The sequence below is a fragment of the Variovorax sp. UC74_104 genome (assembly GCF_044055375.1).
GTDB lineage: Bacteria > Pseudomonadota > Gammaproteobacteria > Burkholderiales > Burkholderiaceae_C > Variovorax.
Genome location: NZ_CP171978.1, coordinates 443,998 through 555,816 on the forward strand (window position 1 = coordinate 443,998; position 111,819 = coordinate 555,816).

General features: G+C 67.3%; 100 protein-coding genes and 4 pseudogenes (2 of these 104 cut by a window edge). 38 read left to right on the plus strand and 66 right to left on the minus strand.

Translation table 11 applies throughout. The annotated features are described in order from the left end of the window. The 4 genes from secF to ACHMXA_RS02230 all read right to left on the minus strand — a co-directional run. Positions 1 to 417: the 5' portion of a protein translocase subunit SecF gene (gene secF, locus ACHMXA_RS02215; RefSeq protein WP_176665213.1), read on the minus strand. It extends 537 nt beyond the left edge of the window; the window shows 417 of its 954 coding nt (coding positions 1-417); it begins with the start codon at positions 415 to 417; its stop codon lies off the left edge, out of view. Between the two features lie 24 nt (positions 418 to 441). Continuing rightward, positions 442 to 2,325, minus strand: a complete 1,884-nt coding sequence (secD, locus tag ACHMXA_RS02220; RefSeq protein WP_395318115.1) for a protein translocase subunit SecD — start codon at positions 2,323 to 2,325, stop codon at positions 442 to 444. A gap of 78 nt (positions 2,326 to 2,403) precedes the next feature. Beyond that, positions 2,404 to 2,733 carry a preprotein translocase subunit YajC gene (yajC, locus tag ACHMXA_RS02225; RefSeq protein ID WP_125950429.1) on the minus strand — a complete coding sequence of 110 codons (330 nt, stop codon included), beginning with the start codon at positions 2,731 to 2,733 and terminating at the stop codon, positions 2,404 to 2,406. A gap of 298 nt (positions 2,734 to 3,031) precedes the next feature. Beyond that, a complete protein-coding gene (locus ACHMXA_RS02230) occupies positions 3,032 to 6,658 on the minus strand; it encodes an indolepyruvate ferredoxin oxidoreductase family protein (protein WP_395318117.1) in 3,627 nt (1,208 codons plus the stop codon). Positions 6,659 to 6,832: 174 nt separating this feature from the next. Between ACHMXA_RS02230 and ACHMXA_RS02235 the strand changes: the two genes are divergently transcribed. Then, the gene (locus ACHMXA_RS02235) at positions 6,833 to 7,330 is read left to right on the plus strand and encodes an Lrp/AsnC family transcriptional regulator (RefSeq protein WP_395318119.1); all 498 of its coding nucleotides are present in this window, start codon (positions 6,833 to 6,835) and stop codon (positions 7,328 to 7,330) included. A gap of 8 nt (positions 7,331 to 7,338) precedes the next feature. Here the strand turns inward: ACHMXA_RS02235 and ACHMXA_RS02240 are convergent, their stop codons facing one another. Beyond that, complete coding sequence (locus tag ACHMXA_RS02240; protein ID WP_395318121.1) at positions 7,339 to 9,027, minus strand: M28 family metallopeptidase; 1,689 nt, start codon at positions 9,025 to 9,027, stop codon at positions 7,339 to 7,341. Positions 9,028 to 9,235: 208 nt separating this feature from the next. Between ACHMXA_RS02240 and ACHMXA_RS02245 the strand changes: the two genes are divergently transcribed. The 12 genes from ACHMXA_RS02245 (at position 9,236) to ACHMXA_RS02300 (ending at position 20,636) form a co-directional block, all read left to right on the plus strand. Continuing rightward, positions 9,236 to 9,994, plus strand: coding sequence for a basic amino acid ABC transporter substrate-binding protein (locus ACHMXA_RS02245; protein WP_395318123.1), 759 nt, complete (start codon positions 9,236 to 9,238; stop codon positions 9,992 to 9,994). An 80-nt stretch (positions 9,995 to 10,074) separates the two neighbouring features. Beyond that, positions 10,075 to 10,845, plus strand: a complete 771-nt coding sequence (locus tag ACHMXA_RS02250; RefSeq protein ID WP_395318125.1) for an amino acid ABC transporter permease — start codon at positions 10,075 to 10,077, stop codon at positions 10,843 to 10,845. Positions 10,846 to 10,989: 144 nt separating this feature from the next. After that, entirely contained in the window at positions 10,990 to 12,615 is a 1,626-nt protein-coding gene (locus ACHMXA_RS02255) for an MFS transporter (RefSeq protein WP_395318127.1), read from the plus strand. Between the two features lie 172 nt (positions 12,616 to 12,787). After that, positions 12,788 to 13,609, plus strand: coding sequence for a creatininase family protein (locus ACHMXA_RS02260; protein ID WP_395318129.1), 822 nt, complete (start codon positions 12,788 to 12,790; stop codon positions 13,607 to 13,609). Then, positions 13,606 to 14,424: an ABC transporter ATP-binding protein gene (locus tag ACHMXA_RS02265; RefSeq protein ID WP_395318131.1), complete on the plus strand. Its 819-nt coding sequence runs from the start codon at positions 13,606 to 13,608 to the stop codon at positions 14,422 to 14,424. The genes ACHMXA_RS02260 and ACHMXA_RS02265 overlap by 4 nt, the downstream gene beginning before the upstream one ends. Continuing rightward, the gene (locus tag ACHMXA_RS02270; RefSeq protein WP_395318133.1) at positions 14,402 to 15,292 is read left to right on the plus strand and encodes an ABC transporter permease; all 891 of its coding nucleotides are present in this window, start codon (positions 14,402 to 14,404) and stop codon (positions 15,290 to 15,292) included. The genes ACHMXA_RS02265 and ACHMXA_RS02270 overlap by 23 nt, the downstream gene beginning before the upstream one ends. 129 nt (positions 15,293 to 15,421) lie before the next feature. Continuing rightward, a complete protein-coding gene (locus ACHMXA_RS02275; RefSeq protein ID WP_395318135.1) occupies positions 15,422 to 15,973 on the plus strand; it encodes an FAD-binding oxidoreductase in 552 nt (183 codons plus the stop codon). Further along, a complete protein-coding gene (locus ACHMXA_RS02280) occupies positions 15,973 to 16,806 on the plus strand; it encodes a hypothetical protein (RefSeq protein WP_395318137.1) in 834 nt (277 codons plus the stop codon). Before ACHMXA_RS02275 ends, ACHMXA_RS02280 begins: the two co-directional genes overlap by 1 nt. Before the next feature lie 377 nt (positions 16,807 to 17,183). Then, on the plus strand, positions 17,184 to 18,212 hold the full coding sequence (locus ACHMXA_RS02285) for an ABC transporter substrate-binding protein (RefSeq protein ID WP_176665225.1): 1,029 nt from the start codon (positions 17,184 to 17,186) through the stop codon (positions 18,210 to 18,212). Between the two features lie 153 nt (positions 18,213 to 18,365). Beyond that, positions 18,366 to 18,956, plus strand: coding sequence for an NAD(P)H-dependent oxidoreductase (locus ACHMXA_RS02290; protein ID WP_395318139.1), 591 nt, complete (start codon positions 18,366 to 18,368; stop codon positions 18,954 to 18,956). Between the two features lie 37 nt (positions 18,957 to 18,993). Next, entirely contained in the window at positions 18,994 to 19,965 is a 972-nt protein-coding gene (locus ACHMXA_RS02295) for a PDR/VanB family oxidoreductase (RefSeq protein ID WP_395318141.1), read from the plus strand. Next, entirely contained in the window at positions 19,962 to 20,636 is a 675-nt protein-coding gene (locus ACHMXA_RS02300) for a TetR family transcriptional regulator C-terminal domain-containing protein (protein WP_395318143.1), read from the plus strand. Before ACHMXA_RS02295 ends, ACHMXA_RS02300 begins: the two co-directional genes overlap by 4 nt. Here the strand turns inward: ACHMXA_RS02300 and ACHMXA_RS02305 are convergent. From ACHMXA_RS02305 to mdeB, 11 genes and pseudogenes are all read right to left on the minus strand, one after another. After that, positions 20,629 to 21,114 (minus strand): RidA family protein, encoded by a 486-nt coding sequence (locus ACHMXA_RS02305; protein WP_395318145.1) that lies wholly within the window; start codon positions 21,112 to 21,114, stop codon positions 20,629 to 20,631. The genes ACHMXA_RS02300 and ACHMXA_RS02305 overlap by 8 nt on opposite strands. Next, complete coding sequence (locus tag ACHMXA_RS02310) at positions 21,111 to 22,310, minus strand: amidohydrolase family protein (protein WP_395318147.1); 1,200 nt, start codon at positions 22,308 to 22,310, stop codon at positions 21,111 to 21,113. Before ACHMXA_RS02310 ends, ACHMXA_RS02305 begins: the two co-directional genes overlap by 4 nt. Further along, entirely contained in the window at positions 22,307 to 23,128 is an 822-nt protein-coding gene (gene otnI, locus ACHMXA_RS02315; protein WP_395318149.1) for a 2-oxo-tetronate isomerase, read from the minus strand. Before otnI ends, ACHMXA_RS02310 begins: the two co-directional genes overlap by 4 nt. A 15-nt stretch (positions 23,129 to 23,143) precedes the next feature. Further along, positions 23,144 to 23,813 (minus strand): annotated as a pseudogene (locus tag ACHMXA_RS02320) (aldolase). Next, positions 23,810 to 25,081, minus strand: coding sequence for a 3-oxo-tetronate kinase (gene otnK / locus ACHMXA_RS02325; protein ID WP_395318151.1), 1,272 nt, complete (start codon positions 25,079 to 25,081; stop codon positions 23,810 to 23,812). Before otnK ends, ACHMXA_RS02320 begins: the two are co-directional and overlap by 4 nt. Before the next feature lie 5 nt (positions 25,082 to 25,086). Further along, positions 25,087 to 26,100: a D-erythronate dehydrogenase gene (gene denD, locus ACHMXA_RS02330; protein ID WP_395318153.1), complete on the minus strand. Its 1,014-nt coding sequence runs from the start codon at positions 26,098 to 26,100 to the stop codon at positions 25,087 to 25,089. A gap of 25 nt (positions 26,101 to 26,125) precedes the next feature. Beyond that, the gene (locus ACHMXA_RS02335; protein ID WP_395318155.1) at positions 26,126 to 27,022 is read right to left on the minus strand and encodes an alpha/beta fold hydrolase; all 897 of its coding nucleotides are present in this window, start codon (positions 27,020 to 27,022) and stop codon (positions 26,126 to 26,128) included. Next, positions 27,019 to 27,945, minus strand: a complete 927-nt coding sequence (ltnD, locus tag ACHMXA_RS02340) for an L-threonate dehydrogenase (RefSeq protein ID WP_395318157.1) — start codon at positions 27,943 to 27,945, stop codon at positions 27,019 to 27,021. Before ltnD ends, ACHMXA_RS02335 begins: the two co-directional genes overlap by 4 nt. Before the next feature lie 25 nt (positions 27,946 to 27,970). Continuing rightward, positions 27,971 to 29,296, minus strand: coding sequence for an MFS transporter (locus tag ACHMXA_RS02345; protein WP_395318159.1), 1,326 nt, complete (start codon positions 29,294 to 29,296; stop codon positions 27,971 to 27,973). Positions 29,297 to 29,419: 123 nt separating this feature from the next. Next, a complete protein-coding gene (locus ACHMXA_RS02350; protein WP_395318161.1) occupies positions 29,420 to 30,196 on the minus strand; it encodes a FadR/GntR family transcriptional regulator in 777 nt (258 codons plus the stop codon). A 65-nt stretch (positions 30,197 to 30,261) separates the two neighbouring features. Next, positions 30,262 to 32,922, minus strand: coding sequence for an alpha-ketoglutarate dehydrogenase (gene mdeB / locus ACHMXA_RS02355; protein WP_395318163.1), 2,661 nt, complete (start codon positions 32,920 to 32,922; stop codon positions 30,262 to 30,264). A gap of 105 nt (positions 32,923 to 33,027) precedes the next feature. On the opposite strand from mdeB, the gene ACHMXA_RS02360 reads away from it, so the two are divergent. Beyond that, a complete protein-coding gene (locus tag ACHMXA_RS02360; protein ID WP_176665240.1) occupies positions 33,028 to 33,492 on the plus strand; it encodes an Lrp/AsnC family transcriptional regulator in 465 nt (154 codons plus the stop codon). 121 nt (positions 33,493 to 33,613) lie between these two features. Here the strand turns inward: ACHMXA_RS02360 and ACHMXA_RS02365 are convergent, their stop codons facing one another. Further along, the gene (locus tag ACHMXA_RS02365) at positions 33,614 to 35,860 is read right to left on the minus strand and encodes a PhoX family protein (RefSeq protein WP_395318166.1); all 2,247 of its coding nucleotides are present in this window, start codon (positions 35,858 to 35,860) and stop codon (positions 33,614 to 33,616) included. A gap of 192 nt (positions 35,861 to 36,052) precedes the next feature. Continuing rightward, positions 36,053 to 37,201, minus strand: a complete 1,149-nt coding sequence (locus ACHMXA_RS02370; protein ID WP_395318168.1) for a murein transglycosylase A — start codon at positions 37,199 to 37,201, stop codon at positions 36,053 to 36,055. Here ACHMXA_RS02370 and ACHMXA_RS02375 point away from each other — a divergent pair. From ACHMXA_RS02375 to ACHMXA_RS02385, 3 genes are all read left to right on the plus strand, one after another. After that, entirely contained in the window at positions 37,200 to 37,388 is a 189-nt protein-coding gene (locus ACHMXA_RS02375; protein ID WP_395318170.1) for a hypothetical protein, read from the plus strand. The genes ACHMXA_RS02370 and ACHMXA_RS02375 overlap by 2 nt on opposite strands. Before the next feature lie 197 nt (positions 37,389 to 37,585). Then, positions 37,586 to 38,245: an OmpA family protein gene (locus ACHMXA_RS02380; protein WP_176665244.1), complete on the plus strand. Its 660-nt coding sequence runs from the start codon at positions 37,586 to 37,588 to the stop codon at positions 38,243 to 38,245. A gap of 88 nt (positions 38,246 to 38,333) precedes the next feature. Then, positions 38,334 to 38,897: an OmpA family protein gene (locus ACHMXA_RS02385; protein WP_395318173.1), complete on the plus strand. Its 564-nt coding sequence runs from the start codon at positions 38,334 to 38,336 to the stop codon at positions 38,895 to 38,897. 107 nt (positions 38,898 to 39,004) lie between these two features. On the opposite strand, the gene ACHMXA_RS02390 is transcribed toward ACHMXA_RS02385, so the two are convergent. From ACHMXA_RS02390 to ACHMXA_RS02405, 4 genes are all read right to left on the minus strand, one after another. Continuing rightward, a complete protein-coding gene (locus ACHMXA_RS02390; protein WP_395318175.1) occupies positions 39,005 to 39,631 on the minus strand; it encodes a response regulator transcription factor in 627 nt (208 codons plus the stop codon). Between the two features lie 131 nt (positions 39,632 to 39,762). Next, complete coding sequence (locus ACHMXA_RS02395) at positions 39,763 to 41,814, minus strand: ATP-binding protein (protein WP_176665247.1); 2,052 nt, start codon at positions 41,812 to 41,814, stop codon at positions 39,763 to 39,765. A gap of 136 nt (positions 41,815 to 41,950) precedes the next feature. Continuing rightward, entirely contained in the window at positions 41,951 to 42,766 is an 816-nt protein-coding gene (locus ACHMXA_RS02400) for a carbon-nitrogen hydrolase family protein (RefSeq protein ID WP_395318177.1), read from the minus strand. Further along, entirely contained in the window at positions 42,763 to 46,977 is a 4,215-nt protein-coding gene (locus ACHMXA_RS02405) for a YhdP family protein (RefSeq protein WP_395318179.1), read from the minus strand. Before ACHMXA_RS02405 ends, ACHMXA_RS02400 begins: the two co-directional genes overlap by 4 nt. A 25-nt stretch (positions 46,978 to 47,002) precedes the next feature. Here ACHMXA_RS02405 and glnE point away from each other — a divergent pair, with 25 nt between their 5' ends. After that, the gene (glnE, locus tag ACHMXA_RS02410) at positions 47,003 to 49,816 is read left to right on the plus strand and encodes a bifunctional [glutamate--ammonia ligase]-adenylyl-L-tyrosine phosphorylase/[glutamate--ammonia-ligase] adenylyltransferase (protein ID WP_395318181.1); all 2,814 of its coding nucleotides are present in this window, start codon (positions 47,003 to 47,005) and stop codon (positions 49,814 to 49,816) included. Continuing rightward, positions 49,809 to 50,999, plus strand: coding sequence for a septal ring lytic transglycosylase RlpA family protein (locus ACHMXA_RS02415; RefSeq protein ID WP_395318183.1), 1,191 nt, complete (start codon positions 49,809 to 49,811; stop codon positions 50,997 to 50,999). Before glnE ends, ACHMXA_RS02415 begins: the two co-directional genes overlap by 8 nt. A gap of 19 nt (positions 51,000 to 51,018) precedes the next feature. Here ACHMXA_RS02415 and ACHMXA_RS02420 read toward each other — a convergent pair whose 3' ends face one another. From ACHMXA_RS02420 to ACHMXA_RS02430, 3 genes are all read right to left on the minus strand, one after another. Then, positions 51,019 to 51,480, minus strand: a complete 462-nt coding sequence (locus tag ACHMXA_RS02420; protein WP_176665252.1) for a carboxymuconolactone decarboxylase family protein — start codon at positions 51,478 to 51,480, stop codon at positions 51,019 to 51,021. Between the two features lie 90 nt (positions 51,481 to 51,570). Further along, the gene (locus ACHMXA_RS02425; protein WP_395318186.1) at positions 51,571 to 52,461 is read right to left on the minus strand and encodes an RNA polymerase sigma-70 factor; all 891 of its coding nucleotides are present in this window, start codon (positions 52,459 to 52,461) and stop codon (positions 51,571 to 51,573) included. A gap of 90 nt (positions 52,462 to 52,551) precedes the next feature. Then, entirely contained in the window at positions 52,552 to 53,409 is an 858-nt protein-coding gene (locus ACHMXA_RS02430; protein ID WP_176665254.1) for a ferritin-like domain-containing protein, read from the minus strand. Between the two features lie 185 nt (positions 53,410 to 53,594). On the opposite strand from ACHMXA_RS02430, the gene ACHMXA_RS02435 reads away from it, so the two are divergent. Next, a complete protein-coding gene (locus ACHMXA_RS02435) occupies positions 53,595 to 54,152 on the plus strand; it encodes a glutathione peroxidase (protein WP_395318188.1) in 558 nt (185 codons plus the stop codon). A gap of 496 nt (positions 54,153 to 54,648) precedes the next feature. Here the strand turns inward: ACHMXA_RS02435 and ACHMXA_RS02440 are convergent, their stop codons facing one another. Continuing rightward, a complete protein-coding gene (locus tag ACHMXA_RS02440; protein ID WP_176665256.1) occupies positions 54,649 to 55,260 on the minus strand; it encodes a glutathione S-transferase N-terminal domain-containing protein in 612 nt (203 codons plus the stop codon). Positions 55,261 to 55,390: 130 nt separating this feature from the next. Here ACHMXA_RS02440 and purB point away from each other — a divergent pair, with 130 nt between their 5' ends. From purB to ACHMXA_RS02460, 4 genes are all read left to right on the plus strand, one after another. After that, positions 55,391 to 56,770: an adenylosuccinate lyase gene (gene purB / locus ACHMXA_RS02445; RefSeq protein ID WP_176665257.1), complete on the plus strand. Its 1,380-nt coding sequence runs from the start codon at positions 55,391 to 55,393 to the stop codon at positions 56,768 to 56,770. A gap of 134 nt (positions 56,771 to 56,904) precedes the next feature. Next, entirely contained in the window at positions 56,905 to 58,056 is a 1,152-nt protein-coding gene (locus ACHMXA_RS02450) for a PepSY-associated TM helix domain-containing protein (protein ID WP_395318191.1), read from the plus strand. A 94-nt stretch (positions 58,057 to 58,150) separates the two neighbouring features. Then, the gene (locus ACHMXA_RS02455; RefSeq protein ID WP_395321207.1) at positions 58,151 to 60,286 is read left to right on the plus strand and encodes a TonB-dependent receptor family protein; all 2,136 of its coding nucleotides are present in this window, start codon (positions 58,151 to 58,153) and stop codon (positions 60,284 to 60,286) included. A gap of 50 nt (positions 60,287 to 60,336) precedes the next feature. Beyond that, positions 60,337 to 60,897, plus strand: coding sequence for a YaeQ family protein (locus ACHMXA_RS02460; protein ID WP_176665259.1), 561 nt, complete (start codon positions 60,337 to 60,339; stop codon positions 60,895 to 60,897). A 119-nt stretch (positions 60,898 to 61,016) separates the two neighbouring features. On the opposite strand, the gene ACHMXA_RS02465 is transcribed toward ACHMXA_RS02460, so the two are convergent. Together ACHMXA_RS02465 and ACHMXA_RS02470 are read right to left on the minus strand one after the other, a co-directional pair. After that, positions 61,017 to 61,322 carry a putative signal transducing protein gene (locus tag ACHMXA_RS02465; RefSeq protein ID WP_395318193.1) on the minus strand — a complete coding sequence of 102 codons (306 nt, stop codon included), beginning with the start codon at positions 61,320 to 61,322 and terminating at the stop codon, positions 61,017 to 61,019. Positions 61,323 to 61,324: 2 nt separating this feature from the next. Beyond that, positions 61,325 to 61,807 (minus strand): DUF3717 domain-containing protein, encoded by a 483-nt coding sequence (locus tag ACHMXA_RS02470; protein WP_176665261.1) that lies wholly within the window; start codon positions 61,805 to 61,807, stop codon positions 61,325 to 61,327. 494 nt (positions 61,808 to 62,301) lie between these two features. On the opposite strand from ACHMXA_RS02470, the gene ACHMXA_RS02475 reads away from it, so the two are divergent. The 3 genes from ACHMXA_RS02475 (at position 62,302) to ACHMXA_RS02485 (ending at position 64,043) form a co-directional block, all read left to right on the plus strand. After that, complete coding sequence (locus ACHMXA_RS02475) at positions 62,302 to 63,051, plus strand: TerC family protein (protein ID WP_395318195.1); 750 nt, start codon at positions 62,302 to 62,304, stop codon at positions 63,049 to 63,051. A 79-nt stretch (positions 63,052 to 63,130) separates the two neighbouring features. Then, entirely contained in the window at positions 63,131 to 63,595 is a 465-nt protein-coding gene (locus ACHMXA_RS02480; RefSeq protein ID WP_176665263.1) for a hypothetical protein, read from the plus strand. Positions 63,596 to 63,689: 94 nt separating this feature from the next. Next, positions 63,690 to 64,043 carry a phage holin family protein gene (locus ACHMXA_RS02485; protein WP_395318198.1) on the plus strand — a complete coding sequence of 118 codons (354 nt, stop codon included), beginning with the start codon at positions 63,690 to 63,692 and terminating at the stop codon, positions 64,041 to 64,043. Between the two features lie 16 nt (positions 64,044 to 64,059). Here ACHMXA_RS02485 and ACHMXA_RS02490 read toward each other — a convergent pair whose 3' ends face one another. Further along, on the minus strand, positions 64,060 to 65,625 hold the full coding sequence (locus tag ACHMXA_RS02490) for a M48 family metalloprotease (RefSeq protein ID WP_395318200.1): 1,566 nt from the start codon (positions 65,623 to 65,625) through the stop codon (positions 64,060 to 64,062). Positions 65,626 to 65,679: 54 nt separating this feature from the next. Here ACHMXA_RS02490 and moaC point away from each other — a divergent pair, with 54 nt between their 5' ends. Further along, positions 65,680 to 66,162: a cyclic pyranopterin monophosphate synthase MoaC gene (gene moaC / locus ACHMXA_RS02495; RefSeq protein ID WP_176665265.1), complete on the plus strand. Its 483-nt coding sequence runs from the start codon at positions 65,680 to 65,682 to the stop codon at positions 66,160 to 66,162. A 30-nt stretch (positions 66,163 to 66,192) separates the two neighbouring features. Here moaC and ACHMXA_RS02500 read toward each other — a convergent pair whose 3' ends face one another. The 16 genes from ACHMXA_RS02500 to ACHMXA_RS02575 form a co-directional block, all read right to left on the minus strand. Next, positions 66,193 to 66,672, minus strand: coding sequence for a type IV pilin protein (locus ACHMXA_RS02500; RefSeq protein ID WP_395318202.1), 480 nt, complete (start codon positions 66,670 to 66,672; stop codon positions 66,193 to 66,195). After that, positions 66,669 to 71,300, minus strand: a complete 4,632-nt coding sequence (locus ACHMXA_RS02505) for a pilus assembly protein (protein WP_395318204.1) — start codon at positions 71,298 to 71,300, stop codon at positions 66,669 to 66,671. Before ACHMXA_RS02505 ends, ACHMXA_RS02500 begins: the two co-directional genes overlap by 4 nt. A gap of 3 nt (positions 71,301 to 71,303) precedes the next feature. Then, complete coding sequence (locus ACHMXA_RS02510; protein ID WP_395318206.1) at positions 71,304 to 71,936, minus strand: hypothetical protein; 633 nt, start codon at positions 71,934 to 71,936, stop codon at positions 71,304 to 71,306. Beyond that, positions 71,933 to 72,943: a PilW family protein gene (locus ACHMXA_RS02515; RefSeq protein ID WP_395318208.1), complete on the minus strand. Its 1,011-nt coding sequence runs from the start codon at positions 72,941 to 72,943 to the stop codon at positions 71,933 to 71,935. Before ACHMXA_RS02515 ends, ACHMXA_RS02510 begins: the two co-directional genes overlap by 4 nt. Further along, complete coding sequence (pilV, locus tag ACHMXA_RS02520; protein WP_395318210.1) at positions 72,940 to 73,557, minus strand: type IV pilus modification protein PilV; 618 nt, start codon at positions 73,555 to 73,557, stop codon at positions 72,940 to 72,942. The genes ACHMXA_RS02515 and pilV (ACHMXA_RS02520) overlap by 4 nt, the downstream gene beginning before the upstream one ends. A 12-nt stretch (positions 73,558 to 73,569) precedes the next feature. Then, entirely contained in the window at positions 73,570 to 74,145 is a 576-nt protein-coding gene (locus ACHMXA_RS02525) for a GspH/FimT family pseudopilin (protein ID WP_395318212.1), read from the minus strand. 119 nt (positions 74,146 to 74,264) lie between these two features. Continuing rightward, complete coding sequence (locus tag ACHMXA_RS02530; protein WP_395318214.1) at positions 74,265 to 75,917, minus strand: PglL family O-oligosaccharyltransferase; 1,653 nt, start codon at positions 75,915 to 75,917, stop codon at positions 74,265 to 74,267. A gap of 241 nt (positions 75,918 to 76,158) precedes the next feature. Beyond that, on the minus strand, positions 76,159 to 76,599 hold the full coding sequence (locus ACHMXA_RS02535) for a type IV pilin protein (RefSeq protein ID WP_395318216.1): 441 nt from the start codon (positions 76,597 to 76,599) through the stop codon (positions 76,159 to 76,161). Between the two features lie 89 nt (positions 76,600 to 76,688). Beyond that, positions 76,689 to 77,120, minus strand: a complete 432-nt coding sequence (locus tag ACHMXA_RS02540) for a hypothetical protein (protein WP_395318218.1) — start codon at positions 77,118 to 77,120, stop codon at positions 76,689 to 76,691. A gap of 11 nt (positions 77,121 to 77,131) precedes the next feature. Then, on the minus strand, positions 77,132 to 79,147 hold the full coding sequence (locus tag ACHMXA_RS02545; RefSeq protein ID WP_395321209.1) for a pilus assembly protein: 2,016 nt from the start codon (positions 79,145 to 79,147) through the stop codon (positions 77,132 to 77,134). 1 nt (position 79,148) lies between these two features. Next, the gene (locus ACHMXA_RS02550) at positions 79,149 to 80,348 is read right to left on the minus strand and encodes a hypothetical protein (protein ID WP_395318220.1); all 1,200 of its coding nucleotides are present in this window, start codon (positions 80,346 to 80,348) and stop codon (positions 79,149 to 79,151) included. A 44-nt stretch (positions 80,349 to 80,392) separates the two neighbouring features. After that, the gene (locus tag ACHMXA_RS02555) at positions 80,393 to 81,670 is read right to left on the minus strand and encodes a hypothetical protein (RefSeq protein WP_395318222.1); all 1,278 of its coding nucleotides are present in this window, start codon (positions 81,668 to 81,670) and stop codon (positions 80,393 to 80,395) included. Between the two features lie 19 nt (positions 81,671 to 81,689). Beyond that, positions 81,690 to 82,262, minus strand: a complete 573-nt coding sequence (locus ACHMXA_RS02560; protein WP_395318224.1) for a PilX N-terminal domain-containing pilus assembly protein — start codon at positions 82,260 to 82,262, stop codon at positions 81,690 to 81,692. Then, positions 82,259 to 83,116: a PilW family protein gene (locus ACHMXA_RS02565; protein WP_395318228.1), complete on the minus strand. Its 858-nt coding sequence runs from the start codon at positions 83,114 to 83,116 to the stop codon at positions 82,259 to 82,261. The genes ACHMXA_RS02560 and ACHMXA_RS02565 overlap by 4 nt, the downstream gene beginning before the upstream one ends. Positions 83,117 to 83,120: 4 nt before the next feature. Then, on the minus strand, positions 83,121 to 83,591 hold the full coding sequence (gene pilV / locus ACHMXA_RS02570) for a type IV pilus modification protein PilV (RefSeq protein ID WP_395318230.1): 471 nt from the start codon (positions 83,589 to 83,591) through the stop codon (positions 83,121 to 83,123). Between the two features lie 92 nt (positions 83,592 to 83,683). Continuing rightward, complete coding sequence (locus ACHMXA_RS02575; RefSeq protein ID WP_395318232.1) at positions 83,684 to 84,172, minus strand: GspH/FimT family pseudopilin; 489 nt, start codon at positions 84,170 to 84,172, stop codon at positions 83,684 to 83,686. 274 nt (positions 84,173 to 84,446) lie between these two features. On the opposite strand from ACHMXA_RS02575, the gene ACHMXA_RS02580 reads away from it, so the two are divergent. Together ACHMXA_RS02580 and ACHMXA_RS02585 are read left to right on the plus strand one after the other, a co-directional pair. Continuing rightward, positions 84,447 to 84,704, plus strand: a complete 258-nt coding sequence (locus ACHMXA_RS02580) for a hypothetical protein (RefSeq protein ID WP_395318234.1) — start codon at positions 84,447 to 84,449, stop codon at positions 84,702 to 84,704. A 121-nt stretch (positions 84,705 to 84,825) separates the two neighbouring features. Continuing rightward, positions 84,826 to 85,430 (plus strand): annotated as a pseudogene (locus ACHMXA_RS02585) (IS5 family transposase); the annotation flags it as partial. 46 nt (positions 85,431 to 85,476) lie between these two features. Here ACHMXA_RS02585 and ACHMXA_RS02590 read toward each other — a convergent pair. The 3 genes from ACHMXA_RS02590 to ACHMXA_RS02600 all read right to left on the minus strand — a co-directional run bounded on the left by ACHMXA_RS02590 (position 85,477) and on the right by ACHMXA_RS02600 (position 87,759). Then, the gene (locus tag ACHMXA_RS02590; protein WP_395318236.1) at positions 85,477 to 85,719 is read right to left on the minus strand and encodes an integrase core domain-containing protein; all 243 of its coding nucleotides are present in this window, start codon (positions 85,717 to 85,719) and stop codon (positions 85,477 to 85,479) included. A gap of 185 nt (positions 85,720 to 85,904) precedes the next feature. Next, complete coding sequence (locus tag ACHMXA_RS02595; protein WP_395318238.1) at positions 85,905 to 86,315, minus strand: IS3 family transposase; 411 nt, start codon at positions 86,313 to 86,315, stop codon at positions 85,905 to 85,907. Between the two features lie 331 nt (positions 86,316 to 86,646). Further along, positions 86,647 to 87,759 (minus strand): IS5 family transposase, encoded by a 1,113-nt coding sequence (locus tag ACHMXA_RS02600; RefSeq protein ID WP_395316944.1) that lies wholly within the window; start codon positions 87,757 to 87,759, stop codon positions 86,647 to 86,649. A 147-nt stretch (positions 87,760 to 87,906) separates the two neighbouring features. Here ACHMXA_RS02600 and ACHMXA_RS02605 point away from each other — a divergent pair. After that, positions 87,907 to 88,666, plus strand: a pseudogene (locus ACHMXA_RS02605) (IS5 family transposase). 102 nt (positions 88,667 to 88,768) lie between these two features. Then, positions 88,769 to 89,881: an IS5 family transposase gene (locus ACHMXA_RS02610; protein WP_395316944.1), complete on the plus strand. Its 1,113-nt coding sequence runs from the start codon at positions 88,769 to 88,771 to the stop codon at positions 89,879 to 89,881. 267 nt (positions 89,882 to 90,148) lie between these two features. Here the strand turns inward: ACHMXA_RS02610 and tnpC are convergent, their stop codons facing one another. The 11 genes and pseudogenes from tnpC to sucC form a co-directional block, all read right to left on the minus strand. Further along, on the minus strand, positions 90,149 to 91,708 hold the full coding sequence (tnpC, locus tag ACHMXA_RS02615; protein WP_395316603.1) for an IS66 family transposase: 1,560 nt from the start codon (positions 91,706 to 91,708) through the stop codon (positions 90,149 to 90,151). Between the two features lie 35 nt (positions 91,709 to 91,743). Then, positions 91,744 to 92,094 (minus strand): IS66 family insertion sequence element accessory protein TnpB, encoded by a 351-nt coding sequence (tnpB, locus tag ACHMXA_RS02620; RefSeq protein WP_395316602.1) that lies wholly within the window; start codon positions 92,092 to 92,094, stop codon positions 91,744 to 91,746. Next, positions 92,070 to 92,585 (minus strand): transposase, encoded by a 516-nt coding sequence (locus ACHMXA_RS02625; RefSeq protein WP_395316601.1) that lies wholly within the window; start codon positions 92,583 to 92,585, stop codon positions 92,070 to 92,072. The genes tnpB and ACHMXA_RS02625 overlap by 25 nt, the downstream gene beginning before the upstream one ends. Positions 92,586 to 92,761: 176 nt before the next feature. Next, positions 92,762 to 93,280: a pilin gene (locus ACHMXA_RS02630; protein WP_395318240.1), complete on the minus strand. Its 519-nt coding sequence runs from the start codon at positions 93,278 to 93,280 to the stop codon at positions 92,762 to 92,764. A gap of 211 nt (positions 93,281 to 93,491) precedes the next feature. After that, a complete protein-coding gene (locus ACHMXA_RS02635; RefSeq protein WP_395318242.1) occupies positions 93,492 to 94,295 on the minus strand; it encodes a 3',5'-cyclic-nucleotide phosphodiesterase in 804 nt (267 codons plus the stop codon). Positions 94,296 to 94,324: 29 nt separating this feature from the next. Then, positions 94,325 to 96,584 (minus strand): annotated as a pseudogene (locus tag ACHMXA_RS02640) (CHASE2 domain-containing protein). A 51-nt stretch (positions 96,585 to 96,635) separates the two neighbouring features. Then, a complete protein-coding gene (locus ACHMXA_RS02645; RefSeq protein ID WP_176665281.1) occupies positions 96,636 to 97,295 on the minus strand; it encodes an FHA domain-containing protein in 660 nt (219 codons plus the stop codon). A gap of 66 nt (positions 97,296 to 97,361) precedes the next feature. Continuing rightward, positions 97,362 to 98,171, minus strand: a complete 810-nt coding sequence (locus ACHMXA_RS02650; RefSeq protein ID WP_176665282.1) for a Stp1/IreP family PP2C-type Ser/Thr phosphatase — start codon at positions 98,169 to 98,171, stop codon at positions 97,362 to 97,364. Between the two features lie 31 nt (positions 98,172 to 98,202). Continuing rightward, positions 98,203 to 98,886: a TerC family protein gene (locus ACHMXA_RS02655; RefSeq protein WP_176665283.1), complete on the minus strand. Its 684-nt coding sequence runs from the start codon at positions 98,884 to 98,886 to the stop codon at positions 98,203 to 98,205. A 120-nt stretch (positions 98,887 to 99,006) separates the two neighbouring features. Further along, on the minus strand, positions 99,007 to 99,900 hold the full coding sequence (sucD, locus tag ACHMXA_RS02660; protein WP_126021035.1) for a succinate--CoA ligase subunit alpha: 894 nt from the start codon (positions 99,898 to 99,900) through the stop codon (positions 99,007 to 99,009). Positions 99,901 to 99,910: 10 nt separating this feature from the next. Next, the gene (gene sucC / locus ACHMXA_RS02665; RefSeq protein ID WP_019653821.1) at positions 99,911 to 101,077 is read right to left on the minus strand and encodes an ADP-forming succinate--CoA ligase subunit beta; all 1,167 of its coding nucleotides are present in this window, start codon (positions 101,075 to 101,077) and stop codon (positions 99,911 to 99,913) included. Between the two features lie 223 nt (positions 101,078 to 101,300). Here sucC and argC point away from each other — a divergent pair, with 223 nt between their 5' ends. Then, a complete protein-coding gene (gene argC, locus ACHMXA_RS02670) occupies positions 101,301 to 102,224 on the plus strand; it encodes an N-acetyl-gamma-glutamyl-phosphate reductase (protein WP_395318246.1) in 924 nt (307 codons plus the stop codon). A gap of 34 nt (positions 102,225 to 102,258) precedes the next feature. Here the strand turns inward: argC and ACHMXA_RS02675 are convergent, their stop codons facing one another. Further along, a complete protein-coding gene (locus ACHMXA_RS02675) occupies positions 102,259 to 103,002 on the minus strand; it encodes a hypothetical protein (protein WP_395318248.1) in 744 nt (247 codons plus the stop codon). Between the two features lie 129 nt (positions 103,003 to 103,131). Between ACHMXA_RS02675 and yiaA the strand changes: the two genes are divergently transcribed. Next, entirely contained in the window at positions 103,132 to 103,572 is a 441-nt protein-coding gene (gene yiaA / locus ACHMXA_RS02680) for an inner membrane protein YiaA (RefSeq protein WP_395318250.1), read from the plus strand. A 4-nt stretch (positions 103,573 to 103,576) separates the two neighbouring features. Here yiaA and ACHMXA_RS02685 read toward each other — a convergent pair whose 3' ends face one another. Both ACHMXA_RS02685 and ACHMXA_RS02690 read right to left on the minus strand, forming a co-directional pair. Continuing rightward, complete coding sequence (locus ACHMXA_RS02685; protein ID WP_395318252.1) at positions 103,577 to 104,431, minus strand: IclR family transcriptional regulator; 855 nt, start codon at positions 104,429 to 104,431, stop codon at positions 103,577 to 103,579. A 13-nt stretch (positions 104,432 to 104,444) separates the two neighbouring features. Continuing rightward, entirely contained in the window at positions 104,445 to 105,215 is a 771-nt protein-coding gene (locus ACHMXA_RS02690) for an SDR family oxidoreductase (RefSeq protein WP_395318254.1), read from the minus strand. Positions 105,216 to 105,445: 230 nt separating this feature from the next. Between ACHMXA_RS02690 and ACHMXA_RS02695 the strand changes: the two genes are divergently transcribed. After that, entirely contained in the window at positions 105,446 to 106,117 is a 672-nt protein-coding gene (locus ACHMXA_RS02695) for an RraA family protein (RefSeq protein ID WP_395318256.1), read from the plus strand. 54 nt (positions 106,118 to 106,171) lie between these two features. Here ACHMXA_RS02695 and ACHMXA_RS02700 read toward each other — a convergent pair whose 3' ends face one another. From ACHMXA_RS02700 to recA, 3 genes are read right to left on the minus strand one after another with little or no spacing between them, the layout of a single operon-like run. Further along, positions 106,172 to 106,603 (minus strand): SRPBCC family protein, encoded by a 432-nt coding sequence (locus ACHMXA_RS02700; protein WP_176665291.1) that lies wholly within the window; start codon positions 106,601 to 106,603, stop codon positions 106,172 to 106,174. After that, a complete protein-coding gene (gene recX / locus ACHMXA_RS02705; RefSeq protein ID WP_176665292.1) occupies positions 106,584 to 107,045 on the minus strand; it encodes a recombination regulator RecX in 462 nt (153 codons plus the stop codon). Before recX ends, ACHMXA_RS02700 begins: the two co-directional genes overlap by 20 nt. A gap of 42 nt (positions 107,046 to 107,087) precedes the next feature. Next, entirely contained in the window at positions 107,088 to 108,191 is a 1,104-nt protein-coding gene (gene recA / locus ACHMXA_RS02710; RefSeq protein WP_176665293.1) for a recombinase RecA, read from the minus strand. A 145-nt stretch (positions 108,192 to 108,336) separates the two neighbouring features. On the opposite strand from recA, the gene ACHMXA_RS02715 reads away from it, so the two are divergent. Beyond that, the gene (locus ACHMXA_RS02715) at positions 108,337 to 108,822 is read left to right on the plus strand and encodes a MarR family winged helix-turn-helix transcriptional regulator (RefSeq protein WP_176665294.1); all 486 of its coding nucleotides are present in this window, start codon (positions 108,337 to 108,339) and stop codon (positions 108,820 to 108,822) included. Positions 108,823 to 108,892: 70 nt separating this feature from the next. Continuing rightward, entirely contained in the window at positions 108,893 to 109,567 is a 675-nt protein-coding gene (locus ACHMXA_RS02720; RefSeq protein WP_125950336.1) for a response regulator transcription factor, read from the plus strand. A 32-nt stretch (positions 109,568 to 109,599) separates the two neighbouring features. On the opposite strand, the gene ACHMXA_RS02725 is transcribed toward ACHMXA_RS02720, so the two are convergent. Continuing rightward, positions 109,600 to 110,280 carry a hypothetical protein gene (locus tag ACHMXA_RS02725; RefSeq protein WP_395318260.1) on the minus strand — a complete coding sequence of 227 codons (681 nt, stop codon included), beginning with the start codon at positions 110,278 to 110,280 and terminating at the stop codon, positions 109,600 to 109,602. A 424-nt stretch (positions 110,281 to 110,704) separates the two neighbouring features. On the opposite strand from ACHMXA_RS02725, the gene ACHMXA_RS02730 reads away from it, so the two are divergent. Further along, positions 110,705 to 111,819: the 5' portion of a sensor histidine kinase gene (locus ACHMXA_RS02730; protein ID WP_176665295.1), read on the plus strand. The gene runs 328 nt beyond the window's last position; only the first 1,115 of its 1,443 coding nucleotides appear in the window; the start codon lies at positions 110,705 to 110,707; its stop codon lies beyond the right edge, outside the window.

The window sequence follows — 111,819 nt, forward strand, 5'->3', positions numbered from 1 at the left end:
CAGCGCCTTCAGGCCGTTGGTGGTGAGTTCGTCGCCGACCTGCGGGCCGACGAATTCGTTGCTGCGCAGCTCCACCGCGGGGTCGGCCGCCTTCAGCGAGTCCATCACCTCGGCGCTCTGCTGGGCGGAGGTCACGCCCTTCTTCACCGGCAGGCGGATCTGCACCGACTTGCCGAAGCTCTGGACCTGCACCTCGGTGTAGCCCAGCTTGCCGACGATATCGCGGACCTTGCCGACGTCGGCCGACTGGTTGTAGGCGACCTCCATCACCGTGCCGCCGGTGAACTCCACCGACAGGTGCAGCCCACGGTGGAACAGGAAGAACACCGCCAGCAGGAAGGTGACGACGGAGACGATGTTCAGCACCAGCGCGTGGCGCATGAACGGGATGGTCTTGTGGATGCGGAAGAATTCCATGGCTGTGCGTCCTTCTTCTGCCGCTTACTTGGTTTCGACCGCGGCGGTGCCGTCGGTCGAGGGGCGCCACACCGTACCGATGGACACCGACTTGAGCTTCTTCTTCTGGCCGTACCAGAAGTTCACGAGGCCGCGCGAGAAGAACACGGCCGAGAACATCGAGGTGACGATGCCGATGCAGTGCACCACCGCGAAGCCGCGCACCGGGCCCGAACCGAAGGCCAGCAGCGCGATACCCGCGATCAGCGTGGTCACGTTGGAGTCCAGGATGGTGCCCCAGGCGCGTTCGTAGCCGGCGTGGATCGCCGCCTGCGGCGACGCCCCGTTGCGCAGCTCCTCGCGCACCCGCTCGTTGATCAGCACGTTGGAGTCGATGGCAACGCCAATGGCCAGCGCCATGGCCGCGATGCCCGGCAGCGTGAGCGTGGCCTGCAGGATGGAAAGGATGGCCACCAGCAGCAGCAGGTTGACGGCCAGCGCGATCGACGAGAACAGGCCGAACAGCGCGTAGTAGATGCACATGAACACCATGATCGCGGCGAAGCCGTACATCACGCTGTCGAAGCCCTTCTTGATGTTCTCGGCGCCCTGCGTCGGGCCGATGGTGCGTTCCTGGATGATTTCCATGGGCGCGGCCAGCGAGCCGGCGCGCAGCAGCAGCGCGAGGTCGTTGGCTTCGGCCACGCTCATCGAGCCCGAGACCTGGAAGCGGTTGCCCAGCTCGCCGTTGATCGAGGGAGCCGTGAGCACTTCGCCCTTGCCCTTCTCGAAGATCAGCATGGCCATGCGCTTCTTGTAGTTCTCGCGGCTGACGTCACGCATGATGGTGCCGCCCTTGGAGTCCATGGTCAGGTCGACCTTGGGCTGGTTGCTCTGCTGGTCGAAGCCGGGCTGCGCGTCGGTGAGGTTCTCGCCGGTGACGAGCACCTGCTTCTTCACGATCACCGGACGGCCCTGGCGGTCGAGGAATTTCTCGGAGCCGAAGGGCACGGGGCCGCCGCTCAGTTCGGCGGCGCGGCCTTCGGCGCTTTCGTCCACCATGCGCATCTCGAGCGTGGCGGTGCGGCCGATGATCCGCTTGGCCTGGGCCGGGTCCTGCATGCCGGGCAGCTGCACGACGATGCGGTCGATGCCCTGCTGCTGGATCACCGGCTCGGCCACGCCGAGTTCGTTGATCCGGTTGTGCAGCGTGGTCACGTTCTGCTTGAGCGCCGCGTCCTGGAAGCGGCGGGCGGCCTCGGGCTTGATGCTGGCCACGATGCGCCATTCGCTGCCCTGCTGGGTCTCGACGGTGCTGAGGTCGGGCATCTGGTCCTGGATCAGGCGCCGGGCGACTTCGACGCTGTCGGCGTCGCGCAGGGTGATCTCCACGGTCTGGCCGTTGCGGTTCACGGCGCTGCCGCGCACCTTCTTCTCGCGCAGGCCCGTGCGGATGTCGCCGGCGAACGACTCGGCCTTCTTGTCGAGCACGCCGCGCATGTCGACCTGCAGCAGGAAGTCGACGCCGCCGCGCAGGTCGAGGCCCAGATACATCGGGAAGGCGTGCAGCGCCGTCAGCCACGAGGGCGAGCGCGACACGAGGTTGAGCGCCACCGTGTACGAGGCGTCGTCGGCATCGGGCACCAGCGCCTGCTGGAGCGTGTCGCGCGCCTTGATCTGGTCGTCGGTGGTCGCGAAGCGGGCCCGCACCGCGGTGGGCTCGAGGGTCAGCAGGTCGGGCGTGAGGCCTGCCGTCTTGAGCAGCTCCTGCACCCTGGCCTGGGTCGACGCGTCGATCTTGACGGTGGACTTCGCCGCCGACACCTGCACTGCAGGCGCTTCACCGAAGAAATTGGGCAGGGCGTAGATGAGCCCCACGAGCAGCACGACCACGATGATCGCGTACTTCCAGACCGGGTAACGGTTCATGAGAAAGCGCTTTTTCTGAAACGGAACACGGCGTGAATTGGGGCCCCGCGCCCGAAGGCGCAAGGTCAGCTCACGCTTTTATTTGACGGCGCCCTTGGGCAGGACCTGCACCACGGCGCTGCGCTGGATCTTGATTTCGACGCCGTTGGCGATCTCGAGGCCGAGGTACTGGTCGCCCAGCGAGGTGATCTTGCCGAGCACGCCGCCGGCGGTGGCGACTTCGTCGCCCTTGGCCAGGGCCTCGATCATGGCGCGGGCTTCCTTCTGGCGCTTCATCTGGGGCCGGATCATGACGAAATACAGCACCACGAACATCAGCACCAGGGGCAGCATGCTGCCGAGCGAGGACATCATGTCGCCGCCGCCTGCAGCGGGCGCGGTCTGGGCGAAAGCAGAGGAAATGAACAAGAGAGTCTCCAGCAGAGGGAAGAGAAAAGAAAACGTGTGGGAGCGCGGGTCACGCCCGCGGTTCCTTGGGCTTCGCCGCCACGCGGGATGCGGGCTGCAACTCAAAGCGCGGCGGGGCCTGGCCGCGCACAGCACCGGGCATTGTATTCGGCGCGGATGGCCGCCCGGAGCGCTTATCCGGCGCGATGGGGAGGGCTTTCGAGCTATCCCGGCAGCCGGCTTTTTGCTACGTTTTCAATAGCAAAGGGCGCCATCGGGCGCCCTTTGCGTGGTCTGCCGGCCCCCGCCGGTCGGGAAATCAGGCCGCCGCGCGCGGCGCCTGCTGCGGGTTGCGCCACTTGGTCATCAGCTCGCTCCAGCGGGCACGGGCGGCCGCCAGGTTGCGGTCCTTCACGTGGCCGTAGCCGCGGATCTGCTCTGGCAGGCTCGCGATCTCCAGCGCCAGCGCGTGGTTGTCGGCACGCAGGGCGCCGATGACTTCCTCGATGCTGGCCCGGTACTCGCCGATCAGCGCGCGCTCGGTCCGGCGTTCCTCGGTGCGGCCGAAGATGTCGAGCCCCGTGCCGCGCAGGCCCTTGAGCTTGGCGAGGAACCTGAAGCCGGTGAGCATCCAGGGGCCGAATTTCTGCTTCTGCAGCTGGCCCTTGGCGTTCTTCTTGGCAACGATCGGCGGCGCCAGGTGGTAGTTGAGCTTGAAGTCCTTGCCCATCTGGCCTTCGAACATGCCTTCGATGCGGCCGAGGAAGGCCGGGTCGCTGTGCAGGCGGGCGACTTCGTACTCGTCCTTGTACGCCATCAGCTTGAAGAGATAGCGTGCCACAGCCTCGGTCAGCGCGGTGCTCTTGCCCACGGCCGACTCGGCCTGGCGCACCTTGCCGACGAAGCGCTTGTATTCCTCGGCGTACGCGGCGTTCTGGTAGCCGGTGAGGAACTCCGCGCGGCGCTCGACGATGCTCTCCACCGACTCGCGCTTCTTGAACTCGATGACCTGGCCCGGGCGAATGCGCTTGTTCAGCTCTTCCGGCCGCACCGCCGCCTGGCGGCCCCACTCGAAGGCCGCCTTGTTGTTATCGACGGCCACGGCGTTCAGCTCGATGGCGCGCATCAGCGACTCGTGCGCCAGCGGGATCCAGCCCTTCTGCCAGGCGTAGCCCAGGATCATCGGGTTGACGTAGATGGTGTCGCCCATCAGCGTGGTCGCGGCGGCGTCGGCATCGAAGCTGCCCACGCCTTCGGCGCCCACGGCGCGCGCGATCTCGGCGGCGCAGGCTTCTTCCGGGTTCTTCCAGTTGGCGTTGCGCACGAAGGCGGCCGTCGGCGCGCTGTGGCTGTTGAGCGCCACGTGCGTGCGCCCTTCGCGCATGCGCGCCATGGTCTCGGCGTTCACGGTGACCAGCGGGTCGCAGGCCAGGATCAGGTCTGCCGCCGCCGTGCCCACGCGGGTGGTGCGGATGTCGTCCTGCGTGTCGCCGATGAGCACGTGGCTCCAGGTGGCGCCGCCCTTCTGCGCGAGGCCGGCCGCGTCCTGCGTGACGATGCCCTTGGCCTCGATGTGCGCCGCCATGCCCAGCAGCTGGCCGATGGTGATGACGCCGGTGCCGCCGACGCCCGCCACCACCACGCCCCAGACCCGGCCGCCTTCCAGCGACGGGATCGAAGGCTCGGGCAGCAGGCCGAACTCGGCCGGCGTGGCCGCCTTGTTCTTGCCCTTCTTCTTGAGCTGGCCGCCCTCGACGGTCACGAAGCTCGGGCAGAAGCCCTTCAGGCAGCTCATGTCCTTGTTGCAGCTGCTCTGGTTGATGGTGCGCTTGCGGCCGAACTCGGTCTCCAGCGGCTCCACGCTCAGGCAGTTGCTCTGCACGCTGCAGTCGCCGCAGCCTTCGCAGACCAGCTCGTTGATGACCACGCGCTTGGCCGGATCGACCGCCGTGCCGCGCTTGCGGCGGCGGCGCTTCTCGGTGGCGCAGGTCTGGTCGTAGATGATGGCCGTGGTGCCGGGAATCTTGCGGAACTCGCGCTGCACGTCGTCGAGCAGGTCGCGGTGCTTCACCTGCACGTGGTCGCCGGGGATGCTCACGCCCTCGTACTTCTCGGGCTCGTCGGTGACGATGACGACCTTGGCCGCGCCCTCGGCATGCAGGCTCTCGGCGATCTGCAGCACCGAGTGGCCCTCGGGGCGCTCGCCCACCGTCTGGCCGCCGGTCATGGCGACCGCGTCGTTGTAGAGGATCTTGTAGGTGATGTTCACGCCCGCCGCGATGCTCTGGCGGATGGCGAGCAGGCCGCTGTGGAAGTAGGTGCCGTCGCCCAGGTTCGCGAAGATGTGCTGGTCAGTGGTGAAGGGCTGCTGGCCCACCCACGGCACGCCCTCGCCGCCCATCTGCGTGAAGCCGATGGTGGAGCGGTCCATCCAGGTCGCCATGAAGTGGCAGCCGATACCGCCCATCGCACGCGAGCCTTCGGGCACCACGGTGCTGGTGTTGTGCGGGCAGCCCGAGCAGAACCACGGCTGGCGCGTGGCGTCGGCCACGCCGGTGGAAGCCTGCTGCAACACCATCGAGCGCTCCTTGGCTTCCAGGATGGCGAGCTGGGCGTCGATGCGCGCGGTCATGTCGGCGCCGGCGGCGGCCAGCAGGCCGGTCTTCTTCAGGCGCGTGGCGATGGCCTTGGCGATGAGCGCCGGGTTCAGGTCGGCGTTGGCGCGCAGCAGCGTGTGCGAGGTCGGGTTGGGCATCGACCATTCGCCGCCCGAGTAGCCCTCGGCCGCGTGCACCTCGCCCTCGTCGAACTTGCCGACCACGTTGGGCCGCACGTCCGGGCGCCAGTTGTAGAGCTCTTCCTTGAGCTGGTATTCGATGACCTGGCGCTTCTCCTCGACCACCAGAATTTCTTGCAGGCCGGTGGCGAACTGGCGCGTGAGCTGCGCCTCCAGCGGCCACACCACGCCCACCTTGTGCAGGCGGATGCCGAGCTGACGGCAGGCCGCGTCGTCCAGGCCCAGGTCGATGAGCGCCTGGCGGGTGTCGTTGTAGGCCTTGCCGCTGGCCATGATGCCGAAGCGGTCGTTCGGGCCCTCGATCACGTTGTGGTTGAGCCGGTTGGCGCGGATGTAGGCGAGCGCGGCGTACCACTTGTAGTGCATGAGCCGGGCTTCCTGCTCCAGCGCATGGTCGGGCCAGCGGATGTGCAGGCCGCCGGGCGGCATCTCGAAGTCGGTGGGAATGACGATCTCGACGCGCTCGGGGTCGATCATGGCCGTGGCGCTCGACTCGACGATCTCCTGGATCGTCTTCATGCCCGACCACACGCCCGAGAAGCGGCTCATGGCGAAAGCGTGGATGCCCAGGTCGAGGATTTCCTGCACGTTCGCCGGGAAGAACACCGGCGTGCCGCAGGCCTTGAAGATGTGGTCGCTCTGGTGGGCGGCGGTGGAGCTCTTGGAAATGTGGTCGTCGCCCGCCACCGCGATCACGCCGCCGTACTCGGTGGTGCCGGCCATGTTGGCGTGCTTGAAGACGTCGGAGCAGCGGTCCACGCCCGGGCCCTTGCCGTACCAGATGCCGAAGACGCCGTCGAACTTGTTGGTGCCCTGCGGGGAGAAGCCCAGCTGCTGAGTGCCCCACAGCGCGGTGGCGGCGAGCTCCTCGTTCACGCCGGGCTGGAAGACGATGTTCTGTTCCTTGAGGAACTTGCTGGCCTTCCACAGCGCCTGGTCGTAGCCGCCGAGCGGGGAGCCGCGGTAGCCGCTGATGAAGCCGGCGGTGTTCTTGCCGGCCTGCTTGTCGCGCAGCCGCTGCAGCATGGGCAGCTTCACCAGGGCCTGGACGCCGCTCATGAATGCGCGGCCGTAGTCGAGGGAGTATTTGTCGTCGAGCGTGACGGTTTCTAGGGCCTTGCGAATGTGCGCGGGTAGCGGTGCATTCATGTCGTCTGTCTCCGTTTGGCAGGGCCTCATGGGCCTGGCTGTTTCTGGGTCTGTGCCCGGGTAGGGCACGAGCCCATGATCACGCAAAGTGTATGCCGGGTCCGCGACAGGTGTTTGCGTTCTTTGCCGGGAAAAACGCGCTTCCAGAAAGAATCTTGCTTAATATCGGCCCTTATGGAAAGCATCGACAAGTTCGACCTCGCAATCCTGCAAGAACTGCAGGCCGATGGACGCCTCACCAACGCCGAGCTTGCGCAGCGCGTGGGCCTGTCGGCCGCGCCCTGCTGGCGCCGGGTGCGCGCGCTGGAGGAGGCCGGCTTCATCAAGGGCTACCACGCCGAGATCGACCGCCACAAGATCGGCCTGGGCGTGCTCGCCTTCGTGCGGGTCGACACGGAGCGAGTCACCCACGAGGCCACGCGCAAGCTGGAGGACGCGATCCGCAAGCTGCCCGACGTGATCGCCTGCCACTACATCAGCGGCACCGGCACCTTCGAGCTGCAGGTGGTGGCGCAGGACCTCGACAGCTTCTCGGCCTTCGCGCGCCAGCACCTGATGAACCTGCCCAACGTGAAGGACCTGCACACCAGCTTCTCGCTGGGCGAGGTGAAGGCCAGCAGCGCGCTGCCGCTGGGCCATCTGGGCAACGCCACCCGACAGCGCGCGTCCTAGCACTCAGGTCAGCGCCGTTCGCTCCGGCTGGCCTCGCGGATCGCGCGGAATTCGGACCCAGCCCCCCACTCGGGCCAGCGCCGGCTGTTGGCCAGCGTCTCGCCCACGCGGTAGAGCAGCGGCAGGTCGTGCGCCATGCCGGCGAAGGACCAGTCGGCGCGCCACTCGTCGGCCGGCTGGTGGTAGCGCTCGGCGTTGTAGGCCTTGCTGGCCGCCTCGCCGGCCGCGAGGCCGCCGTCCACCAGGTCGTTGCCGGAGGCGAACGAGAGCGCCGGCACGCCGCGCTTGGCGAAGGAGAAATGGTCGGAGCGGAAGAAGTAGCCGGCCTCGGGATGCGGATCGGGCGCGTAGGCCAGGCCGAAGCCTCGCGCCTGCTCCACCAGCAGGTCCTGCAGCTGCGAGACCGCGCTGCCCGAGGTGCTGAAGTTGCGCGCCGGGCCTTCGGGGCTGAGCGCGTCCATGTTGATCACGGCCACCGTCTTCGCCAGCGGATAGAGCGGCTTCGCGCCGTAGAACTCCGAGCCGAGCAGGCCGCGCTCCTCCGCCGTCACCGCGAGGAACACGACCGAGCGCTCGGGCTTGTGGCGCGCGCCCGCGAAGGCGCGGCCCATCTCGACGAGCGCGGCCAGGCCGGTGCCGTTGTCGACGGCGCCGTTGTAGATGCGGTCGCCCTTGGCGTCGGGCGCGCCCACGCCCAGGTGGTCCCAGTGGGCGCTGTAGATCACCGTCTCGTCCGGGCGCTTGCGGCCTTCGACGCGGCCGACCACGTTCTTCGAGACGATCACCTGCCGGTCGATCGCGTACTCGGCCGACAGGCTCGCGTCCTTCAGCAGCTGCGGCTGGAACTCGCGCGTCTGCGCGAGCTTCTTCTGCGCCTCGAAATCCAGCCCCGCGCGGCGCAGCAGGTCGACCGCCACGTCGCGCTGGATCCAGCCCTCCAGCTTCGGATGCACCGCCGCGGGCTGCTCGCGCTCGATGTCGAGCATGGTCGCGGTGTTGGAGTTCTTCACCGTGGCCCAGCCGTAGGCCGCCGGCGCGGTCTCGTGCACGATCAGCACGCCCAGCGCGCCGCGGCGCGCGGCCTCCTCGAACTTGTAGGTCCAGCGGCCGTAGTAGGTCATGGCCTTGCCGCCGAAGTCGCCGCTGCCGATCTCGAAGTCGGGATCGTTCACCAGCACCACGGCGATCTTGCCCTTCAGGTCGACGCCCTTGTAGTCGTCCCAGCGCCGCTCGGGCGCGCTCACGCCGTAGCCCACGAAGACCAGCGGCGCCTGCTGGATCGACACCGCGGTGGAGCCGTCGAGCGCCGCGCGCGCCGCGATCTGCTCGCCCTGCGCCAGCGCGTCGCGCTGCGCGCCCACCTGCAGCGTGATCTGCGGCGGGCCGCGGAACTCGGTCTTCACCAGCGGCACCGATTGGGTCCATGTGCGCCGGCCGCCTTCGAGATCGCCGCCGGGCGCGAGGCCGGCGGCCTTGAACTGCGCGACGAGGTAGTCGACCGTCTTCGCTTCCGCCGGCGTGGCGGGGGCGCGGCCCTCGAAGTCGTCGCCGGACACCGTCTTCACGATCTGCGAGAGGCGCTGCGGATCGAAGACCGGCGCCGGCGGGTCGGCCGCGGCCAGCACGATGGTGGCGGCCGACGCGAGGCCGATGCCGCAGAGAAGATGGAGATGGAAAGCAAGCCGCTGTGTCGTCATGCAAGGCGCTCCTGGGCCGGAAAAGCCCCGGATGCTAGCCAGCGGGCAGCGATCGCCGGCGGATGCCCTTCGCCCCGGCCGGAGAACCTTGGTTGGACTCGTGCGGCGATCCTTGCAACAGGTGCAACGGAAGGCCACCGATAGCGACAGCCTAAAATCCCCGCCCACCACCTTCCTCCCGCCGGACGGCGAACAACAAGGACCCCGCATGAACTCCCTCCGCCGCGCCCTGGCTTTCGGCCTCGCCGCCGCCACGCTCGCCTTTGGCGCCCAGGCCCAGAACCGCGAGCTGATCGTGGCCTCCAGCGCCACCTACGCGCCCTTCGCCTTCGAGAACAAGGACAAGCAGATCGTCGGCTTCGACATCGACATCATCAATGCCATCGCCAAGCAGCAGGGCCTGAAGATCAAGATCGTCAACACGCCCTTCACCGGCATCTTCGGCGCGCTGAACAACGGCGACGTCGACCTCGTGATCTCGGGCGTGACCATCAACGAGAAGCGCAAGCAGAGCTACGACTTCACGCCGCCGTACTTCGCGGCCCGCCAGCTGATCGCGGTGCCGAAGAGCAGCAAGGTCGCCTCGCTGAAGGACCTGGCCGGCAAGAAGATCGCCGTGGTCAGCGCCTCCACCGCCGACGACATCGCCTCGCGCGAGTTCGGCAAGACCAGCCCCGACATCCGCCGCTTCGAGAGCACGCCGCTCATCATTTCCGAGCTGGCCGGCGGCGGCGTCGATGCCGCGATGGGCGACAACGGCGTGATCGCCTACCGCGTGGCGCAGAACCCCGAGCTGAAGACCATCGACGACAAGTCCTTCCCCGAAGAGGGCTTCGGCATCGTCGTGAAGAAGGGCGACAAGGCCCTGCTGGACAAGCTCACGGCCGGCCTCGCGGCCATCCGCGCCGACGGCAGCTACGTGACGATCTACAAGAAGTGGTTCAACAAGGACCCGAACGTGCGCTGAGCCGCACGGCATTTCATTGAATACGGCCGCCCACAGCGGCCGTTTCGCTTTTTCGTTGACTGAGAGTTGAGGACGCAAGCATGGAACAACCGATCCTGCTGTTTGGATGGTTCCGATGGGACATCCTCGTGGAATACAAGGACCTGTTCTGGCAGGGCGCATGGATGACGCTGCGCATGACGGTGGTCTGTGTGCTGCTGGGCGCGAGCTGGGGCCTGTGCCTCGCGCTCGCGCGGCTGGCGCAGGCTCGCCACGCACCGTGGACCTGGGCCACGCGCTTCCTGCTGCGCTGGCCGGCCACTGTGTACGTGAGCTTCTTCCGGGGTACGCCGCTTTTCGTGCAGATCCTCTTGATCCACTTCGCGGTGATGCCGGTGTTCATCCACCCGACCTCGGGCCTGCTGATCGACGGCGAACTCGCGCGCACGCTCAAGCAGGAGCACGGCGCGCTCATCTCGGGCGTGGTGGCGCTCACGCTGAACTCGGCGGCCTACATCTCGGAAGTGTTCCGCGCGGGCATCCAGTCGATCTCGCGCGGCCAGTTCGATGCGGGCCGCTCGATCGGCTTCACGCCTGCGCAGGTGATGCGCTACGTGGTGCTGCCGCAGGCCTTCCGCCGCATGCTGCCGCCGCTGGGCAACAACGCGATCGCGCTGCTGAAGGACACGTCGCTGGTCTCCGCCATCGGCCTGGCCGAGCTGGCCTATGCCGCTCGCACCGTGGCCGGCGCCTATGCGCGCTACTGGGAGCCGTACCTGGCGATCTCCGTCATCTACTGGGTGATGACGCTGATCCTGACGACGCTGCTGCGCCGCCTCGAACACCGCCTCGCCCGCAGCGACAGAAGCTAGGCACACCCCCAGGCTTCGCGCACTTCGTGTCGCTTCGCCAACCCCTTTGCAGGGGGCAACACCTGAGGCCCGGCAAAGCCGGTTCCTCGGTGTTCGCGATACAGGTTGGGGGACCTGCTGACGCCGGGGCCAGAATAGCGCCACATGCCACCCATATCCCCCGAAGAGACACCCATCCCGCCCGCGAGGCCGCAGCCGACGAAGTTCGCGGCGCTCGTGCCCCTGAAGATTCCGGTGTTCCGCATGCTGTGGAGCACCTGGCTCGTCGCCAACATCTGCATGTGGATGAACGACGTGGCCGCCGCGTGGATGATGACCACGCTGACCTCCTCGCCGATCTGGGTGGCGCTGGTGCAGTCGGCCTCCACGCTGCCGGTGTTCCTGCTGGGCCTGCCCAGCGGGGCGCTGGCCGACATCCTCGACCGCAGGCGCTGGCTGGTGGCCACGCAGTTCTGGCTGGCCGGCACCGCCATCGTGCTGTGCGCCGCGCTGGCGCTTGACCTCATGACCGCGCCGCTGCTGCTGGCGCTGACCTTCGCCAACGGCATCGGTCTGGCGCTGCGCTGGCCGGTGTTCGCGGCCATCGTGCCCGAGCTGGTGCCGCGCACGCAACTGCCGGCCGCGCTGGGCCTGAACGGCATCGCGATGAACGCATCGCGCATCGTGGGCCCGCTCACCGCCGGCATGCTGATCGCGAGCGCGGGCAGCATCTGGGTGTTCGCGCTGAACGCGGTGCTGTCGGTGGCCTCGGGCTTCGTGGTGCTGCGCTGGCGGCGCGAGCACACGCCCAATCCGCTGGGCCGCGAGAAGCTGGTGAGCGCGATGCGCGTGGGCGTGCAGTTCGTGCGGCAGTCGCAGCGCATGCGCGCGGTGCTCACGCGCATCTCGATCTTCTTCTTCCACTCGACCGCGCTGCTGGCGCTGCTGCCGCTGCTGGCGCGCAACCTCCAGGGCGGCGGCGCGGGCACCTTCACGCTGCTGCTGGCGGCCATGGGCGCGGGCGCGATCGTCGCGGTGCTGTTCCTGCCGCGCCTGCGCCAGGCGATGGGGCGCGACCAGCTGGTGCTGCGCGGCACGCTGCTGCAGTCGGGCGCCACGGCGGTGATGGCCTTCGCGCCCAACGCATGGGTCGCGGTGCCGGCGATGTTCTTCGGCGGCATGGCGTGGATCACGGTGGCCAATTCGCTGTCGGTGTCGGCCCAGCTCGCGCTGCCCGACTGGGTGCGCGCGCGCGGCATGTCGATGTACCAGATGGCGATCATGGGCGCGAGCGCGATCGGCGCGGCCATCTGGGGGCAGGTGGCCACGCTCAGCTCGCTGGTCGCCAGCCTGAGCGTGGCGGCCGCGAGCGGCACGCTGCTGATGCTCGCGGCGCTGCGCTGGGTGACCGACCTGAGCGGCGAGGACGACACCAGCCCCGCGCAGGCCGGCTGGGCCGTCGGCCCGCCCGCGGAAGCTCCCGAGGAAACCGGCCGCGTGGTGGTCACCGTTGAATACCTGATCGACCCCGCGCGCGCCGCCGCCTTCCACCTGGTCATGCAGCAGACGCGCCGCGCACGCCTGAGCCAGGGCGCCATCGGCTGGGAGCTGCTGCACGACATCGCGCAGCCCGAGCGCTACGTGGAGCAGATCGTCGACGAGTCGTGGACCGACCACCTGCGGCGCTTCACCCGCGCCACCGCCAGCGACATGGCGCTGCGCGAACGCAGGCTCGCCTTCCACATCGGCGAGTCGGGGCCGGTCGTCACGCGGTACATCGTGCGGCGCTGAGCCGGCATCCGCACGGTCGGTGCTTTCCATTCATTTTTTACCAACCGGTTAACTTTGATGGCACGGCGCTTGCATGGAGAAATTTGCCGGGTATCCACGAATAGCCCGCCTTTTTTGACCGTATGGATAATTTAAGCCACCGCCACACCAGGCGCCACGAGGTACACACGCGATGAATCCGCCTCCCCTGCGCAGCCGCTTCTGGTCCGACCTGACCAGCGAAGAGTTCTCCCGCCTCGACCGCGAACGGCTCATCGCCGTGCTGCCGGTGGGCGCCACCGAGCAGCACGGTCCGCATCTGCCGATGTCGACCGACACCGCCACCATCGACGGCATGGTGCGCGCCACGCTGCCGCACCTGCCCGACGACCTGCCGGTGCTGTTCCTGCCCACCGTGCCCTACGGCAAGAGCAACGAGCACTCGCGCTACCCGGGCACGCTCACCGTGTCGGCGAACACGCTCATTTCGATGTGGAAGGACATCGGCGCCTGCGTCGCGAAAGCCGGCGTGCGCAAGCTGGTGCTCTACAACAGCCACGGCGGCCAGATGAGCGTGATGGACATCGTCGCTCGTGACCTGCGCGAAGAGCACGGCATGATGGTCGTGGCCGCCAACTGGTACACGCTCGGCCTGCCCGAGGGCCTGTTCACCGCGCACGAAGGCAAGCACGGCATCCATGCCGGCGACCTCGAGAGCTCGGTCATGCTGCACCTCACGCCCGACTACGTGCGCAAGGACCAGTTCCAGAACTTCAGCTCCATGACCGAGCAGTTGGCCGAGGAGAACAAGTTCCTCTCGATCACGCCCAGCGGCAAGCTCGGCTGGCAGATGCACGACATCAACCCCGCGGGCGCCGCCGGCGACGCCACGCGCGCCACCGCCGAAAAGGGCGCCGCCGTGCTCGACCACGTGGGCCGCCGCTTCGTCGAGCTGCTGCAGGAGGTCGACCGCTTCCCGCTCTCCCGACTCGCCAACGAACCGGCCTGGAAATGAGCGCCGACGCCACCTCTACCGCCGCCGGCGCGCCGCTGGTCAGCCTGCGCAACGTCAGCAAGCGCTTCGCCAACGGCACGCTCGCGCTGCAGGGCATGTCGCTGGACATCGGCGAGCACGACTTCATCAGCTTCCTCGGCCCCTCGGGCTGCGGCAAGAGCACGGCGCTGCGCCTCATCGCGGGGCTCACGCGCATCAGTTCGGGCGACATGCACTGGTCGGGTGCGAGCGCCAATCCGGCCAAGGGCGGCAAGACCGACCGCGACCTGGGCTTCGTGTTCCAGGAACCCACGCTCATGCCCTGGGCCAAGGTGTTCGACAACGTCTGGCTGCCGCTGAAGCTGGCCGGCACCGGCCGCGACGCGGCGGCGCCGGTGGTGAAGCAGGCGCTGGAGATGGTCGGCCTCTCGCGCTTCGCCGACGTGTACCCGCGCGAGCTCTCGGGCGGCATGAAGATGCGCGTGTCGATCGCCCGCGCGCTCGTCACTCACCCGCGCCTGCTGCTGATGGACGAGCCCTTCGCCGCGCTCGACGAGATGACGCGCATCAAGCTCAACAACGACCTGCTGGCCATCTGGCGCGAGCACCGCTTCTCGGTCGTGTTCGTCACGCACAGCGTGTACGAGTCGGTGTACCTGTCGAACCGCATCGTGGTGATGGCCGCGCGGCCCGGCCGCGTGATCGACGAGATCCGCATCGACGAGCCCTATCCGCGCGGCGAAGACTTCCGCACCTCGACCCGCTACAACGCGCACTGCACCGCGGTGTCGCAATCGCTGCATGGAGCCCTGCATGGCGTCGACATCGATCACTGAGTCCAACGCGGCCGCCCCTCTCGCGGATGCCGACGCGGCGCCCTCCGAGGCCTCGCTGCGCGCGCACGAGGACCGGCTGCGCCGTCGCGAGTCGCTGCTGCGCATCGCGGTGCCCGCGGCCATCGTCGCGCTGCTGCTGCTGGCGTGGGAGTGGACCGTGCGCGCCAACAACATCCCGCACTACATCCTGCCGGCGCCCTCGCTCATCATCCGCACGCTGTTCGACAACTGGGAGTCGCTGTCCAGCGCGCTGTGGTTCACGGTGAAGCTCACGCTGCTGGCGCTGGCCGCGGCCATCGTGGGCGGCGTGCTGCTGGCCATTGCCTTCGCGCTCTTCAAGTGGGTGGAGATCGGCCTCTTCCCCATCGCGGTGATCCTGCAGGTCACGCCGATCATCGCGATCGCGCCGCTGATCCTGATCTACGTGTCGAGCACCACGGCCGCGCTGCTGCTGTGCGCGTGGATCGTGGCCTTCTTCCCGATTCTGTCGAACACCGTCATCGGGCTGAAGAGCGCCGACAGCAACCTGCGCGACCTGTTCCAGCTCTACAAGGCCTCGCCCTGGCAGACCTTCCGCTACCTGCTCGCGCCGAGCGCGCTGCCCTACTTCATGGCGGGCCTGAAGATCGCGGGCGGGCTGAGCCTGATCGGTGCGGTGGTGGCCGAGTTCACCGCCGGCACGGCGGGCAAGGAAACGGGGCTGGCCTCGCGCATCCTCGAATCGAGCTTCCGCACCGAGATCCCGATGATGTTCGCGGCGCTGCTGCTGGTGTCGTTGCTGGGCATCGTGATCTTCATCGTGTTCGCGGCCTTGTCGCGTGTGGTACTGGGCCACTGGCACGAAAGCGAGATGCGCCGTGAAAGGTAATCGGCTCGCCCCCAGGCTGCGCGCACTTCGTGTCGCTTCGCCACCCCCCGACCGGGGGCAACACCTGCGGCCCGGCAAAGCCGGTTCCGCGGTGTTCCCTTGCAGAGACGCCCCCTGGACGGAGCCGCGATGAACGCAACACACGCTTCCCCTGCGAACGTCGACTGGAACGCCGTGCGCGAGGACCTGCGCGGCCTCAACGTGATCACCGCGCCTGCGCAGCGCAAGCAGCTGTCGAAAGACTTCTACTGGTACAGCCCCATCCTCACCGAGCAGCTCGCGGGCTGCGTGGCCGACCTGGTGGTGAAGGTCGGCACCGAGGACGACGTGCGCCAGGCCGCGGCGGTGGCCGCGAAGTGGAAGCTGCCGCTCACCGTGCGCGCGGGCGGCACCGGCAACTACGGCCAGTGCGTGCCGCTGGAAGGCGGCATCGTGCTCGACGTGACGCAGATGTGCCGCGTGCTCGACATCCACGAGGGCAGCATCCGCGTGGAGGCCGGCGCGCGCATGCACGACATCGACCTCGCCGCGCGCGAGACCGGTCAGGCGCTTCGCATGTGGCCCTCGACCTGGCACGTGGCCTCCATCGGCGGCTTCATCGCGGGCGGCTTCGGCGGCATCGGCTCGTTCCGCCACGGCATCCTGCGCGACCCCGGCAACCTGCTGCGCGCGCGCGCGTGATGACGGTGGAGCGCGAGCCGCGCGTCATCGATCTGCACGGCGACGAGATCCAGCAGGTGCACCATGCCTACGGCACCAACGGCGTGATCCTCGACGTGGAGGTGGCGCTGAGCCCGGCCGTCGACTGGGTGCACTGCACGGTGCTGTTCGACACGTACCGCGGCGCGCTCGACTTCGGCATCGCGGCGCAGGCGCCTTCGCTCGACATCTTCCTGCTGTCGACGGTGGAGGCGCGCTTCTCGCCCTACTACACGGCCATGCGCGACCGCTTCCCGGCCGACCGGCACGCTGTGTTCGCGATGGTCTCGCCCGAGTCGATGGACGACTTCAGCGCGCTCGCCGCGTCGCACGGCGGAACGATCTCGGTGGCGGGCACCGAGGCCGAGCTGCTCGCCGAAGGCCTGCCTCCCGCCTACGAGTGCGCGTTCAACCACACCACGCTGCAGGCGCTGAAGGCCGACCGCGGCTGGACCTATCTTCAGGTGGCCTACGCCCAGCCTTTCGACCCGGCCGTGGTCGAGCGGCACCTCGAGATCTTCGGCGACGACGTGCTGCAGCACCAGGACTTCGCGCGCGCCAACGGCGAGTGCGGCACCTTCGGCATCCTGCTGGTGCGCTGGAAGGGTGAGGCCCACCAGTACGAGCTGATCCGCGAGATCGAGTCGCAAGGCGGCTGCAAGATCTTCAACCCGCACGTCGTGACCATCGAGGACGGCGGCATGAAGACCATCGACACGCAGCAGATCGAGTTCAAGAAGCGCAGCGACCCGATGGGGTTGATGAACCCGGGCAAGACGCGCGGCTGGACTGCCGACATGGCTGTCGAGCGCTGAAATGACGACTTGGCGTTTTGTTCATCTTCGGTGGTCTTATCAGGACCGCTGTTCAGGACTCGCACACGCCGACGGGGTACCTTGCTCCGCGAATGTCCCCCGCCCTTCGGGCTCCTCCTTTATTTCGCTGCGCAAGGCACCCCATCGACGTGTGCGTTGGGCAGTGCGGTCGTTGATCGGTCGTACACCAGCAGCGTGCCCCGTGCACAGGGCGTCGGGTGCTCCCCGCAGCGAAATAAAGGAGGAGGCCGCAGGCCGGGGGACATTCGCGGAGGGGAGTACCCGACGCCCTGTGCACACGCCCCGAATAGAAGCAAAAGCGCCTCTCGACTGATATGAAAATCCCGTTTCGCATTCAACCCCAGGAGTCCACTGCCATGCGCGTTCCCGCTCTGACAATCCGTCCGCTTGCCCTCGGCATAGCCCTCGCTGCAGCCGCCTTCGCCGTGCAGGCGCAGGAAAAAGTGGTGTTCGCCACCAACTGGAAGGCGCAGGCCGGCCACGGCGGCTTCTACCAGGCGCTGGTGGACGGCACCTACAAGAAGTACGGCCTCGACGTCGACATCCAGCAGGGCGGCCCGATGGTCAACAACCGGCCGATGCTGCCGGCCGGCAAGGTCGACTTCCTTATGACCGGCAACCTGCTGCAGTCCTTCGACAACGTGAAGAACGGCGTGCCCACCGTGGTGGTGGCGGCCTTCTTCCAGAAAGACCCGCAGGCCATGTTCGCCCACCCGGGCCAGGGCTTCGACACCTTCAAGGACATGGCCAAGGCGCCGGTGGCCTTCATCGGCAAGGACGGCCAGTTCAGCTTCTGGCAGTGGATGAAGTCGGAGCACGGCTTCAAGGACTCGCAGCTCAAGCCCTACACCTTCAACGTGGGCCCCTTCCTGGCCGACAAGAAGTCCATTCAACAGGGCTACGCCATCTCCGAGCCGCTGTCGATCAAGGCGCAGGCCGGCTTCGACCCCGTGGTGCAGCTGCTGGCCGACAACGGCTTCTCGACCTACTCCACCACCATCGAGACGCGCGCCGACCTGGTGAAGACCAAGCCCGAGACGGTGCGCAAGTTCATCGAGGCATCGATCATCGGCTGGAACAACTACCTCTACGGCGACAACAAGGCCGCCAACGAGATGATCGCCAAGATCAACCCCGACTCGCCGGTGGCCTCCTCTCTGGGCTCCATCGAGCTGATGAAGAAGATGGGCATCGTCGATAGCGGCGAATCGCTCACCAAGGGCATCGGCGCGATGGACGAGGCGCGCGTGAAGGACTTCTACGACAAGATGGTCAAGGCCGGCCTGTACAAGCCCGGCGAAGTCGACCTGTCGAAGGTGGTCACCACGCAGTTCGTGAACAAGGGCGTTGGCATCGACGTGCGCAAGAAGCTCACGGGCAAGTAAGCACACCGTTTTTTTCCCGCGGCCGCGCGGGGCTTGCGCCGGGGTCAGATGCCGGCGCCTGGGTTGCCATAAGGCACCGCGCGGCCTTTCATCCCCTGGGCTCTGACCCCGTCTCGCCAGCGACGCAAGTCCTGGGCGAACCGGCCCTCAACCATGAAAACGCTCGTCGTCCACTGCCATCCGAACCCTGACAGCTTCAACCACGCGCTCTACCGCACCGCGCTCGAGTCGCTCTCGCCGCGACATCCCGTGAAGTCCATCGACCTGTACGCCGAGGGCTTCGACCCCACGCTGACATGCGAAGAGCGCATCGCCTACCTCGACAACCCCGACCTGATCCGCGAACGTGTGAAACCCCACGTCGAAGCGCTGCTGTGGGCCGAGCACCTGGTGTTCGTGTTTCCCACCTGGTTCTACGGGCCGCCCTCGATGCTCAAGGGCTGGCTGGAGCGGGTGTGGCTGCCCGGCGTGGCCTTCCTGCCGGCCGAACGCAAGGGGCAGCTCGCGAAGTCGGGCATGCGGCACATCCGGCGGCTCACGGTGGTGACCACCGGCGGCTCGCCGCGCTGGTTCGTGATGGCCATCGGCGATCCGGGCAGGCGGCTCTTCACGCGGGCGCTGCGCGCGCTCTTCGCGTGGCGCTGCAAGGTGACGTGGCTGCAGCTGCACGACATGAACGCCGTCACCGCGAGCGACCGCACCCATTTCATCGAACGCGTCTCGCGCAAGCTGGGCAGCATCTAGCACAAGAGCCTTCGATTCCAGAGGGAGACAACACACCATGAGCCTCGAACGCACGCTCACCGTCCGCGTCGAACGCATCTCGCGCCAGACGCCGGAAATCCTGGCCTTCGAGCTGGCCCACCCGTGGGGCCGGCCGCTGCCCTCGTACGAGGCCGGCGCGCACATCGACGTGCACATGCCCGGCGGCTTCTCGCGCCAGTACTCGCTGGCGCGTGCGCCATCGGCCGCCAAGGCGGGGCGCTATGTGATCGGCGTGAAGCGCGAGCTCGCCAGCCGCGGCGGATCGGCCTCGATGCACGAGCGCGTGCGCGAGGGCGACCTGCTGCCGATCAGCGCGCCGCGCAACACCTTTCCGCTGCGCGAGGAGGCCACGCACCACCTGCTGCTGGCCGGCGGCATCGGCATGACGCCGCTGCTGGCGATGGCGCAGGCGCTGGCCGCGCGCGGCGCGCCCTTCGCGCTGTGCGTGTTCGCGCGCAGCGAAAAGCACCTGGCCTTCGCCGATGCGCTGCGCGCGCCGTCGCTGGCGCCGCACCTGCGGCTGCACCTCGACCAGGGCGACGCATCGCAGCGCATCGACCTGCGTTCGCTGCTGGCCGAGCGCGCACCCGGCACGCACCTGTACGTGTGCGGCCCCGGCGGCTTCATGCAGGCGGTGCGCGACGCCGCCGCACAGACCGATTGGCCCGAAGACGCACTGCACGCCGAATACTTCGCCGCGCCCACCGACGCCGGTGCGGCCACCGGCCTGCCCTTCACGCTCAAACTCGCGAAGCGCGGCATCGCCGTGCCGGTGGCGGCCGACCAGACCGCCGTCGACGCGCTGCACGAGGTCGGCATCGACATCCCGGTGTCGTGCCAGCAGGGCCTGTGCGGCACCTGCGTGGTCGAGGGCGACGGCGAAGGCGCCGAGCACCGCGACTTCTGCCTCACCGGCAGCGAGCGCCGCCACAAGGTGGCGCTGTGCTGCTCGCGCGCCAAGGGGCTGGAACTGGAACTGCAGCTATGAACGCACGCGCCGCCATCACGCAGGAGAGCGACGGCGAGGCGCCCGCCACGCGCGGCCGATCGCGCAAGTACACGCAGGTGCTCGGCCTCATCAACCAGGCCGCCATCGAGGTGTTCGCGAGCGAGGGCCTCGCCGGCGCCTCGACGCAGGCCATCGCCGACAAGGCGGGGCTGTCGAAGGCGCAGCTGCACTACTACATCGACAGCAAGGAGGCGCTGTACCGCCAGGTGCTGCAGGACATCCTCAACGACTGGATCGTGGTGTTCGGCTTCAGCGACGAGGCCTTCGGCCCGCGCAAGGTGCTGGGCGACCTGATCCGCCGCAAGATGATGTTCTCGTTCGAGCATCCGCTGCGCTCGCGCATCTTCACGGCCGAGATGCTGCGCGGCGCGCCCGTCATCAACGACATGATGGAGACGAGCAAGCAGCGCACCGAACAGGCCGCCGCGGTGATCCAGAACTGGATGAACCAGGACCTGATGGACAAGGCCGACCCGATGCTGGTGCTGTTCCACATCTGGGCGGTGACGCAGTTCTACGCCGACCACGCCACGCAGGCCGCCTACTACCGCGATTCGATCCAGCAGGGCCAGGACAAGGACGGCAAGGACCGGCGCTACCTGATCGAGCAGGTGACCGAATTCCTGCTCAAGGGCGCGGGCGTCAGGTAGACGAGGAAGACGACGAGAAAGCGGTCCGGGGCAAGTACATGGTGGCTTCCACTTCCACCAGCACTTCGTCGCCCGGCAGGAAGCGCGACACCTCCACCACCGTGCTCACCGGCGGCTCGCCCGGATAGAACAGGCCGCGCACGCGGTTGTAGAAGGCGTAGTGCGGCAGGTGGCGGAAGTACTGCACCAGCTTCACCACGTCTTCCATGGTGCCGCCGTGCTCGGCCGCGATCTGGCGGATGCGCTCGAGCACGAACCAGCTCTGCGCGACGATGGGCGCCTCGAACACGTCCACCGACATCTGGCCGGTGGCGTAGCCCACGCCCTGCAGCGCGGTGCGCGCCTCTTCGGGAATGGCGTCGTAGCCGGCGACCGCGCGGCGCGTGGCCGGGTCGACGGCGACCACGCCGCTCATGAAGACGAAATCGCCCACGCGCTTGGCGGCCGCGTAGTTGGCCATCGGCTTGCCCATGCTCATCGTTCGTTGCTCTCCAGTGCCTGGCCGGCGCGGATGACGGTGCGTTGCCGTCCGCGCGGGCCGATCAGTTCATGTTCCCCGGTGGCCGACAACACCAGCAGGTCGGCCGGGCAGCCCGGCGCGATGCGTCCGTCCCACGCGAGCCCCAGCGCCTTCGCGGGGCTCACGGTGATGGTGTCGAGCCAGTCGTCGGCCGGCGCGAGATGCGCCGCCTGCACGCCGAGGCCGAAGGTCTCCAGCAGGTCGTAGCTGCCGTAGGGATAGAAGGCGTCCTGCACGTTGTCGGTCGCCAGGCTCGCACGCAAGCCCCGTGCCGCCGCCTCGCGGATGCGCGTGATGCCGCGCTGCACGGGCGTGCGGTCCCAGGCGCCCTGCAGGTAGAGATTGGTGGTGGGCAGCGCGACGAGGTGGATGCCGGCGCCGGCGCACAGCGCGAGCGTTTCGGCGGCCACCGCGTCTTCCTGCACCGAGAGCGAGCAGGCATGGCCGCAGACCACGCCTTGCCTGAAGTCGCGCGCACGCACCAGCTGGGCGATGCTGCGCAGGCCGGTGGCCTCGACGTCCAGGCCTTCGTCGACGTGGAAGTCCAGCGCCAGGCCGTGCTGCTGCGCGAGATCGAACACGCGGCCCAGCTTGTGGACGATGCCCTCGTTGCGGTAGACGAAGGCGCCGAGCACGCCGCCCGCGCGCTTCACCTCGCGCGCGATGCGCTCGCCCGCGGCGAGGTCGGCGAACAGGTCCAGCGGCGTGAGCGACACGAACTGCAGCTCGATGCGCCCGCGCCATTCCTCGCGCAGCGCCTCGAACACCGCCAGCGCTGCCGGCGGCTCGGGCTGCACCCAGTCGAGGTGCGTGCGCAGCGCGCGCGTGCCCGACAGCCATGCGTCTTGCAGCGCGCGCTCCATGCGCAGGCGCAGCGATTCGCCGGTCCAGCTCTCGCGGTGCCGGTTCATGCGCTCGATAGCGACGAACAGGTTGTCCTGAGCGGCGCCCACGTCCTGCACGGTGTAGTTCTTGTCGATGTGCGCGTGGGCCTCGACCGGGGCACTCAGCAGCGTGCCGTTCGCTTGCTGCTGTTGCGCGCTGGGCGTGATGGAGGCGACCTTGTCGCCCTCGATGATGACGTCGAACAGCTGCGCATCGCCCGCCGCGAAGCCACGCAGCGGCGCCGGGATGCGCAGCGCTTCGAGCTTCATGCGTGCCGCTGCCGCCAGTCGCGCAGCCAGCCCAGGCCGGCCGAGGTGCCGCCGGGCTCCGCGCCGCGCTTCGGCCGGTACTCGCAGCCGACCCAGCCCTGCCAGCCGCACTGCGCCGACACCTCGTCGAGCACGTCGAAGAGGTACGGGTAGTTCTGCTCGCCGATGTCGGGCTCGTTGCGGTCGGGCACGCCGGCGATCTGGATGTGGCCGACGCGGCCGGTCGGCAGGTACTTGCGGATCTTCATCGCCACGTCGCCCTCGACGATCTGGCAGTGGTAGAGGTCCATCTGCACCTTGAGGTTGGGTGCGCCCACCGCCTCGACGATCTCGTGCGCATGGTCCTGCCGGTTGAGGAAGAAGCCCGGGATGTCGCGCGTGTTGATCGGCTCGATCAGCACGTCGCGGCCTGCCTTGGCGGCCTCGGCAGCGGCCCAGCGCAGGTTGTCGATGTAGACGGGCTGCAGCGCGTCGCGTTGCTGTCCGGCGGGCACGAGGCCGGCCATGACGTGGATGCGCGGGCAGTCGAGCGCCACGGCGTAGTCGATGGCCTTGGCGATGCCTTCGCGGAACTCGGCCTCGCGCCCCGGCAGGCAGGCCAAGCCGCGCTCGCCGCCGTTCCAGTCGCCCGGCGGTCCGTTGAACAGCACCTGCTGCAGGCCGTTGTGCTTGAGCCGGGCGACGATTTCTTCCTTGGTGAAGTCGTAGGGGAAGAGGTATTCCACGGCCTTGAAGCCGTCCTTCGCGGCGGCGTCGAAGCGGTCGAGGAAGGCGAGCTCCGGATAGAGCATCGAGAGGTTGGCTGCGAATTGAGGCATGGGGTGTTGTTTGTACTACCAGCGCGCACCGAAGGTGCGGCGCAGTTCATCGATCTGATCGGCATCGAGCGGCTCGGGCCTTGCGGCCTGCGCGAGCTGCTGGAGCCTTGCGGTTTCCTCGAGTTCCTCGAGCACGGCCATGGCGGCGGCCGGCGTGTCGTGCCACACGTTGGGACCCAGGCGCGTGAGCATCACGGCGCGGATCGGCGTGCCCGCGGCGCCGAAGCGCCCGATGGCCTGCGCCACCTGCTCGGCCGCTTCGGGCGCACCGGGGGCGGTGGTACGGAATGACCGGCACATGACCCACCTTCATCACGAAGTAGGGCGTGAGCGCGGGCAGCAGCTCGTCGCCGGGTCGCTGCAGCGTGAGCGCCACGCAGTGCGTGCTGTGGGTGTGGATCACGCAGGCAGTATTCGCGTCGAACTCGCGCGCGGCGGCGTAGATGCGCGTGTGCAGCGCGATGGTCTTGCTGGCGCGGTCGCCGCCGGTCTGCTGGCCCTGCGAATCGAGCCTGGCCAGGCGAGCGGGATTGAGAAAACCCAGGCAGGCGTCGGTCGGCGTGATGAGAAAGCCGCCGTCGTCCAGGCGCACGCTGATGTTGCCGGCCGTGGCATGCACGTAGCCGCGCTCGAACAGGCTGCGGCCGACGCGGCAGATCTCCTCGCGGGCTTCGTTCTCGTTCATGCGAGCACTGTAAATGCCTTGGTGAAGAAATCGTCGCTGCCGAAGTTGCCCGACTTCAGCGCGATGTGCAGGCCGGCCTCGGGCGCGGCTTCGGAGCGCGCATGGCACCACGGCACACCGGGGTCGATCTGCGGGCCGATCTGCATCTGCGCGATGCCCAGCGCCTGCACGCAGGCGCCCGAGGTCTCGCCGCCGGCCACCACCAGCCGGTGCACGCCGCGCTCGACCAGGCCGCGCGCGATGGCGGCGATGGTGCGCTCGACCATCGCGCCGGCCTCTTCCACGCCCAGGCGGCCCTGCACCGACTTCACGGCGCCGGCCTCGGCCGTGGAGTAGACGAGCACCGGGCCCTTGTCGATCAGCGGAGCTGCCCACGCCAGCGCCTCGGCCGCGACGTCGACGCCCGCCGCGATGCGCAGCGGATCGATGGCCAGCGCCGCGCCGCCGCGCTGGATGAAGTCGAGCACCTGCCGGTTGGTGGCCAGCGAGCAGCTGCCCGAGACCACCGCCGACTTGCCGCCGGCCCGAGGCAACTCGCTCGCCTGCGACGAGGGCGCGAGGCCGAAGTTGGCCGGCAGGCCGATGGCCACGCCCGAGCCTGCGGTGACCAGCGGCATCTTCGCGAGCGCCGGGCCCATGCGCAGCAGGTCGTCGTTCGACACCGCATCGACGACGGCGATGGAAACGCCCTCGGCCTTGAGCTGCGCAATGCGCTCCTCGATGGCGGCGGCGCCGCGTGCCACCACCGCGTAGTCGACGAGCCCCACCTTGCGCGTGCACTGCGCCTGCAGCACGCGCACGAGGTTCGGGTCGGTCATCGGCGTGAGCGGATGGTTCTGCATGCCGCTCTCGTTGAGCAGCACGTCGCCCGCGAACAGGTAGCCCTTGAACACGGTGCGCTTGTTGTCGGGGAAGGCGGGCGTGGCGATGGTGAAGTCGCATCCCATCGCGTCCATCAGCGCCTCGGTCACGGGGCCGATGTTGCCTTGGGGCGTGCTGTCGAAGGTGGAGCAGTACTTGAAGTAGATCTGCTTCGCGCCCTGCGACTGCAGCCAGCGCAATGCATCGAGCGACTGCGCGATGGCTTCGGCCGGCGCGATGGTGCGCGACTTGAGGGCGACCACCACGGCATCCACATCGGCATCCAGCGGGCCTTCGGGCACGCCGATGGCCTGCACCACGCGCATGCCGGCGCGCACGAGGTTGTTCGCGAGGTCGGTGGCGCCGGTGAAATCGTCGGCGATGCAGCCGAGCACGAGCTTGGACATGGCGTTCAGTCCTTCAGCGCAAGCTTCACGGCCTTCGCGTTCTCGCGCACGTAGTCGCGCAGGATCGCATCGAAGCTGGCGTCGGCCTTCAGCCCCAGCGCCTCGGCGCGCGCGGCGTGGATGCGGCTGGGCCAGCTGGTGACGATCTTCGCGATGGCGGCGTCGGGCTCCCAGTCGATCAGGCCGGTGGCCTCCTTGCCTGCGATGCGTTCGAGCGCCTGCGCCATCTCGCGCACGGTGGTGGTCAGCGCGGGCAGGTTGACCGCCGTGCGCGCCCCCCACTCGGCGGCGCTGGCGGTGGCCGCGCGCACGATGCCCGCGACGGTGTTGCCGGGCGAGGCCAGCGCGACGGGCGTGTCGGGCGACACGGGGCAGCGTGCGCGTTCGCCGGCCAGCGGTTCGCGCAGCATGCCGCTCAGGAAGCTCGAGGCCGCGCCGTTGGGCCGGCCGGGGCGCACCGACACAGTCATCAGCCGCACGTTGCGGCCCTGCACGAAGCCCTTGCGCGCGAAGTCGGCCACCAGCTGTTCGCCGATGAACTTCTGGATGCCGTAGCTGTTCTGCGGCGTCGGCAGCGTGGTGTCTTCGATGACGGCGGGCAGGCGCTGCTCGGGCGAATCGCCGAACACCGCGACCGAGCTGGAGAACACGAACACCGGCGCATGGCCCGCGCGGCGCGCGGCTTCGAGCAGGCCGCGCGTGGCGTCGAGGTTGCTGCGCATGCCGAGGTCGAAATCGGCCTCGCACTCGCCGCTCACTGCCGCGGCGAGGTGGAACACGAGCTGCGTGTCGGCGATGGGCAGCGCGCCGTTCGCGAGCTGCTCCAGCAGGTCGCCCTGCACGAACTGCACGCGCGCATCGGCCGCCAGGTCGGCGGGCGGCGGCACGCGGTCGGCCAGGGTCATGCGCGAGACGGGCTGCGCGGCCGACCCGGCCAGTGCAAGGCTGCCGCCCGAGAGCAGCGTGCGGGCGAGGCGGGCGCCCAGGAAGCCGCAGCCGCCGGTGATGAGGATGTTCATGGTCGTCTTGTCTTTCGTGTTCGTTCTAGAGCGCGGGCAGGAAGCGCAGCAGCGCATCGGCCACCGCTTCGGGCGCCTCGCGCTGCGGGAAGTGGCCCACGCCGTCGAGCAGTTCGCGGCGGTAGGGGCCGCTGAAGAAGCGTTCCTTGCCGGCCGAGGTGTCGGGATGATTGCAGGAATCGGCGGCGCCGTGCAGCACCAGCGTGGGTACCGACAGCACGGGCGCGGGGTTGAGCGCGGCATCGTCGGCCGCGTAGTGCGGATCGCCCGGCGCATGGCCCCAGCGATGGCGGTACGAATGCACCACCACGCGCGCCCAGTCGTCGCCCTCGAAGGCGGCGGCGGTGGCCTCGAACTCGGCGGGCTCGTACCAGCCGGCCGGCGCCCAGGTGTCCCACATCATCCGCGTGAAGGCGATGCGGTCGTCATGCACGGTGCGTTCGCCGCGCGGCGTGGCCATGTACCAGTGGTACCAGTAGTTGCGCGCCTGCGCGAGCGGCATCGGCTGGTCGGGTGCGTTGGTGCCGTAGCCGACCGACATCAGCGTGAGCGAACTCGCGACGCCGGGCCGCAGCCCGCAGGCATTGCCCACCGCACGCGCGCCCCAGTCGTGGCCGACGAGCGCGGGTTGATCGAGGCCGAGCGCGTCGATGAAGTCGAGCAGGTCGCGGCCCAGCGCCGAGAGCTGCCCGCTGCGCGGCGTATCCGCATGCAGGAAGGTCGTCGGCGCGAAGCCGCGCAGGGCAGGCAGCAGCACGCGCCAGCCGGCCTCGGCCAGACGCGCGGCCACGCCGTGCCAGCAGCGCGGGCTGTCGGGCCAGCCGTGCACCAGCACCGCGGTGGCCTTGCCCGCGGGGTTCCATTCCTCGTAGCCGATGCGCAGCAGCGGCGTGTCGACGAACTTGAGTGTGGCGTCGGTCACGGCGCTTTCCCCTTCGGTGCAGGCACCTCGATGCCCGGGAAGATCTTGATGACGGCGCTGTCGTCCTCGCGCGCAAATCCGGCGGTGGAGGCTTGCATGAACATCTGGTGCGCGGTGGACGACAGGGGCAGCGGAAACTTGCTCGCGCGCGCTACGTCGAGCACCAGGCCCAGGTCCTTCACGAAAATGTCCACGGCCGACAGCGGCGTGTAGTCGCCCGCGAGCACGTGCGCCATGCGGTTCTCGAACATCCAGCTGTTGCCCGCGCTGTGGGTGATGACCTCGTACAGCGCCGCCGGGTCCACGCCCTCGCGCAGGCCCAGCGCCATGGCCTCGGCCGCCACCGCGATGTGCACGCCGGCCAGCAGCTGGTTGATGATCTTCACCTTGCTGCCCGCGCCCGCCTTGTCGCCCAGGCGGTAGACCTTGGCGGCCATCGCGTCGAGCACGGCGCCGGCCTTCTCGTAGGCGACGGGCCTGGCGGCGGTCATCATCGTCATCTGTCCGCTCGCGGCCTTGGCGGCACCGCCGGAGATGGGCGCGTCGATGTAGAGGATGCCCAGCTTCTCCAGGCGCGCTTCCAGCGCCACCGACCAGTTCGGATCGACGGTGGAGCACATCACGAAGACGCTGCCGGGCTTCATCGACGCGGCGCAGCCGGGCGAGGTGCCGTCGCCGAACAGCACCGAGTCGGTCTGTGCGGCATTCACCACCACGCTGACCACGATGTCGCACTGCGAGCCGATCTCGGCCAGCGTGGCGCAGGCCGTGCCGCCCTCGCGCGCGAAGGCTTCGGCGGCCTCGCGGCGCACGTCGAACACATGCGGCGCATGGCCCGCGCGGCGCAGCGACTGCGCCATGCCGGCGCCCATGGCGCCCAGGCCCACGAGGCCGACGACGGGGGAGTTGGTGCTGGAAGTCATGCAGGTTTCTTTCGATGTTGGTCGGTCAGCGGTTGACCAGTTGCCTGGGCGTGAACCACACGCCGATGGCGCCGAGCACCAGCGCGCCGGCCAGCACGTACATGCCGATCTGCGTGCTGCCCGTGAGGTCCTTCAGGTAGCCGATGAGGTAGGGGCTCACGAAGCCTGCGAGGTTGCCCACCGAGTTGATGGCGGCGATGCCCGCGGCGGCGGCAGTGCCCGTGAGGAAGGCGGTGGGCAGCGACCAGAAGAGCGGCGCGCAGGTCAGCACGCCCGCTGCGGCGAGCGAGAGGAACGCCAGCGACACGGCCGTGTTCTGCGTGTACGAGGCGGCCACGGTGAAGCCCACCGCGCCCATCATGGCCGGCACGATCAGGTGCCAGCGGCGCTCCTGCCGGCGGTCGGCGCTGCGGCCGAAGAAGTTCATCGCGACGATGGCGCAGAGGAACGGAATGGCGCTGAGCAGCCCGATGTTCAGGTTGCCCTGCACGCCCGTGGCCTTGACCAGCGTGGGCAGCCAGAAGGTGAGTGCGTATTGGCCCATGACGAACGCGAAGTAGATGAACGCCATCCACCATATGCGCGCGTCGCGGAACACGCCAGCCACCGAGTGCGGGCCCTTGGCGCCATGGGCGGCGTCCTTCGCCACCTCGCGCTGCAGAAGGGCCTTCTCCTCGGCGCTCAGCCAGCGCGCCTGGGCGATGCCGTTGTCGAGGTAGAGGAGCACCGCCACGCCGATGAGCACGGCGGGGATGGCCTCGATCAGGAACATCCACTGCCAGCCGCTCATGGCCGACACGCCGTGGAAGCTGTCCATGATCCAGCCCGACAGCGGGTTGCCGAAGATGCCCGCCACGGGAATCGCCGACATGAACACCGCGATGATCCGCGCGCGCCGGTGCGCCGGGTACCAGTGCGTGAGGTACAGGATCACGCCCGGATAGAAGCCCGCCTCGGCCAGCCCGAGCAGGAAGCGCAGGATGTAGAAGCTGGTGGGCGTCTTCACGAACATGAAGCAGGCCGAGAGCAGCCCCCAGGTGATCATGATCCGCGCGATCCAGACGCGGGCGCCCACGCGGTTGAGCAGCAGGTTGCTCGGCACTTCGAACAGGAAGTAGCCCAGGAAGAAGATGCCCGCGCCCAGGCCGAACACGGTTTCGCTGAAGCCCAGGTCCTGGCCCATCTGCAGCTTGGCGAAGCCGACGTTCACGCGGTCGAGGTACGCGATCACGTAGCAGAGCATCAGGAAGGGCACGAGGCGCCAGAACACCTTGGAATAGGCGCGCTTTTCGAGCGCGGCATCGGCGGCGGCGGGCGACGCTGCGCCGGCCTGGAGGGTCGAGGAAGTCATTGGAAGGCTGTGTCTCGGATGATTTGTCAGGTCATCATACAAATTTGAGTTTTGTTGCCCGACCCGGGTAAACCCTCGAAAAACGCGCCTCACGGCGACTTTGTGGTGTCTTTGTGTGTCGGCTCAGCCGCCGACGGGCCAGCCTTCGACCAGCGGGCGGGCGAGCTGCTCGCCCTCCTGCTGCCAGAACACCGGATCGGCCTGCTCGATGCGGCGGATCGCGTTGTCCATGTGGCTCTTGGCGGCCTCGCGCGCGCGCAACGCATCGCCGGCCTCGATCGCCTCGACGATGCGCGCATGCTCCTGCGCCACCTCGCGCGCGAAATCCGCGCGGCGTGCCTCGTTGGCGCGCGTGACGCGGGTAGCGCCGTGCAGGAACTGCCGCAGGTACTGCAGCGTGCCGATCAGGAAGGGGTTGCGCGCCGCCTCGGCGATGGCGCGGTGGAAGAGCACGTCCTCGTCCGCGCCGTTGCCGCCGGCTTCCACAGCCGCATGCAATGCGGCGATGGCGTCGCGAATGCGCTGCATCTCCTCTTCGCTGCGCCGCTCGGCAGCCAGCGCAGCCACCTCGGCTTCGAGCGCACGACGCAGCTCGACCATCTGGATCACCGCCTCGCGCGAGGCCACGTGCGGCATCTCGAAGCGCAGCGGCTCCACGCCCGCGGCGCGCACGTAGACGCCGCTGCCCTGCCGCGAATCGAGCAGCCCCAGCGACTTCAGCCGCGACACCGCCTCGCGCACCACCGTGCGGCTCACGCCGAACTGCTCGGCCAGCGCGGTCTCGGTGGGCAGCCGGTCGCCTTCGGACAGGCGCCCGCTGCGCACCTCGGCCGCAAGCGCATCGGCCACCTGGTCGGCCAGGCGGACGGCGGGGGCGATGGACTGGAAGCGGGCGGTCATGGGTGCGAAAGTGGCGGGGCCTGCGACTCTAACGCAGGGCCCGCCACTTTCGCGGCGGCTGCAGTTCAGCCCAGCGCGTGGCGCGCAGCGTTCGCGATGCTCTTCGCATCGACGCCGAAGAAGCCGCGCAGCGCGGCGCGCGTGTCGCTGCGGCCGAAGCCGTCGGTGCCCAGCGTGATGTAGCGACGGCCTTCGGGCAGGAAGGCGCGGACGCTCTCGGGCACGGCGCGCACGTAGTCGGTGGCGGCGACGATCGGCGCCTTGCTGCCTTTGCCGAGCTGCTGCGCGATGAAGGGCATGCCGGCCTCGGCCTCGCCCGCCAGCGCGCGCTGCTCGCAGGCCAGCCCGTCGCGCGCGAGCTCGCTCCAGCTCGTCACGCTGAACACCTCGGCTTCGATGCCTTCGTCGGCCAGCAGCTGCGCCGCCTTGACGACCTCGGTGAGGATCGCGCCCGAACCCATCAGCGTGACCTTCTTCTTCGCCTTGCCCGATGCGGGAGCGTAAGTGGCGAAGCGGTAGCACCCGCGCAGGATGTCGCCTTCCGCGCCGGCCGGCACGTCGGGCTGCGCGTAGTTCTCGTTCATGAGCGTGACGTAATAGAACACGTCCTGCTGCTCGACCATCATCTCGCGGATGCCCGCGTCGACGATCACCGCCATCTCGCCCGCGAAGGCCGGGTCGTAGGCCTTGCAGTTGGGGATGGTCGCGGCCACGAGGTGGCTGCTGCCGTCCTGGTGCTGCAGGCCCTCGCCGCCGAGCGTGGTGCGCCCCGACGTGGCGCCCAGCAGGAAGCCTCGCGCACGCTGGTCGGCCGCGGCCCAGATGGCGTCGCCCACGCGCTGGAAGCCGAACATCGAGTAGTAGATGTAGAAGGGCAGCATCGCCAGCCCGTGCACGCTGTAGCTGGTGGCGGCGGCCGTCCAGCTCGCGATGGCGCCGGCCTCGCTGATGCCCTCTTCGAGGATCTGCCCGTCGGTGGCCTCGCGGTAGCTCAGCACCGAGCCGATGTCTTCCGGCGCGTAGCGCTGGCCCACGCTCGAATAGATGCCGACCTGCTTGAACAGGTTGGCCATGCCGAAGGTGCGCGCCTCGTCGGCCACGATGGGCACGATGCGCGGGCCCAGGGCCTTGTCCTTCATCAGGTTGCCCAGCATGCGCACGAAGGCCATGGTGGTGCTCATCTCCTTGCCGGCCGCGACGGTCGCGAACTGCGCGTAGCTCGCGATGTCGGGCTTGGCGACCACCTCGCAGGCGGTCTCGCGGCGCGGCATGGCGCCGCCGAGGGCCTCGCGGTGCTGGCGCAGGTAGCGCATCTCGGCGCTGTCCTCGGCGGGGCGGTAGAAGTCCATCGCGGTGGCCTGCGCGTCGGTCAGCGGCAGGTTGAAGCGGTCGCGGAACTCGATGAGGTCCACGTCGCCCATCTTCTTGTGCGAGTGCGTGGTCATCTTCCCCTGCGCGGCGCTGCCCATGCCGTAGCCCTTCTTGGTGTGGGCGAGGATCACGGTGGGCTGGCCGCGGTGCGCGGCGGCTGCGGCGTAGGCGGCGTGGATCTTCACGAGGTCGTGGCCGCCGCGCTTGAGGCGGTCGATCTGCTCGTCGGTCATGCCTTCGGCCAGGCGCGCGAGCTCGGGGTTCTGGCCGAAGAAGTTGTCGCGGTTGAAGCGGCCGTCCTTGGCCGCGAAGGTCTGCATCTGGCCGTCGACGGTGTTGGAGAACACGCGTGCCAGCGCGCCGCTGACGTCCTGCGCGAAAAGCCCGTCCCAGTCGCTGCCCCAGATGAGCTTGACGACGTTCCAGCCCGCGCCGGCGAAGAGCTTCTCGAGCTCGTCGATGATGCGGCCGTTACCGCGCACCGGGCCGTCCAGGCGCTGCAGGTTGCAGTTGACGACCCACACGAGGTTGTCGAGCTTTTCGCGCGCGGCGAGCGTCAGCGCGCTCATCGACTCGGGCTCGTCCATCTCGCCGTCGCCGAACACGCCCCACACCTTGCGGCCTTCGCAGTTCAGCAGGTTGCGGTGCGTGAGGTAGCGCATGAAGCGCGCGTGATAGATCGAGCTGATGGGGCCGATGCCCATCGAGCCGGTCGGGAACTGCCAGAAATCCGGCATCAGGTACGGATGCGGATAGCTGCACAGTCCGCGCGCGCCGCTGCCTTCGGCGAAGGCCGGCGCGGTGAGCTCCTGGCGGTAGTGCTTCAGGTCTTCCTCGCTCAGGCGGCCTTCGAGATACGCGCGGGCGTACACGCCCGGCGCGCTGTGCGGCTGAAAGAACACGAGGTCGCCGCGATGGTGCTCGCTGCGCGCATGGAAGAAATGGTTGAAGCCGGTCTCGAACAGGTCGGCCGCGCTCGCATAGCTGGCGATGTGGCCGCCGAGTTCGCCGTATGCCTGGTTGGCCTTGGCGACCATCGCGAGCGCGTTCCAGCGCATCAGCGAGGCCAGCTTCTCCTCGATGGCGAGGTCGCCCGGGAACGGCGGCTGGTCTTCCACCGCGATGGTGTTGACGTACGGCGTGGCGAGTTCGGGCTGCCAGCCGATGCGCTGCTGCCGCGCGAGTCGCGCCAGCTCGACCAGCATCTGCCTGGCGCGCTGCGGCCCCTGCGTCTGCGCCAGCGCGACGAAGGCATCGCGCCATTCGGCGGTCTCTGCGGGGTCGGGGTCGTGCGAGAGCTGCGTTTCATCCAGCAGCAGGGCGCGCATCTGGTCGGGCGAAATCGGGGCGTTCATGTCGGCACTTTAGGCCGCAATGGGGAGAATTAGCTACCGGCGAAGCCAAACCCGCGTTCCCGTCGCAGCATAAAATTCCGCCGAATTCAAAATAAACGGCATTTCATGCAACTGGACGCGATCGATCTGCGCATTCTGGACGAGCTGCAACGCGACGGCGCGCTGTCGAACGTGGAACTCGCGCGGCGCGTGCACCTGTCTCCCTCGCCCTGCCTTTCGCGCGTGAAGGTGCTCGAGGCCAACGGCGTGATCGACCGCTACGTCGCGCTCGCGAGTGCCAAGGCGCTGGGCCTCGGGCTCAATGTGTTCATCTCGATCAGCCTCACCACGCAGAGCAAGCAGTCGCTGGCCGACTTCGAGCAGCGCATCGCCGAGCACGACGAGGTGATGGAGTGCTACCTGATGACGGGCGACAGCGACTACCTGATCCGCATCGCGGTGGCGGACATGGCGGCGCTGGAGAAATTCATCCTGGAACAGCTCACGCCGATTCCGGGGATCGAGAAGATCCGCTCCAGCTTCGCGCTCAAGCAGGTGAGATACAAGACGGCGCTGCCGTTGCCGAAATAGGCACACCCCAGGCTTCGCGCACTGCGTGTCGCTGCGCCGACCCCCTCGCCGGGGGCGACACCTGCGGCCCGGCGAAGCCGGTTCCGTGGTGTCTCCCGGAAGAGGCAGGTTGTTGCGCCGATCAGAGGCCGATCAGGCCGCCGTCGTTCTTGGTGATGACGACGGTCGCCGAGCGCGGGCGGGTCTTCGCGCCGTCCGGCCAGTGGCTCAGGAACGTATCCGGCTTGGTGGCATCCGGCGAATTTTCGCCCGGGTGCTGGATGTTCACGAACAACGCACGACCGTCACCCGATTCAGCGATGCCCGTGATCTCGCAGTCCACCGGGCCGACCAGGAAGCGGCGCAGGCCGTCGGTGCCAGGGGCCTTGCCCACGAAGGTGGCTTGCGTGGCCGTGGTAGCGCCGTCGACGTTGGTGATGGTCTTCGCGCTGCCGTCGCCGACCTTGCCCGGCAGGGCACCGAGCAGCATGCAGTTGGTCACGTCGGTGTACTTGCCGTCGTCGGTTTCGATCCACAGCAGGCCGGGCGCGGCCTGGCTGAACCACATACCGTCAGGGCTGGAGAAGTCGTTGTCGGCGCCAAGGACGGACAGGTTCACATCGGCCGATGCGGTCGAGCGCGCGCCGAAGAGATACACGTCCCACTTGAAAGTGACGGCTGCCGGATCGCTACCGGCATCCGCGAAACGGATGATGTGGCCGTTCGGGTTGCCCTTCTGCGCGGTTTGGCTCGGCCCCTTGGGATCGTTGTATGAACGTGGATTGGCTGCATCGGTACCGGTGACCGTACGCGCCGAGTTGTTGGTGAGCGTGAGGTACACCTCGCCGTTCTTCGGATTGACGGCCGTCCATTCGGGACGGTCCATCTTCGTCGCACCAGCTGCATCGGCTGCGTGGCGCGCGTTGATCAAGACATCGGCTGCATCGGCGAAGGCGTACTTCGAATAGCTGGCGGTGATGTTGTTCACACCGAGCTTGAGTTCGAGCCAGTCGCCCGTGCCGTCGGCCTTGAACTTGGCGACATAGAGCTTGCCCTCGTCCATGTACTTGTCGCCGGCCGCGATGCCGCCACCGATGTCGGCGGCGTCCCAGGCCTTGGCGGACACGAACTTGTAGAGGTATTCGTTCTGCGAGTCGTCGCCCATGTACCAGACCAGCGGCTTGCCGACCACGACCGGGCCCAGGCAGGCGCCTTCGTGGCCGAAGCGACCGAGCGCGGTGCGCTTCTTGGGCGTGCTCGACGAATTGAACGGATCGATCTCGACCACCCAGCCGTAGGTGTTCGGGCCGTTGCGGTAGTCGTCAGTGGCGGTAGCGCCAACAACCTCACAGTTCCAGCGGCCATACAGGTTGTCGGCCGTATCGGGCGTGACGGTGGCCCAGAGCTCGCGGCCGTTGCCGATGGCGCTGCCGCTGCCGGCGACGCCGTAGCGACGGAAGGAGAGATCCTCCTTCGGCGTGCTGCCGGTGGCCGTGGTGCGGCGAAAGTAGCCGGCCCAGTTTTCCTCGCAGGTCAGGTACGTGCCCCACGGCGTCGTGCCGTTGGCGCAGTTGTTGACCGTACCGCGGGTCTTGCTGCCGTCGGTCGAGTATTTGGTCTTCACGTATTCGGTCTTGGCAGCCGGGCCCGAGAGAGTCATCTCAGTCAGCGTATGGACGCGACGGTTGAAGCTCGAGTCCTGCTTGTAGCTCCAGGCGCTGCCGGTCTTGTTGACCTCGATCACGCTCACGCCGTGCACGTAGAACTCGCGCAGCACTTCGTCGGCGACGGTGCGCGCGCCGCTGACGATGGTCTGGCCTGCGGGGTGCAGGAACGTGGACGTGATGGCTTCGTGGTTCATCACGAGCAGGCCACGCGTGGCGTTCACGGGGTCCCACTTGTTCGACGCATTCATGCCGAAGTAGGTCATGCCGTCGTGGTGGTCGCCGGCGCGGCGGTCGTAGGTGGTGGGGTCGTCGGAGCCGTCGTTCTTGTAGGCGGCAACGCCCGAGGCAATAGGGTCGCCCAGGCGGTAGAGCACGCTGGCGGTGTAGCCGGCGGGCACGGTGACGACGTCGGCGAGGCTCTTGGCGACGGCATTGAAGCCGAGCTTCATCGGAGCGGGGCTGGGTGCCGGAGTCGGCGCTGGTGCCGGGGCAGGCGCCGGTGCGGGAGCCGGGGGCAGGACGGGGAAGGCGGTGCCGCCACCACCGCCGCCGCCGCATGCCTGGAGCAGTGCGGTGCCGGCGGTGCCGACGCCCAGGCCGAACAGGTGGCGGCGGCTCAGGCGCGAGGCGATCAGGTCGGTGAACGAGGGGTTCGACGTGGGGTTGGTGCCGATGTCTTCGATTTCGACCGGACGATCGTCGGTGCGGGTGTTTGCGGTCATGCGCAATGTCTTTCTTCGTGGGTTGGAAAGGAAAACCAGCCCGCGAAGTTAGGCACTTCGTATGACGACTCCGTGAATTGCTCAGGCTCGGGTCAGGTTGAATCGGGTCTTTTCAGCATCCCTTCATCGACCCGTTCGCCAATCCCCGGGCCCGCGCGGCCCGCCGTTTCGCGCCGTTTCGCGCCCTCTCGTTCAGGGCGCGGGCAGCTGCCGCGGCCACAGCGCCCACAGCCGCAGCGGCTGGTTCATGCTCGCCGCGAAGCGGCCCGCATCGGCGCCGGTGCCCGCGAAGTAGTCGGCGCGCACGGCACCGAGGATGGCGCTGCCGGTGTCCTGCGCCACCACGAGCTTCTGCAATTGCGCCGCCGGCCCGTTGGATGCAAGCCACACCGGCGTGCCGTAGGGGATGCTCTCGCGATCGACCGCAATGGAGCGGCCGGCCGTGAGCGGCACGCCCTGCGCGCCGCGCGGACCGAAGGCGGCATCGACCTCGCTCATGGTCTCCTCGCGGAAGAACACGTAGCGCGGGTTGCTCCACATCAGCTGCGTCACGCGCTGGGGGTTCTGCGCGGCCCAGGCCTTGGTGTCGTCGGGCCACTTGCCGACCTTGGTCACACCCTGGCTGACGAGCCACTGCTGCACGCTGCGGTAAGGCTGCTCGTTGGTGGCCGAGAAGGCCATGCGCACGGTGTGCTGGTAGCCGTTGGCCTCGGTGATGCGCAGCCGGCCGGAGCCCTGGATGTGCAGCATCAGCGCGTCGATCGGGTCGGCCATCCACGCGATCTCGCGCCCGCGCAGCGCGGCCTGGGCCTCGGGCAGGGTCTCGATCTCCTGGCGCGTGTACCAGGGGCGGCGCGGCACGAGGCCATCGGGCGCCTGGTAGATCGGCACGTTGAAGGTGGCGGTGGGCACGCGCGAGGCTTCGTACACCGGTTCGTAGTAGCTGGTGAGCTTGCCTTCGGTCTGGCCGTTGAGCGCTTCCACGCGATAGGGCTGCAGCCGGTCGGTCATCCACTGGCGCTGCTCTTCGGGGGTGGCGATGGCGAGCTGGCGCACGTCGCGGCACAGCGGCGCGAAGGCGGCGTTGGGGCGCGAGCAGTTCGCCAGCAGCGCGATCCAGGCCTCGTGCAGCGGGTCTTCGCCGAAGCCCGGCAGCTCGCTCCAGCCGACCGGCACCCAGCGGCTCTTGGGATGCGCGAGCGAGCCGGTGAGCGGACCGAGGTCGCGCGGCTGGGTGGCGGGTGGGCGGATGGGGGGTTCGGGCGTGCGCGGGCCGGTCGAACAGGCGGCGAGCGTTGCTACGATCGCAAGCCCGACCAGCCACTGGAGTCCATTTCTCATGGGTTTGATTCTGCTTGAAGCCCTCGCCGCGGGACTCGTGTTCATCCTGATCATCTGGTGGACCATGTTTTCCGGCCGCAAAAAGGGTGAATTGCACGATGACGACGACGGCCCCGAAGTCGGCCCCGAAGACGGCCCCAAAGCCGGCCGCGACAGCACCGGCTCGAACAAGCCGCCCGGAACGTGAACTGCTCGTGCAGTCCCCCGGCGCGCGGCACTGTCGGACAAGCACCCGATTGCTATTGCTTTAGTAGCAATCATTGCAGCATTCATGCGCGAAGGCGAAACTTTTCTTATTTTCCGTAGGGCTTTGAGCCCGTACCATCACGCACTCCCCGAAGGCTGAGCTGTGCCCCGCCTGATTCAACCTTGAAAGGGATCGCCATGAAAAAGTTCGTACTCGCCACCACCGCCGCCGCACTCGTCCTGTCCGGGTGCGCGGGCGGCATGACCGACACGCAGCGCAACACCGGCATCGGCGCCGGCATCGGTGCACTGGGCGGCGCCGCCATCGGCTCGGCCACCGGCGGCAACCGCGGCGCCATCGGCACCGGTGCGGTGGTCGGCGCGGCAGCCGGCGCGCTCGGCGGCTACCTGTGGTCGCAGCGCATGGAAAACCAGAAGCGCCAGATGGAAGCCGCCACGCAGGGCACCGGCGTGGCCGTCACGCAGACGACCAACAACGAGCTGAAGCTGCAGATCCCGAGCGACGTGTCCTTCGACGTGGGCCGCGCCAACATCAAGCCCAACTTCGCGCCGGTGCTCGACCAGTTCGCCAGCGGCCTGCGCAACAACCCGAACGCAGAGGTGCGCATCATCGGCCACACCGACAGCACCGGCTCGGACGCCATCAACAACCCGCTGTCGGTCGAACGCGCCACCAGCACCCGCGACTACCTCGTGGCGCGCGGCGTGAACGCGGCGGCCTTCCGCATCGAGGGCCGCGGTTCGCACGAACCGATCGCCGACAACAACAGCGACGCAGGCCGGGCACAGAACCGCCGCGTCGAAATCTACGTGGGCGAGCGCGCGCCGCGAGGCTGACGATCTCCAGCACACGAAGGGAAACCGGCCGCGCTGAAAGGCCGGTTCCCGCCATCACCGTTCCATTGGTCCATTAAGAGGGAATCTCATGAGGAAGTTTGTTGTTTCGGGTGCGGCTGCCGCCGCGTTGCTGTTCATCGCGGGCTGCGCATCGCAGTCGGCGCCGCCGCCGGCCCCCGCGCCCGCAGCCGCTGCGGCCGCACCGGCCAACAGCTGGACAGCCCGCCTGGCCGCCCTGAAGACGGACCTCGAGACCTCCACCAAGGGCACGGGCGTCGTGATCGAGCAGACCACCGACAACCAGCTTCACCTGGTGATCCCGAACGAGCTGTCGTTCGACACCGGCCGCTCCAACGTCAAACGCAACCTCGCGCAGGTTCTCGACAAGGTCGCCGAAGGCCTGAAGAGCGCCACCGCCGCCAGCGTGCGCGTGGTCGGCCACACCGACAGCACCGGCAGCGAGGAAGGCAACGAGCGCCTCTCGGTGAGCCGCGCCGACAGCGTGCGCAACCACCTCGTGAGCCGCGGCATCTCGACCACGGTCATCACCACCGACGGCCGCGGCTCGCGCGAACCGCTGGCGGACAACAACACGGCCGCCGGCCGCGCACAGAACCGCCGCGTCGAAATCTTCGTGGCGGAAAAGGGCTGACCCCCAGGCTTCGCGCACTCCGTGCCGCTGCGCCAACCCCCTTGCAGGGGGCGGCGCCAGCGGCCCGGCAAAGCCGGTTCCGCAGTGTTTCCCCGAAGAATCCGGGGCTAGAGTTCTCGCAGACGGTTGGCCAACTCGACGGCCGACTTCACTTCCATCTTCTCGAACACGCGCGCGCGGTGGACCTCCACCGTGCGCACGCTGATCGCGAGCTGGTCGGCGATGAGCTTGTTCGGCAGGCCCTCGACCACCAGCCGCATCACGTCGCGCTCGCGCTCGGTCAGCTCGCCGATGCGCTCGGCCAGGCCCCGGCGCGCGCGCTGCACTTCCAGTGCCTGCAGCGACGCGCTCAGCGCATGCTCGATGCGGTCGACCAGCGCGTTGTCGGAGAAGGGCTTCTCGCAGAAGTCGAAGGCGCCGCGCTTGACCGCGTCGACGGCCGTCGGCACGTCGGCATGGCCCGTGAGGAAGATCACCGGCATCGCCGGCAGCAGGCCGCGCTCCACGATGCGGTCGAACAGCACCAGCCCGCTGGTGCCGGGCATGCGCACATCCAGCAGCAGGCACAGCGGCTGCTGCGGCAGCGGGCCATGGTCGAGAAACTGCTCGAACGCCTCGGCGCTCGCGAAGTGCTCGCTGGCCAGGCGACGCGAGCGCAGCAGCCAGGCCAGCGCCTCGCGCACGCTGGCGTCGTCGTCCACGATGAAGATCAAGCCGTCGATCAGCGGTTGCATATCAATTCAATTCCAAAAACAGGCACGAGCCCTTCGGGGGCGCCGCGGAACCGGCTTCGCCGGGCCGCTGGCACCGCCTCCTTCGAGGGGGTTGGCGCAGCGACACGAAGTGCGCGAAGCCTGGGGGTGAATCATGTACTGGGCAGCGTGAACCTGAAGACCGTGCCGCGCGGCTTGTTGGGCTCGAACATGAGCGCCCCGCCGTGCTGCTCCACCACCGTGCGGCACAAGCTCAGGCCGAGCCCCATGCCGTCGGCGCGCGTGGTGAAGAAGGGCGTGAAGAGCCGCTCGGCGACCTCCTCGCTGATGCCGCTGCCCAGGTCGGCCACGGAGAACTCGATCCAGCGCCGGCCGTCCTCCTGCACCGCACCGCCCACCGCCGTGGCGCGCGCCACGCGCAGCCGCAGCACGCGGCTGCCGACGTTGTCGGGGCTGTCCATGGCCTGCATCGCGTTGCGCGCGAGGTTCAGCAGCACCTGCTCGACCAGCGTGCGGTCGCACATGACCGCGGGCAGGCTGTCTTCCAGCACCACCTCGATGATCACGCCCAGCTTGCGCGCCTGCAGCCGCACCAGCGGCAGCACCGCGTCGATCAGCGCCTGCGGCGCGACGGCCTCGCGCGTGCGGTCGCGGCGGCGCACGAAGTCGTGCACGCTGCGGATCACCTGCCCCGCGCGGTCGGCCTGCTCGGCGATGCGCTTCACCGCCATCGCCACCTCGCCCTGGTCGCCCTTGGCGTCGGGGCCCAGCAGATTGAGCGAGCCGCTCGCGTAGCTGGCGATCGCGGCCAGTGGCTGGGTGAGCTCGTGGCTCAGCAGCGAGGCCATCTCGCCGACCGTGGCCAGCCGCGCGCTGGCCTGCAGGCGCTCCTGGCTGGCGCGCGAGAGCTCCTCGATGCGGCGCTGCTCGCTCACGTCGATGAACGCGCTCATCCAGCCGGTCTGCACCTTGTGCGCGTTGATCAGCGGCGCCTCGAAGATCAGCACCGGAAAGCGCGTGCCGTCCTTGCGCATGAAGACCGACTCGAAGCCCTCGCGCGGCGGCATGCCGCCGGCCAGCCGGCGCGCCTGCCGCTGCTGGTACTCGTGCGCGAGTTCGGTGGGCCAGTACGGAGCATCGGGCGCCTCGGCGTTGCCGGCCATGAGCTCCTCGGGGCTGAAGCCCACCATCTCGCAGAAGGCCGGGTTCACGTAGGTGATGCGGCCGCGCAGGTCGCGCGCGCGCAGGCCGGTGATGACGGAGTCTTCCATCGCCTTGCGGAAGGCCAGCGCGTCGGCCAGGTCGCGCTCGGCGCGCAGGCGGCGGCGCGTGTCGCGCGCCAGCAGCACCAGCACCGACACCAGCGCGATGGAAATCGCCGTGACCAGCGCCGTGAGCATGTTCGGGAACAGGTCGGGTGCGGCGCGCCAGCCGTCCACGCGCAGCATCAGCGCGGCGCCCGGCAGGTCGATGAGCTGCTGCGAGGTGAACACGCGCGTGCCGGTGCGCCGCGAGCTGCCCAGCGCCACCAGCCGCGTGCCGTCGGCCTCGGTGAAGGCCACTTCCTGGCCGCGCGTGAGCGTGGGGCCGACCAGTTCGATCAGCGCGTCGCGCAGCGAATAGCTCGCCACCAGGTAGCCGCCCGCGTCGATGGGCACGCACAGCTCCATCACCTCGATGCCGCCGCCGCCCGCTATCGGCACGTAGTGGCTCGGCGAATAGGCCGACGCGCCCAGCTTGCGCGCCGCGGCGCAGGCCAGCGACACGTCGGACTGCTCGGGGCCGCGCGTGTCCTCGTCGAGCACGCGCATGCGGTAGGGCGTGTTGACGGCCTGCAGCGGACGCAGCGCGGAGTCGCGCCATTCGAGCCGCAGCCATTCGCGGTGCTCGCGCAGCAGCGCGGCGGCCACCTCCGGCCACTTGGCGGGATCGGCGCCGGGCGCCTGCGTGGCGCGCAGGCTCTGCGCATTGCGCTGGAAGCCGCTGCGCAGGTCGGCGACCGCGTCGGCGGTGTCGCGGTCGAGCGCGGCCTGCACCTGCTCGACCTCGTGCCGGCCCGCGAGCCACACCACCGTGACCAGCAGCACCGACACCAGCACCGCCAGCAGCAGCCACAGGAACCAGCGCTGCCACAGCGAGCGCAGCCGCGCATAGGCCAGCAGCGCCCATCGCTGCGGTGCGACGGTCAGCAGCGCATCAGACATACCGGCAACACCACCACACGCAAGGTACGCGGCTTGTTCCAGGAACACCGCGGAACCGGCTTCGCCGGGCCGCCGGTGTTGCCCCCTGGAAGGGGGTTGGCGCAGCGACACGAAGTGCGCGAAGCCTGGGGGTCATCTAAAGAACGCTGTGCGAGAGCACGGGCAATTGAGTGCGCGTGCTCTGCACCTTCGCGGCGTCGATGTCGAACAGCACCACGCCTTCCTCGGTGGCCTGCTGCGCCACCACCGTGCCCCACGGATCGACGACCAGGGACTGGCCCCAGGTCTGGCGGCCGTTCTCGTGCGTGCCGCCCTGCGCGGGCGCGACCACCCAGGCCAGGTTCTCGATGGCCCGGGCGCGCAGCAGCACCTCCCAGTGCGCGGCGCCGGTGGTGCGCGTGAAGGCGCTGGGCACCAGCAGCAGGTCGGCGCCCTGCTTCGCGAGCGCGCGGTACAGCTCGGGAAAGCGCAGGTCGTAGCAGACGCTCATGCCCACGCGCCAGCGGTGGCCGTCGCGCGAGGGCAGCTCGAACACCACCGGCTTCGCGCCGGGCGCGATGACGCGGCGCTCGTCGTAGCGCTCGGTGCCGTTGTCGAAGAAGAAGAGATGGATCTTGTCGTAGCGCGCCACGCAGCGCCCGTCGGGAGAGAAGGCCAGCGAGCTGTTGAACACGTGCTCGGCGTCGGTGCTCTCGATGGGCAGCGTGCCGCCGACGATCCACAGCCCGAACTCGCGCGCCGCGTCGGCCAGGAAGCCCTGCACCGTGCCCGCGCCTGCCGTCTCGCGCAGGCCCAGCTTGTCGGTGTCGCGCGCGCCCATCATGCAGAAATACTCGGGCAGCACCGCGAGCTCGGCGCCGGCCGCCGCGGCCTGCGCGAGCAGGTCGTGGGCGCGCGCGAGGTTGGCTTCGCGGGCGATGGCCGACACCATCTGGATGGCTGCGACTTTCATTGCTTGGTCTCCGTTTTCTTGCCGTCGTCCGCGGTCCGCGAAGCCGGCGGCAAACCGGGCGCGCCGGGAATGGTCTGCGGCAGCAGCTGCAGCGTGCGCGGCACCTTCGCTATTTTGGGGTCTGCCCAGGTGCCTTCGATGTGGAACTCCTGGGTGGCCGCCGCCGCGAGCGGTTTGCTCAGCACCCACTGCGCAAGGAACGTGCCCAGGCCCACGGCGGGGTTGATGGCGGTGGCCACCAGCGCCGCGGTGCCTGCGTTGATCTCGGGCACGACCACCACGCGCAGGTCCTGCGTCTCGCGCACGATGTCGGCCGAGCCGTCCATCAGCGCCGCGGCGTTGACACCCTTCATCTGCAGGTTGTTGGTACTGGCGATGCCCTTGCTGATCTTCGCGTCGCCGCGGATGAAGTCGAAGGCGAAGCCCTCGCTGAACACGTCGCGGAAGTCGAGCGTGAGCCGGCGCGGCAGCGCCTGCAGGCTCAGCACGCCCAGCAGCTTGGCAAGCCCCGGGTCGGCCTTGAGGAACTGGCCCTGCTCCACGTCGAGCTGCAGCTGCCCGCCCAGGCTCGGATAGTCGAGCGAGAACGGCGAGCCGCGCCAGTTGACGTCGCCCTCCATCCTTCCGCGCCCGCGCCGCAGCACGCCCGGCATGCCGAAGCGCGTGAGCAGCTCGCCGGCATCGGCGATGTCGAGCCTGAAGGTCATGGCGGTGCGGCGCTGGCCGGCCGCCGCGCCGGGCACCGCGGCCCAGGTGCCCTTGGCCGCGAAGCTGGCCTCGGGCATGGTGAAGGCCAGCTTGTTGAGCGCCCATTCGCGCCCCGCGCCGCCGCGGTTGACCGCATCGATCTCGGCGCGGCCCAGGCGCTTGCCGAGCAGTTCGAAGTCGTCGATGACGATGTCCAGCGCCGGCAGGGTGCCGGGCTGCTCGTCGAGCAGGGCCTCGACCTGCGTGGCCTCGGAGGGCGCGATTTTCAGCCGCGCGAGCCGCGCATAGAGGCGCCCGGCCTGCGCGTGGCGGTATTCGGCATAGCCGCTGAGCTCGGTGGCGTCGATGTTGGCGCGCCAGACACCGCCGTCGCGCGTGCCGCCGAGCACCACGTTGTGCAGCGTGCGGCCCGCGATGCCCAGCTGCTGCGCGCGCACGGCGATGCGCGTGGGCAGGTAGGCCATCGACGGGTCGTCGGGGCGCTCCGCCGATTCGGCGCCCGCGCCGCCGGCCTCGCCGAGCAGCGACTGCCAGGCGGACATGTCGAGCTTGGCGACGTTGACGTTCGCGAACACGCCCTTGTCGGGCAGGCTGGCCGTCTCGCCCTGCGCGAGGCCCACGCCGATGCCGCCGCGCACCACGCGCGCCTCGCCGTTGGCCAGCAGGTCGCGCACGTACTGCACGGCGCCGACGCGGCCCAGGTCGAGCGAGAGCTGGTCCTGCGTGGCCACCGTCGCGCCCTGCTTCGTGGTTTCGCGCGCGAGCACCTTCTTCTCGATGCGCAGCGGCATCTGTTCCTCGGCCGCCTTCACCAGCGGCGGCGGCAGCTGCAGCGCGAGGCCCTGCAGGCTGCTGTTGAGCGAGAACTCGGTCGTGCCTTCGCGCACCGAGAAGGTGGCCGCGTAGGGCGTGCTGCCGGTCGCCTTCTTCGCGAGGCGGGCGAGCCAGTCGACCTCGCGCGCGCCGCGCAGGCCGTCCGCGGTGGCGGTGCCCTGCGCCTTCAGGGCCACCTCGCGGTTGGGGCCGGTGAAGCGGCCGCGGCCTTCCAGGCGGACGTCGCCGCCCAGGAGCCTGGCCTGCACGCCGGCCAGCGAGAAGCCGGTCTCGGTGAAGTTGACGGTGCCCTTCGCCTGCGAGAACGAAGGCGCCTCGGGCACCACCTGCAGCTCGTTGTCGGCCAGCACCACGCTGGCCTGCACCTTGGCGTTGTCCATGGCCTCCAGGGGCAGTTCGAGGTGCAGCTTGTAGTCGGCCGAGCCGGTGGCGCGAGCGGCCTGCATGACTTCGCCCACGCCGCCCGGCTCGATGCCCGCCAGCGGCGCGCCCGCGCGCAGCACCTCGGCCAGCGGCCCCTTGGCCTGCACGTCGACGCGCAGCACCTGCGCATGGTGCGACAGCTCCGGGATCTGCGCCTCGCCCTTGGTCACCTCCACGCCGGCGGTGCCCGCCAGGCGGCCGCGCGCGTTGCGCACCAGCATGCTGTCGCGCTCGAACACCAGTTCGCCCGAAAGGCCGGTGAGCGCCGGCCAGACGCGCGCGGGCGTGCCGTTGCGCGAAGGCGCGGCGGCCGTGGCGGCGGGCGGCGCGTAGGCGTAGTTGACGTCGGACACCTTGGCTGCAATGCGGAAGTCGCCCTGCTTCGGGTCCTTGAAGGGCATGTCGTGCAGGTCGCCGCGCACGCGGAAGTCGACGCTGCTCGCGACGCCCTTGGTGACGGCCTCGCGCACGTAGTCGCGCGTGTGCTGGGGAATGTCCAGCGGCAGGTAGCGGAACACGCGGGTGCCGTCGGCGCGCGTGAGCTTGCCCTGCAGGTCGAGCACGCCCGGAAAGCGGGACTTGCCGCTCGATGTGGCCGGATCGCTCGTGCGCCAGCTGGCCTGGGCCTCGCCTTCGGCGTCGGCGTTGGCGAAGCTGAGCTTCGACATCTGCAGCTGGGCGCTGCCGTTGCCGCTGTCGAGCTTCCATTGCAGCTGCGTGGAGAGCCGGTCGACGGGGATGACCGGCTCCTCGAACACGCCGGGGAATTCGAGCGTGCCCTGCGCGATGGCGAGCGTGGCGGTGCCGCCGGCGTGGGTGGCGTCGAAGTCGACGGTGGCGCCGCTCAGGCCCGGGGTGCCGGTGTGGATCTTCGGCGGTGGCGTGGCCGTGCCGGTGGCACTGGAGGTGGTGGCCGTGGTGGCCGTGATCGCGGCCGGTGCCGCCGCGTCTGCCTTGGACGGCTGGGACGCGATGCGCAGCCCGCTCACGCGGCCCTTGGCCTGGTAGCGGCTCGGCGCGCCCAGCGAGCCCTGCCAGTTCAGGTCGACGTGCTCGACGAGGCCGCGCGGCGCGTAGGCGTCGAGCAGGCGGTGCGTGGCATCGCCCAGCGGCAGCCGGTCGGCGATGAGGGCGAGCGCGGCCAGGTCGAGGCGGTCGGCGCGCATTGCGCCGTGCTCGGGCGTGCGGCCCCTGCCGGGCGTGTGCTGCAGCCACAGGTTGCCGCCGGGCCAGCGCATGCCGTCGGTGGTGTCGAACTGCAGTGCGGTGGTGGAGAACTCCAGCGTCTCCTCGGTGAGCTGCCCCGAGAGGCGCCCGGTGACGGCGCGCAGCACCAGCGGCTGCAGGCCCTTGTCGAGCGAGACGTCGACCTTGTCGAGCCCCAGGTCGACCGCGCCGCCGACGACCTGGCCGTCGTCCACGTCGGCCCACAGGCGCAGCGCGCCGTTGCCCTCGCGGATGCGGGCGTCCAGCGAGACGTACCGGCCGAGCCGGGTGACGTCGATGTAGGGCAGGTCGGCATAGAGCTGGCCGTCCCAGGTCTGCCAGTGGCCACTGCGGATGGACAGCAGCGGCTGGCGGAACTGGCCGCGCAGCGTGAAGCGCTGGCCCCAGCCGGCGGGCGGGGTGGCATCGAGCCGCAGGCTGTGGCGCCTGGCGCTGTTGCGCGCGACGAAGCGGACGTCGGTCAGCAGCAGGGGCTCGGCCTGGCGCTGCTCGTCGGTCCAGCGCACCGTGCCACCTTCGATGACCAGTTCGCGCTGCGCGAAAAACCAGTCGGCGCCGCGGGTTTCTCCGGTCGTATCGGTCGCCATGTGCAAACCAGCCACATGGAGTTTTCCCTGAGTGTCGCGGCGCACGTCGAGCTGCGGCCCCTCGATGTAGAGCTGCTCGAAGTTGAGCCGCCACAGCGAGCGCGGCGACACGCTGGCCACCACGCGTGCGAGGCGAAGGGCCTCCCGCTTGTCCGCGTCCTGCAGCACCACGTCGCGCAGTTCGAAGGCCGGGAAAAGCCCTTCGGAGCGGGCGGTGATCGATCCGATGCGAACCGGCACGCCGATGGCCTTGCTAGCCTGCGCCTCGAGCGCGTCACGAAAATCGCCGATTCGCGGCACAATCCACGCGTGTAGGACAACGACTGACAGCGCCAGCAGAAGCCATGCAGCGATCAACAGACCCAGCAGCCAGCGCGCCGTCACAGCGGTTATTTTGAGCAGACGTGAAGGGGAAGACGCCGTGTCGTTCATTGAGGATCGCGCTGTGTCCGGAATTATGACCGCCAGCATTCAGACGGGTTCCACGGAAACCAGCATCGGTGTGAACCAGTTGCCAGACACCATTTCTCCCATTTCTTCGGCGCCGGAAGACGCCTTCTCTTCGTATTCGAGGTTCGTGCAGCGCCTGCGCCGCAGGTATGCGGCGGAGCTTTCATTCCTTCCCCCTGGCGCGCCGCGGCGCGAATCGATGACGGTGGCCTACGAGGCCCTGCGCCAGCGAGGGGACGGTATCGGCGATGCACTCCGGATTGTGCGGCAGCTCGTGATGGAGCGGCTTGTAACTCTTGATTGCGACGAGCAGGCCCCGCTGGCCGTGGTGACCACCGCCGTCACCGAGCTGGCCGAGCTGGCGCTCGACATCGCGTGCCAGGAGGCCTGCCGCGAACTCGACGCGACGCACGGCGCCCCGCTCGGCCCCGAGGGCCGGCGCGCGCAGCTTTGGATCGTGGGCATGGGCAAGCTCGGCGCGCGCGAGCTCAATGTGTCGAGCGACATCGACCTGATCTACCTCTACGACGTGGACGGCGAGACCCAGGGCGACGCCGACGGCCGCGGCCGGCTGGCCAACCAGGAGTACTTCGCGCGCGCCGTGAAGCGCATCTACGCGCTGGTGGGCGACACCACAGAGCACGGCTTCGTGTTCCGCGTCGACCTGGCGCTGCGGCCCAACGGCAACTCGGGCCCGAGCGTGGTCTCGCTCGATGCGCTGGAAGAGTATTTCCAGGTGCAGGGCCGCGAGTGGGAGCGCTTCGCCTGGATGAAGAGCCGCGTGGTCGCGCCGCGCGACATCGTGCTCGCGGGCCAGGCACAGGGGCTGCGCGGCGCAGTGCTGCCCTTCGTGTTCCGACGCTACCTCGACTACAGCGTGTTCGATTCGCTGCGCGTGCTGCACCGGCAGATCCGCGAGCAGTCGGCGCGCCGCAGCGCCGGCCGCCCTGAACGCGCCAACGACGTGAAGCTCTCGCGCGGCGGCATCCGCGAGATCGAGTTCACCGTGCAGCTGCTGCAGGTGGTGCGCGGCGGCCAGTTCCCCGAGCTGCGCACGCGGCCCACGCTCGATGCGCTGCAGCGCCTGGCGCGCGCCAACCTCATGCCGCAGGAAACCGCCGACGCGCTGGCCGCGGCCTACGAGTTCCTGCGCCGCGTCGAGCACCGCATCCAGTACCTCGACGATCAGCAGACCCACGTGCTGCCGGTGTCCGACGACGACCTGCGCTGGATCGCCCAGAGCATGGGCTACCCGAGCTGCTGCCCCTTCCTCGAGCAGCTCGACACCCACCGCGAGTTCGTCGCGCAGGAGTTCGACAAGCTGCTGGGCGGCGAGAAGCCCTGCAACGGCAAGTGCAGCGGCAAGAAGGCCGCCGCCCCCGCCGACCTGGCCGACCTGCTCGGCGACCTGCCTCCAGCGTTCGCCGAGCGCATCCGCGACTGGTGCGAACAGCCCCGCGTGCTGGCACTGCGCGAGGAAACCCGCGCGCGCCTGCGCCAGCTGGTGCAGCGCACCGGCCAGTGGCTCAAGGAGCCCGACGGCGACGGCGCCGGCCAGACCCCGCGCCACGTCGATGCCGCCATGCGCTGGGCCGACTGGATCGAGCCGCTGATGCGCCGCGAGAGCTACCTGGCGCTGCTGGTCGAACGCCCGGCCGTGCAGGAGCGCCTGCTGCGCCTGCTGGGCGCGGCCAGGTGGCCGGCGCGCTACCTGATGCAGCACCCCGGCGTGATCGACGAGCTCGCGAGCGACGAGATGCTCTCGGGCCGCTTCGTCGCCGCCGAGTTCGAGCGCGAGCTCGACGCGCGCCACGCCTCGCTCACCCGCACCGGCGAGGCCGACGAGGAGCGGCTGCTGAACCTGCTGCGCCACGCGCACCACGCCGAGGTGTTTCGCACGCTGGCGCGCGACGTGGACGGCCGCCTCACCGTCGAGCAGGTGGCCGACGACCTCAGCGCGCTGGCCGACGCCACGCTGCGCGTGACCGCCCGCTGGTGCTGGCCGCACGTGCGCAACCGGCACCGCGAGGTGCCGCAGTTCGCGATCATCGGCTACGGCAAGCTGGGCGGAAAGGAGCTGGGCTACGGCAGCGACCTCGACATCGTGTTCGTGTACGACGACGACGACGAGCGCGCCGGCGAGGTCTACGCGGCCTACGTGCGCAAGCTCATCAACTGGCTCACGGTGAAGACGCGCGAGGGCGACCTGTTCGAGATCGACACCGCCCTGCGCCCCAACGGCAACTCCGGCCTGCTGACCACCAGCTTCGAGGCCTACGAGAAATACCAGCTGGGCCGCGGCAGCAATACCGCGTGGACCTGGGAGCACCAGGCCATGACGCGTGCGCGCTTCGTGCTGGGCAGCGAGGACCACGGCGCCGAGCTGGGCGCGCGCTTCGACCAGGTGCGCGAGGCCGTGCTGGTGGCGCCGCGCGACCGCGAGGCGCTGAAGGCCGAGATCATCGCGATGCGCAACAAGCTGCGCGGCGCGCGGCCGGTGAAAGCCGACCGCTTCGACGTGAAGCACAGCCCCGGCGGCATGGTCGATGCCGAGTTCGCGGTGCAGTTCCTGGTGCTGTCGTCCTCGGCCGAGCACCCCGAGCTGATTCCGAACGTGGGCAACATCGCCCTGCTTCTGCGCGCCGAACTGGCCGGCCTGCTGCCCGAGGGCGTGGGCCGCAGCGCGGCGCGCGCCTACCGCGAGTTGCGCCGCGTGCAGCACCGCGCGCGCCTCAACGAGGAGCCCACGCAGGTCACGCCGCCCGCGCTGGCGGCCGAACGAGACGCCATGCTGGCGCTGTGGAAGGCCGTATTTGGCTGAGGGAACCCGTTCCCCAGCCACCACCGCGCTGGCGGCGTGCGCGGTAGCCGTCGCCGTTCTTCTTGCGGGCTGCGCCAGCGGTCCGCGCAGCGGGGGCGGCGCGGCCAGCGGCCGCGACGGCCCGGGCACCAACATTCCGCCCGACCTCGCCAACGTGCCCGACGCCGAGCCGCGTATCGAGCCGATCCGCACCAGCGGCGGCACCAGCAAGCCCTACACGGTGCTGGGCCGCGGCTATGCGCCGATCACCGACGACCGGCCGTTCCGCGAATCGGGGCTGGCCTCGTGGTACGGGCGCAAGTTCCACGCGGCGTCCACGGCCAGCGGAGAGCCCTACGACATGTACGCCATGACGGCCGCGCACAAGACGCTGCCGCTGCCGAGCTACGTGCGGGTGCGCAACCCGGCCAACGGGCGCGAGGTGATCGTGCGCGTGAACGACCGCGGCCCGTTCGTGGACGGCCGCGTCATCGACCTGAGCTACACGGCTGCGCTCAAGCTCGACCTGCTGCGCGGCGTGGCGCCGGTGGAAATAGAGCGGATCACGAACGAGGACATCCGCACGGGCGCATGGCGGCGCGATTCGGGAACGGCGTACGCCGCCGCCGAAGCGCCCGCGCCGGTGCGGACGGCGCCCGTGCGCGTGGCGAGCGCGCCGCTGCCGCCGCAACAGCAGCAGGTGCGGGTGCCGGCCGAATGGGTGGCGCCGGTCGCGGCGGCCGGCGGCGACGCGCCGCAGCCGGCATCGACGATGCCTGTCGCTCCGCAGACGCCGATGGCCGCGGCCCTGCCGCCGGGGACGGGGGCGGAACCGGAATCGGCGCAGTCGCCGCCTTCCACTCCGCCGGGCCGGCAAGCCATCGTGGTCAACGAGCTGCCGCCGCTGCAGGCGGCAGTGCCGTCGGCGCCCTTGCCCGCGAACATCGCTCAGCGGCCCGTCGCGGCGCTCCCCGGCTTCTGGGTGCAGCTGGGCGCGTTCCGCGAGCGGGACGGTGCCGAGAGCCTGCTGAACCAGGCCGCGCGCGGCGTGCCGTCGCTGGCGCCGCAGCTGCGCGTGTTCAGCGAGGCCGGGACGCATCGGCTGCAGGCCGGGCCTTTTGCCTCGCGCAACGCAGCCGGCGAGGTGGTCGGCCAGCTGCGCGAGAACCTGCACATCTCGCCGATGGTGGTGGAGCGCAGGTAGGCGCCTGCGCGCCTACCGATCAGAGCAGCGGCTTGACCGCCACCGGCACGCCGCTGGCGACGTTGAGGCGGTTCCAGGTGTTGATCTGCGCGATCGCCACCGACAGCTCGGCAATCTCCAGGTCGCTGAAGTTGGCCTTGAGCGCCGCGAACTCGGCGTCGCGCGCGTCGTAGCGGTCGGCCAGGCGCGTGAGCGATTCGGCCCAGGCCAGGGCGGCGCGCTCGCGCTCGTTGAAGAAGCTCACCTCGCGCCAGGTGGCGAGGCTGTTGATACGCTGCCATTCCTCGCCCTGCTTGCGCAGGTCGCGCACGTGCATGTCGAGGCAGTAGGCGCAGCCGTTGATCTGCGAGACGCGGGCGTAGACGTAGTCGACCAGCACCTTGCCGAGCGTGCTGGACTCGATGGTGGCGTTGACGCCGAGGATGGCCTCGAAGGACTTCGGGACCAGCTTGAACCAGTTCAGGCGTGCGGTGGTGTTCATGGTTTGGTTTCTCCAGTGGGTTGCGATGGAATCGATCTGCTTACCTACTGAAGACGGGCGAACCAGGCACCCTGTGACACGCCGCGCGAACTATTTCGAGGAAAAGAGCTGCGCGATGCGCGCGAGCTTGTCGGGATTGCGCTGCGCGCGGATGCGCACGATGCGGTCGTTCTCGATCTCGAAGGTCTGGGCCGACTCGAGCTTGCCGTCGAGAAAGCGCAGCATGCCGGGCTCGCCGTTGATCTCGACGATTTCCATGCGCACCGCCGGCCCCACGCGGCGCCACAGCGAGTAATAGAGCTGCGCGAGGCGCTGGCTGCCGCGCAGGATCTTGCTGAAGCTCTGCACCTTGCCGCCGCCGTCGCCGATGAGCTCGACGTCCTCGGACATCAGCGCCTTCAGCTCGTGCAGGCTGCCGCGCGCGGCGGCGTCGGCGAAGGCGCGCAGCAGGCGCTCGTGGGTCTCGCGCGGCACGGAAAAGCGCGGGCGCCCTTCCTGCACCTGGAGCTTCGCGCGGTGCACGATCTGGCGGCAGGCGGCCTCGGTCTTGCCGAGGGTGAGGGCGATTTCGTCGTAGTCGGCGTCGAACACCTCGCGCAGCAGGAAGGCGGCGCGGGCCTCGGGCGCAAGGCGCTCCAGCACGGCGAGGAAGGCGACGGAGATGTTGCCGGCGCGCTCGAGCAGCTGTTCGGGCGTGGCGGGCGAATCGTGCGCGCCGGTCAGCGTGGGCTCGGGCATCCAAGCGCCGATGTAGTGCTCGCGCTGGACCTTGGCGGCGCGCAGCCGGTCGATCGACAGGCGCGTGACCACGGTCACCAGCCAGGCTTCGGCGCTGTCGAGGGTGTCCTTGGGCGCTTCATGCCAGCGCAGCCAGGCGTCCTGCACGACCTCTTCCGCCTCGGCCACGGATCCGAGCATGCGGTAGGCGATGCCCTGCAGGCGGGGGCGGTGGCGGTCGAAGGTGAGGGTTGCGTCGTCCATGCGGGCTAGACGGCCGGCGTCTCCGGTTTGTGACATGGATTCTGCAAAAAAACGCCCCGGCATGCGGGGCGTTTTTCAGTGTTCCGGGGCTCAGGCGCCCTGGTATTCGGGCTTGGGGCCTAGAGTGGCCGCCAGTTCCTTGCGGTAGCGGTTCAGCTCCTGAACCGTCTTGAAGCTGCGGTTCATCAGCAGGCTCAGGTTGTGCAGGATGCGCTCGCCGACCTTGGTTTCCCAGACGGCGTCGAACTTGATCTGCTTGTCCAGCCAGTGCTCGAGCCAGTCGGGGTCGGGCATGCGGCTCTGGATGGTGTCGCGCGGGAAGAGCGCCTTGCTGACGTGCAGGTTGGTCGGGTGCAGGGCCTGCGCCGTGCGGCGGGCGCTGGCCATCAGGACGCCGACCTTGGTGAACGCGGCACGGGCCTCGTCGCCGAACTTTTCCATGGCGCGCTTCATGTAGCGCAGGTAGGCGCCGCCGTGGCGGGCTTCGTCCTGGCTCAGCGTGGTGTAGATGTGCTTGATGACCGGCTCGGTGTGCCACTGGGCGGCGCGGCGGTACCAGTGGTTGAGGCGGATCTCGCCGCAGAAGTGCAGCATGAGGGTTTCCAGCGGCGGGGCCGGGTCGAAGTCGAAGCGCACTTCGTGCAGCTCTTCCTCGGTGGGCGCGTGCTTGGGGCTGAAGCGCTTCAGGTACTCCATGAGCACCAGCGAGTGCTTCTGCTCCTCGAAGAACCAGATCGACATGAAAGCGGAAAAATCGCTATCGTGCCGGTTGTCGCGCAGGAACATCTCGGTGGCCGGCAGTGCCGCCCACTCGGTGATGGCATTCATCTTGATGGTCTGCGCCTGCTCTTCCGACAGCAAGGAAGCGTCGAACGACTGCCAGGGAATGTCCTTGTCCATGTCCCAGCGGACGGATTCGAGTTGTCTGAAGAGTTCCGGATAGAGCATCTATATCTTTCTAAGGCCGTCGATTTTAATCGGCCCGTTTGGCGCGCCCGTGACAGACGCGCGATGATGCGGATACGCGCGCCCTTGCGGCATGGATGCGCAACCCTTTTTGAATCAGGAGCCCGCGATGCGAACCCCCTTCCGATTGTCGACGCTGTGGCGCTGCGCCCCCCGCGGTTTCCCTCGTGGCGAGCCTGGTTTCGGCCCTTCCGGCGCACGCCCAGACGGCCGCCGCCGCGCCCGCCCCGGCGGAGGCCGCGGGATGCCCGGCGATCCTTCAGCACACCTTCCCGCGGCTGCAGGACGAAAAACCCCAATCCCTGTGCCAGTACTCCGGCAAGGTGGTCCTGGTGGTCAACACGGCCAGCTTCTGCGGCTTCACGCCGCAATACAAGGGCCTGGAGTCGCTGGACATGAAGTACCGCTCGCGCGGGCTCGTGGTGCTGGGCTTCCCCTCGAACGATTTCGCCCAGGAATCGGGCTCCAACAAGGAAATCGCCGACTTCTGCGAAAGCACCTTCGGCGTGAAATTCCCGATGTTCGCCAAGTCCTCGGTGCGCGGCACGGACGCGAATCCGCTCTTCAAGCAGCTCGCGCAGGCCTCGGGCACCACGCCGAAGTGGAACTTCTACAAGTACCTGATCGGGCGCGACGGCAAGGTCGTGCAGGCCTGGTCGAGCATGACGGCACCCGATGAAAACGGCTTCGTCAGCGTGATCGAGAAACAGCTCGGGCCCAATTGAGACCGACTGGTTCACGGGAAGACGCACCGGTAATTCACCGACGCGCCCATTCCATTGTGAACTCGAGGACACAAACGTTTACCAAACGGACGGGAACCGTGCCGCGGATGCCGCGCTCCTAATTCGCGTGGGCAGTGACTGCCCTACGGTTTTCATGTTGCGAGGTCTTCCGGGCGCTTGCCGTCCGGTCGAAATCCCGAGGCGATTCTTCTCCTCCTCCCTCCCTCCCTCCTTCGCGTCGGGGCGCCTCGCAGCATTTTTGTATTCCAGCCGGGACGGAGGTCGCGATGACGCGGCCTTCCCGCACTGGCATCCCGGGACTGGCCGCGGCGCACTCGCCGCGCGACGCAGCTTCCATCACCCTTCCCTAAGCCAGTGACCACTTCGGTGGCCGAGCCCATATGGCAACGATCGGGCAACACACGCCGCGCAGGCGCCACGCCCGAGGGACGAAAAAGCGGATGAAAAGAAAAAAGCGCCCGGAGGCGCCTTTTCGTCAGGGCTTGGTGTCGATGAAGCTGGGCCGCAGCATCAGCTTGTCGTACAGCTTCGCAAGGTTGGCGTGGTCGCCGCGCCAGTCGATCTCGGGAAAGCGCAGGTCCAGCCAGCCCAGCGTGCAGCCCACCGCGATGTCCGACAGGCTCAGGTGGATGCCGCTGCAGAAGGGCTTGTCGCCCAGGCCCTTGGCCATGGCGGCCACGCCGTCCTCGACCTTGGCGCGCTGGCGCTCGATCCAGGCGGCGCTGCGCTCGCCGTCGGCGCGGCCGGACCAGGTGGCTTCCAGGCGCCAGAGCACGCCGGCGTCCATGACGCCGTCGGCCAGCGCCTCCCAGGTCTTGACCTCGGCGCGCTCGCGGCCCTGCTGCGGAATCAGCTTGCCGACGGGCGACAGGGTGTCCAGGTACTCGACGATCACGCGGGAGTCGAACATCGCCTCGCCGCCTTCCATGATCAGGCAGGGGACCTTGCCCAGCGGATTGGAGTTGGAGATGGTGGTGTCGGCAGACCAGACGTCTTCGATCACGAACTGGTAATCGAGCCGCTTCTCGGCCAGCACCACGCGCACCTTGCGCACGTAGGGGCTGGCGGCGGATCCGATCAGTTTCATGAAGGCTCTCTCCCTATGCATTGATGACGTTTGTTAATAGTCATTTTAGGTGAACGGGAAAACCAGGACCCGAATCGCCCCCAAAGCGCGATGCCGGCCCCACGGGCCGGCGGCCGCCTAAAATTCGGGCATGAGCTTTTCCACCGTTTCCGCCCTTTCCCCCCTTGATGGCCGCTACGCGGCCAAACTCGCGGCGCTGCGTCCGCTGATGAGCGAACAGGGCTATATGCACCGTCGCGTGCAAGTCGAGGTGGCGTGGTTCATTGCGCTGTCCGACTGCGGCTTCGCCGAATTCAAGCCCCTCACCGGCGGCGCCCGCAAGTACCTGCTGGGCCTGGTGTCGCACTTCTCCGAGGCCGACGCGCTGGCCATCAAGGAGATCGAGAAGACCACCAACCACGACGTGAAGGCGGTCGAATACTGGATCAAGTCGAAGTTCGAGGCCCGCCCCGAGCTGCTCGCGGCCGCCGAGTTCGTGCACTTCGCCTGCACCAGCGAGGACATCAACAACACCAGCCACGCCCTGCAGATCCAGGCCGCGCGCGACAAGGTGGTGCTGCCGGCCATCGACGGCCTGATCGCCAAGCTGCGCGAGATGGCGCACCAGTTCGCCAACGTGTCGATGCTCTCGCGCACGCACGGCCAGACCGCCAGCCCGACCACCGTGGGCAAGGAAATCGCCAACGTGACGGTGCGCCTGTCGAAGGCCCGCGAGCAGATCGCCGCGGTGCTGCTGCTGGGCAAGATGAACGGCGCGGTCGGCAACTACAACGCCCACCTGGCCGCCTGGCCCGACTTCGACTGGGAAGCCTTCAGCCGCAAGGTCGTCGAGACGCCGGCGCCGCTGGGCCTGGGCCTGAGCTTCCAGCCCTACAGCATCCAGATCGAGCCGCACGACTACATGGCGGAGCTGTTCGACGCGGTGGCCCGCGCCAACACCATCCTCATCGACTTCTCGCGCGACATCTGGGGCTACGTGAGCCTGGGCTACTTCAAGCAGCGCCTGAAGAAGGGCGAGATCGGCTCCTCGACGATGCCGCACAAGGTCAACCCGATCGACTTCGAGAACGCCGAGGGCAACCTGGGCCTGGCCAACGCGGTGCTGCGCCACCTGAGCGAGAAGCTGCCCATCAGCCGCTGGCAGCGCGACCTGACCGACAGCACGGTGCTGCGCAACATCGGCGTGGCCTTCGGCTATGCCACGCTGGCCTATGCCAGCCTGGCCACCGGCCTGGGCAAGCTCGAACTGAACGACGAAGCGCTGGCCGCCGACCTCGACGCCTCGTGGGAAGTGCTGGCCGAGCCGATCCAGACGGTGATGCGCCGCTACGGCGTGCAGGGCGCCTACGAGCAGCTCAAGGAAGTGACGCGCGGCAAGACCGTGACGGCCGAGGCGCTGCACGGGCTGATCCGCTCGCTGGCCATTCCCGAAGAGGAAAAGACCCGCCTGCTGGCCATGACACCGGCCAGCTACGTGGGCAAGGCGGCGGAGCTCGCCGGTAGAATTTAAGCTTCCCGTACCGATGCGACAGCCGCCTTCAGGCGGCTGTTTTGCGTCGGCGGTCAGCTCTTTTCCAGCCAACGCCCCCTGCCGGGCGCCAGCCAACAACATTCTCCGAGGGGCCCGCCGCCCCTCTGTTGGTCATGCGCGCCCCTCTGAGACGCCTCTGGCTCAAGGTCCATCGCTGGACCGGCCTCACGCTCGGTCCGATCCTCGCCCTCACCGCGCTGCTCGGCGCCATGCTGGTGGTGGGGCTGCCGCTCGACCGCTGGGCACATCCCGATTTCTTCATCGCCCATTCGGCGCGTTCGGCCCCGGCCGGCGACGCCACCAAGGCCGTGCTGCCGCTGGAGCCCCTGCGCCAGCGCCTCGCGGCCGAGTTCGGAGCCAACGCCGACTTCACCCTGCGCCCGCCGCGCAAGCCCGCCGACACGCTGCAGGTGCGGGTGCGCGGCAAATGGGAAGGCACGCTCTACCTCGACCCCGCCACCGGCGCCGAGCAGGGACGCCGCGGCACGCACGAGGGCGCCTACAACCTCCTCTTCGAGCTGCACAGCAGCCTGCTGCTGGACGACACCGGCAAGGGCGTGCTCGCCTTCGCCGCGCTGGCCTACCTGTTCCTGCTGGTCACGGGCATCGTGCTGTGGTGGCCGGTGCGCTGGCCGCCGTCGCTGCGCATCGTGCTCGACCGCGGCCTGCTGCGCGGGTTGTTCGACCTGCATCGCACCGGCGGCGCGGTGCTGGGGCTGCTGATCGCGGTGTCGGTGGCCACGGGCGCGTACATGGCGTGGCGGCCGCTGGGCAACTTCATCTCCAGCGCCATGGGCCAGCAGCCCGTCAAGGCGCCGGTGATCGCCAAGGGTGCCGCGACCGGCCCGCTCCTGCCGCTGGACGAGCTCGTGGCGCGCGCGCAGCAGGTCTACCCCGGCCAGCCCATCGGCTTCATCCAGGTGCCTGCCAAGGCCGGCCGGCCGATGCGGGTGCGCTTTCGCCTGCCGGACGATCCGCATCCGAACGGCATCGGCTCGGTGTGGCTGAACCCGGTGACCGGCGAGGTGCTGGCCGCGCGCAAGTGGCAGGACCTCGACGCCGGCAACGGCGCGGTGGCGGTGATCTATCCGCTGCACACCGGCGAGCTCGGCGGCCCGCTGCATGAAGCGGTCACGGCGCTGCTGGGGCTTGCGCTCGCCGGGCTGGGCCTGAGCGGCGTCTGGCTCTGGTGGCGCCGCCGCGCCGCAGCGGCAGCGGCCCGCGACAACGACAGCCGGCTGTCCGGCGGCACGACGGCGCCTTGATCGGTTCCGAGCCCCGCCTGCACCCAGTTTCATCACCATCAGAAAACCCTTGGAGGGATCTCTCTTGTTCACGCACAAACGCACAGCCATCGCGATGGCGCTGCTTCCCCTGAGCCTGCAGGGCTTCGCCGCGGAAGCCGAGCCCGCTGCCGCCGACGCGGCGAAGTCGCTCGAAACCATCACCGTCACCGGCGACTGGCTGGGCAGCCCCAGCGAAACCAAGGTGCTCGAGCACCCGGGCGCCCGGAGCATCATCGAGCGCCAGCAGATCCAGGAAAGCGGCTCGTCCAGCGTGCGCGACGTGCTGCGCCAGGTGCCCGGCGTGCAGGTGCAGGAGAGCAACGGCACCGGCGGCAGCGACATCTCGCTGAACGTGGGCGTGCGCGGCCTGACCTCGCGCCTGTCGCCGCGCTCCACCGTGCTGCTGGACGGCGTGCCGCTGGCCTACGCGCCCTACGGCCAGCCGCAGCTGTCGCTGGCGCCGCTGTCGCTCGGCAGCCTGGAGGCGGTCGACGTGGTGCGCGGCGCGGGCTCGGTGCGCTACGGCCCGCAGAACGTGGGCGGCATCATCAACTTCGTGACGCGCTCGATCCCCAAGCAGTTCTCGGGCGAGGTGAGCGTGGGCGTCGAGAGCGCCGGCCACGGCGGCGGCACCAAGACCACGCCCAGCCTCTTCATCGGCGGCACCAACGAGAACGGCCTGGGCCTCGCGCTGCTGTACTCCGGCACGCACGGCGACGGCTTCCGCCAGAGCAACGACCACACGAGCATCGACGACCTGATGCTCAAGGGCGCCTACCGCATCTCGAAGACCGACGACGTCGCCGTCACGCTGCACCACTTCGAGGGCAAGGGCCGCATGCCCGGCGGCCTGACGACGGCGCAGTTCGCGGCCAACCCGTTCCAGTCGGACCGGCCCTTCGACGAGTTCACCGGCCGCCGCACCGACGGCTCGGTGAAGTACACGCACAACGACGGCGTGAACAAGTTCGAGATGCTGACCTACTACACGGACTCGTACCGCAGCAGCTTTCTCGAGCAGGAAGGCACCGGCGCGAACAATGGCCGCCGGCGCCTCACCTCCGCGCCGCGCAACTACAAGACCTTCGCGGTCGAGCCCCGCTACTCGCGCCTGATCGATTCGGGCAGCGTGGTGCAGGAGGTCAGCTTCGGCTATCGCTACCTGAAGGAAGAGGCTTCCGAGGTGGCGACGCGCAGCGCCTACTACCAGCCGCGCCCGGGCTTCAACGCCTTCGGCCTGGCCAACCCCGCCTACCAGACCAGCAAGGGCGGCACGACCGCGCACGCGTTCTACATCGACGACCGCATCGACTTCGGCAACTGGACCATCACGCCCGGCGTGCGACACGAATCGATCCGCTCGTTCAACGACGTCTACACCATCACGAACGGCCGGGCCACCAGCGCGATCTTTCCGAAGATCGACTCCGACGAGTGGCTGCCCACGCTGTCGGTGCTCTACCGCGCAAGCGATCGCTGGTCGGTGTTCGCCAATGCCGGCGTGTCGTTCGGGCCGCAGCAGTACGCACAGCTCGCGCAGTCGACCACCGGGCTGCATCCCGAGAAGGCCAAGACCTATGAGATCGGCACGCACTACAAGGGCGAGGCCTGGAGCGGCGAACTCACGCTGTTCAACATCAACTTCGACAAGGAGCTGCTGCTGGCGCGCTCCATCACCGGCGACGTCGGCCAGTGGACCGACCTGGGCGCGACGCGCCACCGCGGGCTGGAATCGGCGCTGCGCTACGACCTCGGCACGCTGAGCGATTCGCTCAAGGGGCTGTCGGTGTCGGGCACGTACACGTACACGCAGGCGATCTCGAAGGCCGGCGCCTTCGCCGGTCGCGACCTGCCCTTCTACTCGCGCCAGGTGGCGACGCTGGGCGCGCGCTACGAGCGCGGGCCGTGGACCTTCAACGCCGACATCTACGCGCAGTCGAAGCAGCGCTCGCCGGGTTCGCCGGACGACGGCGCAAGGTACGTCACGCTGGAAGACGCCAGCGGCCGGCTCGGCGACATCCCCGGCTACGCCACGATGAACCTGCGCGCGGCCTACGACTTCGGCCCGTCGATGAGCAACCTGAAGGTCGCCGTGGGCATCAAGAACCTGTTCGACCGCCGCTACTTCAACCGCTCGGTGGACAACAACGGCGGCAAGTACGTGGGGCAGCCGCGCACGGTCTACCTGCAGGCCTCGGTGGCGTTCTGAGGCCCCGCCCGAAGGGTGCCGGCGGGCGCGGGGCCTAAACTCGCGCACCCATGGCCCTCAAATCCACCATCTTCAAGGCCACCCTCGCGGTGGCCGACATCGACCACGGCTACTACGCCGACCACGCGCTGACCCTGGCGCGCCACCCCAGCGAGACCGACGAGCGGATGATGATCCGCCTCGTGGCGCTCGCGCTCAACGCGCACCAGCTGCAGGACGTGTGCAACGGCGACGGCACGCTGGCCTTCGGCGCCGGCCTGTCGAACGTGGAGGAGCCCGACGTGTGGCTTCGCGACTTCACGGGCGAGGTCAAGCTCTGGATCGAGGTCGGCCAGCCGGAGGACAAGCCCATCATCAAGGCCTGCAACAAGGCCGACGAAGTGATCGTCTACGCCTTCAACCACGCGGCCGAGATCTGGTGGCGCGGCATCGAGAACAAGCTCACGCGGCCGCAGAACCTGAAGGTGTATCGCGTGCCGACGGCCGCCTCGCAGGCGCTGGCCGCGCTCGCGCAGCGCAGCATGCAGCTGCAGGCGACGATCCAGGAGAACACGCTGACGCTGGGCGACGGCACGAACAGCGTCGACATCGAACCCTTGCGCTGGAGATAAGGCTCGCCCCCGGGCTGCGCGCACTTCGTGCGCTTCGCCAACCCCTACCGGGGGCAACACCTGCGGCCCGGCAAAGCCGGTTCCGGCGGTGTTTCGCGAAGGAGCCATGTTCGTTGTTTCTAGACGGCCGGCATCATCTGGCCGCACTGCCAGCACTGCTCGAAACCGCCCTCGACCTGCTCGCCGCACACGCAAAGCCAGCTGCGCTGCGGACGATGCTGCAGCTCGTGCAAGAGGCGCTTCGCAAGCTCGAACTGGGTCTCGTCGTCGATCCAGATCTCGGGCAGGCACTGGTCGGGCGGCAGCTGGCCCATCACCGCGCCGAGGAACTCGCGCTGCACGGAAGCCGCCACGCCCTCCTCGCGCAGGGCGTGCGCCCACACGGTCGCGATCGCGAGGTTGGGCGCTTGCGCGAGGCGGCGCATGGTCAGGGGGCCCAGTTCTTCTCGTCGTCGGGATCGAACTCGGGCTCGTCGGCCGACGGCGTTGACGGTGCGTCGCGCTCGGCCTCGCGTGCGCGCTCGGCATAGCGGTTGAAGCGCCAGGCGGAATCCTCCATCGTGATGCGCCGCCATGTGGCGCGCTTCTCGACGGGCGACATGCCGGGCCAGAACTGCACTTCGTCGAAGCTGCGGCCGCAGCCCTTGCATTCGTCGTCGCCCTGGCTGGTGGAGCAGATCGCGATGCAGGGGGTGTCGGGCGTGCTGTCGTACCAGGCCATCCAGGCGGCCCAGGCCTTGGGCGGGAAGCCGACCTCGTCGACTTCGTCCTCGTGGTGGAAGACCATGAGCGCGTAGACCTCGGCCAGCGCCCGCAATTCGGGGCCCAGCGTGACGCCGTCGGGCGACGGCGTCTTCTCGCGCCAGTAGTTGATGGCGGCCTCTATGTCGGTGATGTGTATGGCGGCCATGGAGCGTGAAAAAACAGCGGACGGCGATCATAGTCCGGCAATGTCCCGAAGCGACGAAGGGACATCGTCGCTATGAAAATGAGAGCACCGTGCCTTTTATCCATGCGCATTCCGAAGCGGTTCTCTTTAAATTTCTGAAAACTTTCGATTGCGCCGCCGAGCGCATCGATGCTCTAATCCGCGCACGAAGGGGAGTAGCTCCCGAGCGCTGTCGTCCACGGCGGCGCGAATCGTCAGGTCGTCAATACGAAGCAAAACACTTCCGGCCTGTCGGGCAACGTGCGTGCGTTTTCTTGCGCGCGCGCTGTCGAGCAAGACCTTCGATTTGAACCTGTGCAGGTTTGGTCGAAGCGTTCGCAAGCTCCCGGTGTCACCCGGACTTCATTCCTCGCTTTCGGCTCACCCGCACAGGATGAATCGAAACGCATAGCCATGCGCCTTCCGTCGTCGTCCCCACAGGGAGAGGCAGGGGCGCGAAGACAAAGAGGAAATTTATGGAAATGTTCATGACCCCGGAGTTCTGGGTCGCGGTCGGTCAGATCATCATGATCGACATCCTGCTCGGCGGCGACAACGCCGTGGTGATCGCGCTGGCCTGCCGCAAGCTCCCGCCTGCCCAGCGCACCCAGGGCATCCTTTGGGGTACCGCCGGCGCCATCGCGCTGCGCGTGATCCTGATCTTCTTCGCGCTGACCCTGCTGGCCATTCCGTTCCTGAAGCTGGTGGGGGCGATCCTGCTGCTGTGGATCGGCGTGAAGCTGCTGGCCCCCGAGCACGACGACGGCCACGGCAACATCACCGGCAGCGACAAGCTGTGGGGCGCGGTCAAGACCGTGATCGTGGCCGACCTCGTGATGAGCGTCGACAACGTGATCGCCATCGCGGGCGCCGCACAAGGCGCCGGCGACAGCCACCAGATGCCGCTCGTGATCTTCGGCCTGCTCGTGAGCATCCCGATCATCGTCTGGGGCAGCCAGCTGGTCATCAAGCTGATGGACCGTTTCCCGATGATCATCACCGCCGGCGGCATGCTGCTGGGCTGGATCGCCGGCACGATGGCCGTCTCCGACCCCGCCCTGGCGAACACCGCCGCCTGGACCTGGGTGCCGAAGGTGCCGCAGACCGACGTGGTCAAGTACGCAGCCGGCGTCATCGGTGCGCTGCTGGTGCTGGCGGTCGGCAAGTGGGTGGCCGCGCGCCATGCCCGCAGCAAGCACGAGCAACCGGCGGTGACGACCGGCTGAGCGCCGCGAGTCATTGCCCAGCCACGAACTTCCCGACCAACACTGTCTCTGTCACTCTAACTACCTGAAGGAGCACGCCATGGAAAAGATCATTCTTTACGTCGACGACGCCACCTACGCCTGCGAGCAGTTCGCCGAACTGGCGCCGGACGCGAACAGCGTCGTGGCGCGCCATTGGGTGCTCGTGGCCTGCGCTCCGCGCATGACGCATCGCATCAGCAAGTGGGTGAGCCACAGCGCGCGCGAGAACTGGCGCGCCAAGTGGTTCAGCAAGGTGCAGGCGCAGATGACGCCGCTGCTGGAGCGCAACGGCGGGCAGGTGACGCCTGTTCTGGCCAAGGGTCCGCTGGCAGAACTTACCGCGCAGCTCAAGCGCGAGCATTCGGCCACTCACGTGGTCGATGCGCGCCGCCCGAAGGTCGGCGTCGACCTGGAGCCGGTGGCGCCGGACCAGACGCCGCCTCAACAGTCGGGCTGGGCCTTTCCCGGTGCCGTGATGGGCATGGGCGCACTGCTCGTTCTGGCGAACGAACTGGCCGAATAAGGCCGCAGGAAGAAAGCCCGACTCCATGCGAGCCCCGGCGCCGAAAGGTGCCGGGGCTCGTTGTCTTTTGCGGGCCCTCGGGTATCCTGCCGCCATGCGCATCATCCTCAAATGGCTGCTCAGCGCCGTGGCGCTGCTGGCGGTCGCCTATCTCTACAGCGGCGTCCAGGTCAACAGCTTCGGCTCCGCGCTCATCGCGGCCGCGGTGATCGGCCTGCTCAACATGATCGTGCGGCCGGTGCTGGTGGTGCTGACTTTGCCCGTCACCATCGTCACGCTCGGGCTCTTCCTCTTCATCATCAACGCGCTGCTGTTCTGGGCCGCCTCGGGGCTTCTGGGCGGCTTCCACGTGAACGGCTTCCTGGCCGCGCTGATCGGCTCGCTGCTGTATTCGCTGCTGGGGCTGCTGATCGAGTCGGCGCTGGGCGGGCTGCTCTCCAGGCGTTGAGCGCGCCCGCCAGCGGCTACTTGAGCGGCGGCTCCGCCGCCTGCTCCTTCACCAGCACTTCCACCGCCCGCGCCCGGGTGTCGATGATCGACGCCTCGTAGTGGTCGACCACCTTCGACTGGCGGATGAGCTCCTGCGCCGCCTTGAAGCGGTCGCGCGCCGCCGGGTAGTCGAGGATCGCAACGTTCGCCTCGGCGTCGGCGCGCACCGCGCGCAGCGTGTCGTTCTGCGCGCCGTAGAGATTGCCGAGCGCGCGCCACGCGGTCGCATCGCGCGGGTTGGCGGCCACCCAGTCGCGCAGCACGGGAATCATCGGCGCGGGCTGGCGCATCGCGGTGGCGGCCTCGGCGGCGAGCAGCATCTCGGGCCGCTCCTTCGAGCTGGCATCGAGCAGCGCGGCCGCCTTGGGCGCCCCGCCGGCGGCGAGCTCGATCTCCGCATTCAACCAGCGCGCCTGCTTCGCCGCGGCAGGGTCGTCCGCCGTGCGCGCGACCAGCCGCTCGACCAGGGCGCGCGCGGCCTTGTAGTTGCGCATCTCCTTCGCCGACAGCGCCGCCGCGTACAACGTGCCCGCCTGCTGGGCCGGGGAGCTCTTCGCGAATTCGCCGCTGGAGGCGGAGTCGACCCACAGCCGCAGCACGTCGACGCCGGGGCGCGTCAGCACGCGGGCGCGCGCGGCGATCATGGCGTGGTCCATGGCCAGCGGCTGCGGCGGCACCGTGTCCATGTTGAACTGGAAGCGGCCCTGCATGTCGGAGATGCGCTCGGTGGTCAGCGGGTGGCTGCGCAGGTAGGGGTAGGAACCGTTGTCGTTGAGGCGCGAGGCGTACTGCAGCTTCTCGAACATCGTCGCCGCGCCCTGCGGCGCGAAGCCGGCCTGCGTCATCACGCCGAAGCCGATGCGGTCGGCCTCGCGCTCCATGTCGCGCGAGAAGTTCAGCTGGTTCTGCGCGAACATCGCCTGGCTGCCCATGATCATGGCCTGGCCGGCATCGCCGTTGCGGCTCTTGCCGGCGGCGATCATCCCGAGGATCAGGCCGGCGATCATCAGCGGCATCTGCCTGCCCTGCTTGGTCATGATGCGCGAGATGTGGCGCTGCGTGACGTGCGAGAGCTCGTGCCCGAGCACCGTGGCCAGCTCGTCGCGGCTGCCGACCACGGCCACCAGCCCGAGGTTGAGCCCCAGGTAGCCGCCCGGCAGCGCGAAGGCGTTGATGTTGCGGTCGCGGCCCAGCAGGATCGTCCAGGCGAAGCGCTCGTCGAGTTCGGGCGTGAGCTCGCCGCGCGCGCGGGCGGCGGCCAGCAGGCGCTGCCAGATGTCCTGCACGTAGGCGGCGATCACCGGGTCGTCGATGTAGTCGGTGTCGCGGTACAGCTCGCGGGCGATCTGGTCGCCCAAGTGGCGCTCGGCGCTGGCGGTCATCTCGCCGCCGTCGCCCATGCCGGGCAGCACCTGCTGGATCTGCGCCAGCGCGGGCACCGGCAGCAGCACCTGGGAAGCTATCAAAACGCTAGCGCACAAGGCTCGCAGGGCGGGCTTCGGCTGGCTTCTGGAGTGGGGATGGGGAGTCAAGCGCGGCATTCCTCGTCTGTGGCTCGGGCTCGTATGATGCACCTCCAACCCGATCGTTCACCCATGAGCACCCTCACCCATTTCGACGCCCAGGGCCAGGCCCACATGGTCGACGTCGCCGCCAAGCCCGCAACCCATCGCGTGGCCGTCGCCACGGGCCGCATCGAGATGCAGGCGGCCACGCTCGCGCTGATCGAGTCCGGCACCGCGAAGAAGGGCGACGTGCTGGGCATCGCGCGCATCGCGGGCATCCAGGCGGCCAAGAAGACCAGCGACCTGATTCCGCTATGCCACCCGCTGGCCCTGACCCGCGTGGCGGTGGCCTTCGCGCTGGCCGATGCGGGAAGCGCGCCGCAGGTGGCCTGTACGGCGACTGTCGAGACAGTGGGGCCCACAGGCGTGGAGATGGAGGCGCTGACCGCCGTGCAGGTCGCGCTGTTGACGATCTACGACATGTGCAAGGCGGTGGACCGCGGCATGCGGATCACCGACGTGCATGTGCTGGAGAAGCACGGCGGGAAGTCGGGCAGCTGGGTGGCCGGGTAGCCCGCCTTTCGACGTCGACGTGACCTCGGCTCAGTTCCAGCAGGCGCTTGCAGCCGCCAGCGCCGCGTCGAAGCCCGTGTAGTTCTCGACCGATTTCCGTCCCGCATGGTTGACGACATAGTCGCCGCAACGGTCGCCGCTCATCGAGCCCGTGCGGGTTGCCGTCAGGCTGTAGCCGGTGCCCGCCGTGTTGGGCGTCAGTGCGATGGTGTAGTTGGCGGCCCCTTCGCCCGGCAACGGTGAAGTGCCGAACTGCGTCTTGAAGATGCCGTCGTCCGCGTTGATGTCCGTTCCGCCCGCCGTCTTCGCGTAGCTGTAGTTCTCGCTGTAGTGCCGCTCCAGCCATTGCTGGGCCTGGGCCAGCGAAGCCTTCACCTGGGCGCGCTTGCCCTTGGCGATGTGCTCCTTGTAGCTCGGGTAGGCGATGGCGCTGAGGATCGCGATGATGGCCACCGTGATCATCACTTCGACTAGCGTGAAGCCTCCCGCATGTTTGCGCGCCGCGCTCATCGGTGCTTCTCCACGGTGGTCTTCAGGCCGGGGATCTCGCGCCAGGCGATGCGCGACTGGGTGGTGTTCTTCTTCATCGTGACGTCCGAGTTCGGCCCGACGATCCGGGCGCAGGAGAGGCCCGCGGTGCAGCGGGCGGTCGAGTCCTCGGGAATGGCGAAGCGCTGGTCGAGGCCGACGATGCCGATCACCTCGCCCGCGGCGCCGGCAATGCCGAAGAGATTCGGCGTCGTGGAGACGCCGGCGACACCGTTCACCTGCACGTCCGCTCCCGCTGCGGTGTCGGTGCACACGACGCCCGTCGTCGCTTTCTTGTAGACGATGGGAATATTGACGTCCTTGCCCATGGCCTTCGGGTTGCTCAGCACCATGCCCGAAGCCAGCGACTCTGGAATATTCACATACCAGCCCTTCTTTCTGTTCCAGTCGACGGCACCGGTGGCGCTCTGGACGATCGCCTCGGCCTTCTCCGTGTCGAGGCTCCATGTGCGCTGCTGGAGATCGGTGACCCCCGAGGGAATGGTGCCGGGGGCATCGGCATAGCCCGGCTTGTCCCAGATTCCGAAGACGCGGTGCTTCCGTACCGCATCGGGAAAATCGCCGGAAAAGATCGACTGCCCCGTGCCGAACACCACGACCTGGCCACCGTGGGGATGAAAGCGCAGCACCGGTGCGGTCGTGATCGGGAGCTTGTTGTTCGAGCCGTCGAACGCCGAGTACAGCGGCTTGCCGTAGGCCTCCGCCCAAGCCGTCACGTCGGCACTGGAGACGTCGAACTTCCACATGTTGCCCTTGAGGTCGCCCGCATAGATCGCGTCGGCGATGCCGTCGTCGTTGGTATCGAGCCAGTTGGGCTGCATCAGTCCGCCGCCGCCCGCCGTGCCGACTTCGATGCGCTTGTAGTGGGTGTTGTCGGTCCACCTGCCGGCGGAACTCGGCCCGTCGATGAAAAGGATGTAGAGCACGGTCTTGCCCGAAGTGCTCGACACGCCATTGCCGAAGAGCACGGCGAACTTGCCGTTGGCCATTTTGGCGACCTGCGCGGCCTGGTTGCTTGCCGGATGCACCCCGCCGTCGGAGATCACGTAGCCGAGATCGGCGTCGTCCGCGGCGGTGAACTGCCACCGGTAGATGCTGGCGGCATTGGCTTCGGTCAGCGCCGCGGGCGATGTCACGTCGAGCGCGAAGATCGCCTTCGCGCCGCGCCCGAGGCTGGAGAAAAGGTAGGTCCTCCACGGATTGGTTTCCGCGGAAGTCTTCACGTCCGCGGTGAAGGGCGACCCGTCCGCATAGGCGCGCAGCTCGGTGATGGCGGCGTCCGGCAACTCCTTGAGGCGCGAGGAGAGCGCCTGCGGCACATAGGACATCACCGGCATCAGCGTATCGGCGGTGAAGGCGTGGAGCATGCCGTCCGCGGCGCCCACCCAGACCAGCTTGTTGCGCGACTTCTGTGCGGTCTTGAAGGTGCCGTAGCCCGCGAAGGCGGAGCCGAAGAAGTTGGCTGCGGGCCGGTCCTGCAGCCAGGGGTTGGAGTTGACCACGCCGCCCATGATCGAATCCGAATTCCGGTCGCGGAAGGTGCCGCCGTACAGCTTCTCCCTGGTGCGGGTGCCGCGCAGGTAGCCGATGACGTCCTGCTGCACGCTCGTCGATGCACCGAGGCCGGCCAGGTACGCCGCGCCCGCGGTGACGTTCAGGTCTTCATGGGTGAACGGCACCCCGGCGGTTCCGAGGTTCGTGATGATCTGGCGCGTCGTCGCATTCGTGAGATTGACCTGCCCCCTCGCGGAGGGCGTGCTTGCGAAATTGCCTGCCGAGTCCAGCCGGTACGCCAGCAGCTCGCCGTGCAGGTCGGAGGCCGAGAAGTTCGCGACGTACTTGTAGTCGCCGGCGCGCAGGTCGGGCCGCGACACGGCCGGAGCGGAGTTCGAGTTGCCGGTGATGTCCGCGAAGACCTGCCGCAGCGATTCCTCGAGCAGGTCCGGGCGCCGCGCGAGGAAGTAGTTGTCCGGAATGCCGTCGCTGCAGCTGGGCTGGCCCGCGGCCCCGCAGGCGGCGCCGTCGGCACGCTTGACGTCCCACTTGGAAGCGGCGTCGGGGAACCTGGTGGGATTCTTCTCGGAGTCCTTGAAGCCGCCGTACTTGGCGACGTACCAGAGCGGGTCCTGGATCGCCACGTCGTTCGAGCCGAGCATCTTGTAGTCGAGCCGGGTCTCGCCCTTCACGAAGACGTTGCCGATCTTCACGCACAGGCGTGGGGCCTCTCTGTAGTCCCAGCCGGGCGGTGTTTTCCCGTCGTCCTTCATATAGCACTTGTCTTTCGCCTCCACGGGTGCGGTCTGCACGCTCGATTCGGCATAGAGCGCGGGCTCGGCGGAGAAGTAGCTGTTGATGCCGCTGTGGAAGTGGCTCCCGTCCTTGTCGCTGCCCACCACCGTGTAGCCGAAGGCGAACGGCCCGGCGTTGCCGGTGTTCGACTCAAGGGTCTGCGTATAGATGCGCAGCGTGGGCGGGGTGGTGCTCGCATCGGTCTCGTAGCGGATGGAGCCGAGCATGTCCTGGTCCTGGTCTTCACCCAGCGCCTGGTGCTGCCAGAGCACGAGGAAGGTTCCCGATTCGCCGTTCGCCGCGCGCCTCAGGACCTTGAAGTCCACCATGTTGCCAGGCAGAGGCCTGTTGCCATTCCAATCGATGCTGGCAGGTGTGATGAAGACGTAGCTGCGTGGATTGGACCCCGGAACCGGAACACGGATGGAGGCCGATCCGCCCGACATCGTCACCGCGTACTGCCGGACCTTCAGCACGTTCGCATTGGCGTCCGAAGGCACGGTGAGTTCGGGGCGGATGCGGTTCACATGCGCGTAGTAGGCGGCGCCCGCGCCAAGGTAGGTGCCCCGCATATTCGGCGCCTCGGGGCACAGGCCCGCCACGAGGCTCAGGCTGCCGATGAGCTTGCCGGTGCAGATGCCGTTGACGTCCGTGCCGTTGGAGCCCGCCAGGCGGGTCGTGCCCGAAATGCCCTCATGCTCGGAGTTGCCGATCAGGTCCGTGTAATAGGCGGCGCTTCGCGGTGCGCCGATGCCTGAAGCGCTGTCGTTGAAGGCGCCCATCTTGTCTCCATCGAAGGTTCCCACGCCGCTGGAGACGGTGACCATGTTGAGCGGGCGGCAGATGTTCTTGCCATAGAGCGACTCACGAGATTTCTGCGAATTCGGGTAGGCCGGATTGGCCTTGAGCGGATCGATCCAGGAGGGAGACGGCAGACCGAGCGTGCTGTCGTTCTCTCCGCCGCTGTAGAGCGCCTTTGTTTCGGGGGGGTGGGCGTAGTAACGCAGCCCCTCCAGGAGAATTTCGCCGATGGGATTGCCCCATGATGGGCACTTCCCATTCTCGATCCTGTCGGAGGTGCAGGTCGTCGAGTAAATCCCGGTTGAGGGGTTGTACCCGAACGGCCTCAGCCGATTCAGCGAATAGATGATGCCGCGGTCATTGGCGTTGGCAAAAACCTTGAACACCCCGGTCTGCGCATCGATCTCGTCGTTGATCTCGGACATGTTCTTTCGAAGCACGCCGCCATCGAGATTGGTGTCGAAGGAACCGAGGAACATCGCGAATTCGGCCTTGGCCGGGCTCTGGCCGTAATTGCTGCTTTCGCCGAATTCATTCAGCAGGCCGATGGGCTTCAGATTTGAATTCGGATATTGCTTGCAACGCTCTTCCCCGATCAGATCTTTTCGGCAGACCTCCACTCGGGCCATGTATTCATTGGCCTTCGCCGGATTTTTGCCTTGGTGCGCCGATGCGCCACCAGCACCCACATAATTCGCGGTCATGAATGCGACGGTCGAATCCTGCCAATCGTATTTTCCCTCGTTCAACCAGTTGCAGCTGCGGACTTCCGTCATGTTCCACAGAACGTAGTTGCCTTCGGCGGCACGAATCACCGGGTTCAACTTCGATATCTGCGATTCTTCGGCGTTGGTCGGATTCTCGTGACGGCGGCACAGCGTGAGCCCCGTGGCGTATGAAAACGGCGTGAGGCGAATCAGGTCGGGGCCGTTGTAGTACTTGGCGTAGGCCTGGCTGTTGCGCGGGACGAAGGCCATTTCGAGCACGGTTTTTCCAGGATTCTGCGAAGACCCGGCTTCGTCGGTGGAGCGCAATCCGCCGTAAAGAATCTTGCGAAGCACGTCCATGCGGGACATGGTGGCCCAATTCAGGAAATTGCCGCTCCAGAGGCTGGATGATCTGGCACCCGCTTCGGCGCAGTAGTACCTCGGCGAACCCGCCGGGTCTCCGGCCACGGTCACCTTTTCGGCCAATTTCGCCGGAATGAAATTGCCGGCTGCTCCGGTGCCGCCATAGCTGTAGCATTTCGTCGGATCGAAGTAGCCGTAGTACTTGAAATAGGGCAGGAAGAAATAGTCGATGCTGCCGTCGAAGTTCAGGTCTTCGTAGTCGGTGTAGGCGCGGCTGAACATGCTGTAGTCCTTCGACACGTTCAGCACCACCATCGGCAGGTTCGGGTCCGGATTCACATTGGGCGGAATCGCCTGGATCTGGGCATTGGAAGCGGCAGCGCCTGCCAGCGCCAAGATCGCCGCAAGCTTGGGGATCGGTGATTTCATTTGTCAGCTTCGCTTGAAGTAGCTCTGCAGCACGACTTCGGTGTTCGGGTCGAGGCCCCAGCCGCGCGCGGTATTCCTGAAATAGATGTCGTCGCCGCGCTGCATGTACTCGATGAGGTACTCGGGCTGGCGCGACACGCCCTGGACGCCCGGCGTGCCGGTGAAGGTGCCGAGCGGCACTCCGCCGGTGAAGGTGCAGGTCGAGGGCGGGGACGCCTTCCAGCCGACGCCACCCCTGTCCGCCGGCCACCATGGCTCGGGATTGGTCTTGGCCTTGGAGTTGCTGGCTGCGTAATAGCTCGCGGGGCTCTGGTCGCCGAAGCGGCACTGGCCGCGCGGGCAGTCGGTGCCGAAGTTCGGCTCGCCGTAGGCCGACTTGATGGGACGGTCTTCGCCGCGCGCGCAGGTCGCACCTGCCACGTCGGCTGTCAGGGCGATGTCGCGCTCCGCATCGCGCAGGGCAGCCTCGGCCGCCTGCCTGGCGACTTCCATGTCGAGCACGTTGCGCGCGACGTGCTCGCCGAACATCACGCGCCGCACGGCGTAGGCGGCGACGCCCGACAGGATCAGGATGAAGGCCAGCACGACGACCATGGCGAGTCCGCGCTCGGCGGCAGGGTGGCGCGGGGTCTTCAAAATGTCCTCGTGAGGTTGTTGCGCACGCCGAAGATGCGGGTCTGCTGCTTGTAGACGGCGCGATCGGAATTCGTGAACGCGACGGAGGTGCCGTCGCAGTCCACATAGCTTCCGCCGGACGTCTGCCTCGCGGAGGCGTCCAACGTCTTGGTCACGACACACACCTGGACGGCGACGACGCGCTGCCACCCCGTCTTGCTCTCCCCGTTGATGGTGGCGACTGAAAGACCGTTGACTTCCGCCGCCGTGAAGAAACGCGCGGGCGCTTCGAGCGTATTGGCCTCGGAGACGCCGTAGCGGAACCTCAGCTGGGTGACGCCGGCAACGATGGGCTGATGGGGCTTGGTGTTCGGCCCGTTGCCGGCGCAACGGAAGCTTCGCGTCGTGACGGACCGGCCGTCCTGCTTGTAGGTGTAGTTGGCGCCCAGCCCGTAGACATTGCTGATGAACAGCGGCAGCGCGACGGTTCCGGTGCCTTTGGTCCCGCTGCCGGCGCGATCCTTGTTGTACTGGTTTCCATCGAATTCGGCGAGTTCGACGTCCTGCCGCAGGCAGTCCTTTCTGGTGCCGACGCCTTCGATCTCGAAGTTGTCGGCAGAGAAGTAGTTGACGACGAGCGAATCGGGCTCTCCTTCCTTGGCTGCAGGGCAAGTACCCTTCTCCACGTCGAACAGCCCCGAGCTGCATCCGAAGATTCCCTGGTCGAACGCCGAGGCCGAACTCGACACCACATTCGAATAACCGCCATGGAACCTGGAGGACTCGAGCGAGCCGGGGAAGCTGGCCGGGTAGAAGCCCGCGTTCTTCAGGTCGCGGCCGATGATGTCCAGCACGATGCTCGCGGCCTCCTGCTGCTGGGCGCTCGCATCCACCGCCCTCGAGACCCGCGTCGTCGAGATGAGCAGGTAGCTCGCCGCGGCGACGAGCAGCAGCCCGATCACGATCGCCACCAGCAGCTCCACCAGCGTGAGGCCTCGCGACCTGCAGGCACGCGTCTTCGCCTTCATGGAAGAACCCTCGCGGTGTAGCAGCGCACGCCGGCCGGTGCCTTTGCCTGATCGGGACAGCAGAAACGCGCAGACGCCTTCTGCAGGTCTTCAGGCTTGCCGGTGCAGCTGGCCTGCGTCACGGCGTCGCCGCTTTCGTCGACCGCGCTCTTGTCGAACCACATGACGCTGACATCGAACCCGGCCTGGACATCCCCCGTGATGTAGCCCGCGCCTCCCGGCAATGCGGTGCGCAGGATGTTCTTCCAGCGCGCAAGGTCGAAGTCGGCCAACTGCGCCGGTGTGCAGGCGGCGCTCCCGCAATCCCTTGCCGCTTCGGTGAGCACCTCGGCGACCTGCTCCGAATAGGTGTCGGTCAGCTGGTAGCCCTTGCCCTCCACGCCGACGCCTGCGACGACGCCCGAATATCCGTTCGCTCCGGGCGCGTTGACGCGGATCCTCTCGGACAGGTCGTTGATGAGGGCCGGGACATTCAGCCTGGCTTCATTGCCGGTCTGGTACCTCACCGCGGCAGCGACGAGGCCTGCGACGGCGATCAGTCCGAGAGAAAAGATCAGCAGAGCCACCAGCGCCTCGATCAGCGCCACACCCGATTGCCGAGCGCGATACGTCATTCGCCCTCCGCCTCAGTTCTGGTTGCTGTCGTCGCAGCTGATGCCGCCGACGTTGCCGACGCGGGCGCGGCCCATCATGTCCAGGCACACGACCTTGGAGGCGGAATCCCCAGCAGGCGCGAGGCTCAGTGCCTGCTGCCCGGCAAGACTCGAGCGGCCGCGGGCATCGAAGCGCAGCGTCGCGACCTTGCCGGTGGGCGCGGTCAGCGTGGGGCCGTCGGTCTTGCCGATGTAGAACTTCAGCAGCTGCGCCGTGTCGTCGGTGGCGACGCTGTCGCACTTGGGGTTGGAGAACACGATCCACCCGCCGCTCCACTCGGTGCCGGTGCTGGCGCAGACCGGATCGGCGGCGGTGATGTCCCTGGGCACGCAGACGGTGACGCACTTGTTCTTCGCGATGGCCTCGGAGCGCGCGAAGCCGACTGCCATGGTGAATTCGTTGCCGAGCGTCGCGGCAGCCGAGTTCTTCTGCATCGCCACGAAGCTCGGCGCGGCCAACGCCAGAAGGATCCCCATGATCGCAATGACGACGACGATCTCGACGAGCGTGAAGCCACTGCAACGAAACGCCTTGCGCTTCCCCGGCATGGTTGAAATCCTCCCTTGCAAGCTTTGTGTCTATATGTGTCCTTCGATGCTAAATGAGTTTGAAAGTACTAATTTGCCGTTTGTCACCCGCACGCGACCGCTCGACGCCTGCGCTGCGTCTATTGCGGCGCCGCCAACTGTGGATCCCGGTCGGCCTCTTTCAGCCAGCGCGCGAACTCCTGCGGAAAGGCGTCGCTGAAGCGCTCCGCCTGCGCCTGGGCTTCACTTTCGCGGCCCAGCAACTCGGCGCTTTCGATCAGCTTCACGATGACGCGCGGCTCCGGCGAGAAATGAATCACGCGCTGCGCGAGCGAATGCATCTCGGCGGCATTCACGGGCGTCACGGTGGTCAGCGTCAGCTGCGCGAACTCGGCCTGGCGCGCGAACAGCCACGTCCCCCGTACCTTGGCGAGCGTGTCTTCCCTGTACGCCGGGAGCCGTTCGCCGGGTGGCAGGTAGATCTGGCTGACGCGGACGTAGTCCCAGCCGGCGAGCCCCACGACCACCAGCATGACGGTTGCCGCCAGGGCTGACAGCGCAGGCCGGACCGCAACGCGGCCCCCGCCCGGCCAAAGAATGCCGAGGCACAGCCCGAACACCAGCTGGAACGGGCCATACCAGAGCGGGTACTCGAGCAGGCTGTGCAGCACGATCGCACCCAGCATGCCCCAGGCCATCAGGCGCGCAGGGTCCCGCTCCCGCCAGGGCCGCGCGGCAAGCACCATCCAGAGGAAGCCGCCGCAGATCAGCACGGCGGCGGGAATGCCCAGCTCCACCGCCAGGTGCAGCGGGAGGTTGTGGGCGTTGTCGAGGATCTCCACGAACCGGGGGCCGTCGTACCGGGTGCTGTAGTGCGCGAAGCTGAGCTCGCCCCATCCCCAGCCGGTCCAGGGGTGCTGGGCGATCAGCGTGAGCACGTTGCGCCACAGGATCAGGCGGCTGTGGTCCTGGGGGGCGCCGGTGTGGAGGCGTTGGAGCATGCTTTCGACGGTGCCTTCGCCGCCGGTGGCCAGTTGGGGAAGCACCCAGGCGATCGCAAAGTACAGCGGGATGGTTGCGAGCAGCCACTTCGGGTCCGGCAGGCGATGGAAGACAACGCTGCCTTTATGTGCGTTTCGCCTTTCCCGCACTGCGATGAAGGCGGCCACACCGGTGATCGACAGCAGTTGCAAAAGGCCCGTGCGCGAAGTCGATGCGGCTGCGGCAATCAGCAGGAGCACGGCCGCAGCCATCAGACCGCGCCGAACGCGCAATGCCTCGTTGGTCGCGTAGAGCCAAAGGGCGGCGCACCAGGCCATGCTGATCAGGGTCGCGAACTGATTTCGCTGGCGGAGATTGCCGTAGGCCTGTCCCAGCGCGGGGGAAGTCGTCCAGGGGACGAGAGGTTCGGCAAGTCCGTAGTACTGCAGCAGGCCCAGAACCGCGCTGACGATTCCAGCAGCCAGCACTCCCCAGGCCAATCCGGCAGCCCCCAGGGCGGCGCCCGACATGCGCGCACCTGCCAGCGCCGCCACCGCTACTGCCGCCACCGCAGTGCAAGCAGGCACCCAGAAGCCCCATGTAACCCCATGAAATAGCGCGATGCAGCCCGCGCAGAGCATCAACCAGCAAATTGCGCGGCAATCGAGCTTTTCTCCTCGGCCGCCGCACGAGAACAGCAGGAGTGCGATGCAGGTCCAGGCACACAGCATCTGCCAGACACTGACAGATGGGCCGGCCACCCATGGAAACAGAAAAGGGAGGGCGATCATCGCCGCGCGGAACGATTGCATCGGCGGAATTGTGCAGCGCACGCGATACGCGGACATCTGCCGATCCGGCAACAGGCGTCCATTCAGGAATGAGTTGCCTCGTCATTCAGCCCCGCCACTGGCGAGACATTTCGTCGGATCGACCAAGCGTGAATGGGGTTGCGCCGTGGTCGCACAGATACACCGCAGCCTCCAATGCAAGACGCACCGGAGGCCTGCTGGATCGAAGTCGATGCGAACTATTGCGGCAACAGCATGCTGACTAGCGCCAGCAATCCGCAGGCGTACCCGGGGTACTGGCCGCGATCCCCTTGGTACCTTTGGCATCCAAGGTGAAATCGCCGCATTTGCGATCTGAAGCCTGCACCCCTGAACGCTGGGCCTTCAACGTGTAGCCACCGTCGCTGCCATCTGCGGCTGCACTCAAAACTAGCGTGTAGTAGCCGTTTTGCGACGCAGCGCCATACGGTAGCTTCAGGTTGTTCGCCACAGTGGTGTAACTCCCGTTCTGCGCCCTCCAACGCTCCTGGCGTGCGGCTGCATCGTTGAGCAGGTTCTGTCCCTCCACTCGCCGGGACCGCATCACGTATTCCGTGTATGACGGGTAAGCAATGGCCGCCAGGAGGGCGACGATGGCCACTGTGATCATCAGCTCGATCAGGGTGAAGCCCTTTTCAGCATTGCGCACTTGTTTCTCCTTCAAAAGCCCTGCTGCTCGCCATTTGCAGCGAGCGCAGGCGGCGTCAGGCGACGCCTCCACCCTCATCCTTGCAACCAAGCGAACGCGAAACATCAGTTCGGCGGCTGCTTGCGCCAGCTTTGGCGGCCAAACTGCAGACCGTGATTGACCCGCTTTTCGGCATTCGCGGTGGGGTCGAAAATCCGCTCTCCGCGGATGGTCTGCCTGCCGGCGCCCGTTTCGGTGCCGTTGACCTGGCCGCCTCCAATCGCGTCTGCGGCAGTGAATACACCGTCGCCGTTCATGTCGAACACGACATAGTCGGTACGGCCGCCGCCATTCGGATCTATGCCGTAGATCGTGCCGCTCATGCCTGCTGCGCAAGGGTCTTCCGAGGTCCGCACTGACGTAAGGAACAGCCCTCGGCCATACAGCGTCATGTCGTAGACCATCTTCTCCCCGTTGCGCGGCAGATCCACCATCCAGCCCCATTTCTCGACATCGCTGTCCCGCTTGCCGGTGGCACTGGTCTTGTACCAGAGCACCGTGTTGTTCGTCAGCGAGAAGTTGCCGAACCGGCCACCAACTCCTCGAACGTCTGGGCCTGCAGATCGGTGCGCCCCTTGGACGCTGTTGGAAGAGGTGTGGGGGCAGTCGCGCCCCTTGCGCTGTAGCGATCCCAGATGCCATACGCGGTCTGCTTCTGCGCGTTGCTCTTGTCGCTGGCCGTCAGCAGGCGGCCGGTGCCGAAGATCACCAGATCGCCCAATCCCGTGGGGTGCTGGATCACGTAGGGAGCTGCCGTGATGGCTTGGCGCTTGCCGTCCGCATCTTTGGCGGTGAAGAACTTCTGCACTGTCCACGTCGAAACATCACCGCTGCTCATGTCGAAGCGCCACACGTTGCCCACCAGGTCGCCTGCGTAGGCCAGGTCCACCTTGCCATCACGGTTGTTGTCCACGGCGGTCACGCGCGACAGGCCGTTGCCCAGGGGCATCGAGGCCGTCAACTCGGCGGCCGTCATGCCGCCATCCAGATCGAAGCGCCGAAGCACGCTGCCATTGGAGATGTCCAGGACGAACAGGCTGGCACCGCCCCCGCCCGCCGTGCTGTTGCCCCCCTGATAGCCACTCGGCACCAAGGCAACCCATTTGCCTTTGCCGGTTGCAGGATCATTGAGGCGGGCGATGGTCGGCTGCGGAAGCGAACTGCCCATATTGGAATTCTGATCGGAACCGAACTCCCACAGCAGCTGAGGCGAGGTGGGATTGGTGACGTCGAGCGCGAACACCTGCCTGCCGCCGGCGCCCAGGCTGCCGATCACCACCTTGTGCCAGGTCGAGCCGAAATACACGTCCGAGGCAACGGGGGAGCCGTCGACGTAGTAGCGATGGGGTGTCCCGTCTTTCTTTCCGTAATCGGACACTGTGAGCGTGTTCAGGTTGCCGCGCAACGCAGTGGGAATGAAGGCGAACTCCTCCGCGCCGTTGTCGGCACGGAAGGCGTGGAACATGCCGTCGTTGGCGCCGACATAGATCATCTCTGGCTGGCTCGCTTGGCCGGTGGCAAAGGCCGCGTAGTTGCTGCCGGTACCTTCCAGCGGATCTGCGGCACCCGCACGGTAGAGCGCACCCTTCACGCGCAGCGGCGACGAATTCACGATGTCGCCCAGCACGTTGGGACTGGTGCCATTGGGCAGGGTCTTGCGGACGCGAAGCGTGTTGGTCTCGCCGCGCAGAAAGCCGATCCGCTGTTCGGCCTTGCCGTCCGCCCGGCCTGTGGCGGGATCCAGGTTGAGCGCCGTGAGCCATGCGGCATCGGCTGTCTGCGCATTGATACCCGCGAAGGTGAAGGGGCGCAGGGTCGGTGTGGTGCTGCCGGCGCCCGCGTACAGGATCTTGCGGGTGGTCTTGTCGCGCGCAGCCAGTTGCTCCGCAGCGCTCCACTGCCGCACGTAGTTCAGTCCGGTGGTGGCGTTCTCGGTGAGCTTTTCGCGGATGACGTCACCCACCCAGCCATCGGCCTCGAAACGGGTGCGATAGATGTCGGCCCCAGCCGCGATCGTGCCACCAGGCACATCGACCGACACCGCTGTCACGGAGTTGGTGTTCTGCAGGATGTCGTTGAACGCCTTGGTCATCTGCGCCTTCAGCGTGGTGGCGTTGGTGACCAGGAAATAGTTGTCCGGGTCGCCCACGACAGAGGCGGGATCGCGCCCCGGCATGCCGTACTTGGCGGCGTACCAGAGAGGGTCCTTGAGGAAGCTGCCGGAGGTACTGCTGGTGCTGGGCGTGAAGGTCCGGCTGGCGGACAGCGGCAACGATGCGCACTCCGCATCGGAGGATCTCCCTACGCAATAGCCTGGCGCGCGATTGGGGGGCGTGTTCAGCGCGTAGTACACGGAACCCGTGTCCTTGTCGCGGACCTCAAGGTACATGCCGTCCTGGGTGGTGCCCGAGATCACATAGCCCATGTGCTGGCCGATGCCGCCCGCCGCGTACTCGGACAGCATGTCGACCTTCACAGTGCCGTCCGCCTGCAACGAAACGATATAGCGCGAGATGGCATCCATGTCATGGTCGGCGCCTTGCTCCACGTCCTCGTAATTGATGCGGAACTCCGCGTAGGGCCGCCCACCGTTGATGCTGGCGTTCTGATCGGCCGTGCCTGTGTTGGCGATCCGGTCCACGTAGTAGTCCACGATCTGGTCGGTCGGCGCGAAGCGCGTGGGATCGATGTTGTAGCCCGTCACGGACTTGGCGAAGGGAGAGATCGTCACGAACCGACCATTGCCTACCGGAAACCGAATCTGCGGCAGCGGAGAGGCGATGGCCACCGAGTAGGTCATCAACCGGTTCTTGCCCCTGGCATTGCCGAAAACGGCGTTGTTGGCGCCGAAGCGGGATACGCCCGGCGGAGTAGTAACTGCCCTCCTTGCTCGGCTCCTGAGGCGACAGTCCGCGTACCCAGGAAAGGTCCTCGACCGTTTTCACCGATGGCGCGCCATTGGCATTGGTCGAATTCGACTGCCCGATGAAGAAGCTCTTGCCGTGAATGCCCTCGGCGGCGCCGATGGCCTGCACCTCGTTGGCGACATTGAAGCCGGTCAGCGCGTCCGCATTGAGCGCGACGGACGACTGGTAGCGGCTGCCCGGTATCTTCGTGTCGTACGAAGGATTGATGTCACTGAGTACCGTCATCACCGGGCGCGCGCAATGCTGGTAGCCACCGCCGTTGGGCTTGGCAGCATAGGGCGACACCCAGTCAGGCTTGGAAAGATTCAAAGGATCCGAACTGTCCTTGGCCCCGCTGCCATAGTCGTACAGGCTGTGTGCGCCGGTAGCGCCGCCAAAGTAGCGCATCGTCTCGAACATCATCTCGCCAACAGGGTTACCCCACATCGAACATATCGATGGATCGGTCTTGCCACTGATTGGGCCGTCGGTAATCCAGCCACAATCGTTGTACTGGCTGCCGTTGAAGCCGATCAGGCGCAGGCGGTCGATGTTGGCAACGACGCCGGCCACCCCGGCCTGGAACACGCCCGTCTGCGGATTCACTTCGTCGGCAAAGCTGCTCATGTTGCGCCGCAGGATGCCGCCCGCGATGTTCTTCTGGTACGAGCCCGAGAGCAGGCCGAAGTACATCTTGTTGTTTTCGCCGAAGTCATGCAGCAGGCCGGTTGGCTTGTAGATGGCTGTGCCACCGCTGTTCGGGTAGGACTTGCAGGTGGCCTCGCGCAAGGCCGCGTCGGTGCTGGAGCAGGCTTCCACGCGGATCTTGCGGGTCGTGATCGCGCTGGCGGGCCGCGTGACTTTCAGGGCCAGCCCCCAGTTGTCGTCCCCCCTCCTTCAACATGGCGGAATCTCACCGTCTTCCAGCCTGCCGTCGCGAAATTGAAGTCCTTGGAGTGGCTCTGCAAGCCGTTCTGGCTTCGGTCCGCGCCGTGGCCGCCATACCAGCCCCAAGTCGTGCCATCGATGGTGGCCTCCACGGCGTCGTCCCCGTCGACGGCAAAGGTATAGGCCCCCGACGTCGGGATGTAAATATCGCCCGAGATCTCGGTCAGGTAGTTGTCATGGGTGCAGCCGTTGGTGCCAGCAAATGGGTTGTTGTTTCCGCCGGTGGTATCGATCAGGCTGATCGTGCTTGTTCCGCAACGGTTGGCATTCGTGCCGTTGTCGTTGAAGAACTTGGTCATCTGCGTTTTGTTCTCCGGCGTCCCTGCATTGTTTGTCTTCTTCCACGTCATGATGGTCAGGTTCCGGTATGCGCTGCTGGGCAGCATCTCGAACACCGAACCGCCATCCGCCGCGCATGCCACCCCGCCCAGGCAGACGTCCTGCCCCGCGGTCCCCTCCTTGGATACCCAGTCCCAGATCTGGAACTTGGAGTCGTTCAGAACCCGCAAGCGAGGAATTGCGTTGTCTCCGGTTTCGCCCAGCGTGGTCACGGCAAAGAGATGGCGTGTGCCGCTTGCCGGCTGCGCCAGCGGTGCATAGTCGCTGATGTTGTAGACAGTGCCATCGCGCGCGGGGTCGTAGGCCTTGCCCCAGGCATGCGCATCACGAGGTATGTATGCCGCCTGCAGAACGGTGCTGCTGGTGGTGTCGGTCACGCGCGTTCCACCATAGAGCACCCGACGCATCGCATCCATGCGCGATGTGGCGAGGTAGTTCAGGAAGTCGCCGCTCCAGCGGGTGCCGCCGCAAATCTTTTTCTTGGCACCCGTGGCGGCCGCGACAGGCGTGAACTTGTCGTCAGCGTATGTGTAGCAGGCGTTGTTGTTGAAATAGCCGTAGTAGTCGATCTGATCCGGCTTGTAGCCGACGTCGATCACTCCATCGCCATTCAGGTCGGAGGCGTCGTTGTAAGCCTCGTAGTAGAGCTTGTGGTCGCGCCCCATCACAAGCATGTTCAGCGGCGGATTGCTCTCGCTCACGAACAGCGGCGTCTGTGCAAGGCCCGTGTCTCCAGCGTCTTGCGCGGTCGCAAGGTGCTGGCCGAAAAGCAGCGCAGCTGCTGCCGCAAGCAGGCCTGCGGCGTGGAAGGTACGGAATATGAGGCGGTTCGTTGAACGTGTGGAGCGAGCCATTGCAGCCCTCCTCGACTATTTATTTGATGAAGAGATTGACCGTGGAACGCAGGCAGAACGCCTGCGGGCCGCAGGCTTGCACGCTGGTTTCGGCAGTAGCCTGGGCATTGAGTTCGTAGAACTCAGTACATCCGGTGGTTGCGGCTTCGAGAGCGGATGTCGCGCTCGAACCCTTGGGGCAGACAGTGGAGATGTAGCGCGGATACCAGTAGCCGTAGGGGCCCGTGAAACCGGTGGCTGCAACCTTGGAGGTAAACGTAGTGCTCAATCCAAGAGGATCGGCACGGGCCTCGGAAACGAAACAGGGCTTCACGCCGTCATAGGGGCTGGTCGAACCATCCGCACACTTGGACAACGACAGGCCGTACTTCTGGATAGCGCGCTCACCCTCTCGCAGAGCGCCGTCCGCCGTTTCCTGCAGGCGCTGGCTTTCGAGCATATTGCCAGCGATGCGCGATTCCAGAGTAACCGTTCGCATGCCGACCACGGCCAGTACCAGCACCAGCAGCATCATGATCATCGCGACGAACAGCGCTGCCCCGCGCTGGCGCGCTCGCGGCGAAGGAGGCAGGGAGTGATGTGGCATGCTCATGGCATCAGGTTTCTTAACGTGAGGGAGCCGCTGGCCAACTGGTAGAGTTGGCCCTTGTTGGTGTCGCAACTGGCACGGGCGCCACCGGCGCGTTCCCAGCGGTCACACACGGATGACTCCATGCCTCCTGTGACCCTCTCGGTCGTACTCGCCAACAGGACGGCATAGCGCAGGGAACGAATGACGTCATCGGCGCCGAGGGTTCCGGTCTTGAACTGCTCGACGCGCCGCTCGGCAAACGAGTCACTGCCCTTGCCGACGCCAAACTCGAAAAGCACGTCGCGCACACCGACCGCAACTTCCTGCTTGGCTTCGGCCTGACTGCCGGCCTGGCAGGCCAGCGCGCCCTGGCTGAGGAAATACTTTTCGACGAAAAGGCCCGCGCCCAGAGCAGGCGCGGGTGGCGCCTCATAGGCCCCCAGCCCGGCAATGCCAGCCGCAGATCCCGCACAGTCCTTTTCATTGTTGTCACGCGCCTGATAGCGGATGCACAAGGTGCTGGCGTTGACGGCATAGATAGCCTGGCCCGCGGCGAACTTGCAGCCATTGGGATGAGCGCTGGCATCGGCTGGAAAGGCTTCATCCATGGCCTGCGTGGGATCGCGCCGATAACCGGCCTTCGTGAACTCGTCATCCAAGGTCCCCAGCGCATAGCGGCTGTTGCCGAGGTTCTCGCTCTGGCTGGTACGGAAACCGAAGTTGCGCGCCCCCTCCATATAGATCGTGGTGGCGATCAGAATGACAACGAGGCCTACGGCCACAGCCACCATGAGTTCGACCAGCGAGATACCCTGCTCGGCCGCGCGAGAGCGGCGAAGGACATGGACGTGCGCCTCAGGAGATGCAAGCAACATGGGCTCAGAGCCTCGATCGCAACATGTACGAGCAGAAATCATTGTCAGTTCCGTCCAGACATTCGCCCTTCTTGACCGGCCAGGCTACGGTGACCGAGATCACGCCACTTGTCGCGTCAAGGCCGACAACGAAGTTGCTCGTGACAAGCGCATCCGGCAGTTCGGGCATGAGTTGCTTGGCACGCACGCCCCAGCAGCCCAACCGCTTGGCTGGGGTTGCAGCCAATGGCTGGCAATCGCTCGTGGTGACGGCGCTCACTTCAGCCCCTGCAGCTTTCGCGTACCCACCCAGATCTGTCTTGGGCGTGCCATTGGCCTGAAGAATGGTGAGCGTGTCGCCGCGCATCGTTTCCATCAATTCGGCGGCAACCATCGATGCCATCTGGCGCCGCTCGGTGTCGGTGGTGAACTGGATGGCACGCACATGCATGCCTGCGGCGCCAAGCAGGCCGATGCTCACGAGCAGGACCGCCATGAGAACTTCGATGAGACTCAGGCCCGCCTGTCGGAATGACGATGAGGAACGAGGTACGTACATGGGAAGAACCGTGACAAAAAGCACCGAGCTCAAGGGCAGGATTGCCCAACCGCCACACTTGGCAGCATCCGAACCAGCCCCGCACGAGTCACGCTGAGGCACTGCACGCGCGATGCCTTGGCTGCGGAAACCGATACCGTGTAGGTGCTGGCGCTACCGGAAGCGGGCCGCGCCTGGCCCGACACATCAAAGATCACGCCGCCCGAAGAACTGGGCTCGACGCTGACGACATCGGACAGCGTGGCGTCACGCAGCACCTTGCTCCCGACCTTCGCTTCCCATTTCTGCCCCGTCGCGGTGACGGTGCTCCCTGTGCGCTTGTAAACACCCTCCGCACGGGCGAACTGGAGCAGAGTCAGCAGCTCCTGAGCTGCGGAATTCACGCGCTGATTGGCAATCATGGTCGTGAAGGACGGCATCGCAAGCGCAGCCAGGATGGCCAGCAAGACAACGACGACCATCGCCTCGATCAAGGTGAAGCCTTTCTGCCTTTGCGGTGACAAAGCGAGTTTTTTCATTGAGCGCCAGCGACTGTTGGCCTTAAATGTCAAATTTGGTTGAACTTCGTCTCTATAGGTAACGTTTGTACCTTCAAGTGTTAACAAAACGAAGACCGCTCGCCATCTTGGAGTGACCGTTTGTCAGAAATGCGGACTCACAGGCGTTGGCAGATTGGCTTCAGGGAAATGTGTCAACACTCGAAGATGAAACTCGCCGACCCGCCCGCATCGAGTTACACGGAGGCGGTAACCGCCGGGGGACTACGCCGCCCGCCAAGGCCTCCCGCCCGCGATGGTCTACGCCGCCGCGAACGACGGCATGCCGCATGCGTTCCGTGGCGAGCTCACCGGCATGGCCCATGCCACGGTCCTCATCTCCGACTTGACCGACGGCACGGTCGACGCGATCTACGTCGGTGACCTCAGTGGCCAGTTCTGGCGCTTCGATGTGACCGTCGCGGCTGGCACCGCCGCGGCCTACCCGGACCGCACCGTCACGCGGTTGATGCGCGCCTCGGACGCAAGGTGGGCCACGCGCTCCATCATCTGATGCATCCCTGGGCGGCTAAACACCGCCATTCTCGGTTGACTGCAAGTGGCTCTACCAGGGAAGGTCTGATCAAGAGCACGTTTCTTGCATGAAGGATTGACCCTGCAAAGGAGCACGGGCGATGAGCCAGATCAGTTTTTCGGATGCGGAGCAAGCGGGCAAGAGGAAGAAGACGAGGCGCGAAGTCTTCCTTGGCGAGATGGAACTGGTCGTGCCGCGGAAGACGCTGCTCAAGGTCATCGAACCCCACTATCCGGTGGCAGGCCGAGGCCGTCGACCATACCCGTTGCAAGCCATGCTGCGAGTGCACTTGATGCAGAACTGGTTCGCGCTGAGCGACCCGGCGATGGAAGAAGTCCTGTATGAGATCGCCTCGCTGCGCGGCTTCGCCGGACTCGGTCTGGAGGCGCTCCCCGACGAGACGACCATCTTGAACTTCCGCCATCTGCTGGAAGCCAGCGACTTGGCCGAGGACATCTTCAAGCAAGTCAACACCCATCTGGCCAGCAACTCCTGAAACGCGGGTCCATCGTTGACGCCACGATCATCGCGGCGCCCAGTTCCACCAAGAACGAGAGCGGTGAGCGAGACCCTGAGATGCATTAGACGAAGAGAGGCAACCAGTGGCACTTCGGGATGAAGGCACACATCGGCGTGGATGCGCACTCAGGGCTGGTGCATATGGTGACGACTACCGCAGCCAACGAGGCGGACGTGGAACGGGTGGGCTGTTGATTGGAGTGCCCCTGCGGCTGGACCACGGGAGTCAGATCTAAGCCGCTTGCTGGACCAGTTGATCTTCGAACTCGTTGGGTGACCGGTCGCCAAGCGCCGAGTGCAGGCGTTTGGCGTTGTAGACCTCCTCGATGAACCTCGACAGTCGGGCCACGACATCAGTGAAGGTCTCGTAACCGCCGATGTAGATGTCCTCGACCTTGAGCGTCTTCATAAAGCTCTCGGCTTGCGCATTGTGGTGCGGATTGCCGGGCGAGCTCATCGAGTCGCGCAGCCCCACTTCATGCAAGGCCCTGCGGTAGGTCTCGCTTGCGCCCCGCGGTTCGTATGGAAGATGCAGCGAGGCGCAGGGCGTCGGCTTTGCTCGGCGGATCGCAGTGCAGCCAAGGCCAGCGCCGTATCGATATTGCGCGAGATCGCGTAGCCCACCACCTTGCGGCTGCAGTCATCCAGAATGGCCGCCAGCTAGCAGAACCCCATGGCAATCCGGATGTAGGTGAAGTCCGCCACCCACACCACGTTGGGCTGGGTCGGGATGACATTGCGGTACAGATTTGGGAGGATCGGCGAGGCATGCTTGCTGTCGACGGTGCGTACAAAGCGCCTGCGCGGCATGGTGCCCAAGTCCTGGGCCCTCATCACCACAGCGACGCGCTTGTGATTGACCACATGCCCGCGTCTGCGCAGTTCACGCCTCACGCGCCGGCATCCATAGTCCGGCAACTCGTCCTGAATGCTCTCGATCAGTTCGATGAGGCGCCCATCGTTGAGGCACTCGCTGGTCGCCGTCGACCGACAGTAGAAGGTGCTGCACGGAAGTTCGATCACTTGGCCCCCGTCGGACGGAGCAGGCTTCGGGCCGGTGACGATCGACAAGTTCTCGTTGTCGCTCACAAGGCGCAGGCACGGCGTTTTTTGATCAGGTCCAGCTCCATCGTGAGCTGGCCGACCTTGCGCTCAAGCGCAGCGATCCTGGTTTCGCACTCCGCGATGACCGATGCTTCGGCCTCTTCGGTGCTGAGCTCGCCCTGGTCGTACCGCGTCAGCCACAGTTGGTCTAGCAGGCTGTTGAATTTCGCCGAATCGAACTGACCGATGCGGCTGACGCAAGTCCGACAGGTCCAGATTGGCGCCTTCGAACGCCGGCTCGGGTCCTGCGGTTAGCTTCTGCGCTGCTTCAGGAGCCATGTACAGGCCGTTTGCCGCCTCATGGCATCGCTCCTGGCGGCACCCCGCACAATATTCGAGCCATCCGCACGATGTTGCTGGCCGTCATGGTCAGCTTGAAGTGCTGGTCAACCCGTCTGATGCCCCGGTAGACCGTCTGGCGGATATGTCCGATCGTCTTGCCCCAGCCGAAGTGCTCCTCGATGCGCTTGCGCATGGTTTGACTGACCCTATAGCTCTCATGGCGCGTGGTACGCCCGTCAATGGCGCTGCCGCCCTGATGGGCGAGGTTGCTCGCCACGTGCGGCGTCACGCCGCGCTGGCGGCACCCAGCGACGAAGTCGCGCATGTCGTAACCCTTGTCTGCACCCAGCGTCTTGGGGCCACCCCTGGGCAGCGTATCCAGCATCGCCAATGCGGCTGCGCGCTCGCCGTACCCATCCGCATGCGTCACCACGGCGCTCACGACCAGTCCAGATCGGTTCTCCATCAGCACATGCCCCTGGTACGCCAGGATCGCCGCCTGGCTCTTGCCCTTGCGGAACAGCCGCGCGTCCGGGTCTGTCGTACTCCTATGCGTGTCGTTGCTGCGCGGCTTGCCTTTCCAGTCGGCCAAGTTGTTACGCCCGCCACTTCCAGCTCCCTTGTCGGGCGGCTCGCTGCCATCCTTGGTCACGAAGCTCTTGTGGCTGGCCCATGCCTGGATCAGCGTGCCGTCCACCGAGAAGTGTTCCTTGCTCAGCAGCTTGCGCTTGTCGGCCAGACGCATCACCTCGGTGAAGAACTGCTCCACCACGGCGTGCTCAAGCAAGCGATCACGGTTCTTGGAGAACACCGAGTGATCCCACACGGCATCGTCGATCGCCAAGCCGATGAACCAGCGGTACAGCAGGTTGTAGCGAATCTGCTCCATCAACTGCCGCTCGCTGCGTACCGAGAACAGCACCTGAATGAGCATGGCCCGCAGCAGCTTCTCTGGTGCCACCGAAGCGCGACCGCTGTCGGCGTAGACCGAGTTGAACAGCCCGTGCAATCCAGCCAGCGCCTCGTTCACCAGATTGCGGATGGCTCGCAGCGGGTGATCGCCAGGCACGAAGTCCTCCAGCTTGGCCACCGTGAACAGCGCTTCCTGCATCCCGTCCGAGCCTCGCATCGTCTGTACCCCTGTCGTTGCGGTATGAGGCAGCTTATTCGCCATCCATCGTTAGCGAATCAGCATTTGCGCGGACGAATTTCAACAGCCTGCTAGGGCCTGTTAACACTAATTGCGCGCGCTGCGTGTTCGGGTGATATTAGCGGTATGGAGATCACACGAGCACAGTTTGAGCAGATAGAGGACTGCTTGCCGATTCAGCGAGGCAATGTCAGCTTGTCGAACTTGCAAGTACTCAATGCCATCTTGTACGTCGCCGAGCATGGGTGCAAATGGCGAGGGCTGCCCAAGCGATTCGGCAACTGGCACACCATCTACACACGCATGAATCGCTGGGCCAAGTCTGGCGTCCTGGACAAAGCCTTCGCTCAACTACAGCTCGCACAAGTGGTGCAGATCAAGATTGAAGCCGTGTCGCTGGACAGCACCAGCGTCAAGGTTCATCCCGATGGCACGGGCGCTCGAAAAAAAGGTCCGCAAGCTATCGGCAAGTCCCGCGGCGGATGGAATACCAAGATCCACCTTCTCGCCGCGGACGCGCGCACGGCCGTAACGTTCTCGTTGTCTCCGGGTCAGGCGCACGATGCACCCGAAGGTCGCGAGTTGCTCAGGGCTTGGGCGCGCCGAATCGGCCACTGCATCTGCTCATGGATCGGGCCTATGAAGGCAACGAGACTCGCAGCTTGCGCTTGACCTAGGCTTTATCCCGGTCGTGCCGCCGCTGCGCACTCGCGTCCAGCCGTGGGAATACGACCGCGCCATGTACAAGCGCCGCAATGAAGTCGAGCGCCTGTTCCGTCGGCTCAAGGGCTATCGCCGCATCTTCTCCCGCTTCGAGAAGCTCGACGTCATGTTCACCGCCTTCATCGGCTTTGCTCTCATCGCTGATGGCTTGCGGTTGTGTTAACAGGCCCTAGCAGGCTGTTGAAATTCGTCCGCGCAAATGCTGATTCGCTAACGATGGATGGCGAATAAGCTGCCTCATACCGCAACGACAGGGGTACAGACGATGCGAGGCTCGGACGGGATGCAGGAAGCGCTGTTCACGGTGGCCAAGCTGGAGGACTTCGTGCCTGGCGATCACCCGCTGCGAGCCATCCGCAATCTGGTGAACGAGGCGCTGGCTGGATTGCACGGGCTGTTCAACTCGGTCTACGCCGACAGCGGTCGCGCTTCGGTGGCACCAGAGAAGCTGCTGCGGGCCATGCTCATTCAGGTGCTGTTCTCGGTACGCAGCGAGCGGCAGTTGATGGAGCAGATTCGCTACAACCTGCTGTACCGCTGGTTCATCGGCTTGGCGATCGACGATGCCGTGTGGGATCACTCGGTGTTCTCCAAGAACCGTGATCGCTTGCTTGAGCACGCCGTGGTGGAGCAGTTCTTCACCGAGGTGATGCGTCTGGCCGACAAGCGCAAGCTGCTGAGCAAGGAACACTTCTCGGTGGACGGCACGCTGATCCAGGCATGGGCCAGCCACAAGAGCTTCGTGACCAAGGATGGCAGCGAGCCGCCCGACAAGGGAGCTGGAAGTGGCGGGCGTAACAACTTGGCCGACTGGAAAGGCAAGCCGCGCAGCAACGACACGCATAGGAGTACGACAGACCCGGACGCGCGGCTGTTCCGCAAGGGCAAGAGCCAGGCGGCGATCCTGGCGTACCAGGGGCATGTGCTGATGGAGAACCGATCTGGACTGGTCGTGAGCGCCGTGGTGACGCATGCGGATGGGTACGGCGAGCGCGCAGCCGCATTGGCGATGCTGGATACGCTGCCCAGGGGTGGCCCCAAGACGCTGGGTGCAGACAAGGGTTACGACATGCGCGACTTCGTCGCTGGGTGCCGCCAGCGCGGCGTGACGCCGCACGTGGCGAGCAACCTCGCCCATCAGGGCGGCAGCGCCATTGACGGGCGTACCACGCGCCATGAGAGCTATAGGGTCAGTCAAACCATGCGCAAGCGCATCGAGGAGCACTTCGGCTGGGGCAAGACGATCGGACATATCCGCCAGACGGTCTACCGGGGCATCAGACGGGTTGACCAGCACTTCAAGCTGACCATGACGGCCAGCAACATCGTGCGGATGGCTCGAATATTGTGCGGGGTGCCGCCAGGAGCGATGCCATGAGGCGGCAAACGGCCTGTACATGGCTCCTGAAGCAGCGCAGAAGCTAACCGCAGGACCCGAGCCGGCGTTCGAAGGCGCCAATCTGGACCTGTCGGACTTGCGTCAGCCGCATCGGTCAGTTCGATTCGGCGAAATTCAACAGCCTGCTAGTCCCAAGAGTTCACTTCATGGGCCGTCTTAAATCTGACCCGAATTTTTGGTTTATGGTAAGCCGTCAATAAACCACGCCCTTGCGCGCGGTGTCGGAATCGACGTGCACGGGGTGGTCTACGGCGAGCCGAGCTCGATGTTCCAGGGCAACAGCGCCTCGTAGTCGTCGACGGTCTGTGCCAGCGGCAGCTTCTTGAACAGCGCGACGAGGTAGCGGTAGGGCTCGACGTTGTTGGCCTTGGCCGTCTCGATCAGCGAGTACAGGTTGGCACTGGCGTTCGCGCCGCCCACGGTGTCGGCGAACAACCAGCTTCGTCTTCCAACGACGAAGGGCCGGATCGCGTTCTCCACCGGGTTGGAGTCCAGCGGCCAGGTTCCGTTGTCCAGGAACCGCACGAGCTTGGGCCACTGCCCATGCAGGTAGTGCAGTGCTTCGCCCAGCAGGCTCGACGGCGCAACGCTGTGCAGGTGCGTGAGCAGCAACCGCTCGATGTTGCGCACAACGGCGGCGCTGTAGCGCGAACGCAGCCGCAGCCGACGCGCGGGCGTCCAGTCCTTGGCCAGTGCCTCCGCGCGGTACAGCTTGCCAATGAGCCGCACGAACCGGGTCGCGAGCTGGTCGAGCGAACGAGCTGCCTTCGGGATGGCCTCCTCGGCCTTGATCAGCGGTCGGCGCGCGTGAACCCAGCATCCAAGATGCGTGAGGCCACCGGCCTTCGCGATGCCGTTGTAGACCTCGTAGCCGTCGGTGATGAGCGTGGTGCCGGGGCGGATGCCGGCATACAGTTTCTCGGCGTGCACGGCGCCGCGCCCCGGCGCATAGGCGAACAGCCGTACCGGTGGACCCGTGCCATTCATCTGCGCCCACATGTAGCTCTTCGTCTGGGCTTTCCTTCCGGGCTCCTTGAGCACCTGGACCGTGGTCTCGTCACCGTAGATCAGGTCCGAGTCGAGCAGGTGATCGCGCAGCAGGTTGATGACGGGCTGCACAGCCCGGCCGATGCGCACGACGCCAGAGGCCAGGGTGTTGCTCACGATGTCGCCACCGAAGCGGCGCAGCAGCGCGGCCGTGCGGTACAGCGGCATGCCGAACTGATACTTGCCGGTGATGACCCAGGCTTGGGCCTGCTCGGTGAGCAGCCCGCGAGGGATGATGCGCGCCGGCGCCGGTGCGACCTTCAGGCTCTGATCGCAGCAGGGACATGCGTACTTGATGCGGTGGTGCTGCAGCACGCGCACCTGTTCGGGAATGACATCCATCTGCTCGCTGATCTCGGAGCCGATCTCCACCAGCGCGTGTCCGTCGTGTGCGCACACGCGCTGGGCCTCGGGCAGCTCGTGGCGCACGATCTCGCGCGGCAGCGCGGGGTCCAGCGGCTTGCGTCCGCGCTTTTTGCGCTGATGCCCGGCGACCGGTGTCGATTCCTCTTCGTCAGTCTCGGCCTGCGGTGCCTGATCAGTGGGCGCGAGTGCTTCGGCCTCGTTGAGGAACAGATCCTTCTGCTCGGTGCCGCGCGCTTCGCTCTTGGCGGCGAACAGCTGGCGCTGCAGCGACCTCAACCGTTCGAGCGCCAAGTCCCGTTCGGTGGTCGCAATACGAAGCGCGCCGGCCAGCGCATCGCGCTCGGCGATGAGGCCAGCGAGTTCTTCAGCGGTGATGGTGGCAGGCGTGGACACGCCAGCTTGGATCGGCGTGCCCCAGCATTGTTCCGTCAGGCCACGCTGCAATAGCGCAGATGGGGGTGGCGTTGCACCACCGCGATGTCGATGCCTTCCAGCAACCAGTGCAGTTGCTCGGCCGTCAGCGCCGGAACCGCCTCGGCCGAGGGCCAGATGAACCTGTCCTTCTCCAGCCGCTTGAGCAACAGCCAGAAGCCGTTGCGCTCCCAACCCAGGATCTTCACCCGGTCGCGCCTGCGGTTGCTGAACACGTAGGCGCACGATGCGAACGGATCCAGGCCCAGCGCCTGCTCCACCAGCACCGCCAGGCCGTTGATGCTCAGCCGGAAGTCCACCGGCTCGCGATGCAGGTAGACCTTCAGCCCTTCGTCGAAGCGGAACATGGCAATCGGCTCAACATCTGCACCAGCGTCGGCAATTCCTGCAAGCTCGTCTCGCCGAGATCGAGCTGCACACCGTTGGGCAGCCGCACCTGCAAACCGACCATCGGAGTCGGTGTCGCCAAGGGGCTCTCATCCGGGATCACCGCCACGGCCGTGGCAGGTGTGTGGGCTACCGCGGGCACAGCCACCGCACGCTCGCGCTGCGGCGGATCCTGTTCGCCCTCCACGTGTACGGCAACGAATGCCGCATCTTGCGTTCGCGCGATGTCGCCCGCCGACACTTGGGCGCTTCGCCTCTGGTAAGCCGCGATCCAGGTCCTCAGCAGGTTCGTGTTGACACCGTGCTCCATCGCCATGCGTGCCACCGACACTCCCTGCTTGAGACAGGCAACGATCAACTCCCTCTTGGCGGATTCGTCGTAGACGCCGCGACCGTCACTCTTGCGCCCCACAACCAACCGGCCTCTCAACTCTGCGTACTGCTCTGTCATGTCTACGTGTCCATGTTGCTATACATGGGCACGTAGCCTCACAGCTCATTGCTCCCTGAACAAGGGCGTGGTTAATTGACGGCTTACGGTTTATGCATGGCCCTATGACAATGTGGACGAAAAAAAGCCGCCTCAGAGGCGGCTTTGTCACAGTCGTTCTGAGTGGCCTCAGATCGTTAGGAAGCCGAGCAAGTCTTAGGACGCACCGATGCGTCCAGGTTGGAAGTGCAGGCCCAATCGGCGTTCGAAGCGGTGTACGTGAAGGTAACGGTTTTGCCCGACAGCTTGTCGTTCACGCCCGTGGTCTTGAAGGTTGCAGTAAGAGCGCAGGAGGTACCGGCGTTCGCCGTAGCTACGATGTTGGCAACGTACTTGCCGGACAACGTGAAATTGTTGGACGTATTCAGAGCGCCAGCAGGAATGGGGGCCACGGGCGGAGTAGCGGCAGCATCCCCAGGCACTGCGTCGGCGGTGCTGCACGCCGTAGCCAGCCCGTTGCTACCGGAGAGATCCATGACCGGAGTCTTCAGGCCGGCGAGCAGGTTCATTGCTTCTGTAGTCTGAGCGCGAGCCGTGTAATTTTGGTATTGCGGCAGCGCAATAGCAGCCAAGATACCAATGATCGCCACAACGATCATCAGTTCGATAAGGGTAAAGCCGGCCTGAGCGCGGCGGGCGACGGTACGAACGTTCATTTAAGGAACTCCAGGTAGGTTGGTTGTTACGCCCGGGAACCTGCCCGGAGCGAGGTACCTTCCGCAGCATCCGTGCCACCCGTCTTCAGGCCCTTCCACCGACCGAACACGTCACTTGAAGCCACTTTGTCGTTACACCATGTGACACAACTTGCCTCAAGATGCGACACCTGGTGACAAATTTGTCATGCCACGCATCACTGACCAGCAGTCAGAAAGTCAGGACACCATCCACCTTCAACCAGCGGATGTCCCGCTGCGCCATGCCTGCCGCCTGCTCGACCACCAGGGCTTCGATCTGGCTCATGATCTCGTCGGTTTCGGCGGGCTTGGTGTGGGTGATGTAGATCGGGTACTGCCTACCCGGCGCGATGTGGGCCAGTTCGCCAGCCAGGAGCGCGGGCGACAGGTGCAGGCTGCGCTCAGCCAGCGCCTGCTCGCGGCTGCTGAATGCGGTTTCGATCACGAGCATTGCCACGTCGAGCTCGTTCACGCGCTCCCAGAAGGGCGCGTTGCGCTCGGTGTCGCCGCTGAACACCCAGTGGGCGCCGCCCTCGGCCCTTCGCACGGCGAAGCCGCAGGCAGGCACGGTGTGGAACGCGGGCAGCACTTCGACCACCTTGGGCTCGCGGCTGCCCAGCGGCAGTTGCTGGCCCACGGCGATGTCGTGAAAGCTCACGAAGGGCGCCTCGAGGCTGGGAATGCTCTCGAAGTCCGGCCAGATGACGTTGTTGAACACGTGCGTGCGCAGCGCGTCAATGGTGGCGCTCAGCGCATGCACGCGCAGCGGCTGCGCGCGGCGGCTGCCGATCGCGTCGAGCATCAGGGGGAGCGCGGCGATGTGGTCGAGGTGGCTGTGCGTGAGCACGACGTCGTCGATGCAGGCCATTTCATCGAGCGTGAGGTCTCCGACACCGGTGCCCGCATCGACGAGCAGGTCCGTGTCGACCAGGAACGAGGTGGTGCGGCAGTCTTTGGCGATGGCGCCCGAGCAACCCAGCACACGAACCTGCATTGTGAAAGACCCCTCTTATGTGTCCGTCGTCATTTGGTCTCGAACCGGGTTGCGCCGTCCCAGTTCGGGTCTTGCGGTCGCAACGCCATCGAGGCTAAACGCTGGGCGTAGAGCTGGTAAAGGACTTTTTTCGCATCCGCGGCGAGCAGGGGCGCGAGCAAGTTTCGGCCCATGGCCCAGTCCTGGCGACGGTACGCGGCGAGCACTTCGCCCCAGCGTTCGAGCAGCTGCTGCGTCTGCTCCACGGCTTCGGGCGTGCGCGCGGCGAGGGGCGTAAAAACGGCAACGGCCTGTGCCTTTCCCTTGACGCGCACGCTGTCGAGCTCCTGCCAGATGAAGTCGGGCGCGAGTTCGCGCGTCGCGCCGCTGGCGACCACTTCGATGCCGTAGTGGCCGCTCAGGCCCTCGAGGCGCGACGCGAGATTGACCGCGTCGCCGACCACGGTGTAGCTGCGGCGAGCCGCCGATCCCATGTCGCCCACGCTCATCACGCCGCTGTTGATGCCGATGCCCACACTGATCTCGGGCCGGCCGCTGGCGCGGTGGGCGCGGTTGATGTCGTGCACGGCATCTGCCATGTCGAGCGCGGCGCGCACGGCGAGCGTGGCGTGGTCGGGCGTGTCGATGGGTGCGCCCCAGAAGGCCATGACGCAGTCGCCCATGTACTTGTCGACGGTGCCGCGGTGCGCGCTGATGACGTTGGTGAGCCGGCTGAAGACGGTGTTGAGAAAGGCCTGCAGCTCGGCCGGCGCCATCTGCTCCGACAGGCGCGTGAAGTCGCGCATGTCGCAGAACATCACGGTCATGGGCTTGCTCTCGGCGCGCATGCTGTAGCGGTCGGGGTGGGCCATCATCTCGTTGACGAGCTGGGGCGGCACGTAGGTGCCGAAGAGCCGCACCAGCCCGCGCCGTGCGCGCGATTCGACGAAATAGCCCCAGCTCATGTTGAGCGCGAAGGCGAGCGCCGTCATGGCCAGCGCGGAAGCCAGCGGCAGCACGAGGCCGGCGCCCACGTACAGCCGGGCGTTCAGGGCGATCAGCGCGACGGTCACGCCCGCGGCCAGCAGCACGGCGCGCGGCGCCGACAGCAGCGAGAGCCCGAAGGCCAGCAGGAGCCCCGTGGCGACGACCAGCAGCACCTCGTAGCCGGGCGTGTAGTCGGGCACGCTGAGCAGGCGCTGGTCGAGCAGCGCGGAGACGATGTTGGCGTGCACCTCCACGCCGGGGAACGCCGCCTCGACCGGCGTGGCGCGCAGGTCCTGCAGGCCCGGCGCCGTGGCGCCCACGAGCACGATCCGGCCCTTGAGTTCGCCCGCACCGAGCCGGCCCTCGAGCACGTCGGCGGCGGGCACGTAGCGGAACGATCCGCCGTCCGCGCCGCCGGGCCCGCGAAACGGCACCTGCATGCTGCCCGTGCCGTCGACCGGGATGCGCAGCCGCCCCACCCTCAGCGACTCGAGCCGGGGCATGGCGCCCGCGCTCGACGCGAAAGCCGGCTGCACGGGCGGCGAGCCGTTCGCAAGCCTGTAGACCGCGAGCCCCAGCGACTCGTAGTAACCCGGCTGCGCCTTGTCGCCGTCGTAGCGGGCGATGAGCGGCACGCTGCGGATGACGCCGTCGGCATTCGCGCCGACGAGCGTGTTGAGGAAGCCCGCCACCGGCGCCGCCTTCGCCAGCGCCGGCAGGCTGGCGCCGAAGCCGTTCCACCCCGTGGCGTAGGTACCGCCCGGCGGGAAAGCGCCTTCCGTGAGCAGGGGAGCCGCGGGCAGCTGCCCCTTGGCGCTGGGCGTTCCGGTGCGCGTGAAGTAGTAGCCCAGCGCCACGCGCCGGCCTTCCAGCGCCGCGGCGAGCGCGGCGTCGTGATCGAGGGAAGGCGCGAGCCGCTCGACCTCTGCGGCCAGGCCCTGCATGCCGTTTCAGCGGGCCGCTGGCGATCTGCCTGAGTCTTTCGAGGCCCGAACTGCGGTCCGGCTCGAGGAACATGACGTCGAAGCCGAGCACGGCCGCCTGCTGGCGCGTCAGCAGCTCGGTGGTGAGGAGGGCGATCTTGTCGCGCGGCCAGGGCCACTGGCCCTGGCGCGCCAGGCTGGCGTCGTCGACGTCGACGATCACCACGCGCGCGTCGGGCGTGCCCGGCATGGTAGCGCGCAGGCGGACGTCGTAGATCAGCTGGTCAAGGCGCTCGAGGGCGGTCAACCGCCAGGTGCCGGTGGCGTGCGCCAGCGCCAGCAGCACCGGCAGCAGGGTGATCGCGATGCGCGGCCAGTGCCGCCGCAGCTCGTCTCTCACGGTGCCGGGTCCGTGCGGGCGTGACCGCGGCAAGCCAAGGGAAAAGGCGGCTCAGATGCGCACGAACTGCATGCGCGTGGCGCCGCCCAGCTCGAGCACGTCGCGCTCCTGAAGCGCGACGGCCTCGGCGCCCAGCTGCAGCCCGTTGAGCGTGACGCTGCCTTCGACACCCGCGGCCACGTAGCCCTGGCGCCGGCGCGTGACCACCGCCACGGCCACCCCCGGCTTGCCGATGGTGGTGACGACTTTCTGCAGCCCGACGTCCTGCCCCTCGTTGGCGCCCGACAGCACGCGCAGCACGGGAACGCCGAGCTCGACCAGCGCGCCGGATTCCGTGGGCGCCGACGACAGCGGCATGGCGCCCGACGGGTATTCGCCCGAAGTGGCGCGGACCGAGCCGGCGCCGATGGCCGGGTCCAGGTTGCTGCGCGCGCGGAAGTGGATGCGGCAGCCCCCGACCTCGATGACATCGTTGTCCTTGAGCGCCTGCCGCTGGACGGCGAGCGCGTTGACGTAGGTGCCGTTGGTGCTGTTGAGATCTTCAATTTCGACTTCGCCACCGCTCATGTGCAGCACGGCGTGCTCGCCGCTGACCGCCAGATTGTCGATCACGATGTCGTTGTAGGCACGGCGTCCCAGCGTCGTGCGTTCCTTGGCGAGCGCCACTTGCCCGATGACAACGCCATCGACCGAGATGATCATCTTCGGCATTGCCGACTCTCCGAATCCAAAGCTTGAAACACGGCAGGCAGGCCGGAAAACCGGCGCCGGAGCCCGCTACCTGCCCGTGCGGGGCGTTTCCGCAACGCTCGCGCTGGCCAGGACAACGGAAATGTTGTCCCGTCCGCCATTCTCATTTGCAATTGCAACCAAAAGTGATGCTTTTTTCTGAAGCCCGACATCGTGTTCTAGAAGCGTGAAAAGCTGCTCATCCGAAACCATCTCGCTGAGCCCGTCGGAGCAAAGCATATAGAGATCGCCCGGTCTTGCGCTGTGCTCGTGCATTTCCAGCAAGACCTGGGCCTCCACGCCGACGGCGCGCGTCACGAGGTTGCGGGTGGGCGAATTCAGGGCTTCCTCGGCGGTGATGGCGCCGGCGTCGAGCTGCTGCTGGCGCAGCGAGTGGTCGCGGGTGAGGAGCTCCAGCTTGTTGTTGCGCACGCGGTAGCAGCGCGAGTCGCCGATGTGGCCGACCACCACGCGCTGCGGCCGGAAAGCCGCCAGCACCAGGGTCGTTCCCATGCCCTGGAGTTCGGGGTTGGTCATGCCGGCGTGCAGGATCGAGCTGTTGGCTTCGTCGGTGGCCGCCTGCAGGGCCCGCCGGACCACGCGGGAAGGCGCCTGCATGCCGGCCTGGGCGAACCAGCGGCCGAAGCTGGCGTGCATCAGCGAGACGGCCATGGCGCTCGCCACCTCGCCGCCCTTGTAGCCGCCCATGCCGTCGGCCAGCAGGGCCAGGCCCAGGGCCGGATCGACGTGGACGGCGTCCTCGTTATGGGCGCGCGTCCGGCCGACATCGGTCAGGGAGGCGAATTCCCAGGTCAGCGGAGGGCGGGTGGAGAAAAGGGAGACGCCGACACTCGCCATGGTCTGTCAGCGCCGATCTCTCTCGAAGTGCTCAGTGCGCAGCGGCGTGCGAACGCCGTTGCATCAGGCGGCCGACGGCCACGACGAACACCGCACCGGCGGCGGCAGCCGCGTAGTGCAGCCAGGGGTTGGCCGCCAGCGTGTCGCGCAGGATGGCGTCCTGCACGATGGTTTCGCCGCCGACCCAGCCGATCAGCGCGGCACCCAGCATGACGATGATCGGGAAACGTTCCATGAGCTTGATCATGAGCGTGCTGCCGAAAATCACCAAGGGAATACTTATCGCCAGGCCGAGAATCAGCAGGACCATGCTGCCCTGTGCCGCGGCAGCGACAGCGATCACGTTGTCCAGGCTCATCACCAGGTCGGCCAGCAGGATGGTGCGCACGGCCGCCATCATGCTGCCGTACTCCTTGGACTCGCCGTCGCCGTCGTCTTCCTCGCTCAGCAGCTGCAGGCCGATCCACAGCAGCAGCAGGCCGCCGATGATCTGCAGGTAAGGCAGGGCGAGCAGCTTGGCCGCCACCACCGTGAGCACGATCCGCAGCACCACGGCCGCGCCCGAGCCGAAGAGCACGGCCTTTTTCTGCTGGGCGGGCGGCAGCGAGCGCGCCGCCATGGCGATCACCACCGCGTTGTCGCCCGACAGGATGATGTTGATCCAGATGATCTTGAGCAGACCTATCCAGAAATCTGTGCTTTGAAGTAATTCCATGTCTCTGATCCCACTGTGTTTTATTGAAAAAAGCGCCCGCAAGCCAGTGCGGGCGCTTTCTTGTTTCTGCGTGGTCCTCTCATGACCCGGCTCTGCGGCCGGTGTCGCGGAGCCGTCTCTTTACAGCTTGGCCTTGAGCAGCTTGGCCAGTTCCGAGAAGTTGCGCGTCACGGTGAAGCCGCATTCTTCCATGATGGACAGCTTGGCTTCGGCCGTGTCGGCACCGCCCGAGATCAGCGCGCCAGCGTGGCCCATGCGCTTGCCGGGAGGGGCGGTGACGCCGGCGATGAAGCCGACGACCGGCTTCTTCATGTTGTCCTTGCACCAGCGGGCAGCGTCGGCTTCGTCGGGGCCGCCGATCTCGCCGATCATGATCACGGCGTCGGTGTCCGGATCGTCGTTGAAGGCCTTCATCACGTCGATGTGCTTCAGGCCGTTGATCGGGTCGCCGCCGATGCCGACTGCCGACGACTGGCCCAGGCCGATCTCGGTCAGTTGAGCCACGGCTTCGTACGTCAGCGTGCCCGAGCGCGAGACCACGCCGATGCGGCCCTTGCGGTGGATGTGGCCGGGCATGATGCCGATCTTGATCTCGTCGGGCGTGATCAGGCCGGGGCAGTTCGGGCCCAGCAGCAGCGTCTTCTTGCCGCCGGCGGCTTCCTTGGCCTTCATCTTGTTGCGCACTTCGAGCATGTCGCGAACCGGGATGCCTTCGGTGATGCAGATCGCCATGTCGAGGTCGGCTTCAACGGCTTCCCAGATGGCGGCCGCGGCGCCTGCCGGCGGCACGTAGATCACCGACACGGTGGCGCCCGTCTGCTGGGCGGCTTCCTTGACCGAGCCGAAGATCGGGATGTTGAAGATCGACTCGCCGGCCTTCTTCGGGTTCACGCCGGCCACGAAGGCGTTCTTGCCGTTCGCGTATTCCTGGCACTTCTCGGTGTGGAACTGGCCGGTCTTGCCGGTGATGCCCTGCGTGATGACTTTGGTGTCTTTGTTGATGTAGATCGACATGACTTGTTCCTTAGGCCTTCTTGACTGCTGCCACGACCTTCTGGGCCGCTTCCGCCATGGTGTCGGCGCTGATGATCGGCAGGCCCGACTCGGCCAGCAGCTTCTTGCCTTCGACTTCGTTGGTGCCCTTCATGCGCACGACCAGCGGCACTTGCAGGTTCACGGCCTTGCAGGCCGCGATCACGCCGGTGGCGATGGTGTCGCACTTCATGATGCCGCCGAAGATGTTCACGAGGATGGCTTCCACGTTCTTGTTCTTCAGCATGATCTTGAAGGCTTCGGTGACCTTCTCGGGGGTGGCGCCGCCGCCCACGTCCAGGAAGTTGGCCGGCTCGCCGCCGAACAGCTTGATGGTGTCCATGGTGGCCATGGCCAGGCCGGCACCGTTCACCAGGCAGCCGATGTTGCCGTCCAGCGAGATGTAGGCGAGGTCGAACTTCGAGGCTTCCACTTCGGCCGCGTCTTCCTCGTCGAGGTCGCGCAGGGCGACGATCTCGGGGTGGCGGAACAGCGCGTTGCTGTCGAAGTTGAACTTGGCGTCCAGGGCGATGATGTTGCCCTTGCTGTCACGGTTGAGCGGGTTTATCTCGACCAGCGAGGCGTCCGTCTCCATGTAGCAGGTGTAGAGCTTCTTGAAGATGTCCACGGCTTGCGCGGTGGAGTCGGCGGGGATGCCGATGCCGTCGGCGATCTGCTTGGCCTGTTCGTCGGTCAGGCCCTGGGCCGGGTCGGCGAACACGGTGATGATCTTCTCGGGCGAGGAGTGGGCCACTTCCTCGATGTCCATGCCGCCTTCGCTCGAAGCGATGAAGGCCACCTTCTGGGTGGCGCGGTCGGTCACGGCCGAAACGTAGTATTCCTTCTGGATGTCGGCGCCGTCCTCGATGTACAGGCGGCGGACCTTCTGGCCTTCGGGGCCGGTCTGGTGGGTCTTGAGCTGCATGCCCAGGATCTCGCCGGCGAGCTTCTTGACGTCCTCGATCGACTTGGCGACCTTGACGCCGCCGCCCTTGCCGCGGCCGCCCGCGTGGATCTGGGCCTTGACGACCCAGACCGGGCCCCCAAGCTTCTGGGCGGCTTCAACCGCCTCCTGGACCGTGTAGGCCGGGATGCCGCGCGGCACCGGCACGCCGAACTTGGCAAGGATTTCCTTGCCTTGGTACTCGTGAATCTTCATGAGGGATGTCTCTCGGAAGGAGGAAGTTGAGAAATCGGGAGATCTGGGCTGGAGAGGGTCTATGCTCTGTTGTCCGCGGGCGACGGCAGCCTGACGGCTGGGGGCGGCGAACAACCGCGGACTGTATCATGGTGCGCCGCACCAATACTGTGAGTGTGGTTGCGGGCAATACGTACCTGCCGTACGTCCTCTCCTCTATCAGCTACCCAGGGGCACTTCCATCATGGCCAAGGTTTTCATCGACGGCGAAGCCGGCACCACCGGCCTCCAGATCCGCGAACGTCTGCAGGCGATGCCGCAGATCGAACTCGTGAGCATCGCCCCCGAGCTGCGAAAGGACGCCGGCGCCAAGCGCGAACTGATGGCCGGCGTCGACCTGGTGGTGCTGTGCCTGCACGACGATGCCGCGCGCGAGTCGGTCGCGCTGATCGACCAACTGCCCGGCGCCAAGCCCAAGATCATCGACGCCTCCACGGCGCACCGCATCGCCCCGGGCTGGGTGTTCGGCTTCCCCGAGCTCACCGAAGGCCACTGGCAGGCCGTGGCCAAGGCAGAGCGCGTCGGCAACCCCGGCTGCTACGCCACCGGCGCGATCGCCATGGTCCGTCCGCTGGTCGACGCGGGCATCCTGCCGGCCGACTTCCCCATCTCGCTGCCCTCCGTGAGCGGCTACTCGGGCGGTGGCCGCACCATGATCGAGGCCTACGAGAAGGACGAGGCCCCGGCCTTCGAGATCTACGCCCTGGGCCTGAAGCACAAGCACATTCCCGAAATCATGGCCTACACCGGCCTCACCCGCCGGCCGGTGTTCATCCCGTCGGTGGGCAATTTCAAGCAGGGCATGCTGGTGCAGCTGCCCCTGCACCTAGACCTGCTGCCCGGCAAGCCCAAGGCCGGCGACCTGCAGGACGCGCTGGCCGCGCACTACGCGCGCAGCAACACGCCCGAGAAGTTCGTGAAGGTGCTGCCGCCGACCGAAGACGGCAAGCTCGAGGCGCTCGCGCTCAACGACACCAACAACCTCGAGATCCGCGTGTTCCCCAACGAGGACCATCGCCACGCCGTGGTGATCGCCCGCCTCGACAACCTCGGCAAGGGCGCCAGCGGCGCCGCGGTGCAGAACCTGAAGCTGATGCTGGGGCGCTGAGCGCCCCGCTCCGACGGCGGCACGCCGCCGCCGGTCACTTCACCAGCCAGAGCCCCACGCCCAGCAGGGCCGCGTGCGCGCCCAGCGCGATGTACAGCGGCTTGCGCGAGGGCGCAGCCATGTCCTGAAGCGTCTCGTGGATGCGGCGCGTGAGCAGCGCGCGCAGCGCCGGATCCTGCGGCGCGGCACCGCCCTCGCCCACCGCCGGCGCGTCGCCGTTTTCCGCGCGGCTTTGCTGCCATTCGGCCAGCATCTCGCTCAGCGGCAGCCTGCCGATCACGAAGGCCACGACTGCGCGCACCGCCTTGCCTTCGCCCAGCACCGGCGCGAGCTGTTTGCTCAGCGCATCGACCGACAGCCAGTCGGCCACGCGATGCAAGGCGCCGTGCGCGCGCGGCATGGCCTCGATGCGGCTCGCGATCGCGCCGCCGAGCCGCTGCGACACCGCCTCGCCGCGCGCCTCGACCAGGTGCCGCATCGCGCGCGCACGCCCTTGCTGCACGCCCAGCGCCACGTAGACGACCACGAAGAACAGCAGCAGCAGCGCCACCAGCAGCGGCGGCGATGTGATGAGCGCGAGCACCGCGCCCACCCCGCCGGCGCGTGCCGCCACGTTGCCCGGCCCTTGCAGCTGGCCCAGGTAGAAGAAGAAAACGCCGCCGCCCAGGAACACGCCGAGCAGGCCGCCCTTGATGACGGAACCGGCAAAGGACAGCCCGGCCTTGGCACCGGTGCGCACGAGCGACGGCTGCTCGGCCGCGGGGTCGGTCGACGACATATGGAAACTCCTCCGTTGTTGTTGGCGGCCGCCTTGCGCGCGATTGCCGTGCGATCGGGCGGCTGCCGCGGATCATGCCATCGGCGCCGCTCCACCATAATCGCGCGCAAACCATACGAGGAGAATCCCATGGCCGTCCGATTCCAGAAACCGACCGCGGCGTTCGTCGCCGCTTCCTGGGCAGCGCTTTTCATCGGCGCCGTCGTCTACCTGATCGGGCTGTGGAACGCGGCCATGCAGCTCAACGAGAAGGGCTACTACTTCACCGTGCTCATGTACGGCCTCTTCTCCGCCGTGTCGCTGCAGAAGACGGTGCGCGACCGCCTCGAGGGCATCCAGGTCACCGGCATCTACTACGGCCTGTGCTGGGTTTCGCTGCTGCTGTCGGTGGCGCTGCTGGCCGTCGGCCTCTTCAATGCCTCGCTGGCCTCCAGCGAGAAGGGCTTCTACGCGATGGCCTTCCTGCTGAGCCTGTTCGGCGCGGTGGCGGTGCAGAAGAACGTGCGCGACATCGCTGCGCACAAGAGCGAGACGGCCGCACCGCTGGACGAAGCGCCCGACGCGGGCTGAGCCCCTACTCGTTGTCGTTGTAGCCGCTGGCGCCCATCAGCGCCGACAGGCGCCCGGCGATGTTGCCCACGATGCCGCGCACCTGCACGACGTCGGGCGCCGACTTCTGGTCGATGCGCTCGATGTACGGCACGTTGATCGACGCGATCACGTGGTCGGCCGCCCCCATTACCGGGAATGCGATGTTGGTGATGCCGCGCGTCTGCCTGCTCGGCATGGCCGAGTAGCCGCGCTCGCGCACCTCCTGCAGGATGGCGAAGAGCTCGCCCGGGTCCATCTCGGGCTCGCCCTCCACGCCGATGTGCGCGCGCAGCATGCGGGCGCGGTCGATCTCGTCGCGGAAGGCCAGCAGCACGTGGCCCGAGGAGGTGTCGGTCAGCCCCATCACCACGCCCACCTTGAGCCCGAAGGACCAGCGCTCCGGGCTCTCGACCTGCGCGATGACCACCACGCGCCCGCCCTGGTACATGGCCAGGTGGCACGACTGGCGGGACCGGTTGGCCAGCTCCCGCAGCAGCGGCAGCGCCACGCTCACCAGGCTCTTGAGCGGCTGCTGGCGGTGGGCCAGCTCGAACATGCGCAGCGTGAGCGTGTAGCGGTCGTTCTCGTCGACCTGCACGAAGCCGCGCCGCTGCAGCGTCACCGCCATGCGGAAGATCTCGCTGACCTTGCGCCCGACCTTCTGCGCCAGCTCGTTGAGCGTGTAGCCGGAGACGCTGTCGGCCAGCGCCTCCAGGATGTCCAGCCCCTTCTCCAGGGCCGGCGCGGCATAGCGCAGCGCGCCCTCGCCTTCCGGCGCAGCGCCTTCGCCGGCTTCCTGGTCCTGTTGTTCTTCCGGCGCTGGCGCTGCTTGCTTCATCGTTCCCCGTTGTTCAGTTCGACCATCCACCGTCGATCATATGGATCGCGCCGGTGGTGAAGGCCGACTCGTCGGAAGCCAGGTACACCACCAGCGCGGCGATCTCCTCGGGCCTGCCCACGCGCCCCAGCGGCTGGCGCGCCACGAAGGCGGCGCGCACCGCGGCCTCGTCGGTGCCGGCCTGCTCGGCCTGGGCCGCGATGCGGTCGCGCAGCGAGGGCGATTCGACCGTGCCGGGGCAGATCGCGTTGCAGCGCACGCCCTGCTGGATGAAGTCGGCCGCCACCGCCTTGGTCAGGCCGATGACCGCGGCCTTCGAGGCGCCGTAGACGAAGCGGTTCGGCACGCCCTTCACGCTGGAGGCGGCCGAGGCCATGTTGATGATCGAGCCGCCACGCTCCAGCATTGCCGGCAGGAAGGCGCGGATGGTGCGGTACATGGACTTGGCGTTGAGGTCCATGCTGAAGTCCCAGTCCGCCTCCTCGCAGGCCAGGATGTTGCCGGCGTGCACGTAGCCGGCGCAGTTGAAGAGCACGTCCAGCCGCCCCGTGGCCTGGGCGAAGGCCTGCACCGCGGCGGTGTCGCGCACGTCGAGCGTGGCGGTCTTCAGGCTCGCCAGGCCCTCTTCGCGGGCCAGCGCGGCGAGTTCGGCCAGCGCCGCCGTGTCCACGTCGGTGGCCCACACGGTGCCGCCTTCGCGGGCCAGCGCCAGCGCGCTGGCGCGTCCGATGCCCTTGCCGGCTGCGGTAACGAGGATGTTCTTTCCTTGAACGCGTGAAGTCACGGGGATGTCCTTTGGTTGGGAGTTTTTGCGCACATGTGAAATATAAATTTCACTGATGAAATCAAATATACGCGAGTCGGGCGCATCGTCGCCCCAGTCGGAACCCCTATTCGCCGGCTCTTGACTCGGTAGTTACCCGCAAATTCGCGCAAACCCCAGCCTTTGCCGGTGGCTCGACCGCTAACCTCATTCGTGAAAAGTGTTTTTGCCCAAGAAAACAGGATTCACCCATGGCCCAGACAGCCGACGCCTCGGCAAACTCCCTGCTCACCCGCCTGCAGGCCTGCTACACCGGCATTCTTCATGACGTGATGCGCGCCGCGGGACTGCGTGACTTCACGCTGCCGCCCACGCTGCGTCCGCTGATCCCCGGCCAGAAGCTCTGCGGGCCGGCCTTCACGGTGAACGGCCGCGTCGACCCAGCGGCCGATCCGCACGAGACGCTGATGGCATGGACCGGCTTTCTCTCGCGCGCCAGGCCGGGCCACATCGCGGTGATCCAGCCCAACGACTCGACCGTCTCGCACATGGGCGAGCTCTCGGCCGAGACGCTGGGCCGCAAGGGCGTGCTGGGCGTGATCGCCGACGGCGGCGTGCGTGACGCGGAATTCATCATTCGGCAGGGCTTCCAGGTGTGGCACCGCTATTTCACGCCGCGCGACATCGTGGGCTACTGGCTGCCCGAGGCGATGGACGTGCCGGTGCGCATCGGCGAGGTCACGGTGAACCCCGGCGACCTGCTGCTGGCCGACACCGACGGCGTGATCCGCCTGCCGCTCGCGCAGGCCGAGGCCATCATTGCGGAGGCCGAGCACATGATGGGCCGCGAGAACCTCGTGCGCACCGCCATCCTCGCGGGCACCGATCCGCAGGAGGCCTACCTGAAGTACCGCAAGTTCTGAGCGCCGCCGGCTGCCCGGCCCGCGACCGGCCGGTCACTCGCGATCACTCGGCGATCACTCTGCCTCGAGCAGGTCGCGCAGCGCCCGCAGATCGCGGGCGATCCACTGCGCGTCGCGCTCGAAGGCCGCGTCGTCCATGTGCGGCTGGCGCAGCAGCGTGAACTGCAGCTCGCAGGCGTCGGGCGCGACGCCGATCACGCGGAACGGCAGGTAGACCTCGGGCACGCCTTCCGGCGCGACCCAGTGGTCGAGCACGCCGAAGTCGTTGCGCGGCGCGAAGCGCATGCGGGCTTCGCCGCTCTCGGGCGTGCGCACGATCCAGTGGTCGCCGTGCGGCACCAGCGCGCTCTTCGCAAGGCCGCTGGCCCAGTCGGGCAGGCGCCTCGGGTCGGCCGCCAGCACGTAGGCGCGGCGCCATTCGCACTGCACGCGCTGCGTGATCACGCGGGACTGCGCGGCGGAGTGTTCATTCGTCGGCTTCGTCATCGAAATCGCTCCTCAGCACCTTGGACACGACGGCGCCCGAGAAGCCGCGCGCCATCAGGAATCGCATCTGCTTCGCCCGCTCCTTCGCGTCGGCGGGCGGGCCGTCGAAGCGCTGGCGCCACAGGGCGGTGGCGCGCTCGACTTCGGTTTCCTGCAGGCCGGCCACGGCTTCGGCGATGGCCTCGGGCGCGATGCCCCTGGCCTGCAGCTCCTGCTTCACCCGCAGCGCGCCCGAGCGGGCCGCGCGCTGGTTGAGCACCGATGCCACCACGCGCGGCTCGCTGATGAAGTCCTTGGCCGCCAGCTCGTCGAGCGCCTTCGCCAGCGTGCCGGGTTCTTCCTCGTGCTTCGCCAGCTTGCGCTCCAGTTCCGCGCGCGAATGCTCGCGCTGGCTCAGCAGGCGCAGCGCGCGGCCTTTGAGGGAGGGGGCGTCGAATGCCATGCGGGGGTCGCTCGCGCGGCCCCCGTGGAGCCGCGCCCGTGCTTACTCGCCCTTGTCGGCCTTGTCGGCCTTGGTTGCCTTCTGCGGCTTCTCGGGCGTTTCGTCGGCATCGGCCGCCAGCAGCGGCACGCCCAGCGACTCGCGCACCTTGTTCTCGATCTCGCGCGACAGCGCGGGGTTCTCTCGCAGGAACTCGCGGGCGTTGTCGCGGCCCTGGCCGATCTTCTCGCCGTTGTAGGCGTACCAGGCGCCCGACTTGTCGATGATCTTGGCGTTCACGCCCATGTCGATGATCTCGCCCTCGCGGCTGATGCCCTCGCCGAACAGGATGTCGAACTCGGCCGTCTTGAACGGAGGCGAGACCTTGTTCTTCACCACCTTCACCTTGGTCTCGTTGCCGATGGCCTCGTCGCCCTTCTTGATGGTGCCGATGCGGCGGATGTCCAGGCGCACCGAGGCGTAGAACTTCAGCGCGTTGCCGCCGGTGGTGGTTTCGGGCGAGCCGAACATCACGCCGATCTTCATGCGGATCTGGTTGATGAAGATGACCATGCAGTTGGTCTTCTTGATCGTGGCGGTGAGCTTGCGCAGCGCCTGGCTCATCAGGCGGGCCTGCAGGCCGGGCAGCGAGTCGCCCATTTCGCCTTCGATTTCGGCCTTGGGCGTGAGGGCGGCGACCGAGTCGACCACGATCAGGTCCACGGCGCCCGAGCGCACCAGCGAGTCGACGATCTCGAGGGCCTGCTCGCCGGTGTCGGGCTGGCTGATCAGCAGGTCCGACAGGTTCACGCCGAGCTTCTGGGCGTATTGCACGTCGAGGGCGTGCTCGGCGTCGACGAAGGCGCAGGTGCCGGCCTGCTTCTGCATGGCGGCGATGACCTGCAGCGTGAGCGTGGTCTTGCCCGACGATTCCGGGCCGTAGATCTCGACCACGCGGCCGCGCGGCAGGCCGCCGACGCCCAGCGCGATGTCCAGGCCCAGCGAGCCGGTGGAGACCACCTGGATGTCTTCCAGCACCTCGCCCTCGCCCAGCCGCATGATGGTGCCCTTGCCGAACTGCTTTTCGATCTGGGCCAGCGCGGCCTGCAGGGCCTTGGCCTTCTCGCTGTTGGCGCCGATGTTCGAACCCTTGACTACTGCGTCCATGTGAAAAACTCCTTGAAGATCAATGGCTTGTGTGTGACACCACCCATCTGCGTTTAACTACAGGCTGGATGCTTGAACAGTAGTGTAGGGGCTGATTCTTCGGCGTGAACCTGTTTTTTGGTCAGTTTGCTTTACCATTCTGGCCATGGCCGAAGCCCCCTTCCCCGCCGACCAGGACGCCTGGCGCCAGACCCACCTGGGCCGCCTGCTGGGCCACGCCATGCGCCGCTTCGACGAGCGCGTGCTGGAGCTGATGGCGCACGACGTCGACGTGCCGCTGGCCCTGTCGAACCTCGCGGCGCGCGCGCAGGTGAGCGCGGCGCACATCCACATCACGCGGCACCTGTCGCGCGAGGGTTCGCGCCTCACCGAGCTGGCCGAGCGCGCCGGCATGACCAAGCAGGCGATGGGCGCGCTGGTCGACCAGTGCGAGGCCTGGGGGCTGGTCACGCGCGGGCCCGATCCGCTGGACGCGCGGGCGCGGCGCGTGCTCTTCACCGCCGACGGGCTGGCCTGGCTCGACGCCTTCCGCGGCGCCGTCACGCAGGCCGAGAAGGAGTTCCGAATCAGCGTGGGCGACGAGATCGCCACCGTGGTAACCATCGGACTCGAAGCCTATACGGCGGGCTAGACTCCGGCGAAGAGACAACTGTGAACGGCGCCGGGGGCGCCCGACACCCGAAACAGGCCGGAGGTGGCGCATGCGGATTCTGATTGCCGAAGACGACCAGGTGCTTGCCGATGCCCTGCTGCGCAGCCTGCGCACCTCGGGCGCGGCGGTCGACCACGTGGCCAACGGCTCGCAAGCCGACACCGCGCTCATGACCCATGACGAGTTCGACCTGCTGATCCTCGACCTCGGGCTGCCCAGCCTGCACGGCATCGAGATCCTCAAGCGGCTGCGCGCGCGCGGCTCGCAGCTGCCGGTGCTGGTGCTCACCGCCGCCGACAGCGTGGAGGAGCGCGTCAAGGGCCTGGACCACGGCGCCGACGACTACATGGCCAAGCCCTTCAGCCTGCAGGAGCTGGAGGCTCGCGTGCGCGCCCTCACCCGGCGCGGCATGGGCGCCACCAGCAACACCATCCGCCACGGCCCGCTGGTGTACGACCAGGCCGGCCGCGTGGCCACCATCGACGGCAAGATGATCGAGCTCTCGGCGCGCGAACTCGGCCTGCTCGAAGTGCTGCTGCAGCGCGCCGGCCGGCTGGTGAGCAAGGACCAGCTCGTCGACCGGCTGTGCGAATGGGGCGAGGAAGTGAGCCTCAACGCCATCGAGGTCTACATCCACCGCCTGCGCAAGAAGATCGAGAAGGGCCCGGTGCGCATCGCGACGGTGCGCGGGCTGGGCTACTGCCTCGAGAAGATCCAGAACTGAACCGAGGCACAACCCGCGCAAGCGGCTGGCTGCTACTGCTTGCGCAGGCCGGCCGTAAGCGTCGAGCCGTCGCTGGTACGGATCAGGAACATGATGCTGCGGAAGAAGCCATTGCTCTCGAAGTTGCCGGCAGGCACCAGGCCGATGGCTGCCGGGCCCTTGTAAGGCAGCGTCGTATTGAGCTTGCAGGCGTCCTTGGCCTCGGTGGCGGCATCGACCGCATTGACGACGAGGCCGTACATGTTCTTGGCCGTACCGGGCTGCGCCTGCGCGATCGTGCCCGAGATGTTGCAGGTGCCGATCTGCACGCCCACCGTCTTGCCGGTGAACGCGCCCTTGTCGTCGACCTCGATCGTCACGCTGATGCCGAAGCTCGTGTCCGTGTTGGCCCACTTGCCGATCACGCTTTCCTGCGACACCGCGAGCGCGTTCTCCGCGGCATAGCCCAGAGGCCCGAAGCTCGACGGCTCCCGGGAGCCATAGGCATAGGTTCCGCTCATGGTCTTCTTCGGAACGAACGTGCCGGAGCCCGTCACGGGCGAGGCGCTGATGAAGTAGTGCAGCGTATCGGGGTTGAAGGACCAGTCGAGGCCGGAGACCTTGATCGAGCCCCACAGCGTACCGACGACGAACTTGGCGGCCACGGAGCCGTCGGCGCCGACGAAGCCGAGGTTGACCAGCGAACCGTAGATCCCTTCGCTGTCGTTGCCCACCGCTGCCGTCGAACCGGGTTGAGGCGCGCTCAGGGACGGCAAGGGCTCGCTGCCCGGCGCGGGGTCGCGGTTGGGAGCCGGGGCCGGAGCGGGTGCAGGCGCGGAGGCCGGCGCTGGTGCCGGGGCCGGCGAGCTCGTTGGGAGCGGCAGCAAAGGCATCCCCCCGCCTCCACCTCCTCCACCTCCGCCGCATGCAGTGATGCCCACGCCCGCGGCGAACACGGTCGCGGCGACCCGGAGCGGCCTTGGGCAACCGCCCGGTGATTTGATCCTCATGATTGATTCCCTCAGATTTTTTTGAATTGCAGAAACTGCGCGCCGAGGCTACAACCACGCGGCCGGATCGGAGCCCGCAAGATGATTCGAGCGGCACCACAAATTCACGCTCGACGGATATTTTTTCAACACCCAGGGAACTCGACCCTTGAAGCTTTTCCAGCGCGCGCAGCGCTCCCTCTTCGGCGAGATCCTCGACTGGATGCTCACGCCGCTGCTGCTGCTGGTGCCGGTGAGCATCGGCGTCACCTGGCTGGTGGCGCAGGGCATCGCCAACGCGCCCTTCGACCGCGCCCTGGAGCACAACGTGAAGGCGCTGGCCGAGCTGGTGACGATGAAGGAGGGGCACGCGCAGTTCGTGCTCTCGCAGTCGGCGCGCGAGATCCTGCGCGCCGACGAGACCGGCCACGTCTACTACCAGCTGCTCGACGGCTACGACAACCTGCTCAGCGGCGAGCGCGACATCCCGCACCCGGGCCTCGACGAGCCGCTGCCGCCCGGCCAGGTGTTCCTGCACAACAGCGACGTGCACGGCCAGCCGGTGCGCGTGGCCTCGATGTGGATTTCCAGCGGCACCGACGACGTGCCGCCTACGCTGCTGCAGCTGGCCGAGACGCGCGAGAAGCAGTCGGTGCTGGCGGCCGAGATCATCAAGGGCGTGCTGCTGCCGCAGTTCGCGATCCTGCCGCTGGCGGTGTTGCTGATCTGGCTGGCGCTGGTGCGCGGCATCAAGCCGCTGTCGGTGGTGGAGGCGCGCATCCGCGAGCGGCGCCCCGGCGACCTGAGCCCGCTGGACGAATCCTCGGTGCCGCTGGAGGTGGTGCCGCTGGTGTCGTCGGTGAACGAGCTGCTGGACAAGCTCAACGATTCCATCGGCACGCAGAAGCGCTTCCTGGCCGACGCGGCGCACCAGCTGAAGACGCCGCTGGCGGGCCTGCGCATGCAGGCCGACCTGGCGCAGCGCGAGGGCGCGAACGCCGACGAGCTGAAGCAGTCGCTCAAGCAGATCGGCCGCGCGAGCAAGCGCGCGACGCACACCGTGAACCAGCTGCTGTCGCTGGCGCGCGCCGAGGGCAACAGCGCCCATGCGCACCACCAGCCCTGCGACCTCGCGAAGCTGACCATCGAGGTGGTGCGCGAAGCGGTGCCGCGCGCGATCGAGAAGCGCATCGACCTGGGCTACGACGGTGCCGAGCCCGGCGCGCCGGGCGTGGTGTTCGACGGCAACCCCACGCTGCTGAAGGAGCTGGTGCGCAACCTCGT

Excerpts from the sequence above, each read along its gene's own strand:
- secD (WP_395318115.1), bottom strand. The coding sequence starts at position 2,325 with ATGAACCGTTACCCGGTCTGGAAGTACGCGATCATCGTGGTCGTGCTG.
- ACHMXA_RS02230 (WP_395318117.1), bottom strand. The coding sequence starts at position 6,658 with ATGAATGCACCGCTACCCGCGCACATTCGCAAGGCCCTAGAAACCGTC.
- ACHMXA_RS02235 (WP_395318119.1), top strand. The coding sequence starts at position 6,833 with ATGGAAAGCATCGACAAGTTCGACCTCGCAATCCTGCAAGAACTGCAG.
- ACHMXA_RS02240 (WP_395318121.1), bottom strand. The coding sequence starts at position 9,027 with ATGACGACACAGCGGCTTGCTTTCCATCTCCATCTTCTCTGCGGCATC.
- ACHMXA_RS02245 (WP_395318123.1), top strand. The coding sequence starts at position 9,236 with ATGAACTCCCTCCGCCGCGCCCTGGCTTTCGGCCTCGCCGCCGCCACG.
- ACHMXA_RS02250 (WP_395318125.1), top strand. The coding sequence starts at position 10,075 with ATGGAACAACCGATCCTGCTGTTTGGATGGTTCCGATGGGACATCCTC.
- ACHMXA_RS02255 (WP_395318127.1), top strand. The coding sequence starts at position 10,990 with ATGCCACCCATATCCCCCGAAGAGACACCCATCCCGCCCGCGAGGCCG.
- ACHMXA_RS02260 (WP_395318129.1), top strand. The coding sequence starts at position 12,788 with ATGAATCCGCCTCCCCTGCGCAGCCGCTTCTGGTCCGACCTGACCAGC.
- ACHMXA_RS02265 (WP_395318131.1), top strand. The coding sequence starts at position 13,606 with ATGAGCGCCGACGCCACCTCTACCGCCGCCGGCGCGCCGCTGGTCAGC.
- ACHMXA_RS02270 (WP_395318133.1), top strand. The coding sequence starts at position 14,402 with ATGGCGTCGACATCGATCACTGAGTCCAACGCGGCCGCCCCTCTCGCG.
- ACHMXA_RS02275 (WP_395318135.1), top strand. The coding sequence starts at position 15,422 with ATGAACGCAACACACGCTTCCCCTGCGAACGTCGACTGGAACGCCGTG.
- ACHMXA_RS02280 (WP_395318137.1), top strand. The coding sequence starts at position 15,973 with ATGACGGTGGAGCGCGAGCCGCGCGTCATCGATCTGCACGGCGACGAG.
- ACHMXA_RS02285 (WP_176665225.1), top strand. The coding sequence starts at position 17,184 with ATGCGCGTTCCCGCTCTGACAATCCGTCCGCTTGCCCTCGGCATAGCC.
- ACHMXA_RS02290 (WP_395318139.1), top strand. The coding sequence starts at position 18,366 with ATGAAAACGCTCGTCGTCCACTGCCATCCGAACCCTGACAGCTTCAAC.
- ACHMXA_RS02295 (WP_395318141.1), top strand. The coding sequence starts at position 18,994 with ATGAGCCTCGAACGCACGCTCACCGTCCGCGTCGAACGCATCTCGCGC.
- ACHMXA_RS02300 (WP_395318143.1), top strand. The coding sequence starts at position 19,962 with ATGAACGCACGCGCCGCCATCACGCAGGAGAGCGACGGCGAGGCGCCC.
- ACHMXA_RS02305 (WP_395318145.1), bottom strand. The coding sequence starts at position 21,114 with ATGAGCATGGGCAAGCCGATGGCCAACTACGCGGCCGCCAAGCGCGTG.
- ACHMXA_RS02310 (WP_395318147.1), bottom strand. The coding sequence starts at position 22,310 with ATGAAGCTCGAAGCGCTGCGCATCCCGGCGCCGCTGCGTGGCTTCGCG.
- otnI (WP_395318149.1), bottom strand. The coding sequence starts at position 23,128 with ATGCCTCAATTCGCAGCCAACCTCTCGATGCTCTATCCGGAGCTCGCC.
- otnK (WP_395318151.1), bottom strand. The coding sequence starts at position 25,081 with ATGTCCAAGCTCGTGCTCGGCTGCATCGCCGACGATTTCACCGGCGCC.
- denD (WP_395318153.1), bottom strand. The coding sequence starts at position 26,100 with ATGAACATCCTCATCACCGGCGGCTGCGGCTTCCTGGGCGCCCGCCTC.
- ltnD (WP_395318157.1), bottom strand. The coding sequence starts at position 27,945 with ATGACTTCCAGCACCAACTCCCCCGTCGTCGGCCTCGTGGGCCTGGGC.
- ACHMXA_RS02345 (WP_395318159.1), bottom strand. The coding sequence starts at position 29,296 with ATGACTTCCTCGACCCTCCAGGCCGGCGCAGCGTCGCCCGCCGCCGCC.
- ACHMXA_RS02350 (WP_395318161.1), bottom strand. The coding sequence starts at position 30,196 with ATGACCGCCCGCTTCCAGTCCATCGCCCCCGCCGTCCGCCTGGCCGAC.
- mdeB (WP_395318163.1), bottom strand. The coding sequence starts at position 32,922 with ATGAACGCCCCGATTTCGCCCGACCAGATGCGCGCCCTGCTGCTGGAT.
- ACHMXA_RS02360 (WP_176665240.1), top strand. The coding sequence starts at position 33,028 with ATGCAACTGGACGCGATCGATCTGCGCATTCTGGACGAGCTGCAACGC.
- ACHMXA_RS02365 (WP_395318166.1), bottom strand. The coding sequence starts at position 35,860 with ATGACCGCAAACACCCGCACCGACGATCGTCCGGTCGAAATCGAAGAC.
- ACHMXA_RS02375 (WP_395318170.1), top strand. The coding sequence starts at position 37,200 with ATGGGTTTGATTCTGCTTGAAGCCCTCGCCGCGGGACTCGTGTTCATC.
- ACHMXA_RS02370 (WP_395318168.1), bottom strand. The coding sequence starts at position 37,201 with ATGAGAAATGGACTCCAGTGGCTGGTCGGGCTTGCGATCGTAGCAACG.
- ACHMXA_RS02380 (WP_176665244.1), top strand. The coding sequence starts at position 37,586 with ATGAAAAAGTTCGTACTCGCCACCACCGCCGCCGCACTCGTCCTGTCC.
- ACHMXA_RS02385 (WP_395318173.1), top strand. The coding sequence starts at position 38,334 with ATGAGGAAGTTTGTTGTTTCGGGTGCGGCTGCCGCCGCGTTGCTGTTC.
- ACHMXA_RS02390 (WP_395318175.1), bottom strand. The coding sequence starts at position 39,631 with ATGCAACCGCTGATCGACGGCTTGATCTTCATCGTGGACGACGACGCC.
- ACHMXA_RS02395 (WP_176665247.1), bottom strand. The coding sequence starts at position 41,814 with ATGTCTGATGCGCTGCTGACCGTCGCACCGCAGCGATGGGCGCTGCTG.
- ACHMXA_RS02400 (WP_395318177.1), bottom strand. The coding sequence starts at position 42,766 with ATGAAAGTCGCAGCCATCCAGATGGTGTCGGCCATCGCCCGCGAAGCC.
- ACHMXA_RS02405 (WP_395318179.1), bottom strand. The coding sequence starts at position 46,977 with ATGAACGACACGGCGTCTTCCCCTTCACGTCTGCTCAAAATAACCGCT.
- glnE (WP_395318181.1), top strand. The coding sequence starts at position 47,003 with ATGACCGCCAGCATTCAGACGGGTTCCACGGAAACCAGCATCGGTGTG.
- ACHMXA_RS02420 (WP_176665252.1), bottom strand. The coding sequence starts at position 51,480 with ATGAACACCACCGCACGCCTGAACTGGTTCAAGCTGGTCCCGAAGTCC.
- ACHMXA_RS02425 (WP_395318186.1), bottom strand. The coding sequence starts at position 52,461 with ATGGACGACGCAACCCTCACCTTCGACCGCCACCGCCCCCGCCTGCAG.
- ACHMXA_RS02430 (WP_176665254.1), bottom strand. The coding sequence starts at position 53,409 with ATGCTCTATCCGGAACTCTTCAGACAACTCGAATCCGTCCGCTGGGAC.
- ACHMXA_RS02440 (WP_176665256.1), bottom strand. The coding sequence starts at position 55,260 with ATGAAACTGATCGGATCCGCCGCCAGCCCCTACGTGCGCAAGGTGCGC.
- purB (WP_176665257.1), top strand. The coding sequence starts at position 55,391 with ATGAGCTTTTCCACCGTTTCCGCCCTTTCCCCCCTTGATGGCCGCTAC.
- ACHMXA_RS02450 (WP_395318191.1), top strand. The coding sequence starts at position 56,905 with ATGCGCGCCCCTCTGAGACGCCTCTGGCTCAAGGTCCATCGCTGGACC.
- ACHMXA_RS02455 (WP_395321207.1), top strand. The coding sequence starts at position 58,151 with ATGGCGCTGCTTCCCCTGAGCCTGCAGGGCTTCGCCGCGGAAGCCGAG.
- ACHMXA_RS02460 (WP_176665259.1), top strand. The coding sequence starts at position 60,337 with ATGGCCCTCAAATCCACCATCTTCAAGGCCACCCTCGCGGTGGCCGAC.
- ACHMXA_RS02465 (WP_395318193.1), bottom strand. The coding sequence starts at position 61,322 with ATGCGCCGCCTCGCGCAAGCGCCCAACCTCGCGATCGCGACCGTGTGG.
- ACHMXA_RS02470 (WP_176665261.1), bottom strand. The coding sequence starts at position 61,807 with ATGGCCGCCATACACATCACCGACATAGAGGCCGCCATCAACTACTGG.
- ACHMXA_RS02475 (WP_395318195.1), top strand. The coding sequence starts at position 62,302 with ATGGAAATGTTCATGACCCCGGAGTTCTGGGTCGCGGTCGGTCAGATC.
- ACHMXA_RS02480 (WP_176665263.1), top strand. The coding sequence starts at position 63,131 with ATGGAAAAGATCATTCTTTACGTCGACGACGCCACCTACGCCTGCGAG.
- ACHMXA_RS02485 (WP_395318198.1), top strand. The coding sequence starts at position 63,690 with ATGCGCATCATCCTCAAATGGCTGCTCAGCGCCGTGGCGCTGCTGGCG.
- ACHMXA_RS02490 (WP_395318200.1), bottom strand. The coding sequence starts at position 65,625 with ATGCCGCGCTTGACTCCCCATCCCCACTCCAGAAGCCAGCCGAAGCCC.
- moaC (WP_176665265.1), top strand. The coding sequence starts at position 65,680 with ATGAGCACCCTCACCCATTTCGACGCCCAGGGCCAGGCCCACATGGTC.
- ACHMXA_RS02500 (WP_395318202.1), bottom strand. The coding sequence starts at position 66,672 with ATGAGCGCGGCGCGCAAACATGCGGGAGGCTTCACGCTAGTCGAAGTG.
- ACHMXA_RS02505 (WP_395318204.1), bottom strand. The coding sequence starts at position 71,300 with ATGAAATCACCGATCCCCAAGCTTGCGGCGATCTTGGCGCTGGCAGGC.
- ACHMXA_RS02515 (WP_395318208.1), bottom strand. The coding sequence starts at position 72,943 with ATGAAGGCGAAGACGCGTGCCTGCAGGTCGCGAGGCCTCACGCTGGTG.
- pilV (WP_395318210.1), bottom strand. The coding sequence starts at position 73,557 with ATGACGTATCGCGCTCGGCAATCGGGTGTGGCGCTGATCGAGGCGCTG.
- ACHMXA_RS02525 (WP_395318212.1), bottom strand. The coding sequence starts at position 74,145 with ATGCCGGGGAAGCGCAAGGCGTTTCGTTGCAGTGGCTTCACGCTCGTC.
- ACHMXA_RS02530 (WP_395318214.1), bottom strand. The coding sequence starts at position 75,917 with ATGCAATCGTTCCGCGCGGCGATGATCGCCCTCCCTTTTCTGTTTCCA.
- ACHMXA_RS02545 (WP_395321209.1), bottom strand. The coding sequence starts at position 79,147 with ATGGATGCCATCTCGCGCTATATCGTTTCGTTGCAGGCGGACGGCACT.
- ACHMXA_RS02555 (WP_395318222.1), bottom strand. The coding sequence starts at position 81,670 with ATGGCTCGCTCCACACGTTCAACGAACCGCCTCATATTCCGTACCTTC.
- ACHMXA_RS02560 (WP_395318224.1), bottom strand. The coding sequence starts at position 82,262 with ATGAGCATGCCACATCACTCCCTGCCTCCTTCGCCGCGAGCGCGCCAG.
- ACHMXA_RS02565 (WP_395318228.1), bottom strand. The coding sequence starts at position 83,116 with ATGTTGCTTGCATCTCCTGAGGCGCACGTCCATGTCCTTCGCCGCTCT.
- pilV (WP_395318230.1), bottom strand. The coding sequence starts at position 83,591 with ATGGCGGTCCTGCTCGTGAGCATCGGCCTGCTTGGCGCCGCAGGCATG.
- ACHMXA_RS02575 (WP_395318232.1), bottom strand. The coding sequence starts at position 84,172 with ATGAAAAAACTCGCTTTGTCACCGCAAAGGCAGAAAGGCTTCACCTTG.
- ACHMXA_RS02580 (WP_395318234.1), top strand. The coding sequence starts at position 84,447 with ATGGTCTACGCCGCCGCGAACGACGGCATGCCGCATGCGTTCCGTGGC.
- ACHMXA_RS02600 (WP_395316944.1), bottom strand. The coding sequence starts at position 87,759 with ATGCGAGGCTCGGACGGGATGCAGGAAGCGCTGTTCACGGTGGCCAAG.
- ACHMXA_RS02610 (WP_395316944.1), top strand. The coding sequence starts at position 88,769 with ATGCGAGGCTCGGACGGGATGCAGGAAGCGCTGTTCACGGTGGCCAAG.
- tnpB (WP_395316602.1), bottom strand. The coding sequence starts at position 92,094 with ATGTTCCGCTTCGACGAAGGGCTGAAGGTCTACCTGCATCGCGAGCCG.
- ACHMXA_RS02625 (WP_395316601.1), bottom strand. The coding sequence starts at position 92,585 with ATGACAGAGCAGTACGCAGAGTTGAGAGGCCGGTTGGTTGTGGGGCGC.
- ACHMXA_RS02630 (WP_395318240.1), bottom strand. The coding sequence starts at position 93,280 with ATGAACGTTCGTACCGTCGCCCGCCGCGCTCAGGCCGGCTTTACCCTT.
- ACHMXA_RS02635 (WP_395318242.1), bottom strand. The coding sequence starts at position 94,295 with ATGCAGGTTCGTGTGCTGGGTTGCTCGGGCGCCATCGCCAAAGACTGC.
- ACHMXA_RS02645 (WP_176665281.1), bottom strand. The coding sequence starts at position 97,295 with ATGCCGAAGATGATCATCTCGGTCGATGGCGTTGTCATCGGGCAAGTG.
- ACHMXA_RS02650 (WP_176665282.1), bottom strand. The coding sequence starts at position 98,171 with ATGGCGAGTGTCGGCGTCTCCCTTTTCTCCACCCGCCCTCCGCTGACC.
- ACHMXA_RS02655 (WP_176665283.1), bottom strand. The coding sequence starts at position 98,886 with ATGGAATTACTTCAAAGCACAGATTTCTGGATAGGTCTGCTCAAGATC.
- sucD (WP_126021035.1), bottom strand. The coding sequence starts at position 99,900 with ATGTCGATCTACATCAACAAAGACACCAAAGTCATCACGCAGGGCATC.
- sucC (WP_019653821.1), bottom strand. The coding sequence starts at position 101,077 with ATGAAGATTCACGAGTACCAAGGCAAGGAAATCCTTGCCAAGTTCGGC.
- argC (WP_395318246.1), top strand. The coding sequence starts at position 101,301 with ATGGCCAAGGTTTTCATCGACGGCGAAGCCGGCACCACCGGCCTCCAG.
- ACHMXA_RS02675 (WP_395318248.1), bottom strand. The coding sequence starts at position 103,002 with ATGTCGTCGACCGACCCCGCGGCCGAGCAGCCGTCGCTCGTGCGCACC.
- yiaA (WP_395318250.1), top strand. The coding sequence starts at position 103,132 with ATGGCCGTCCGATTCCAGAAACCGACCGCGGCGTTCGTCGCCGCTTCC.
- ACHMXA_RS02685 (WP_395318252.1), bottom strand. The coding sequence starts at position 104,431 with ATGAAGCAAGCAGCGCCAGCGCCGGAAGAACAACAGGACCAGGAAGCC.
- ACHMXA_RS02695 (WP_395318256.1), top strand. The coding sequence starts at position 105,446 with ATGGCCCAGACAGCCGACGCCTCGGCAAACTCCCTGCTCACCCGCCTG.
- ACHMXA_RS02700 (WP_176665291.1), bottom strand. The coding sequence starts at position 106,603 with ATGACGAAGCCGACGAATGAACACTCCGCCGCGCAGTCCCGCGTGATC.
- recX (WP_176665292.1), bottom strand. The coding sequence starts at position 107,045 with ATGGCATTCGACGCCCCCTCCCTCAAAGGCCGCGCGCTGCGCCTGCTG.
- recA (WP_176665293.1), bottom strand. The coding sequence starts at position 108,191 with ATGGACGCAGTAGTCAAGGGTTCGAACATCGGCGCCAACAGCGAGAAG.
- ACHMXA_RS02715 (WP_176665294.1), top strand. The coding sequence starts at position 108,337 with ATGGCCGAAGCCCCCTTCCCCGCCGACCAGGACGCCTGGCGCCAGACC.
- ACHMXA_RS02720 (WP_125950336.1), top strand. The coding sequence starts at position 108,893 with ATGCGGATTCTGATTGCCGAAGACGACCAGGTGCTTGCCGATGCCCTG.